This window comes from Rhodococcoides trifolii, from assembly GCF_014635345.1.
Lineage (GTDB): Bacteria > Actinomycetota > Actinomycetes > Mycobacteriales > Mycobacteriaceae > Rhodococcoides > Rhodococcoides trifolii.
This window is the reverse complement of sequence record NZ_BMCU01000005.1, coordinates 286479-398641: the sequence shown is the minus strand read 5'-3', so window position 1 is coordinate 398641 and position 112163 is coordinate 286479. Positions and strand designations below refer to the sequence as shown.

At 64.8% G+C, this 112163-nt stretch carries 117 protein-coding genes and 1 pseudogene (2 of these 118 cut by a window edge); 64 read left to right on the top strand and 54 right to left on the bottom strand.

Annotated features, from left to right (window positions below):
- The 6 genes from IEW02_RS21765 to IEW02_RS21740 form a co-directional block, all read right to left on the bottom strand.
- A protein-coding gene (locus IEW02_RS21765) for an enoyl-CoA hydratase/isomerase family protein (protein WP_188546985.1) crosses the window boundary here: on the bottom strand, positions 1–667 show its 5' portion. Its footprint begins 110 nt before the window's first position; the window shows 667 of its 777 coding nt (coding positions 1–667); the start codon lies at positions 665–667; its stop codon lies beyond the left edge, outside the window.
- On the bottom strand, positions 664–2913 hold the full coding sequence (locus tag IEW02_RS21760) for a CaiB/BaiF CoA-transferase family protein (RefSeq protein WP_188546984.1): 2250 nt from the start codon (positions 2911–2913) through the stop codon (positions 664–666). The genes IEW02_RS21765 and IEW02_RS21760 overlap by 4 nt, the downstream gene beginning before the upstream one ends.
- Positions 2914–2924: 11 nt before the next feature.
- Positions 2925–4466 (bottom strand): AMP-binding protein, encoded by a 1542-nt coding sequence (locus IEW02_RS21755; protein WP_188546983.1) that lies wholly within the window; start codon positions 4464–4466, stop codon positions 2925–2927.
- Entirely contained in the window at positions 4463–5488 is a 1026-nt protein-coding gene (gene dmpG, locus IEW02_RS21750) for a 4-hydroxy-2-oxovalerate aldolase (RefSeq protein WP_188546982.1), read from the bottom strand. The genes IEW02_RS21755 and dmpG overlap by 4 nt, the downstream gene beginning before the upstream one ends.
- Positions 5485–6438, bottom strand: a complete 954-nt coding sequence (locus IEW02_RS21745; RefSeq protein WP_188546981.1) for an acetaldehyde dehydrogenase (acetylating) — start codon at positions 6436–6438, stop codon at positions 5485–5487. The genes dmpG and IEW02_RS21745 overlap by 4 nt, the downstream gene beginning before the upstream one ends.
- A 111-nt stretch (positions 6439–6549) precedes the next feature.
- The gene (locus IEW02_RS21740; RefSeq protein WP_188546980.1) at positions 6550–7383 is read right to left on the bottom strand and encodes an IclR family transcriptional regulator; all 834 of its coding nucleotides are present in this window, start codon (positions 7381–7383) and stop codon (positions 6550–6552) included.
- Positions 7384–7622: 239 nt separating this feature from the next.
- On the opposite strand from IEW02_RS21740, the gene IEW02_RS21735 reads away from it, so the two are divergent.
- Positions 7623–9068: an aldehyde dehydrogenase family protein gene (locus IEW02_RS21735; RefSeq protein ID WP_188546979.1), complete on the top strand. Its 1446-nt coding sequence runs from the start codon at positions 7623–7625 to the stop codon at positions 9066–9068.
- A gap of 184 nt (positions 9069–9252) precedes the next feature.
- Here the strand turns inward: IEW02_RS21735 and IEW02_RS21730 are convergent, their stop codons facing one another.
- Genes IEW02_RS21730 through IEW02_RS21715 form a run of 4 tightly spaced genes read right to left on the bottom strand, consistent with a single transcriptional unit; the run spans position 9253 to position 13053 of the window.
- Positions 9253–10551, bottom strand: a complete 1299-nt coding sequence (locus IEW02_RS21730) for a hypothetical protein (protein WP_188546978.1) — start codon at positions 10549–10551, stop codon at positions 9253–9255.
- Complete coding sequence (locus IEW02_RS21725) at positions 10548–10961, bottom strand: hypothetical protein (RefSeq protein WP_188546977.1); 414 nt, start codon at positions 10959–10961, stop codon at positions 10548–10550. The genes IEW02_RS21730 and IEW02_RS21725 overlap by 4 nt, the downstream gene beginning before the upstream one ends.
- On the bottom strand, positions 10958–11137 hold the full coding sequence (locus tag IEW02_RS21720) for a hypothetical protein (RefSeq protein WP_188546976.1): 180 nt from the start codon (positions 11135–11137) through the stop codon (positions 10958–10960). Before IEW02_RS21720 ends, IEW02_RS21725 begins: the two co-directional genes overlap by 4 nt.
- The gene (locus IEW02_RS21715) at positions 11134–13053 is read right to left on the bottom strand and encodes a hypothetical protein (protein ID WP_188546975.1); all 1920 of its coding nucleotides are present in this window, start codon (positions 13051–13053) and stop codon (positions 11134–11136) included. Before IEW02_RS21715 ends, IEW02_RS21720 begins: the two co-directional genes overlap by 4 nt.
- A 270-nt stretch (positions 13054–13323) precedes the next feature.
- Between IEW02_RS21715 and IEW02_RS21710 the strand changes: the two genes are divergently transcribed.
- Together IEW02_RS21710 and IEW02_RS21705 are read left to right on the top strand one after the other, a co-directional pair.
- Entirely contained in the window at positions 13324–13917 is a 594-nt protein-coding gene (locus tag IEW02_RS21710; protein WP_188546974.1) for a TetR/AcrR family transcriptional regulator, read from the top strand.
- A gap of 208 nt (positions 13918–14125) precedes the next feature.
- The gene (locus tag IEW02_RS21705; RefSeq protein ID WP_188546973.1) at positions 14126–15223 is read left to right on the top strand and encodes a PucR family transcriptional regulator; all 1098 of its coding nucleotides are present in this window, start codon (positions 14126–14128) and stop codon (positions 15221–15223) included.
- 245 nt (positions 15224–15468) lie between these two features.
- Here IEW02_RS21705 and IEW02_RS21700 read toward each other — a convergent pair whose 3' ends face one another.
- A complete protein-coding gene (locus IEW02_RS21700) occupies positions 15469–16320 on the bottom strand; it encodes a helix-turn-helix transcriptional regulator (protein WP_188546972.1) in 852 nt (283 codons plus the stop codon).
- A gap of 45 nt (positions 16321–16365) precedes the next feature.
- On the opposite strand from IEW02_RS21700, the gene IEW02_RS21695 reads away from it, so the two are divergent.
- A complete protein-coding gene (locus IEW02_RS21695; RefSeq protein ID WP_229746217.1) occupies positions 16366–17184 on the top strand; it encodes an SDR family NAD(P)-dependent oxidoreductase in 819 nt (272 codons plus the stop codon).
- Positions 17185–17234: 50 nt separating this feature from the next.
- On the opposite strand, the gene IEW02_RS21690 is transcribed toward IEW02_RS21695, so the two are convergent.
- Entirely contained in the window at positions 17235–18455 is a 1221-nt protein-coding gene (locus tag IEW02_RS21690; protein ID WP_188546971.1) for an MFS transporter, read from the bottom strand.
- A gap of 203 nt (positions 18456–18658) precedes the next feature.
- On the bottom strand, positions 18659–19345 hold the full coding sequence (locus IEW02_RS21685) for a GntR family transcriptional regulator (RefSeq protein WP_229746216.1): 687 nt from the start codon (positions 19343–19345) through the stop codon (positions 18659–18661).
- Positions 19346–19418: 73 nt separating this feature from the next.
- Here IEW02_RS21685 and IEW02_RS21680 point away from each other — a divergent pair, with 73 nt between their 5' ends.
- Together IEW02_RS21680 and IEW02_RS21675 are read left to right on the top strand one after the other, a co-directional pair.
- Positions 19419–19835: a VOC family protein gene (locus tag IEW02_RS21680; RefSeq protein ID WP_188546970.1), complete on the top strand. Its 417-nt coding sequence runs from the start codon at positions 19419–19421 to the stop codon at positions 19833–19835.
- On the top strand, positions 19832–20593 hold the full coding sequence (locus IEW02_RS21675) for an SDR family NAD(P)-dependent oxidoreductase (RefSeq protein ID WP_188546969.1): 762 nt from the start codon (positions 19832–19834) through the stop codon (positions 20591–20593). Before IEW02_RS21680 ends, IEW02_RS21675 begins: the two co-directional genes overlap by 4 nt.
- Positions 20594–20698: 105 nt before the next feature.
- Here IEW02_RS21675 and IEW02_RS21670 read toward each other — a convergent pair whose 3' ends face one another.
- Complete coding sequence (locus tag IEW02_RS21670) at positions 20699–21754, bottom strand: Ldh family oxidoreductase (RefSeq protein ID WP_188546968.1); 1056 nt, start codon at positions 21752–21754, stop codon at positions 20699–20701.
- Positions 21755–21834: 80 nt separating this feature from the next.
- Between IEW02_RS21670 and IEW02_RS21665 the strand changes: the two genes are divergently transcribed.
- Genes IEW02_RS21665 through IEW02_RS21655 form a run of 3 tightly spaced genes read left to right on the top strand, consistent with a single transcriptional unit; the run spans position 21835 to position 24106 of the window.
- Entirely contained in the window at positions 21835–22152 is a 318-nt protein-coding gene (locus tag IEW02_RS21665; protein ID WP_188546967.1) for a putative quinol monooxygenase, read from the top strand.
- Between the two features lie 38 nt (positions 22153–22190).
- Positions 22191–23606 carry an NAD-dependent succinate-semialdehyde dehydrogenase gene (locus IEW02_RS21660; RefSeq protein WP_188546966.1) on the top strand — a complete coding sequence of 472 codons (1416 nt, stop codon included), beginning with the start codon at positions 22191–22193 and terminating at the stop codon, positions 23604–23606.
- A 35-nt stretch (positions 23607–23641) separates the two neighbouring features.
- A complete protein-coding gene (locus tag IEW02_RS21655) occupies positions 23642–24106 on the top strand; it encodes a cupin domain-containing protein (protein ID WP_188546965.1) in 465 nt (154 codons plus the stop codon).
- Positions 24107–24198: 92 nt separating this feature from the next.
- On the opposite strand, the gene IEW02_RS21650 is transcribed toward IEW02_RS21655, so the two are convergent.
- A complete protein-coding gene (locus tag IEW02_RS21650) occupies positions 24199–24903 on the bottom strand; it encodes a GntR family transcriptional regulator (RefSeq protein WP_188546964.1) in 705 nt (234 codons plus the stop codon).
- 86 nt (positions 24904–24989) lie between these two features.
- On the opposite strand from IEW02_RS21650, the gene IEW02_RS21645 reads away from it, so the two are divergent.
- The gene (locus tag IEW02_RS21645) at positions 24990–26441 is read left to right on the top strand and encodes a CitMHS family transporter (protein ID WP_188546963.1); all 1452 of its coding nucleotides are present in this window, start codon (positions 24990–24992) and stop codon (positions 26439–26441) included.
- Between the two features lie 8 nt (positions 26442–26449).
- Positions 26450–26857 (top strand): universal stress protein, encoded by a 408-nt coding sequence (locus IEW02_RS21640; RefSeq protein WP_188546962.1) that lies wholly within the window; start codon positions 26450–26452, stop codon positions 26855–26857.
- Positions 26858–27234: 377 nt separating this feature from the next.
- On the opposite strand, the gene IEW02_RS21635 is transcribed toward IEW02_RS21640, so the two are convergent.
- Entirely contained in the window at positions 27235–28956 is a 1722-nt protein-coding gene (locus IEW02_RS21635; protein ID WP_188546961.1) for a phytoene desaturase family protein, read from the bottom strand.
- A 129-nt stretch (positions 28957–29085) separates the two neighbouring features.
- Between IEW02_RS21635 and IEW02_RS21630 the strand changes: the two genes are divergently transcribed.
- From IEW02_RS21630 to IEW02_RS21615, 4 genes are all read left to right on the top strand, one after another.
- Complete coding sequence (locus IEW02_RS21630) at positions 29086–29658, top strand: TetR/AcrR family transcriptional regulator (RefSeq protein WP_188546960.1); 573 nt, start codon at positions 29086–29088, stop codon at positions 29656–29658.
- 37 nt (positions 29659–29695) lie between these two features.
- A complete protein-coding gene (locus IEW02_RS21625) occupies positions 29696–29944 on the top strand; it encodes an iron chelate uptake ABC transporter family permease subunit (protein ID WP_188547029.1) in 249 nt (82 codons plus the stop codon).
- Positions 29945–30086: 142 nt separating this feature from the next.
- Positions 30087–30494, top strand: coding sequence for an SRPBCC family protein (locus IEW02_RS21620; RefSeq protein WP_371829988.1), 408 nt, complete (start codon positions 30087–30089; stop codon positions 30492–30494).
- A gap of 145 nt (positions 30495–30639) precedes the next feature.
- The gene (locus tag IEW02_RS21615; RefSeq protein WP_188546959.1) at positions 30640–31191 is read left to right on the top strand and encodes a GNAT family N-acetyltransferase; all 552 of its coding nucleotides are present in this window, start codon (positions 30640–30642) and stop codon (positions 31189–31191) included.
- Between the two features lie 215 nt (positions 31192–31406).
- On the opposite strand, the gene IEW02_RS21610 is transcribed toward IEW02_RS21615, so the two are convergent.
- The gene (locus tag IEW02_RS21610) at positions 31407–32282 is read right to left on the bottom strand and encodes a helix-turn-helix transcriptional regulator (protein WP_188546958.1); all 876 of its coding nucleotides are present in this window, start codon (positions 32280–32282) and stop codon (positions 31407–31409) included.
- 206 nt (positions 32283–32488) lie between these two features.
- Here IEW02_RS21610 and IEW02_RS21605 point away from each other — a divergent pair, with 206 nt between their 5' ends.
- Genes IEW02_RS21605 through IEW02_RS21595 form a run of 3 tightly spaced genes read left to right on the top strand, consistent with a single transcriptional unit; the run spans position 32489 to position 33793 of the window.
- A complete protein-coding gene (locus IEW02_RS21605) occupies positions 32489–32818 on the top strand; it encodes a carboxymuconolactone decarboxylase family protein (RefSeq protein ID WP_188546957.1) in 330 nt (109 codons plus the stop codon).
- 40 nt (positions 32819–32858) lie between these two features.
- Positions 32859–33260, top strand: a complete 402-nt coding sequence (locus tag IEW02_RS21600; RefSeq protein ID WP_188546956.1) for a cupin domain-containing protein — start codon at positions 32859–32861, stop codon at positions 33258–33260.
- A gap of 14 nt (positions 33261–33274) precedes the next feature.
- On the top strand, positions 33275–33793 hold the full coding sequence (locus IEW02_RS21595) for a cyclophilin-like fold protein (RefSeq protein ID WP_229746214.1): 519 nt from the start codon (positions 33275–33277) through the stop codon (positions 33791–33793).
- Positions 33794–34010: 217 nt separating this feature from the next.
- Here IEW02_RS21595 and IEW02_RS21590 read toward each other — a convergent pair whose 3' ends face one another.
- Positions 34011–35057 (bottom strand): NAD(P)-dependent alcohol dehydrogenase, encoded by a 1047-nt coding sequence (locus tag IEW02_RS21590; protein ID WP_188546955.1) that lies wholly within the window; start codon positions 35055–35057, stop codon positions 34011–34013.
- 215 nt (positions 35058–35272) lie between these two features.
- Between IEW02_RS21590 and IEW02_RS25230 the strand changes: the two are divergent.
- A pseudogene (locus tag IEW02_RS25230) lies at positions 35273–35628 on the top strand (VOC family protein).
- Positions 35629–35649: 21 nt separating this feature from the next.
- Here the strand turns inward: IEW02_RS25230 and IEW02_RS21585 are convergent.
- Together IEW02_RS21585 and IEW02_RS21580 are read right to left on the bottom strand one after the other, a co-directional pair.
- Complete coding sequence (locus IEW02_RS21585; RefSeq protein WP_188546954.1) at positions 35650–36591, bottom strand: alpha/beta hydrolase; 942 nt, start codon at positions 36589–36591, stop codon at positions 35650–35652.
- A gap of 109 nt (positions 36592–36700) precedes the next feature.
- A complete protein-coding gene (locus tag IEW02_RS21580) occupies positions 36701–37558 on the bottom strand; it encodes a 3-hydroxyacyl-CoA dehydrogenase (RefSeq protein ID WP_188546953.1) in 858 nt (285 codons plus the stop codon).
- Between the two features lie 123 nt (positions 37559–37681).
- Between IEW02_RS21580 and IEW02_RS21575 the strand changes: the two genes are divergently transcribed.
- Complete coding sequence (locus tag IEW02_RS21575; protein WP_188546952.1) at positions 37682–38149, top strand: SRPBCC family protein; 468 nt, start codon at positions 37682–37684, stop codon at positions 38147–38149.
- 1 nt (position 38150) lies between these two features.
- On the opposite strand, the gene IEW02_RS21570 is transcribed toward IEW02_RS21575, so the two are convergent.
- The 3 genes from IEW02_RS21570 to IEW02_RS21560 are packed head-to-tail and all read right to left on the bottom strand — an operon-like array spanning position 38151 to position 40676.
- Positions 38151–38867, bottom strand: a complete 717-nt coding sequence (locus tag IEW02_RS21570) for a TetR family transcriptional regulator (RefSeq protein WP_188546951.1) — start codon at positions 38865–38867, stop codon at positions 38151–38153.
- A 34-nt stretch (positions 38868–38901) separates the two neighbouring features.
- Positions 38902–39687, bottom strand: coding sequence for an SDR family NAD(P)-dependent oxidoreductase (locus tag IEW02_RS21565; RefSeq protein WP_188546950.1), 786 nt, complete (start codon positions 39685–39687; stop codon positions 38902–38904).
- Complete coding sequence (locus IEW02_RS21560) at positions 39684–40676, bottom strand: SDR family oxidoreductase (RefSeq protein ID WP_188546949.1); 993 nt, start codon at positions 40674–40676, stop codon at positions 39684–39686. The genes IEW02_RS21565 and IEW02_RS21560 overlap by 4 nt, the downstream gene beginning before the upstream one ends.
- Before the next feature lie 230 nt (positions 40677–40906).
- Here IEW02_RS21560 and IEW02_RS21555 point away from each other — a divergent pair, with 230 nt between their 5' ends.
- From IEW02_RS21555 to IEW02_RS21545, 3 genes are all read left to right on the top strand, one after another.
- Positions 40907–41611: an SDR family oxidoreductase gene (locus tag IEW02_RS21555; RefSeq protein WP_188546948.1), complete on the top strand. Its 705-nt coding sequence runs from the start codon at positions 40907–40909 to the stop codon at positions 41609–41611.
- A 105-nt stretch (positions 41612–41716) separates the two neighbouring features.
- Positions 41717–41905 (top strand): hypothetical protein, encoded by a 189-nt coding sequence (locus tag IEW02_RS21550; protein ID WP_188546947.1) that lies wholly within the window; start codon positions 41717–41719, stop codon positions 41903–41905.
- Positions 41906–41929: 24 nt separating this feature from the next.
- Positions 41930–42814 carry a LysR family transcriptional regulator gene (locus IEW02_RS21545; protein WP_188546946.1) on the top strand — a complete coding sequence of 295 codons (885 nt, stop codon included), beginning with the start codon at positions 41930–41932 and terminating at the stop codon, positions 42812–42814.
- Here IEW02_RS21545 and IEW02_RS21540 read toward each other — a convergent pair.
- The 3 genes from IEW02_RS21540 to IEW02_RS21530 form a co-directional block, all read right to left on the bottom strand.
- Entirely contained in the window at positions 42806–44455 is a 1650-nt protein-coding gene (locus IEW02_RS21540; RefSeq protein ID WP_188546945.1) for an FAD-dependent monooxygenase, read from the bottom strand. The two genes, IEW02_RS21545 and IEW02_RS21540, sit on opposite strands and share 9 nt — an antisense overlap.
- A 102-nt stretch (positions 44456–44557) precedes the next feature.
- Positions 44558–45199, bottom strand: a complete 642-nt coding sequence (locus tag IEW02_RS21535) for a TetR/AcrR family transcriptional regulator (RefSeq protein ID WP_188546944.1) — start codon at positions 45197–45199, stop codon at positions 44558–44560.
- Positions 45200–45314: 115 nt separating this feature from the next.
- Entirely contained in the window at positions 45315–46151 is an 837-nt protein-coding gene (locus IEW02_RS21530; protein WP_188546943.1) for an alpha/beta fold hydrolase, read from the bottom strand.
- A 133-nt stretch (positions 46152–46284) separates the two neighbouring features.
- On the opposite strand from IEW02_RS21530, the gene IEW02_RS21525 reads away from it, so the two are divergent.
- Both IEW02_RS21525 and budC read left to right on the top strand, forming a co-directional pair.
- Entirely contained in the window at positions 46285–46875 is a 591-nt protein-coding gene (locus IEW02_RS21525; protein WP_188546942.1) for a TetR/AcrR family transcriptional regulator, read from the top strand.
- 106 nt (positions 46876–46981) lie between these two features.
- Positions 46982–47767, top strand: coding sequence for a meso-2,3-butanediol dehydrogenase (budC, locus tag IEW02_RS21520; protein ID WP_188546941.1), 786 nt, complete (start codon positions 46982–46984; stop codon positions 47765–47767).
- Positions 47768–47830: 63 nt separating this feature from the next.
- Here the strand turns inward: budC and IEW02_RS21515 are convergent, their stop codons facing one another.
- On the bottom strand, positions 47831–48547 hold the full coding sequence (locus IEW02_RS21515; RefSeq protein WP_188546940.1) for an alpha/beta hydrolase: 717 nt from the start codon (positions 48545–48547) through the stop codon (positions 47831–47833).
- Between the two features lie 197 nt (positions 48548–48744).
- Between IEW02_RS21515 and IEW02_RS21510 the strand changes: the two genes are divergently transcribed.
- Entirely contained in the window at positions 48745–49512 is a 768-nt protein-coding gene (locus tag IEW02_RS21510) for an SDR family NAD(P)-dependent oxidoreductase (RefSeq protein ID WP_188546939.1), read from the top strand.
- A 27-nt stretch (positions 49513–49539) separates the two neighbouring features.
- Here the strand turns inward: IEW02_RS21510 and IEW02_RS21505 are convergent, their stop codons facing one another.
- The 5 genes from IEW02_RS21505 to IEW02_RS21485 all read right to left on the bottom strand — a co-directional run bounded on the left by IEW02_RS21505 (position 49540) and on the right by IEW02_RS21485 (position 54300).
- Entirely contained in the window at positions 49540–49935 is a 396-nt protein-coding gene (locus tag IEW02_RS21505; RefSeq protein WP_188546938.1) for a VOC family protein, read from the bottom strand.
- A gap of 55 nt (positions 49936–49990) precedes the next feature.
- Positions 49991–51106 (bottom strand): alkene reductase, encoded by a 1116-nt coding sequence (locus IEW02_RS21500; protein ID WP_188546937.1) that lies wholly within the window; start codon positions 51104–51106, stop codon positions 49991–49993.
- A 127-nt stretch (positions 51107–51233) separates the two neighbouring features.
- Entirely contained in the window at positions 51234–52223 is a 990-nt protein-coding gene (locus IEW02_RS21495) for an Lrp/AsnC family transcriptional regulator (protein ID WP_188546936.1), read from the bottom strand.
- Between the two features lie 78 nt (positions 52224–52301).
- On the bottom strand, positions 52302–53228 hold the full coding sequence (locus tag IEW02_RS21490) for a glucosyl-3-phosphoglycerate synthase (protein WP_188546935.1): 927 nt from the start codon (positions 53226–53228) through the stop codon (positions 52302–52304).
- A 34-nt stretch (positions 53229–53262) separates the two neighbouring features.
- Positions 53263–54300 (bottom strand): alpha/beta hydrolase, encoded by a 1038-nt coding sequence (locus tag IEW02_RS21485; protein WP_188546934.1) that lies wholly within the window; start codon positions 54298–54300, stop codon positions 53263–53265.
- A 258-nt stretch (positions 54301–54558) separates the two neighbouring features.
- Here IEW02_RS21485 and IEW02_RS21480 point away from each other — a divergent pair, with 258 nt between their 5' ends.
- From IEW02_RS21480 to IEW02_RS21460, 5 genes are read left to right on the top strand one after another with little or no spacing between them, the layout of a single operon-like run.
- On the top strand, positions 54559–56013 hold the full coding sequence (locus tag IEW02_RS21480; protein ID WP_188546933.1) for a condensation domain-containing protein: 1455 nt from the start codon (positions 54559–54561) through the stop codon (positions 56011–56013).
- Positions 56010–57461 (top strand): MFS transporter, encoded by a 1452-nt coding sequence (locus IEW02_RS21475; protein ID WP_188546932.1) that lies wholly within the window; start codon positions 56010–56012, stop codon positions 57459–57461. Before IEW02_RS21480 ends, IEW02_RS21475 begins: the two co-directional genes overlap by 4 nt.
- A complete protein-coding gene (locus IEW02_RS21470; RefSeq protein ID WP_188546931.1) occupies positions 57461–58675 on the top strand; it encodes a lipase family protein in 1215 nt (404 codons plus the stop codon). The genes IEW02_RS21475 and IEW02_RS21470 overlap by 1 nt, the downstream gene beginning before the upstream one ends.
- Positions 58672–60426, top strand: a complete 1755-nt coding sequence (locus IEW02_RS21465) for a CocE/NonD family hydrolase (protein ID WP_188546930.1) — start codon at positions 58672–58674, stop codon at positions 60424–60426. Before IEW02_RS21470 ends, IEW02_RS21465 begins: the two co-directional genes overlap by 4 nt.
- Before the next feature lie 28 nt (positions 60427–60454).
- Entirely contained in the window at positions 60455–61654 is a 1200-nt protein-coding gene (locus tag IEW02_RS21460) for a lipase family protein (RefSeq protein ID WP_229746213.1), read from the top strand.
- Between the two features lie 28 nt (positions 61655–61682).
- Here the strand turns inward: IEW02_RS21460 and IEW02_RS21455 are convergent, their stop codons facing one another.
- Positions 61683–62507, bottom strand: coding sequence for an SDR family NAD(P)-dependent oxidoreductase (locus IEW02_RS21455; protein WP_229746212.1), 825 nt, complete (start codon positions 62505–62507; stop codon positions 61683–61685).
- Between the two features lie 117 nt (positions 62508–62624).
- On the opposite strand from IEW02_RS21455, the gene IEW02_RS21450 reads away from it, so the two are divergent.
- On the top strand, positions 62625–63542 hold the full coding sequence (locus tag IEW02_RS21450; protein ID WP_188546927.1) for a LysR family transcriptional regulator: 918 nt from the start codon (positions 62625–62627) through the stop codon (positions 63540–63542).
- 5 nt (positions 63543–63547) lie between these two features.
- Here IEW02_RS21450 and IEW02_RS21445 read toward each other — a convergent pair whose 3' ends face one another.
- Both IEW02_RS21445 and IEW02_RS21440 read right to left on the bottom strand, forming a co-directional pair.
- Positions 63548–64000, bottom strand: coding sequence for a MarR family winged helix-turn-helix transcriptional regulator (locus IEW02_RS21445; RefSeq protein WP_188546926.1), 453 nt, complete (start codon positions 63998–64000; stop codon positions 63548–63550).
- A 12-nt stretch (positions 64001–64012) separates the two neighbouring features.
- The gene (locus tag IEW02_RS21440; RefSeq protein ID WP_188546925.1) at positions 64013–65236 is read right to left on the bottom strand and encodes an FAD-dependent monooxygenase; all 1224 of its coding nucleotides are present in this window, start codon (positions 65234–65236) and stop codon (positions 64013–64015) included.
- A gap of 517 nt (positions 65237–65753) precedes the next feature.
- Here IEW02_RS21440 and IEW02_RS21435 point away from each other — a divergent pair.
- A complete protein-coding gene (locus IEW02_RS21435) occupies positions 65754–66404 on the top strand; it encodes a CatB-related O-acetyltransferase (RefSeq protein WP_188546924.1) in 651 nt (216 codons plus the stop codon).
- Positions 66405–66590: 186 nt separating this feature from the next.
- Here IEW02_RS21435 and IEW02_RS21430 read toward each other — a convergent pair whose 3' ends face one another.
- Positions 66591–67172, bottom strand: a complete 582-nt coding sequence (locus IEW02_RS21430; protein ID WP_188546923.1) for a TetR/AcrR family transcriptional regulator — start codon at positions 67170–67172, stop codon at positions 66591–66593.
- A 3-nt stretch (positions 67173–67175) separates the two neighbouring features.
- Positions 67176–69368 carry a glycoside hydrolase family 3 C-terminal domain-containing protein gene (locus IEW02_RS21425; protein WP_188546922.1) on the bottom strand — a complete coding sequence of 731 codons (2193 nt, stop codon included), beginning with the start codon at positions 69366–69368 and terminating at the stop codon, positions 67176–67178.
- Positions 69369–69450: 82 nt separating this feature from the next.
- On the opposite strand from IEW02_RS21425, the gene IEW02_RS21420 reads away from it, so the two are divergent.
- From IEW02_RS21420 to IEW02_RS21410, 3 genes are all read left to right on the top strand, one after another.
- Positions 69451–69996 carry a dihydrofolate reductase family protein gene (locus IEW02_RS21420; protein ID WP_188546921.1) on the top strand — a complete coding sequence of 182 codons (546 nt, stop codon included), beginning with the start codon at positions 69451–69453 and terminating at the stop codon, positions 69994–69996.
- A gap of 87 nt (positions 69997–70083) precedes the next feature.
- The gene (locus IEW02_RS21415) at positions 70084–70440 is read left to right on the top strand and encodes a VOC family protein (RefSeq protein WP_188546920.1); all 357 of its coding nucleotides are present in this window, start codon (positions 70084–70086) and stop codon (positions 70438–70440) included.
- Between the two features lie 5 nt (positions 70441–70445).
- Entirely contained in the window at positions 70446–71138 is a 693-nt protein-coding gene (locus tag IEW02_RS21410) for an SGNH/GDSL hydrolase family protein (protein ID WP_188546919.1), read from the top strand.
- A gap of 4 nt (positions 71139–71142) precedes the next feature.
- Here IEW02_RS21410 and IEW02_RS21405 read toward each other — a convergent pair whose 3' ends face one another.
- On the bottom strand, positions 71143–71763 hold the full coding sequence (locus IEW02_RS21405) for a TetR/AcrR family transcriptional regulator (RefSeq protein ID WP_229746211.1): 621 nt from the start codon (positions 71761–71763) through the stop codon (positions 71143–71145).
- 81 nt (positions 71764–71844) lie between these two features.
- Here IEW02_RS21405 and IEW02_RS21400 point away from each other — a divergent pair, with 81 nt between their 5' ends.
- The 7 genes from IEW02_RS21400 (at position 71845) to IEW02_RS21370 (ending at position 79590) form a co-directional block, all read left to right on the top strand.
- Positions 71845–73197 (top strand): cytochrome P450, encoded by a 1353-nt coding sequence (locus IEW02_RS21400; RefSeq protein ID WP_188546917.1) that lies wholly within the window; start codon positions 71845–71847, stop codon positions 73195–73197.
- Between the two features lie 103 nt (positions 73198–73300).
- On the top strand, positions 73301–74269 hold the full coding sequence (locus tag IEW02_RS21395; RefSeq protein WP_188546916.1) for an AurF N-oxygenase family protein: 969 nt from the start codon (positions 73301–73303) through the stop codon (positions 74267–74269).
- Positions 74270–74272: 3 nt separating this feature from the next.
- A complete protein-coding gene (locus tag IEW02_RS21390; protein ID WP_188546915.1) occupies positions 74273–75907 on the top strand; it encodes an FAD-dependent oxidoreductase in 1635 nt (544 codons plus the stop codon).
- 11 nt (positions 75908–75918) lie between these two features.
- A complete protein-coding gene (locus IEW02_RS21385; RefSeq protein ID WP_188546914.1) occupies positions 75919–76632 on the top strand; it encodes a TetR/AcrR family transcriptional regulator in 714 nt (237 codons plus the stop codon).
- 53 nt (positions 76633–76685) lie between these two features.
- Positions 76686–77288: a TetR/AcrR family transcriptional regulator gene (locus IEW02_RS21380; RefSeq protein ID WP_229746210.1), complete on the top strand. Its 603-nt coding sequence runs from the start codon at positions 76686–76688 to the stop codon at positions 77286–77288.
- Between the two features lie 93 nt (positions 77289–77381).
- Complete coding sequence (locus IEW02_RS21375) at positions 77382–78587, top strand: acyl-CoA dehydrogenase family protein (protein ID WP_188546912.1); 1206 nt, start codon at positions 77382–77384, stop codon at positions 78585–78587.
- Positions 78580–79590 carry a phosphotransferase family protein gene (locus IEW02_RS21370; RefSeq protein ID WP_188546911.1) on the top strand — a complete coding sequence of 337 codons (1011 nt, stop codon included), beginning with the start codon at positions 78580–78582 and terminating at the stop codon, positions 79588–79590. Before IEW02_RS21375 ends, IEW02_RS21370 begins: the two co-directional genes overlap by 8 nt.
- A gap of 62 nt (positions 79591–79652) precedes the next feature.
- Here the strand turns inward: IEW02_RS21370 and IEW02_RS21365 are convergent, their stop codons facing one another.
- Complete coding sequence (locus IEW02_RS21365; protein WP_229746209.1) at positions 79653–80570, bottom strand: SDR family oxidoreductase; 918 nt, start codon at positions 80568–80570, stop codon at positions 79653–79655.
- Positions 80570–81310 (bottom strand): SDR family oxidoreductase, encoded by a 741-nt coding sequence (locus IEW02_RS21360; protein ID WP_188546910.1) that lies wholly within the window; start codon positions 81308–81310, stop codon positions 80570–80572. The genes IEW02_RS21365 and IEW02_RS21360 overlap by 1 nt, the downstream gene beginning before the upstream one ends.
- Positions 81311–81396: 86 nt before the next feature.
- On the opposite strand from IEW02_RS21360, the gene IEW02_RS21355 reads away from it, so the two are divergent.
- The gene (locus tag IEW02_RS21355) at positions 81397–81969 is read left to right on the top strand and encodes a TetR/AcrR family transcriptional regulator (RefSeq protein WP_188546909.1); all 573 of its coding nucleotides are present in this window, start codon (positions 81397–81399) and stop codon (positions 81967–81969) included.
- 6 nt (positions 81970–81975) lie between these two features.
- Here IEW02_RS21355 and IEW02_RS21350 read toward each other — a convergent pair whose 3' ends face one another.
- A complete protein-coding gene (locus IEW02_RS21350) occupies positions 81976–82578 on the bottom strand; it encodes an NAD(P)H-dependent oxidoreductase (protein ID WP_188546908.1) in 603 nt (200 codons plus the stop codon).
- A 77-nt stretch (positions 82579–82655) separates the two neighbouring features.
- Here IEW02_RS21350 and IEW02_RS21345 point away from each other — a divergent pair, with 77 nt between their 5' ends.
- Positions 82656–83231, top strand: a complete 576-nt coding sequence (locus tag IEW02_RS21345) for a TetR/AcrR family transcriptional regulator (RefSeq protein ID WP_188546907.1) — start codon at positions 82656–82658, stop codon at positions 83229–83231.
- Here the strand turns inward: IEW02_RS21345 and IEW02_RS21340 are convergent.
- The 7 genes from IEW02_RS21340 to IEW02_RS21310 all read right to left on the bottom strand — a co-directional run bounded on the left by IEW02_RS21340 (position 83177) and on the right by IEW02_RS21310 (position 89760).
- Positions 83177–84271: a TDT family transporter gene (locus IEW02_RS21340; RefSeq protein ID WP_188546906.1), complete on the bottom strand. Its 1095-nt coding sequence runs from the start codon at positions 84269–84271 to the stop codon at positions 83177–83179. The genes IEW02_RS21345 and IEW02_RS21340 overlap by 55 nt on opposite strands.
- Before the next feature lie 68 nt (positions 84272–84339).
- Complete coding sequence (locus IEW02_RS21335) at positions 84340–85239, bottom strand: LysR family transcriptional regulator (protein WP_188546905.1); 900 nt, start codon at positions 85237–85239, stop codon at positions 84340–84342.
- 9 nt (positions 85240–85248) lie between these two features.
- Positions 85249–86352, bottom strand: coding sequence for a zinc-binding dehydrogenase (locus tag IEW02_RS21330; RefSeq protein WP_188546904.1), 1104 nt, complete (start codon positions 86350–86352; stop codon positions 85249–85251).
- A 96-nt stretch (positions 86353–86448) separates the two neighbouring features.
- On the bottom strand, positions 86449–87936 hold the full coding sequence (locus IEW02_RS21325; RefSeq protein WP_188546903.1) for a hypothetical protein: 1488 nt from the start codon (positions 87934–87936) through the stop codon (positions 86449–86451).
- A complete protein-coding gene (locus IEW02_RS21320; protein WP_188546902.1) occupies positions 87933–88457 on the bottom strand; it encodes a signal peptidase I in 525 nt (174 codons plus the stop codon). The genes IEW02_RS21325 and IEW02_RS21320 overlap by 4 nt, the downstream gene beginning before the upstream one ends.
- Before the next feature lie 15 nt (positions 88458–88472).
- Complete coding sequence (locus IEW02_RS21315; protein ID WP_188546901.1) at positions 88473–89099, bottom strand: hypothetical protein; 627 nt, start codon at positions 89097–89099, stop codon at positions 88473–88475.
- Positions 89092–89760, bottom strand: coding sequence for a SipW-dependent-type signal peptide-containing protein (locus IEW02_RS21310; protein ID WP_188546900.1), 669 nt, complete (start codon positions 89758–89760; stop codon positions 89092–89094). Before IEW02_RS21310 ends, IEW02_RS21315 begins: the two co-directional genes overlap by 8 nt.
- A gap of 253 nt (positions 89761–90013) precedes the next feature.
- Here IEW02_RS21310 and IEW02_RS21305 point away from each other — a divergent pair, with 253 nt between their 5' ends.
- Genes IEW02_RS21305 through IEW02_RS21285 form a run of 5 tightly spaced genes read left to right on the top strand, consistent with a single transcriptional unit; the run spans position 90014 to position 93695 of the window.
- Positions 90014–90700 carry a hypothetical protein gene (locus IEW02_RS21305; protein WP_188546899.1) on the top strand — a complete coding sequence of 229 codons (687 nt, stop codon included), beginning with the start codon at positions 90014–90016 and terminating at the stop codon, positions 90698–90700.
- Positions 90701–90760: 60 nt separating this feature from the next.
- Positions 90761–91948, top strand: a complete 1188-nt coding sequence (locus IEW02_RS21300; RefSeq protein WP_188546898.1) for a cytochrome P450 — start codon at positions 90761–90763, stop codon at positions 91946–91948.
- 4 nt (positions 91949–91952) lie between these two features.
- Positions 91953–92168: a ferredoxin gene (locus tag IEW02_RS21295; RefSeq protein WP_188546897.1), complete on the top strand. Its 216-nt coding sequence runs from the start codon at positions 91953–91955 to the stop codon at positions 92166–92168.
- A 22-nt stretch (positions 92169–92190) separates the two neighbouring features.
- Entirely contained in the window at positions 92191–92772 is a 582-nt protein-coding gene (locus IEW02_RS21290; protein WP_188546896.1) for a TetR/AcrR family transcriptional regulator, read from the top strand.
- A gap of 59 nt (positions 92773–92831) precedes the next feature.
- Positions 92832–93695, top strand: a complete 864-nt coding sequence (locus IEW02_RS21285; protein ID WP_188546895.1) for an alpha/beta hydrolase — start codon at positions 92832–92834, stop codon at positions 93693–93695.
- 321 nt (positions 93696–94016) lie between these two features.
- Here IEW02_RS21285 and IEW02_RS21280 read toward each other — a convergent pair whose 3' ends face one another.
- Together IEW02_RS21280 and IEW02_RS21275 are read right to left on the bottom strand one after the other, a co-directional pair.
- Positions 94017–94721 carry a phosphonatase-like hydrolase gene (locus IEW02_RS21280; RefSeq protein ID WP_188546894.1) on the bottom strand — a complete coding sequence of 235 codons (705 nt, stop codon included), beginning with the start codon at positions 94719–94721 and terminating at the stop codon, positions 94017–94019.
- Complete coding sequence (locus IEW02_RS21275; protein ID WP_188546893.1) at positions 94718–95461, bottom strand: GntR family transcriptional regulator; 744 nt, start codon at positions 95459–95461, stop codon at positions 94718–94720. The genes IEW02_RS21280 and IEW02_RS21275 overlap by 4 nt, the downstream gene beginning before the upstream one ends.
- Positions 95462–95628: 167 nt before the next feature.
- Here IEW02_RS21275 and IEW02_RS21270 point away from each other — a divergent pair, with 167 nt between their 5' ends.
- Genes IEW02_RS21270 through IEW02_RS21245 form a run of 6 tightly spaced genes read left to right on the top strand, consistent with a single transcriptional unit; the run spans position 95629 to position 101775 of the window.
- Positions 95629–96741, top strand: a complete 1113-nt coding sequence (locus IEW02_RS21270) for a TIGR03364 family FAD-dependent oxidoreductase (RefSeq protein WP_229746208.1) — start codon at positions 95629–95631, stop codon at positions 96739–96741.
- Between the two features lie 26 nt (positions 96742–96767).
- Complete coding sequence (locus IEW02_RS21265; protein WP_188546891.1) at positions 96768–97688, top strand: phosphate/phosphite/phosphonate ABC transporter substrate-binding protein; 921 nt, start codon at positions 96768–96770, stop codon at positions 97686–97688.
- On the top strand, positions 97685–98485 hold the full coding sequence (locus IEW02_RS21260) for a phosphonate ABC transporter ATP-binding protein (protein ID WP_188546890.1): 801 nt from the start codon (positions 97685–97687) through the stop codon (positions 98483–98485). Before IEW02_RS21265 ends, IEW02_RS21260 begins: the two co-directional genes overlap by 4 nt.
- The gene (phnE, locus tag IEW02_RS21255) at positions 98482–99303 is read left to right on the top strand and encodes a phosphonate ABC transporter, permease protein PhnE (RefSeq protein WP_188546889.1); all 822 of its coding nucleotides are present in this window, start codon (positions 98482–98484) and stop codon (positions 99301–99303) included. Before IEW02_RS21260 ends, phnE begins: the two co-directional genes overlap by 4 nt.
- Entirely contained in the window at positions 99300–100307 is a 1008-nt protein-coding gene (locus IEW02_RS21250; RefSeq protein WP_188546888.1) for a zinc-binding dehydrogenase, read from the top strand. The genes phnE and IEW02_RS21250 overlap by 4 nt, the downstream gene beginning before the upstream one ends.
- Before the next feature lie 19 nt (positions 100308–100326).
- Positions 100327–101775, top strand: coding sequence for a protein adenylyltransferase SelO (locus tag IEW02_RS21245; RefSeq protein ID WP_188546887.1), 1449 nt, complete (start codon positions 100327–100329; stop codon positions 101773–101775).
- An 8-nt stretch (positions 101776–101783) separates the two neighbouring features.
- On the opposite strand, the gene IEW02_RS21240 is transcribed toward IEW02_RS21245, so the two are convergent.
- The 4 genes from IEW02_RS21240 to IEW02_RS21225 are packed head-to-tail and all read right to left on the bottom strand — an operon-like array spanning position 101784 to position 105742.
- Positions 101784–102443 carry a GntR family transcriptional regulator gene (locus IEW02_RS21240; protein WP_188546886.1) on the bottom strand — a complete coding sequence of 220 codons (660 nt, stop codon included), beginning with the start codon at positions 102441–102443 and terminating at the stop codon, positions 101784–101786.
- Positions 102444–102486: 43 nt separating this feature from the next.
- A complete protein-coding gene (locus IEW02_RS21235) occupies positions 102487–103476 on the bottom strand; it encodes a transketolase family protein (protein WP_188546885.1) in 990 nt (329 codons plus the stop codon).
- Positions 103473–104330, bottom strand: a complete 858-nt coding sequence (locus tag IEW02_RS21230; RefSeq protein ID WP_188547025.1) for a transketolase — start codon at positions 104328–104330, stop codon at positions 103473–103475. Before IEW02_RS21230 ends, IEW02_RS21235 begins: the two co-directional genes overlap by 4 nt.
- 56 nt (positions 104331–104386) lie before the next feature.
- Positions 104387–105742 carry an MFS transporter gene (locus IEW02_RS21225; protein WP_188546884.1) on the bottom strand — a complete coding sequence of 452 codons (1356 nt, stop codon included), beginning with the start codon at positions 105740–105742 and terminating at the stop codon, positions 104387–104389.
- A 186-nt stretch (positions 105743–105928) separates the two neighbouring features.
- Here IEW02_RS21225 and IEW02_RS21220 point away from each other — a divergent pair, with 186 nt between their 5' ends.
- The 8 genes from IEW02_RS21220 to fbaA form a co-directional block, all read left to right on the top strand.
- Complete coding sequence (locus tag IEW02_RS21220; RefSeq protein WP_188546883.1) at positions 105929–106699, top strand: SDR family NAD(P)-dependent oxidoreductase; 771 nt, start codon at positions 105929–105931, stop codon at positions 106697–106699.
- 111 nt (positions 106700–106810) lie between these two features.
- A complete protein-coding gene (locus IEW02_RS21215) occupies positions 106811–107809 on the top strand; it encodes a substrate-binding domain-containing protein (RefSeq protein ID WP_188546882.1) in 999 nt (332 codons plus the stop codon).
- Between the two features lie 8 nt (positions 107810–107817).
- A complete protein-coding gene (locus tag IEW02_RS21210) occupies positions 107818–108813 on the top strand; it encodes an ABC transporter permease (RefSeq protein ID WP_188546881.1) in 996 nt (331 codons plus the stop codon).
- Positions 108810–109598 carry an ATP-binding cassette domain-containing protein gene (locus IEW02_RS21205; protein ID WP_188546880.1) on the top strand — a complete coding sequence of 263 codons (789 nt, stop codon included), beginning with the start codon at positions 108810–108812 and terminating at the stop codon, positions 109596–109598. The genes IEW02_RS21210 and IEW02_RS21205 overlap by 4 nt, the downstream gene beginning before the upstream one ends.
- A complete protein-coding gene (locus tag IEW02_RS21200) occupies positions 109570–110493 on the top strand; it encodes a PfkB family carbohydrate kinase (protein ID WP_229746207.1) in 924 nt (307 codons plus the stop codon). The genes IEW02_RS21205 and IEW02_RS21200 overlap by 29 nt, the downstream gene beginning before the upstream one ends.
- Positions 110490–111137: a nucleoside/nucleotide kinase family protein gene (locus tag IEW02_RS21195; RefSeq protein WP_229746206.1), complete on the top strand. Its 648-nt coding sequence runs from the start codon at positions 110490–110492 to the stop codon at positions 111135–111137. The genes IEW02_RS21200 and IEW02_RS21195 overlap by 4 nt, the downstream gene beginning before the upstream one ends.
- Before the next feature lie 5 nt (positions 111138–111142).
- Positions 111143–112144 (top strand): LacI family DNA-binding transcriptional regulator, encoded by a 1002-nt coding sequence (locus IEW02_RS21190; RefSeq protein ID WP_229746223.1) that lies wholly within the window; start codon positions 111143–111145, stop codon positions 112142–112144.
- Positions 112145–112155: 11 nt separating this feature from the next.
- Positions 112156–112163: the 5' end (the start) of a class II fructose-bisphosphate aldolase gene (gene fbaA / locus IEW02_RS21185; protein WP_188546877.1), read on the top strand. 1015 nt of this gene lie beyond the right edge of the window; 8 of the gene's 1023 nt are visible here — the first part of the coding sequence; its start codon is at positions 112156–112158; the stop codon falls past the right edge of the window.

Below are 112163 nucleotides of genomic sequence, written 5' to 3'. Positions count from 1 at the left end.
CGTCGTCGATGGACAGGTGTAGGCCGCGATCGATCACGGATTTCACCAAACCGATCGTGGCAGTGGGGCGATCCGCAAGGCGGCGTGCCTCGCGGGCCACGACCTCCTCGAAATCGTCACCTGCGACCACGTCGACCAAGCCTTCTCGCAGTGCTTCCTCCGCGGTGAATTTGGTGGCGTCGACGATGAATCGCTTGGCCCGATGTGCGCCCACCAATCGGGGCAGCCGTTGCGATCCACCGGCACCGGGAAAGATTCCGAGATCTGTCTCCGGAAATCCGAACACAGCCTCCGCGTGCAGGATTCGCAGGTCGCAGGCCAGCGACAGCTCGGCACCTCCGCCGAGAGCATGACCGTTCAGCGCTGCAATCACCGGCTTGGGAGCCAGTTCGAGGAGGCGTTGCACCACCACCCATCGGCGCATGTCGCGGTAGGTGTCGGGATCGAGTCGGTGCATGACGCGCAGATTCGCTCCGCCGACGAAGATCCGATTCTTGCCCCGAACCACCACACACCGAACCGTCGGGTCGTCCAGTACGGCGGGAAGATGGGTGATCATGGATTCGATGAGTTCCGGATCGACGATGTTGATCGGTCCGTGGTCGATCACCACGGTGACGATGTCGCCGTCGCGCTCGTAGCGGTGACCGGTCGGTTCGGTGCTCATGAAAGAACTCCTTCGTTGTGCAGGTCGGCCAGCTCGTCCGCAGTCAGACCCAGCTGTTCGACGAGGATCTCATCGGTGTGTTGGCCCAGAAGTGGTGCTGCTGTACGTAATTCACCCGGGGTAGCGGACAGGTGCGCGACGAGGCCCTCGTGCGCAACGGATCCGGCAATCGGGTGTTCGAGCGTGCGGTAGAAGTTGCGGGCTCGCAGCTGTACGTCCGTCTCCACCAGGTCCCGCCCGTCGCGGACGGGATATGCCGCGATGCCCTGGTTCTGCAGGCGTTCCGCGAGCAGGTCTGCGTCCAACGCCGCGGCCGCGTGTGTGAGCGCTTCCCATGGATCGTGTTCGGCGGCTGCCGAGATCCCCGTGAGCGCCTCGCGCAGTGCGTCGGGAGTACAGCTCCCGATCGCTATCCATCGGTCTTCGCCGAGACTCCTCAGAATCCGCCCGGCGTCGGTCGGAACCCTATCTGCCAGTTGGCCTTCGAGCGCCGCGGAGCCCAAATGGGACGCCATTGCCTCGAGCTGCGACAGATCGACGTGACCGCCTTCGCCGCGATAGAGCAGTTCGAGTGTGCCGATGACAGCCGCATTCGCAGCTACCATGTCGCCGAGTCCGAAGGTGAGCCCCTGTGGATCGCGATCGGATCGTGCTGTCTCTGCGGTCAATCCGGACATGGCTGCGAGGGTGTCGGCGAACGTCACGGCGTCGCGCCACGGTCCGGTCTGGCCGGTTCCGGCCATCGACACCAACACCACGCCCGGGTTGATCTTGCGGAGTTGTTCGTAATCGAGCCCCCAGCGTGCCAGGACGCCGGGGCTGAAGTTTTCGACGACGACGTCGACATCTGCGGCAAGTCGACGCAGGAGGTTTTGACCGGCTTCGGTTTTCAGATTCAACGCAACGCTCCTCTTGTTGCGGTTGAAATTGAGGAAGTAGCCACCGTCGTCGAACCCGGCGTCGGGACGCAGTCTCATCCCCGGCGAGAAGCGGGTGGGATCCTTTCGGTGGAAAGACTCCACCTTGAGGATGTCGGCACCGTGTTCGGCAAAAGTTTTGGTGACGTACGGGCCGGCGAGAACCCACGTCAGATCCAGAACGCGGACCCCGTGTAGTGCACCGGGGGCTGTCTGCGGATCGGCCGTTGCGTTGTCGAAGTGCCGTTGCTCGGTCCACACATCACGAGCCTCGACATATCGGGGTTCATTCAGGCGCACGGGTCGCGGCAACGCGGGGGACTCCCAGCCGAAGCCCACATCGCGGTAGCTGCCCTTGCTCCCGCTGTCTACGAAGAACCGCCGATCGATCAGCTGGGGATTGTTCAGCAGCGCCGGCCCGCTCGCGACCTCGGCCCACGGCAGCGCTCTGCGGCGAGCCTCCTCGGCGAATGGTCCGGCCGGACGTCGACCGGTGAAACGGGACACCACTGCATCCACATGCGCTCGCTCGCGCCACCGAATCTCGTTGTCCTGCCAGCGCTCGTCCGCCAGATCCTCGGCCTCGCCTTCTTCGACCATCCACGCCAGAAGGTCCGTCCACATGCGGGGGGATCCGGAGTAGCCGCCGGCGAGGAACCCGTCGGATGCCCGGAAGACTCGGTGGGCGACGTGGCCGTAGATGCCTGATGTGCGTCCGGGAATCGTCCCGCCGTGAATCCACGAGATGGCGCCGATCTCGAGGGTGGCGGCGACAGCTTCTTGCGCCGAGATCTCGACCAATTGACCTGCGTTCGTGCGACGTCGCGCAATGAGGGCGAGCAGTGCCCCGATGGCACCGTGGGTGCCGGCGAGTTGGGTTCCTTGCTCGCGTGGCGGTGGCTCGGGTGCCTGACCGGTATCACCGCACAGCCACGCCATGCCGCCCGCTGCGGTGATCACGGTGTCGTCGCCGAGCCATTCCCGTCGCGGACCCGAAATTCCGAAAGGCGTGATCACCGTGTGCACGATCCCGGTCCACAGCGACGGCTGTGAGTCGCGCAACGCAAGGGTGCGAAGCGCGGGAACGGGGCCGGACTCGAGCACCACGTCGGCCCTAGCGACGAGTTCGATCAACGTGGTGTCCGAGACTGTGCCCGATTGTCGAAGAACTTTCTTCCCGGCGTGCCAGTGCAGGCGCTCAGCCGCCGAATCCGAATCGTCGTGCAGGACAACTCGGACCACGTCGGCACCGAGCCCTACGAATACGCGCGCGGCCTGATATCCCAGCCGGTCGGTGAGGTCCAGTACGCGAATCGCGGGATCGGACACAGTGAAAGCTCCTAATCATGTTGGTGCGCTTCGGCATCGAACGCGCCTGTGGGTATCCCGCGATCACGTAGTGCGCGCCGGTTGAGTTTCTTGCTGGCCGTGGTCGGCAAAGCCGTCTCCACGGTGACGTAACGAGGAACGGCGTGACGCGGTAGTTCCTGCGCGCAGTAGCGCAGTAGTTCGTGGGGGTGAATGCGTCGCCCGTCGTAGGGGACGACGGCGAGCAGAACCTCGTCTTCCGTCAGCTCGGATGGCACGCCGACAGCAGCAGCCTCGGCGACATCCGGGTGGCCCGACGCTACCCATTCCACGCGTTCGGCATCGACGGTCAAGCCCCGACGTCGAATGGTGTCCGCGGTTCGCCCCTCGTAGTAGAGCCATCCGTCGACCAGCCGCCCGCGGTCACCGGTGACGAACCAGCCGTCACGCCACGCTCTTCGGGTGATCTCGGGCTCTCCGATGTACTCGGTGAACGTCAGATTTTCACCACGCGGACGTACCTCGAGCGAGCCGACTTTTCCGTAGTCCACCGGACGTCCGTCGTCGTCCACCACGCGTAGTCGGTAATCGTCGACGACTCGACCGGCCGCGCCCGCGTTCGGAGCCGCACCGGTTGTGGCCACATCACCGAGCTCGGTCGACGCATACGCTTGCCGGATTTCGACGTCGAAACGATCGGCCACGCTGTGGAACATCCACTCCGGTGCCGGCCCGCCGTATGCGCGCGAAATGCTATGGGCGCGATCGGCTTCGGTGGCGGGGGAACGAAGCAGTATCGCGAAGACTGCACCCATGAAGTTGAAGGCGGTGATGTTCTCTTCTCTGGCGGTGCGCCAGAACCGTCGCGCGGAGAAGTCGTCGACAACCAGGCGGGCTCCCGACATCACTGCTGGGAGGAACGCTGCATGCCGGGCATTGACGTGTTGCCAGGGAAATACGTTGAGCAGGACATCGTCGGAGCCGTAATCCATAGCGTGGCAGACACGTCGGGCCTGACCGAGCCCGACGCCGTTGCACAGGAGCGCGCCTTTCGGGCGTCCCCCAGTACCCGACGTGACCATGATCGTGGCCGGGTCGCCCGCAGTCGACCGATGACGCGACGGCGTGGTCCCGGCCTTATCCGTCACCGCAGCCAGGCCGTCGAAGTGACCGTCGACAGTCATCGCTGCGACACCGACTGATTCAGCGAGCCGAATCAGATGCGGCTCCATGGCCAGCCGCGCCGGAGACGCGACAACGAGTGACGCGTCACCCACAGTGAACAGCTGACGAGCGACGTCGGGATCCAGAGCCGTCGGGATCGGGAGCTCGATTGCTCCCAGCCAGGAGATGGCCGTGGTGAGTGTCGCGGCCGCGGGTCCGGATGAACACGCGGTCGCGACGACGCTGCCTGCCCCGACGACGGCGGCCATCGAGCCGGCCATGGCCAGCGCGTCCTCGAATAGCCGACCGGCGCTGATGCTCGGCCCGCCGACGCGGCGGACCACTTCACCGTCAGCGTCGGCTTGCGCACGGAGCTCGACCGCCTCGGCCCACGAGGTCGGGGCAATCACGCCGGCTGTGCTTCCCTTTCGGCCACAAGACCGAGAGCGATATCGATGATCATGTCTTCCTGGCCACCGACCAGTCTGCGACGGCCACATTCCATCAGCAGGTCACGAACGTCGACTCCATACGCGCTCGAGGCAGCTTCCGCATGCCGAAGGAAGCTCGAGTACACGCCTGCGTAGCCCAGCGTCAGAGTTTCGCGGTCGACGCGTACCGGTCGATCCTGAAGCGGACGAACGATGTCGTCAGCGGCGTCCTGAAGCGCGAACAGGTCACTTCCGTGAGTCAATCCGGTGAGATTCGCAGCGGCGATGAAGGCCTCGATGGGGCAGTTGCCGGCCCCGGCACCGTGTCCGGCCAGCGACGCGTCCACCCGATGTGCGCCGCTTTCGACAGCGACCAGCGAGTTGGCAACGGACAGAGACAGATTCTCGTGGGCGTGGATCCCGATCTGGGTTTCCGGTTCGAGAACGTCGCGGTAGGCGCGAACCCGCGCCTGGACATCGCCCATCGTCAGACGACCACCGGAGTCGGTCACGTAAACGCAGTGGGCGCCATACGATTCCATCAACTTGGCTTGCTGTGCCAATGCCGCAGGCTCTGCCATGTGCGACAACATCAGGAAGCCGGACACATTCATCCCGATCTCGCGGGCCGCCGCAATGTGCTGGGCCGAGATGTCCGCTTCGGTGCAGTGGGTGGCAACGCGCACCGACCGGACTCCGAGGGAGTACGCGCGCTTCAGGTCGTGGATCGATCCGACGCCGGGGAGCAGGAGAGTGGTGAGGGTGGCGCGTTCGATCACCGACGCGGCAGCCTCCAACCACGCCCAGTCGCTGTGCGATCCCGGACCGTAGTTCAGTGACGAACCCGCCAACCCGTCGCCGTGTGCCACCTCGATGGCATCGACGCCGGCAGCGTCGAGCGCGACGACGATTCGAGCAACGTCGGTGGTGGACATGCGGTGCCGGACGGCGTGCATTCCATCCCGCAGCGTGACGTCCTGGACGTAGATGGGAGTGCTCAACGTAGTGCCACCTTTCGGGCTGCGATGCGCTCGGCGACCTGAATGCCGGCGGAGGTCATGATGTCGAGATTGCCTGCGAATGCGGGGAGATAGTCTGCGGCACCTTCGACTTCGAGGAACACCGAGACCTGATGCGTGGGCCTTGCGTCGGTCGGGTCGGCGAGGAGCGTTTCGACGGGCTGATCGTCGGGGATTGCGACAACCTGGATCTCCTGTTTCAACCGATAGCCGGGCACGTACGCGGAGACATCAGCCACCATCGAGGACACGGATTCACGTATGCGTTCGGTGAGCGCACCTCGGTTGTCGTCGGTAACAAGAGCAAAAACCGTGTCGCGCATGATGAGCGGAGGCTCTGCCGGGTTGAGGACGATGATCGCCTTGCCGCGTGCTGCGCCGCCGACGGTTTCGATTGCGGCCGAGGTGGTCTCGGTGAACTCGTCGATGTTCGCACGGGTTCCCGGCCCGGCAGATCGGGACGCGATCGAGGCCACGATCTCAGCGTAGGCAACGGGAACGACGCGGTTGATCGCCGCGACCACCGGTATGGTTGCCTGCCCGCCGCAGGTGACCATGTTGACGTTGCGTGCATCGACATGGTTCTCGAGGTTGACGGCCGGGATGACGTACGGTCCGATCGCAGCCGGGGTCAGGTCGATCATTGTCTTTCCCAATGGTTCGAGCCGAGCGGCATTGGCCTGGTGGGCTTTTGCCGACGTTGCATCGAACACGATGTCGATCTCGTCGAACCCGTCGAGCTCGATCAATCCCTCGACGCCACGATGGGTGACGGGTACGCCGAGCGTCCGAGCACGGGCGAGGCCATCGGAGTCGGGATCGATTCCGACCATGGCACCCATTTCGAGTACCCGGGAGCGCCCGATCTTCATCATCAGATCGGTCCCGATGTTTCCGGATCCGATGATGGCGACTCTGGTGGCGATTGGCATGGGCTTACCTCACTCACGGACTGCGACGTTGCTGCCGTTGTGGCAGAACCAGTCCAGCTTCACAGCTGCACGACGATCGACGCACGAATCGGGTCCGTTGAGCGATACGGCCTACGCCAACCGTTGCGCGGCAAAGACACCGGGCGTGGTCATTGCCGCGCGTGTGTGCTGCCGAGTGATCGCGTGCGACGCGAGCCGCAACGCGTTGACAAGTGCGGCATCACCGGTGTGGTCCACCGGCACTGTCAGGGACAGTGCCGCGATGGCGTTGTCGCCGGAGTCGTAGATGGGCACGGCGAAGCTCTTGTATCCGACCAGAGCTTCTTCGCGCTCGGTGGCCAGGCGCTGGCTTCGGATCGACACCAACTCGCGGCGAACGGCCTGCAGATTTCGCGCGCTCTGGGAGGTCAGCCGCGGAAAGTCGCTCTCGACAAGCTGTTCGAGAAGGTAGTTGGGATCGGGAGCCATCGCCAGAAGGAGCTTTCCCGATGCGGTGCACGTCAGTGGAAGACGGCCCCCGACGCGAGAGAGCGAGTGCACACTGCGTGTTCCCCCCAGCTTTTCCAGGTAGCAGGTATGCGTGCCTTCGAGAATTGCCAGATGAGCGGTACCGCGCGTAGATGCGACCAGATCGACGAGGACCGGCCGGCCCACCCGGCGAAGCAACGACGTGTTTCCCGCACGTTGACTCAAGGCGAACACGCTGAATCCGATGCGGTACTCGTGCCCGACGCGCTCGAGCAAGCCAAGAGCGACCAACTCCTGTGCCAACCGGTAGACCGACGGCTTGGGAACGCCGCTGCGCTGACAGAGGTCGACCAGACGGAGGGAGTCGCTGTCCCCATCGAAGGCCGAGAGTATCGAGAAAGCCTTTCCGAGCACAGAATTGGGCGGTGCCAGTGATGAGTCCTCATCCAGGTCGAACGGGTGTGCCAACACCGACATGTTTGCCTCCTGCGCTTACGGGTGACGGGTGTGCGCCTCGTCACATTCACCAGCATTATCCAGATGGATAACAATGTCCAGCCCAGTGAGCGAATCGCAACGCGGTGTTTACGACGCGTCGAACATTCGGGGGTCGGTTCGGTCACCGAAACTCCTCGATACGGCGCTGGCCTGCGGCTGGCACATTGGACCGTCGAAGTCCGATATGGCGCTCGCCGAACGAGATGTTGAGGGAACACATGCACAACACGCAGTTGCTCATCGCACACGAGTGGGTCGATGCCTCCGATGGCAGTACCGGCGAGACCGTGGATCCGGCTACCAACCAGGTGATCGGACGGTTCGCCGAAGCCACGATCTCGGACGTCGACGCTGCGGTCGCTGCAGCACGTACCGGGTTCGAGTCGGATGCGTGGCAGGGGATGAGCCCGGATGCACGCGGGCAGCTCCTGTGGCGGATCGCTGACTTGCTCGACCGAGACGCCAAGGAAATAGCAGCACTCGAAACCGCTGACCAGGGGCAGCCGACGTTCATGAGCGTCGGCGTCAACCTTCCGCTGACCGCTCAGGTCTTCCGGTACTACGCGGGCTATGCCACCAAGATCGAAGGCACCGTCTCGCCCGTGTCCATTCCCGGGAACCTGAGCTTCCAGCAGCGGGTACCGGTCGGTGTGTGCGCGCTGATCACCCCGTGGAACTTCCCGCTGGCCATCGCTGCGTGGAAGCTGGCACCGGCCCTTGCCACGGGTAATGCGGTAATCCTCAAGCCTGCCGAACAGACGCCGCTGTCCACCATGAAGCTGGTGGAATTGTGTCTCGAAGCGGGAGTGCCCGCAGGCGTGGTCAACCTGTTGACCGGAGGACCCGAAGTCGGTAAAGCGTTGGTGTCCCATCGAAATGTCGACAAGGTGTCGTTCACCGGCTCGACCGAGACCGGACAGCACATCGTTCGAGCCTCGGCCGGAAATCTCAAGCGAGTATCGCTCGAACTCGGTGGAAAAGCTCCCAGCATCATCGCGGCCGATGCCGACATCGACGCTGCCGTCGCCGGCAACCTGCAGGGCGCAGTGTTCAACACGGGACAGGCCTGTGGTGCCTACACCCGCTTCTTCGTGCACAGCTCACGCGCCGAGGAGTTCACCTCCAAGATCGCCGCAGCAGCCGACGCCTTGCCGATCGGTCCCGGATTCGATCCGTCGACCGTTATCGGCCCCCTGGTATCGCAGGAGCATCTCGATCGTGTGCATTCCTACGTCGAATCCGGTCGGTCGCAGGGGGCCGAATTGGTGACCGGTGGAAGCCGCGTCCAAGGAGATCTGTCAGACGGCTTCTTCTACAGGCCAACGGTTTTCGCCGGAGTGCGCGACGACATGACCATCGCACGTGAGGAAATCTTCGGGCCGGTGCTGTCGGTCATGGCGTACGACGACGAGGACGAGGTCATCGCCCGGGCGAACGACACGGACTACGGGTTGGCTGCAGTGGTGTGGACGAAAGCACTCGACACCGCACTCTCACTTCCGCCGAAACTGCGCTTCGGCACAGTGTTCGTCAATCAGTTGCCGTTGCTCGACCCGGCATCGCCCTGGGGTGGTTTCGGGATGAGTGGCTGGGGCCGGGAATTCGGTTCCCATTCGATCGATGCTTACACCGAAGTCAAGACGACGTTCATCAACCTCGCTTAGAAGGCCGCGTCAGCACGGCGGTGGCCAAGGTCCGTCCATAGGTGTTTCAATCTCGGCCGAAGGTAGCTGATCGGATAGCTCTCGCTCCGCCGACGCGGATCTATACGTCGAATCACTCGTGTCCCTTCGAGCTGAGTTGCCGCGGGTGCGAAAGCTGCCGTTGGTATAAGTCCAGGGGCGGAGTTCAGGCGCCGAACAGCAGATACAGCCCGAGGAACGTATAGAGGACCATGACGATCATCAGTGCCAATTCACCAAGCAGCGCATGCCTTTTCGGAATCAGCCTCAGTGCCGCGTCGTGGGCCAGCGTCACGCCGACGACGTGCCCGACGACCACGCTCAACACTGTCACGCTCGCAACGACGGTCGGATGGGACGAGAGCGTGTAGTTCACCGACGCGTCCGCGATGCCCAATGGGTTCCAGCCGCGATCGAACGGATCGAACAATGTGAAGACGCTCTGCTGACCTTTCTCCACCAGATAGGTCAGGTAGTGGGCGAAGAAGTAGCCGACGACGATGGGAATCAGCGAATGTGCGAGCAGGCCCGGCAGCTGCGCGCGCCGCTCCGTGGTCACTCCACCGGTTGCGCGCGCGGCGAGGTGAAAGAGCCCGCCCACGACGGCGACGCACGCCAGGATCCCGAGCGTGCGCGCCGCCACTGGATCACCGGCATCCCGGACGAGGTTCTTCCACGTCGGTGTCTGCGCCAACGAGTCGAACGCTGTGGAGCCCAACAGCATCGCCAGAACGGTGACCGTCCCTCGCCGGACGGGTAGCGTCGCAGCACCGTCGAGCGGGTTGCGCAGCACCACCCGACGGGTCTCAGGGTCGCGCGCCATTACCGACAACCGCGCAACGGTGTCGCTGAATACCTCGAAAGGGTCGGCCCGTACGAACCACTCTTCGCCGAACACGAGTGCGCCGCCCAACATGACAACCACGTACAGCAGGCACCACACCCGCACGGCTGCAACGGAACCCGGGTCGCTTGACGCCAGTTCGAGCCACACGAAGGCGAACAGTCCAACCACGGCGGGTAGCACACCGATGCCCTGCGGCATGGTTCGACGGGCGCGCACGGGGAGCGTCCGGTAGACGGCGCGGACGGGGGACACGATGCGCCAGACGGGCCCGAAAAACAGTGACGCAGGAACAAGCCCCACCCACACGAGAACATAGAACACCCCGAGCAGCGCATTGGACGAGTCCTGCGGTCCGATGACCGACGCAATGCTTGTCCACCCTGCTACTGCCACCGACGCCGCGCCGAGCGCCCCTCGAAACAGCGGCGCATCGACCACGCGCGCCAGCGGTGTCGCCGTCCAGTATCGCCGCGGGTTCAGTCGGGGGGTCTTCCACGCCAACAACAAGATTGCGAACGATGCTGCCAGCGCCCACGCTCCACCGATGAGTGCGTAAGTGACGGGGATGGGGAGATCGGACGAGCCGCCGAGTCCGTGCGCGAGAAGCGTCTCGCTCACGGCCGAACGAGAATCGTGGCGACGGTGACGTCTGCCTCGTGCAGCTCGACGTCGACGGAACCGGGGACGTCGACGGTGAAGCGGAATTCCTGACCGTCACCCACCTCGACCGGAAAACTGTGCTCTGGAACGGAATGCACGTGGATCTCATCGGCGGCATCACTGTTCACCGTCACCACGATCTCCTGGCCGACCTTCCCCTCGACGCGTTGATCGACCGGCGTCACCTCACCGCCGGCGATCGTGACCCCGAGTGAGGTGGTGGGCGTGGGTGCGGCCGACGACTCGGCGACGGAGGCTCCCGCGACAGAGGTGCCCGGCGGCGGAAGCTGGGTCTCCGGTTCCGACTGCGAACACCCTGCCACGATCAATGCCACCGCCGTCGCCCCGACGAGGACGGCGCGTCTCATGCCGTGTCCTCCCTGTCGTTGGCATCCTTCAATTCGTTTTCGGCGCGCTCGGCACGCCGGTCGCGCACGACGATGACGATCACCACGAGGGCGATGAGCAGCGCCGGGATGACGGCCGGAAGTGCCAGCACGACAGAGTGATCCGCCAGGTAGATCACGTTCGGGGGCGGTGTCATACGCGACTGCGCTCCTTGCTGCCCGTGGCGGCGGTGTTTCCGGGGGTGGCCAGGCTGATGCGCGCGGCACCCCAGGACAGCGACCAGATCAATGCCAATGAGCAGGCCAAGACGACGAGGCAGGCGACCGTGAACAGCCATGCGGGGTGATCGAAGCTGCGTTCACGCTGGAGGAGTTTGGTCTCGTACTGCAGTTCACGGGTGAACTGCGACGTGGCCGGAACCTCCTCGGCGCCGATGCCTTCGTCGGCGGCCATGAAGACGGGTGCGCCGGCCATGGTGCGGCCGTCCTGCACGCGCAGGAATGTCTTCCATGTCCCGTCGACGGGCACCGAGCGGGTGGAGCGGTACTCCCCGGGGCCGGTGCGCTGGAGGTTGTCGACGACTAGTCCGTGCAGCGAGTCGCCCGCGCCCTGCCACGCGAGGATGGACACCCATTCGGGGTCGTCGGAGACCAGGTCGCTCGGGTCGAGGCGCACGGTCGCGGTGACCATGCGGAAACCGTCGACCCGCGGTGCGTCGGTCAGTGACACGGTGGCGGACGCTCCCTGTGGGACATCGATCATCAGTCCGTTGGCGACGCTGCCGCCGAGCACCAACACCATCGCCACGACGATGGAGCGTCGGACGGCTGGCCGAGGGATGCCCTCGCCGCTGAGCGCCTGTGCGAACAGTCCGGCGGTGAGCCCGACGACGAGACCGGCCGGGATGCAGGTGGCGAGCGCCTCGACCCACATGCTGCTCGGCCACGGGTAGAGGAAGACGGCGTCCACCCAGAGCGACTCGAAGTAAAGGCCGACGGTTCCGACCGCGACACCGGCGACTGCGCCGAACAGGATGCGGCGCTTGATCAGTGCGGTCAGCCCCAGGATCTCCACCACGACGGCCATGCCGAGGTACAGGGTGAAGACGCTGTGTGGCTCACCGAGGACCGGGCCGACGACGAGAGCTGTGATCTCGCGGATGACGGCGGCGAATGCGACGGCGAACAGCGCGGATCCGCGCCCCACCATGAGGCGGGCGCCGATGAGCGCGAAGGCGCCGGCCGCCGTCATCAGTAGCGGCTGGAAGACGAGGCGGAACTGCTCGACGCCGAAGTCGTACTCGATCTGGAAGACGGACAGGCCGATGACCAGACCACCGAAGGCCGAGCTGCGCATGAACCAGGTGATGATCGAGCGCTTGCGCGAGTCGACGGCCTGCGCCGGATCCGCCTTCGTCTCGCCATCGGGTTCACCGGCGGTGGCGGCGGTGGTCACGGCGGTGGACGCCATCGCGACGCGACCCTCGTGCTCGAGCAGTAGCACGCCAACGAGCGAGAGTCCGGCGCCGCCGATGAGCATGAGGTGCGTGGGTCCCCACAGCGTGACGTCTTGGCCGAACATGCGGTGCCAGATGTCGTCCAGCGGGAAGCCGATCAGCGCGTAGAGGCCGGAGCCGGCGATGAGGAGTCCGCCGGTGGGGGCGTACCAGGTCCGGGTGATCTTGATGGCCGCCGGCCCGGGCTTCTCGTCGCGCGGCAGGATGATGGCCAGCGCGCCGGTGATGAACAGGAAGAACAGACCGACCAGGATGAAGTAGTGCGCCGGGTTGGCCAATGGGCCCTCGTCGCGACCCCGTCCGATGTGCAGGCTGACGTCCCAGATGAAGCCGAAGAACGCGGTGAGGATTGTCGAGATGAACAACACCACCGGCAGCGCGACCCACCCGGGACGATGCAACTTCGCGCCCGCGAAGTCGGCGAGACGTTGGAGCCAAGTGATGCGTCCGGTCCGATGCATCACAGCGAGGTACAGCAGGAAGATCGAGATGACGCCCGCTGCTGCGGTCATGCCGAACACCTGATCGAGAGCAGCTCCGCCACCGGCCGGCGCCTGCGCGATCACGTTACTCGAAGTAACACTTACATAATTCACGCCTCGGATTATGCATGCAACGGGGCAGAGACACCAGAGAATCAATCCTGACGCAGCGACCGGTGCACCGAACCCGGTTGGATGCTCCCGGCGCCACTGCCCGGGTCGGCGGTTCTTCGGTGTGCGAAACCGTTGAAGGATTGTTCACCGAGCTCTGGTGGCAATTCTCGGTCGCCTCGAGTGTCCTGGAGTCGAGTTGTGTTGTCAGGGCACGGTGGCTTCGCCGTTTACGATGCGTGGGGCCCTGATGCCGAGCGGGAAGTTGTGCCGATGCCGAAGATCGTCGACCACGATGACCGACGGGCGGCCATCGTCGCAGCCGCGAAGAGGCTGATCGCGGCGAACGGCGCTGAGGGCATGACGATGCGCGACCTCGCCACCGAGGCCGGATACGCCAACGGTGCATTGAGTTACTACTTCGCCGGTCGTCAGGAGATCGTGCAGACCGCGTTCGAGAACGTCGTCGCAGCCACCGACGATCGCATCGACGCGGCGAGTGTCGGTTTACGAGGACTCGGCGCTCTACGCGCGATGTGCTGTGAGATTTTGCCCCTGACCAAGACGACCGTCCTGGAGTCACGAGTTGTATTGGCGCTGTGGCAATTCGCGGCGAGCAATCCGTCGATGGCGTCTCTCGACAATGCCGCAATCGACCGATGGACCCAGGCACTTCGCGGTCATCTGCGGGATGCGATCGCCGATGGCGAAGTTGCCGAGGAGGTTCCCGTCGAGCTCAAAGTCGACGTTTTGATGCATTTCATGGTCGGTATGCAAGTCACGGCCGCGCTGAACCCGGATGCCGCGTCCTCGGCGGTGCAGCGGTCCATGCTCGACGACGTCATCGGATCCTGGCGGACTCGGTAGTCGTCGCTTATTGGGACGATTACAGCGCTCGGCTGGTGATGGAAGTGACTTTTACCAACTTGGCCGGATGACGACCTGTCGATGTTGGCGTCACCTATATTTCTACAAGCGTTGAAATACTCGCGTGGCCTTCTTGCGGGCAGCAGCGACGACGGTCGTCCGTGCTGTCGCATGAGGTCGCGCAAAATCTACTGACCGGAGTGGGAATGTGTTGACGCAGTGTCGAGTAGGCGGCACGTTCACGCGGGTCGCCGCCGGCGAGCCCCCACGATCGTCGCCGTCCGAGTTCATCGCCGCGTGGATGGCTGCAGCCACCGTACGCACGGTCCGTGATGGTCAAGATGTGCCGGAGGACCACCGTCGAGCCCTGAAGGCCGTTGTGGCCGAATGGGTGTCATCCGGAGTCGAGGTCGACTCCGTTCTCGAGGCCTGCCGCGACGGTGGTGCCCACGTCCTGTCGGACTGGGCGAACGAACCGTACGCGGACAGGCTGACGGTCTCGAGCACGGTCGTCCGACTGGTCAGTGAGTGCACCATCGCGGTGAACAACGCATTCTCCTACCGTTCGAGGAGTCACACCGACGACGAGGACGCGGCAAGGGCAGAACTTGCACACGCGCTGATCCTCAATCGCCCGCACCGCACCGAACTCGCTGTGCAACTGGGGATGACGTTGTCGTCTCACTACGTCGTCGTGGTGCTCGACGTCTCGCGTGCGGCCGGTAACCGACGGGCTGTTGCGATACGCGGAGCCATCGACTCCGTTTTCGGACGGGTCCACGGCGCTATGTTCGTTCTGGGTGTTCGCGCAGTCACGGTGTTGGTTCCGGCGCCTGCCGAGAAAGAATCCATCGACGCGCTGGTGGCTCGACTCGACGGTGTTCTCGGGGCGTCGATCATGGCTGCGACGGCCGAGGCAGACTCGACGGACCTGGCAAGGACGATCGACTTCGCATTCGAGTTGATCACGATAGCAACATCATTGGGTCGTCGGAACAAGCTGTACCGGACGCACGAGCTCGTTCTGGAGTATCAGATGTCCCGGCCAGGTCCGGGTCGTGACGCTATGGCCGCGGTGCTCGATCCGCTTCGTGACCGACCGGTCCTGCTCGACACCATCACCACGTACATCAAATGTCAGCAGAGTCGCCGGCTCGCGTCGAAGGCGCTCTACATTCACACCAACACGTTGGACAACAGGCTGAGGAAGGTCTCCGAAGTCCTTGGTTTCGACATCGGATCCGTGGTGGGTCAGCGGAAACTGGAAGCTGCCATCTTCTTGGAGGATCTGGACAGAGCCGTCTGACGGCTGCACCGGCGGCGGTCGAACGGTGGCGCTGTGCATGATCGGTCTGGGTGCGTTGACGACAGTCCGTTCCAGGCTGCGGAGCAGGGGTGGCGAGGGTTCGTCTGATTGGGGTGAGCTACCCAACCGAAGTGGCTGCGGTCGAAGCTGTCCGACGCGATATCCCGGCTGTGAACGTATTCCTGCGGACGGAGTCGTGGGTGCGGGGAGGGTGCGGACCGACCGATCGATTCACCGTCCGCGCGTCAGCCCATCGACTCGGCAGATGCCGGACCCCACGACGCCAACATTGGAAGTGCCCGAGCAGTAGACGACTCGGGCTCGACGGTATAGATGACCAAACGTTGCTCCGGATCATGGGGCGACACAAGAGATTCGATGCCGAAAGCGAGTCGGCCGACCACGGGATGAGCGATCTTCTTGTCGACGGACGTGCGATCCGCTACACCGTGATCGTCCCACCACCGGGCGAAGTCATCACTTGCCGAACGCAATTCGTCGACCAGAGCGATCAATCGAGCGTCGGCGGGATGGCGACCGACCTCGTAGCGCATCGCCCCCACCGCGGCCGACGCGTAATCGGACCAGTTGACGATGCGCTCGCGCGCACGCGGGTCCAGGAAGAGCCAGCGCACCAACACCGCGCCCCCAGCGATCTCCTCGCCGAGGACTGCCCGCACCAGCCTGTTGCACGCCAGGATCTCCGACCGGCGCCCGAGGAGGAGCGCGGGAACGTGATCCATGGTGGTCAGCACCCGAAGCAGACCGGGATCGGGATGCTGCGCGGATTCCCACGTACTGGGCTGTCCCCGGCGAATCGGGGCTGCGAGGTTCCGTAGGTGTGCATCCTCGATCTCGTCGAGGCGCAAGGCTCGGCTGAGGGCGTCGACGATGTCGTCGGTGACCGTGTGCTGACGGCCCTGCTCGAGTCGACTGTAGTGATCGGGGCTCAGTCCGGCGAGCACCGCTAGTTCTTCCTTGCGAAGGCCCGGAACTCGCCTCGGTCCGGGGAACGGCGCAATCCCCGCCGTCGCCGGCGTGAGTGCGTCACGCCGTGACCGGAGGAATGCTCCGAGTGCGGATCTGTCTGCTGGCACGCTGCTCAGATTACGGAGACTCCGCTACGTTCGCCTGGTCCCGCCGTGACCAGGCAGCGCTCGCCCTGGTGCGATGCACTGCCGGACGGTGAACTGGTCGTCATGAACAACCCATTGCATTTGTCCGACCGCACCGCCGTCGTCACCGGCTCGACGAGCGGAATAGGCGCCGCCACCGCCCGCACACTCGCGGCCCGCGGAGCTCGCGTCGTGATCACCGGCCGCGATGCGGAACGTGGCGCACAGCTGGTCGCCGAGATCGAACGCGACGGCGGATCCGCCGTGTTCGTGAGCGGCGACCTTACCGCCGCGCCGACCGACCTGCGCCGCCTCGCAGACCAGTGGACCACCGCTCTCGATGGACGGGTCGACATCCTGGTGCACAACGCGGCGCTGTGCCCGGCCGTCGACACCGTCTCCCTCACCGACGCCGATCTGGACGCGACACTGGCCGTCAACATCCGGGCACCGCACGTGCTCACCGCCGAACTTGCCCCGGCGATGGCCGAACGCGGGAGCGGGTCGATCGTCGTCGTCGGGTCGTGGATGGCAACGGTCGGCCATGCATTCGTCGGCCTGTACTCCGCTACCAAGGCGGCCGAAGCTCAGCTCGCTCGAAGCTGGGCTGCCGAGTTCGGACCACGGGGGGTGCGAGTGAACACCGTCGCGCCCGGCGCCACCCGCACTCCGATCAACGATTCGGACGGCGATGTCATTGCTGCGATGACCGCCGGCATACCGGCCGGCCGGCCGGGTACACCCGAGGAGATCGCGTCTGCCATCGCCTGGGTGGTCTCGGACGAGGCGGCCTACCTGCATGGGGCGACGATCCCGGTGGACGGTGGCATCACCGGAACCCGTTAGGCGGCGGTGGCGGAGGTTCTCGTGGAGTGCATCCGACGCGCTATGCAGCCCTACCCGGTCAGCTCGTCCTCGACGAATGCCGGCTTGGCAAGTGTGATCGCCGGGATGGTCGCGATCAAGGCGACAGCGAGCAGGAACAGCAGTGGCAAGGTCCATCCGCCGCTCGCGTCGTGCAGCAGGCCGACGAGCAGTGGACCGAGCGCGCCGAGTGCATAAGCCACGCCCTGGGCGAACCCGCTGAGCGCGACGGTGCCGCCCTGGGTGCGCGTGCGTGAATTGATCAACACAAGGCTGATCGGAAACAGAATCGACCCCGAGCCGATGAGCAACACCCACAGCAGGGGAAGTGTCGCGGGCGCGAGCAAAAGGCCGAGATAACCGGACACGAAGCTGGCGATACCAGCGAAGATCAGCCAGCCGACGTTGCGAATCCGCACAGTCAACAGGGGCGCGAGGAGAGAGCCGGGAACACTGATCAGGCCGGTGACGGCGAGCAGGACACCCGCCTCGGTCGGTGTCGAGCCGGCAACGTCGCCGAGTATTTCGGGCAACCACGCGAAACCCGCGTAGGTGCAGATCGTGCTGGTCGAGAAGAGGACGGTGATCGACCGCGCCACACGCGAGCGCCACAGACCCGTAACGACCGCGGGCTGCGATGACTCAGCGGCGACGGCATCCGGGAGTCGCTGCCGTCGCTGTCTTGCGATACTCAGAAGCCACGGCACCAGCGCGATGGCCGAGGTCGCAGACCAGATGCCCAGCGAGACGCGCCAGCCGAACGCATCGGCTATGGGCGCCGCGAGGGCGGCGGGCACGGCAGTGCTCACCCCGACAATGCAGGCGTACACCGCGGTCAGCAGCGCGACCCGGTCGGGGAAGTACAGGCGCACGATCGACGGCAGCAGCACGTTACCGATACCCGTGCCGGTGAACGCGACAGCGCTGCCGATGAGCAGAACCGAGAAGCTCGGGGCGAACGCGCGAACGAGGTGGCCTGCGGTCATGAGCACCAGCGCGAGAACGATGCCGCCCTCGAGACCCAAACCTCGGGCGACGCGCGGCGCCAGGAATCCGGATGCCGCGAACAAGATTGGTGGCAGGGTGCCGAGCAACCCGACCCCGAGGTCGGAGATAGGGACGTCCTCGCGAATGTCGCCGAGGATCGGCGAAATCGCAGCGACAGCCTGACGCAGTGTGAATGCGACGAGCACGATGCCCAGCAGCGCGGCCGCGCGTCCCGCCCACAGCGGAAGGCGTGGGCGCTCGGACACGCTCCGAGTCTAGGGTCGTCCCGCAGGGCAGCCCGCCAATTTTTTGTGTGGTGCCGGGGTCGGCCCGGTAACCCGCCACGACCTTTTCTTCAGTCCCGGAGAACCGCCACCAAGGCGGTGTTTGCGAGAAACCGCCTCTACTGATCTGTTGACGTTCTGATCGTTGCGCTGAATCCAGGATGTCTAAGTGACGTTGCAGCGAATTACATTTCGCCGTCCGATGGCATCGTGGCGAGCAGGAAATCGCGCGCTATGTGTACATGCCGTTCGGCTTCGCGGGCCACAGCGTCAATGTCACCTTGGATGAGGAGGTCGCGATAGTGATCGTGCTCGAGGCCGATGGCTTGACGATAGTCAGCGGAGCCCGCTCGGACGCGGCGCTGCTGAAAGAGTAGGACTTGTGAGCGTATGCCGGTCCAGGCGTCGGTGAGGCGCTGATTGCCGGCGATGTCGTACACCTGGTCGTGGAAGCGGAGATCCAACTCGACGAGCTCGGCCGGTGGTGCAGATCCGGCCCCGGCTTGGGAGAGGAGTCGCAGGGTCTCGTCGAGCTCACTGATGTTGTCGCGGCTGATACGGCCCGACGCGGTCACAGCGGCCAGGCGATCGAGGCCCGCGCGCAGATCGTAAACCTCACGTACGTCTCGCGCGGCGGCGTCGATTACCCGCGTGCCGCGATGCCATCCGCGAACGACAAGTCCCTCGGTCTCGAGAACGGCCAGCCCCTCCCGTAACGATCCCCGACTGACGTCGAGCATGGCGGCCAACTCGACTTCTCGAAGCGGGTCACCGGGCTCGAAGTGTCCACCCAGGATGGCTTCACGAAGCGCGTCGGCAGTCTCGGTTGCGAGCCCGCCCCGCCGTACCGGGACCACTCTGGAATCCATCATGTCTTAATGTTGACATTAGCGCTGTGTACGGCGCAAGCTCGAGCTTCAACCCCAGACTCGAGGAAATCCACCCATGCGTCCTGCTTTTCATCTCGCGATCCCCGTGAACGACCTCTCTGTCGCCCGCACCTTCTACGGAAACGTGCTCGGACTGTCCGAGGGCCGTAAAAGCGATCACTGGATCGATTGGGACTTTTACGGACATCAACTCGTCACCCACGTCGTGCCCTCCGGGTCGACGCCCGCCGGAACGAGCGAAGTCGACAATCACGATGTGCCGATTCCGCACTTCGGACTGCTATTGGGTCTCGATGAATTCAATGAACTCGCACAGCGCCTTCGCGCCGCCGGCATCGAGTTCGTGGTCGAGCCGTACCTGCGATTCCCGGGAACGTCCGCCGAGCAGTGGACCATGTTCTTCAAGGACCCGGTTGGCAACTCACTCGAGTTCAAATCATTCTCGGATGAATCGCAGGTGTTCGCCGCATGAGAACAATCCTGATCACCGGCGCCTCCACGGGGATAGGAGCGGCTGCAGCACGCCGATTCGCCGCGGGTGGTGATCACGTCGCAGTCCACTATTCGAGCAACATGTCAGCAGCGGAAGAAGTCCTCGCAAGCCTGTCCGGCGACGGGCACTCGCTGGTGCAAGGCGATTTGAGCGTTCCCGGTACAGCCGAAGCGATGGTGCACACAGTGGTGACCGGGCACGGGCAAGTCGACGTGCTCGTCAACAACGCTGGAAGCGCACCTAGCGCTGCGAACCGTCACCGCATCGGTGAAGTGAGCCAAGAGCTGTGGACTTCCACTTTTCGACGGATGGTGGACGTGAACTTGTTGGGAGCAGCCGAACTGACCTTCTGCGTTGCCGATCACCTCATAAAACGCGCGGCCCCCGGAGCGATAGTCAATGTGGGCTCCCGCGGCGCTTTCCGTGGCGAACCCGACTATCCGGCCTACGCCGCAAGCAAGGCAGGGTTGCATGCACTAGGCCAATCATTGGCCGTTGCACTCGCCCCCTACGAAATTTCCGTGACGTCCGTAGCTCCAGGGTTTATCGCATCTGCCCGCCAGGCCGACAAACTAGCCGGCGACGCCGGACCAAGCATCCGTGAGCAGAGTCCTTTCGGGCGCGTCGGCACACCCGAAGAAGTAGCCGCCGCCATTGTGTGGCTGGCATCTCCTGAAGCAATATGGTCCTCGGGAGCCATTCTCGATGCCAACGGTGCTTCGTACTTGCACACTTAGAATCAAGCACCTCGTGGGAGCTATGGTGCTCAACGCGTTTGCAGCCACCCATAATTCACAGAAATCCACCTTTCCGACTCGGGGACGGGCAGGCTGGTTGCGGGCTCAGAAGGGAAGCGTGGTTCCGGACTCCGATGCCAGCGTATTGAGGTCGTCGAGGGTTCGGTCGGCAAGGATCACTCCGCCGTCCGCCAGGTTGCGTTCTGCGGCAACGTCTTCGACTTCGCCGGGGTAGTAGATCCGGTCGTTTCCCTGCGCGAGTGGGGTGGAGTGCACTTCGTCGATGAGTCCCTGTACCGCGCCGAGGAACTGATCCGACGGGTCGGCGCTGCGGACGTCGATGGCGATGAACATGTGGCCGGCGCCGCTGGGTTGGTCGGCGACGTACGGGCCTTTCACTCCGGTTCCGGTGCGGCTGCCTGTCAGGGCGCCGGAGAGGATGTCCATCATGAAGGTGATGGCGTACCCCTTGTGGCCCGCCATCGGCAGGATGACGCCGTCGATGGCGTCCGAGGCGTCGGTGGTGATCCGGCCGTCGGTGTCCATGGCCCACGTGTCCGGGATGTCCTGGTTACGGTTGCGGGCGAGGTAGATCTTGCCGCGAGCGACGGCGGTGTTGGCGATGTCGACCACGACGGCGCCGCCGGGTGTGGGCGCGGGCGCGCCGATCGACCACGGGTTGGTGCCGAGCCTCTTTTCTCGTCCGCCCCACGGTGCCATGGCAGGGCTGGCGTTGGTGGTCAGGATCGACGCGCATCCGTCGAGGGCCGCGCGGCGGGTGTAGTACATCGCTGTGCCGAAGTGGTTGGAGTTACGGACCCCGACCATCCCGATGCCGAACGTGCGGGCTCGCTCGATCGCGGTCGTGCGGGCGAGTTCGGTGAGTACCTGTCCGATTCCGTTGCGGCCGTCGATGATTTGCAGTGCACCGGCGTCCGAGATCGTCTCCGGAGCTGTCACCGCGGTCATCGCGCCGGTCCGCAACCGGGCGATGTACCAGGGCAGGCGGAGCATTCCGTGCGATTGGTGGCCCCAGAGATCTGCCTGCACCAGGCTGTCCGCGACCAGACGGGCGTCGGCTTCGGGTACGTCGTAGGTCTGCAGCGCCGCGGTTGCGAACTCGACGAGCACGTCGGGCTTGATGCGGGTCACGTCGGTCATGGTGATGTGGACTCCTTCACTATTCGATACGTTAAGGTATACCATGTGACATACGCTGGGGTAACCGAAGGAGCCCACCCATGTTGAATCTGCTGGTATCGGTGAACGTCCGTGCCGACAAGCGAGAACAGTTCCTGACCGCGATCACGCTCAACGCCGCGGCGTCGGTCCGCGAAGAGCCGGGGTGCTTCCAGTTCGACGTGTTCGAAGACGAGTCGGAGCCGAACCGCTTCTTCTTCTACGAGCGCTACACCGATCGCGCGGCGTTCGACGCGCACAAGGCCTCCGATCACTTCACCGCTTGGCGAGCCGCCGCAGCCGACGTGCTCGTTCCCGGCTCGCAGCGCAACACCTTCGGAACCGCGGTCACCACAGTGATCGACTCCGTGTCCGCGTGACCCGCTCCACCACAACACGATTGCCAGGAGAACACCGCATGCCCAATTCGATCACCACCGTCAACCCCGCGACCGGACTCGACCTCGCCACGTATCCCGCGATGTCGGACACCGACATCGACTCCGCTCTCGACGTCGCCGCCCGGGCCCAACTGGACTGGGCAGCAACCTCGTTCGACGACAGGTCGAAAGTCCTGCACTCCGGCGCCGCCGAGTTGCGCGCCCGCGCAGACGACCTTGCGCTGCTGGTGACGCGGGAGATGGGCAAGCCGCTTCGCGAAGCCCGAGCCGAAGTCGAGAAGTGCGCGGTCGGCCTCGAGTACTACGCAGAGAACGCCGCGGCGTTCCTCGCCGACGAGCAGTACGCGACATCTGCGGATGCGAGCTGGGTGTCCTACGAACCCGTCGGGATCGTCCTGGCAATCATGCCGTGGAACTTCCCGTTGTGGCAGGTGTTCCGGTTCGCCGCGCCGGCCTTGATGGCCGGTAATGCCGCGCTGCTCAAGCATTCTCCGAACACCACCGGCGCAGCGCTCGAGGCGCAGGCCATTCTCGAAGCTGCCGGGCTGCCGTCGGGGTTGTTCACGACGCTGCTCGTCGCCGAATCCGACGTTCCGGCGGTCACCGAGCGCCTGATCGCCGATCCCCGCGTCGGCGCGGTCACGATCACCGGCAGCGAACGAGCCGGATCCGCCGTCGGATCCATCGCCGGCCGCGAGATCAAGAAGTCCGTTCTCGAGCTCGGTGGATCGGACCCGTTCGTCGTCCTCGCCGACGCCGATCTGCCGCGGGTGGCGCACCTGGCCGCCAAGGGTAGGTTCCTCAACGCAGGCCAGTCGTGCATTTCACCGAAACGGTTCATCGTCGAAGCCGCTGTGGCACAGGAGTTCACGCGGCTGGTCGTCGATGCTGTCGACGCAATGGTCGTCGGCGATCCCGAGGACGACGCCACCGATGTCGGCCCCCTGGCGCGCGCAGATCTACGCGACGGTGTCGCCGCGCAGGTGCAGTCCTCCGTCGACGCCGGCGCCACGTTGCTCGCGGGCGGTCGGGTGTTGGACCGAGCCGGATTCTTCTACGCCCCTACCGTTCTCGGCGACGTGCTCCCCGGTATGGACGCCTACCACGAGGAAGCATTCGGTCCGGTCGCGACCATCATCACCGTTGCCGACGCGGACGAGGCGGTCACCGTCGCCAACGACACCCGCTTCGGACTCGGGGCCAGCATCTGGTCCGCCGACGTCGACAAAGCCGTCTCGATCGGCAAACGCATCACGTCGGGAGCATGCTTCGTCAACTCCCTCGTCGCCTCCGACGCGCGCATGCCCTTCGGCGGCACCAAACGTTCCGGCTACGGCCGCGAACTTGCCTCCGCTGGTATCCGCGAATTCGTCAACGTCCGCACCTGGTGGGCCATGAGCGAACCCGTCGGCGCCGCACCCATCTCCGAATAGCCCTCATCGACAACAGAATTGGACAGGAAAAGAACATGAGCGTCACCGCAGACACCGGCCGCACGATCACCCCCACCAGCAGCGACGACGGCCGACCCGCCGTCGTGCTGCACACCGCCGAGATCACACCCCGCCAACGCGGGGGAGGCGCCCGCACCGTCCCGCTGGTCTCTCAGCAGGTCGGTGCCAAGGACTTCCTCAACGGCATCACCATGTTTGCGCCGGGTTCGGCGATCCCCGAGCACATCCACAACTGCGACGAATCGGTCCTGATCATCAAGGGAAGCGCGGTCGCCCACATCGACGGCACGCAATACCCGGTGACGGTGGGAGACAACTCGTTCATCCCGGCCGGCATCGCGCACTTCTTCCACAACACCTCCGAGACGGACGAGCTGCACATCTTCTGGACCTACGCCTCCGTCGACGCCACCCGCACCGTGATCGCCACCGGAGTCACCACCCGCATCGACGAGGAACACGGCACCAACCTCACGTGATCAACCGCACGGTCGACGGAACGCTCACCGGGTGTTCCGCCGGCCGTCACCACGTTTATCAGTGAACGGGAACGGAACCGGCACACGACGATCTATGCGGTCACGAGGTCGATCCGCGGCCCGCGCCCGGCTCGGGACGGGTCGAACACCGCATCGAGAATGGTGCGCTCCGTCGCGGCCAGATGCGACGCCGACGCTTTCTCGGCCGCATCCGCGTCGCCGGCGATGATCGCCGCGCACATCTGCTGATGCTCCGCGAGTGAAGTCTCCAGGCGGTCCGGCGTGGAATGGGCGATCGACCGCAACCGTGCACTGTGCGGGCGTAATTCGGCGATCGAGCGGGACAGATGGGCATTGCGGGTGTGGTCCACGATCGCCCGGTCGAACTGCTCGGCCAGGTCGTAGAAGCGCTCCCACCTGTCTTGCGAGGGCGGCTCGTCCTTCATCGTGTCCAGCTCGGTGAGGATGCGACGGAACGGATCCTGCACGCTCGCATCGGATTTCGCTGCCTCGGCGACCATGCGTGTGGCAGTCGACTCCAGCAGCGTGCGGAGCTCGAACAGATCACGTACACCCTGGATCGAGATCGGCGCCACCCGCGCACCCTGACGGTCGACAAGCGTGAGGAGGCCCTCGGCTTCGAGGCGCACGAACGCCTGCCGAACCGGAGTCCGGGACGCCTCGAGGCGATCGCCGATCGCGATCGCGCTCAGCGACGCGCCCGGAGCGATCTGACCCGACATGATCTCGGCCTTGAGCTGCGCATATACCCGATCGCTCTTCGAATCTCCCGCCATGAGTACAGCTTAACGAACAAAGCGGCACTCATCACTGCGTCCCTTATGGTATACAGTGACGTACACCACCAAGCGAAAGGGCAGCGATGCTCGTCATACTCGGTTTTTCCATGATCGCGTGCTTCATGTACCTGATCATGAGCAAGCGCATCACCCCGGTCGCAGCGCTGATCCTCGTGCCGACCGTGTTCGGCCTGTTCGCCGGCGCCGGGCTCGGCCTCAGCGACATGATCATGGAGGCGTTGCTCAAGCTGGCCCCGACCGCCGCGCTGCTGTTCTTCGCCATCACGTTCTTCGGCATCATGATCGACGTCGGCCTGTTCGATCCGCTGATCCGGCTCATTCTCAAGTTCGTCAAGAACGACCCGATGCGCCTGGTCGTCGGCACCGCACTGCTGACCTCGATCGTGTCCCTCGACGGCGACGGATCCACCACATTCATCATCGTGACTTCGGCGTTCCTGCCGATCTATCTCAAACTGCGGATGAGCCCGGTGATCCTTACCGTCGTCGCCGCCACCGCCAACGGTGTCCTCAACACAGTGCCGTGGGGCGGATCCACCGCCCGAGCATCCGCAGCCCTCGGCGTCTCACCGATCGACATCTTCGTCCCGATGATTCCCGCAATCGCCGCCGGCCTGATCGCCGTACTCGTCCTCGCGTACTTCCTCGGCCGCGCCGAACGTAAGCGTGTCGGTACCCTGACCCTCGACGCTCCGGCACGAACAGTGGTGCGGGAGAGAGTGTCCAGCGGCAGCGTCGGGTCCACATCCGCCGACACCGCACACGGTGATCGACCCACCCCGCCCCCCGCGGACAGCTCGGACGGACCCGACGCGGCTCTCCCGCGTACCGACACCGATGTGAGCGACTTCGGCGAACTGCCCGAAGACGCGGCGGCACACCTTCACCGACCCAAGGCACGCCCAAAGCTGGTGTGGATCAACCTCGCTCTGACACTGGCCGTCATGACGCTGCTCGTGCTCGACATCGTCGAACCTCCGGTCACGTTCCTCGCTGCGGTCGGGATAGCTCTCGTGCTGAACTTCCCCCGCGTCGCCGAGCAAGCCGAACAGATCAAAGCGCACGCCAGTTCCGTGGTCTCCGTCGTTGCCCTCGTCTTCGCCGCCTCGGTCCTGACCGGCGTCCTGTCCGGAACCGGCATGGTCGAAGCGATGTCACAGTGGCTCGTGGGCGTCATCCCCGACGCATTCGGACCTCACCTCGCCATCGTCGCCGGCGCCCTGAGCATCCCGCTCACCTTTCTGATGAGCAACGACGCCTTCTTCTTCGGCGTGCTCCCCGTCCTCACCGAGACCGCGTCGCACTACGGAATCACGGCCGAAGAAATGGCCCGCGCCTCCATCGTCGGCCAACCCCTGCACACCTCGAGCCCACTCGTCGCGTCGTTCCTCCTCCTCATCGGACTCGCGAAAGTCGAACTGGGCGTGCACCTTCGCAAAGCACTCTGGCGCGCCTCCCTCGTCTGCATCGTCATGCTCGTCGTCGGCGCCGCCGTCGTCGCCTACCCCGCCTAAGGACCGCCATGAACATCGTCACCGCCTACAACGAACGCCCGGAAAGTCGGCGCGCACTCGACTGGATCCTCACCCACGGCCCCCAACTGGCCGGGTCACACGACAAGGTGCACCTGCACATCGCCCTCACCAGCGGCGCCGACTCACCCGCCAGCCCCAACTACGGATCACCGACCCTCGCCGACGCGCTCACCACCGAACTCGCAGCAACGAACACCGCCCACACCATCCACCCCGCGGGGCCCGACGCCGCCGCCCAGATGCTCGACCTCGCCGAACAAGAGCACGCCGACCTCGTCGTCATCGGAATGCGCCGCAGATCGGCCACGATGAAGTTGCTGCTCGGCAGCCAAGTCCAACGCGTCATGCTCGACGCACCCTGCCCCGTCGTCACCCTCAAATCCGACAGCGATTGACAGAATCCGACCCACGTCGCACGGACGGGTCTGCATAGCCTTGTAGGCGAGCGGTCTTCGGTCCGACCCCAAAACGAGGCTCGAAATTTCTATCCGCGCTACCAGTTTCAATCGGCGCTATGAGTTCGTTCTTTACCAGCCCGGTCTCGAGACCCGTTGGTGGAAGGTGCGACTGAGAGAGCAGTGCGGATGCTCCACGAGATGCGGTGCAGGCGACTTCTATCCGCTTGTGAAGGATTTCCCGCGTTCAGCGTGGGTTTACCTTCACAAGCGCCCCGCTGGCCGCGTCCGCTCGCCGAATTCGCCCGGTCGTAGTCGGAGTGGCCTAAAGGGTGCTGAAAAGTTGGTGAAATGGCCGAGTGACGCGATTGGCACGGTCACACCGTCGGGGTCACGTTCTGCAGTCGTGGCCTGCTCTGTCGACCGGCTCGTGCGGCCGAGAGCGAGTCCCATTCGCTGGGTACGGCGGCGAGGGTGCCTGCGGGGACCAGAGGTCGGCCGTCGCGGAACTCGGCGACCAGATTTCGGCCGAGTATCGTTCCAGCCGTCACGATTCCGGAAAGAAGTACTCCCTCGGTGGCAGGTCCGGTTCGGCAGCTCGCTCCCGCCAGGAACAATCCGGGAACGGGGGTTCTCGGCCCGGGCCGGGACACACCGGTCTGCTTCATGTTGAACTCGATGCCGTAGGACGCTCCCTCAGTCGACTGGGTGTACCGCTCCTGGGTGAGTGGTGTCGCCGCTTCGCGGTGGACGATGTGGCCGTCGAGTTCGGGGAGTGCGGTCTGCGTGCGCGCCACCATCAGATCGGTGAGGGTGGTCTTCATGGTGGTGTACGTCGTGCTCCTCGCGTAGTCGTGATCGCGTTGATCGACATCCGCTGCGCCCCAGAGCCGGTGGTCCATCACGATGGGAAACATCGACTCGAGTGAGCTGCAGCCGTCGGGTGCGTATCTCTTCGCCGTCGGATCCTTGATGTCGGAGCAGTGGATGTAGGCAGGCAGGACGGGGCAGATTCGGTCCAGCCAGCTCTGCGCGGTGTCGCCGGGCCGAAAGCGCTGCCCCTTCTCGATGTCGGACAGCGAGGTCCAGGAGGGCACCGAGAAACTGTCCTGATTCGTCCTGGTCGCGGCCAGGTCGACATCAGCTCCGAGGTAAGCGTTGAAGAACGGTGCAGACATCCGAAAGTCGTCGACGCGCTTCATGTTCGAGGCGTCGACTGCGCCCGCGGGGAGAAGGACGTTGTACGTCTTCTTGATGTCGGCCGTCGAGATCACGGTCTCGGCGCGGCACGTCGCTCCTCCGGCCAGTCGTACGCCGGCGGCTCGGCCGCGGTCGACGATGATCTCCTCGACGAAGGCGCGGGTGACCACCTCGCCGCCGTACTGCTCGATGACCCTGAGCAGGTTCGAGGCGAACACTTGTCCGCCGCCGTGGGGGAACCAGGCACCACCACCGACGAATTCCGTGAGGAACGAGGCAAAGGCGAGAAACGGTAGTCGGTGTGGCGGGCAGTTCATACTCCCCGACGGCGACATCGACAGCAGAACCTGAAGGCGTGGGCTCAGCCCGAAGTGGTCCATCACGGCCGTGAGCGACGATCTCGCCAGCGGCGCGTGGCGTCCGAGCTTCCACGCCGTCTTCGCCATTCCTGTCAGCGACTCCGCCGACGCGACGCGGTCGATGGCGCCACCCATCTTCCGGGTGACTTTGACGAAGCGTTCGATCGCGCGACGTTCGGCAGGGAAGAGTGCCGTCAACCGGATGCGGTATTCGTCCCAGTCGGTGGGCACCTCGAACTCGAGATCGGGGAACACGAATCGCTCGTAACCGTCGCGGTTCATCGGCTCGAAGGTGATGTGCTCACCCAGTCCGAGGCCGCGGAACATCGTGGGCATGTCGCCGTCGGGGCCGCAGTTGCCGAGGTGGTGCAGACCGACCTGCCACTCCCACTGGCCTTTTCGCCGGAATACGTGAGTGCTGCCGCCGACCACCGAATACTGCTCGAGGACGACCACTTTCTTGCCTGCCGCGGCCAGCGCAGCGGCCGCGGTCATACCCGCAAGGCCGCCGCCGACGACAACGACGTCGTATGTCGACACGTGAGATGTCCCTTCTGTCGAGCGTCTCGCCGATGATGTGAACCGATCGGTTCATCGGTACTAATTGGTAGCATGGACCGATCGGTTCACACAAGGTCGGTTCTCACGGATGGGAGTAGGTGAAGGCCAGTGACGACAGGACCACGGGAGCGGATGATCTCCTCCGCAATTCGCCTGATCTGCGAGCGCGGCGTGTCCGCGACGGGATTGGCTGATCTGTTGTCGCGCAGCAGATCGTCGCGCAATTCTCTTTATCAACATTTCCCCGCCGGCAAGAGCCAATTGGTCGAGATCGCGGTGCGGGAAGCGGGTGCAGCGATGGACGTGGACCTCTGCGCAGCGATGGACGGGGCAACACCGACGCAGGGCGTCGGTCTGATCGTCGACGACTGGAAGCGTCGCTTGACCACGTCGGATTACACGCGGGGTTGTCCGGTCATGGGTGCGGCGCTGGCGGAGTCCGAACCAGCCGTGCAGAGCGCCGCGGCTGACGTCTTCGGGCTGTGGCGCAACACTTTCGCGACCGCTTTCGTTGCTGGTGGCCTTCCGCTGGATCGGGCTGGGGCGCTCGCGGGATTCGTGGTCAGTGCGATCGAGGGGGCAATCGTGCAGTGTCGCGCGACGAAGACCACCACGCCACTCGATGATGCGCGGGCGGAGTTGATTCTCCTGTTCGACAACCACTTCCAAGAACAACGCTGATCCCGATGGCCTCGAGCGTTCATGCGTCGGACCCTGAATCCTTCCGGGACCGATCGGATTCGTGGCGCTCGCTGCACCTCAGTTGGCGCAGCGCCTGATCAGGAGTCCAGGGGTATCGATGACATCCGCGGCATTCATGGGCGGGGCGCTGCTCATGGCAGCTCACTTCACCGCCCTGCTCACCGCATCGTTCTATCGTGCAATACCAGTCGGCCTGGTGACCATGTGCATCGGCGGGGTCTACTTCATCTACCTGCTCGTGCGGGGCGCGCGCGACCAGGTGTGACGGGGAGGTGTGCTGAGGACGCGGCACATGATTCGGACGTGGGTCGAATGTCGCCAAAGGCGTCGGCATGACGGACTACACCATCGGTGCGGCGGTGGTCGTCACAGATATCACCGGTCCTCTCTTACGTAAGGTCGCTTCTATGAATCACGGATACGTTGTGCCGAGTCGGCATGTCAGCCAAGTGATAAGGCGTTCACCCGAGGAGGTGTACGAGTTCGCCGCTGACCCCGCGAATTTGCCGAGATGGGCGGCGGGTCTGGCGAACAGCCCGGTCTCCATCGAGGGCGATCGGCTGATCGCTGAATCACCTATGGGACGTGTGACGGTAAGTTTCGTGCCGCGCAACGATCTTGGGGTCCTCGATCACGACGTGACATTGCCGTCGGGGACCACCGTGAACAATCCCGTACGGGTGCTGAGTCACCCGAATGGTTCCGAGATCCTCTTCACGGTCCGCCAGATCGAACTCAGCGACGAAGAGTTCGATCGGGACCTCGGCCTGGTCGCCGAAGACTTGAACAGACTCAAGGAATTGTTGGAACCCTAGATCGACATCAAGTGGTGCCAGTCCCGGGACCGTTACGGTACCGAGGACGGAAGCGATGAAGCCTCCGACACCCGCGGGTCGACTGTTCGGCGGTCGCCGATCTACCGAGAGGCAGCACGATGAAGTCGTTACCACCACGCTCGAAATGAGCAGTGCACCAGTGAAAGCGCCCACCGATCTACCTGCGGACGTCCGCCTCGATCGTGCCCCGTTCGTTCCGCCCGAGTACGCAAGATTCTTGTACGGTCTCGTCGGCGGACCTTGGCATTGGACCGACCGACTGGAATGGCCCCGTAGCCGATGGGAAGACGACCTGTCCGTGGTCGGCACCGAGTTCCACATTCTGTACAAGAGCGGTGTTCCTGTGGGCTACGTCCATCTGCAGCCACTGGAGAACGCCGACGGCTCGCACGTCGAAATTCGGTACTTCGGCTTGGTGGAAGCCGTGATCGGTCAGGGCCTCGGCCGTCCGCTGCTCGAGCACGCAGTAGCCGCCGCCTGGTCACTGGCCGAACGGTTCGCGCTGCCCGAGGTGACTCGCGTGTGGGTGCACACCTGCACTTTGGACGGGCCCTCTGCGCTGGCCAACTATCAGGCGCGAGGGTTTGTCGTCTGCGCGGCCGAGACTTCACAGCAAGAGGGGAGTGGTAGCGCGGCCGGTTCATGGGTAAGCACCGGTGGTCCCGCTGAGAGGTAGCGCCGAGCGCGTGGTCGCAGCGGGACCGTTGTGAAGCGAGGTCGGCATTCGACCGCGCTGGGTTGCGGGCTGTGCAAAGTGGAACACCGGCTGTGCTTTTCGCGTCGATTACCAACGCTGGTGTTCCAGTCTGTGCTCCCGTCCCGCCGGCCTAACGCCTGGTCAGAAGCGGGAAACGGCAACGTCGTTCCGGTGTGCACGGTGTCGAGTGCAGATCACACATCACTCCCGGCCGGCCTCTGCTCGGCCGCCCACGAGCCGAGCAAGTGCAGACGCTCGGCGCTCGGTGAACCTGGCTCCGCGGTGTAGACCATCAGAATCGAACCGGGGTCAGCGGTGATCATCAACTCCTCGTAGGCAAGGTGGACCTCGCCGACAACGGGGTGGTTGAAGCGCTTCTTGCCCGCGCCGTGCGTTCGGACATTGTGTGCGCCCCAGAGCTTTCGGAATGTTTCGTCGCGCGTGGAGAGTTCGCCGACGAGGTCCTGAAGTCCCTTGTGGTGCGGGTCGCGACCCGCTTCGGCGCGCATGATGGACACGCACATCTCGGCGAACGTATCCCAATCGGGATAGAACTCCCGGGACAGCGGATCCAGGAACTGGAATCGAGCTAGGTTCGGGGTTCGACCACCGTCTCCGATGATCGGCGCGTAGAACGCCTTACCGAGTTCGTTGGTCGCCAGAATGTCCTGGCGTTGATTGCGGACGAACGCAACTCCATCGGTGATCGAGTCGAGCGCCCACTGCAAGCTGATTCGGGCAACGGCGGGGCGTGCGGCTTTTCGACGTGGCCGGCCGGAGGTCGGAACTCCGTCTGCGGCTCGCGCGAGGTCGAGCAAGTGGGAGTGCTCGGTGTCGTCCAGTTGCAGCGCGCGCGAGAGTGCATCGAGTACGGACGACGATGCTCCGCCGATGGCGCCGCGCTCGATGCGCGCGTAGTACTCGACCGACAGGCCGGCGAGTGCAGCGACCTCGCTGCGCCGCAGTCCCGCGACCCGTCGGTTGGTTCCGCCCGTGATGCCGGCCTGGTCCGGGGTGATCCTGGCTCGGCGGGTCATGAGGAACTCTCGCACCTCTGCCTTATTTTCCATACTCCCAACCCTAGGTCCGCCGGCAGTCTCCAGCGACTCCCTGTCGGGGCACCCCTGCGACATCGATGAACGCGTTGGAAAGGAGCATCGAGAGGTGCCCTGCTGGTGCACCTCTCGACAGGGACTCCCCCTCAGGCGCTGCTCGGGATTGACTGAACCGAGTGGTTCGCGGTGCGCGCGAACAATTCGACCGAAGGAGTGCTGCTGTGACCGATCAACCAAGGCAAGTCGGAGGTGGACGCTCGATGTTCGGAGATTTCGCTCCGAAGCTCGCCGAACTCACCGATGGTGTCCTCTTCGCGGACGTCTGGAACCGACCCGAACTCGCCGCCCGCGACAGGAGCCTGGTCACCGTGGCTGTGCTGGCTGCCGGTGGTGATACTGCGCAGCTCGAATTCCACCTCGGCCGAGCGATCGAGAACGGTGTGACGCAAACCGAACTCATCGAGATGCTGACGCACGTCACTCTGTACGCGGGTTGGCCGAAGGGTATGGCGGCGATGGGCGTCGCGAAGAAGGTTTTCGGCGAGGGGTGACCTCGCCCGCCGAGTTCCAGTCGACAGAAAGAGAAACGCTATGAATATTGAACCTCCCGTTCCCACGACGAAGAACCCCGCTGCGCAGTTTGCCGGCGACGTATGGCTTGACCCGATCGCGATGCCACACGTGGACGGTCAAACGATGGTGGTGGCGACAGTTCGATTCGCACCCGGTGCCCGCACGGCATGGCACTCCCACGAAAACGGCCAATATCTGCGTGTGACACAAGGAATCGCTCGCTTCGGAAGTCGCGACGGCACCATCATCGAGGTTCATCCCGGCCAGACTTTGTACACCCCTCCCGGCGAAGAGCACTGGCATGCCGCGGCGCCCGGCCTGTACATGGAGCACATCGCAATGCTGCAGAACGGCGAGGACCCTGCCACGACGACGACATGGGCGGAGCACATCACCGACGCGCAGTACGAGGGCCGGTGATCCATAGATCGAACATGCAGTCTCGAGTAGTTGCCGGCGCGATAGCGGTGTCGTCCGTGCTCGCGTTGGCGGCCTGTTCCAACGACGCTTCGTCGGGTCCGCCTACTCGATCAGCAGGTGCCACAAGCGCAATCGACGAAGGGTCCACGAACCAGCAGGTCGAGAACGGAGAATCCATGCGAATCGACATCCAGATGGGTGAACGAATCGTCGTTGGAACGTTGAACGACAGCGCGTCCAGCCGTGATCTTCTCGCTCAGCTTCCTCTGACGCTGGATATGTCCGACCACGGTTCGGTGGAGAAGACCGGACCGCTTCCCATCGAATTGTCGACCGACGAAGCGCCCGAGAGCGCGGACCCGAATCCGGGCGACATCGGGTACTACGCACCGGGGAACGACTTCGTCCTCTACTACGGCAATCAGAGTGCATTCCCGGGAATCGTCATTCTCGGTACGATGGACGAAACTGGCTCGCAGACTGTCGGTTCCATGGACGGCGACGTGACTGTGAGGGTTTCTCGTTCGGAGTGAAGCAGCGGGCGTGTGGACCTAGCCCGCGCGGACCTCACCGGATCGCGAAAAACTGTCTCGAATTCGGACAGCAAATTGTTGGTCACTATCCTCCTGGCGGCGGTCGCCAGGCGGTGCCCCTCTGTCCTCGCGCACCGCCCTGGCGGAACACACCGGATTTCAACTCGAGCGCGAATAGATCGCCGCGCCGAGGCTCGCGCCGGCGGTCGAGGATTTGTCAGGCAAGGGTCGAGGTGTCGATGACGAATCGGTAGCGGACGTCGGAGGCGAGCACCCGCTCCCAAGCTTCGTTGATCTTGTCAGCCGAAATGACTTCGATCTCGGCTCCGAGGTGGTGTTCGGCGCAGAAGTCGAGCATCTCCTGCGTTTCGCCGATCGATCCGATGGCTGAGCCTGCGAAGGTCCTGCGGCTGGGGATCAGTGAGAAGACCTGCAGTGGAAGCGCTTCGGCGGGTGCACCGACGTTGACCATCGCGCCGTCGACGGCAAGCAAGGACAGGTGTGCGTTCAGGTCGATCGAGGCGCTGACGGTGTTGATGATCAGGTCGAAGGTGTTGGCAAGTGTGGTGAACGTGTCGGGATCACCGGTCGCGTAGTAGTGGTCGGCCCCGAGACGGAGTCCGTCCTCCTGCTTCTTCAGCGACTGCGACAGGACGGTGACCTCTGCGCCCATGGCGTGGGCGATCTTGACGGCCATGTGGCCCAGTCCGCCCATGCCGACCACGGCAACCTTCTTCCCGGGTCCAGCGCCCCAATGGCGCAGCGGGGAGTAGGTGGTGATGCCGGCGCACAGCAGCGGCGCGGCGGCGTCGAGCTCGATTCCCTCGGGGACCTTGACGACGAAGTGCTCGGTCACGACGACCTGCTGCGAGTAGCCGCCCTGCGTGGTGGTGCCGTCGCGGTCGGTGCCGCCGTAGGTCTGAATGTTACCGACGAGGCAGTACTGCTCGAGACCCTTGACGCACTGTGCACATTCCCCGCAGGAGTTGACCATGCAGCCGACTCCGACGCGGTCGCCGACGGCATGCTTGATGACGTCGGACCCGATCTCGGCGACCGTCCCTGCGATCTCGTGACCGACGACCAGTGGGTAGGGAATCTGGCCCCACTCGCCCCGGGCGGTGTGGATGTCGGAGTGACAGATTCCGGCGAACGCGATGTCGATACGGACATCATGGGGTCCCACGTCACGGCGTTCGATGGTGCTGGGGGACAAGGGCTTGTCGGCTGCGGTGGCGGCGTACGCCTTCACTGAGGTTGTCATAGAACCATTGAAGACCGTGCGCGACGGCGAAGGGAGTCCCTTTCGAAAGGTGTACCAGCAGTGCACCCCACGTCAGGCACTCCCGCGATCACCTCAAGTGGTGTCGGCTCGAGCGCCTCGGCGAACTCGTAGAAGACGGACTCACGCCCGATCGGCAGCGGAGGATTCGATCCGAAACTGGCGCTGTCCAGCGAACAGGTGAAGGGTGGTCCGGTATGCGCACAACTGGAATAACCGCCAACATTGCGGTCGCCGGCATTGCCGCCGCACGCGATTTCTACTCGGACTATTTGGGATTCGACACGGTGGGTTTCGATTTGGGGTGGGTGACAAACCTCCAGACGCCCGACGGCGGCGCTGCTCTGCTACTCGTGTCCGGTGATGCGACTCCCCTGTCGATTCCACGATCTCGGTGCACGTCGGGGACGACGTCGATGTTGTGTACGTGGAGGCTCAGAGGCGCGGGTACGAGATCGTGTACCCGTTGACGACGGAATGCTGGGGAGCGCGCCGATTCTTCGTTCGCGCTCCTGATGGGACGGTCGTCAACGTGGTGAGCCACCGAGACTGACCGTCCGCTGGTCGTCGCGCATCAGAGGTTCCGTTCGGCGAAGTCGATTGCCAGCCGCAGCAGTTTTCTTCCTTCCGGAAGAGCTCCGGCCAGTACCGGGAATGCGTGCACCTGCCCCCGCCAGATGTGTGTCTCGACCGTCCTACCTGCAGCGGCGAGCCTGCGTGTCATCTCTTCGACGTCAAGGCGCATCAGTTCGTACTCTGCAGTGGAGAGGAAGACGGGCGGAAATACGGACGGGTCGGCTTCGATGGGCGATGGCGCTCCCGGTATCGAGTCGGGACCGCTGAGCCACCGATCTTCCAGTGCAAGAACCTGTTTCATGGGCAGATAAGCATCCTTGCGCATGAATTCGCGCGGATGGTTCCGGAGATCGAGGTTGAGAAGCGGCGAGAAACCGAGCACTGCGGCCGGAGGCGTGATGCCCTCCGCCACGGCGAGCTCGGCCACCTTCATGGCGAGGTATCCGCCGGCCGAATCTCCAGCGACGATGATCTTCGTGGGATCTGGAACCGATTGCAGGGCTGCGCGGTACGCAGCCATGGCGTCGAAGATGGAGGTTCCGATTCCGCCGTGCGGGATCTGCCGATATTCCACCGAGTAGACCGGTATCCCTGCGCGAGAGGCGATCATCGCGCACGCGGTGCGGTGAGTTGCCAAGCCGCAGAACACGAATCCGCCACCGTGGAAGTAGAGGACCGTTGCGCCCGCGAGTGAACCGGTGGCCGTGCGTGGGTGGGTCGTTCTCTCGCACGGCACCCCACCGAGTAGAACGGGATCGATGTCGACCCGCTTGGGAACGGGAGCCCGGTCAACGACGCGATCGACATGCGAGATCGCTTTGATTCCGTTGTCGGTCAGCGGCCAGTAACGCAGCGTCGGCTTCAGTGCCAGCCGGATCGTGAGGGACAGAACGCGCGCCTGGCGACTCACCTCGTGGTGCCACGTGAACAAGGCGGTCATCGGAGGTCCTCTCGAGGGTGGCTTGCTGTGCCACGGGTTCGTAGGTCCAACGTACATGCGACAGGCTGTTACACGTACTTCAGCAGCAGCAAGTCGTCACATGTCGACGTCATCGGTACTTGTAGAAACCCTCCCCGGATTCGACTCCGAGCTTGCCCTGGCTGATGTAATTGGCCTCGAGGTAGTCGGCCCACATGCGCGAACCGGGATCGTCACTTGCCGCCGAAATGGCGTGAGCAGTGCGCAAGCCGACCACATCGAAGATTTGAAACGGTCCGGCCGGTGCCCCGGTTCCGATACGCCACGTCTTGTCGACGGTCTCGGGGTCGGCGACGCCCGTCAGAACGAGCCCTGCGCCCGCGGCCAAGAACGGGACTAGCAGAGAGTTGAGTACGTACCCGGGCTGCTCCTTGTGGAGCGGAATGGGAACCATCCCGATGTCCTCGGCGAAGGCAACCACGCGTTGAAAAACCTCGGGCGACGTCTGGTCGGTACCCATGATCTCCGCAGTGTTCTGCCGCCAGATGTGGTTGGCGAAGTGCAGTGCGAGGAAACGGTCGGGGCGCCCCGTCGAATCCATGATCTGACTGGGCAGCAGGGTGGACGAGTTGGTTGCGAAGACCGTGTGGGGCGGGGCTGCGACGGCGAGGCGGGCGTAGATATCCCGCTTGAGCTCCAAGTTTTCGGGGACGGCTTCGATCACGAGATCGGCGTCGGCCACGGCTGCAGCGAGATCGGTGAAGAAGGAAATTCTCCCGGCGGCTGTCTGAGCAGCCGCACGGTGAGCTTCGCCGACGTCGCCTGTGTATTGCTCGACCAGGCTCGTGAGTCGGCCACGTGCCGCGGCGATCGCGTCGTCGTCGACATCGTACGAATTCACGGCGACACCATGATTGGCGATCTGGAACGCAATCTGTGCTCCCAGCACTCCTGCGCCGAGAACGGTGACATTCGAGAATGTGGTCATAGGGGTACCTCTTTCGGAACTTCGATCGATCGGTGGTGTCCTCGTACGCCACAGTGCCACCTCATTCGACGTCACCGGCAAGGAGTCGTTGCCGCATCGCCCGAGACGGGGCAGTGTAGGGGGATGAGCGACACCACGAAGGTCACGGTCGAACGCATCATCGAGGCGCCTGTGGACGCAGTTTTCGACGTCCTCTCCAATCCTCAGCGGCACCTGAAGCTGGATGGTTCCGGTTTCATACGCGGTGTCGATCACGCCGACCGCATCCAGAAAGTCGGTGACGTGTTCACGATGAACATGAACATGCAGGGCGACGACAAGGCGGGCGAGTACAAGACCGACAATCACGTCTCCGGGTACGCCAAGGACAAGCTACTTGCCTGGAAGACCGCGCCGGCCGGTGCCGAGCCTCCGGGATACGAGTGGTTGTGGGAGTTGGAATCTCAGGGTCCCAACGAGACGTTGGTTCGGCACACCTACGACTGGTCTCACGTGACGGACAAGAAACTGCTTGCGCACCTCAGGATCCCGCTCGTCACCAAGGATCAGTTGATGGACACCCTCGGTCGACTTGCTGCCGAGGCCACGTGAGCTACCGACCCGGAATCAGCAGGTGAACGCGGTCGACTAGTTGCAGTGCGGTGTCGGCACCAGACCCCTCGAAGACCGCCATGTGGATTCCGCGCATGGCGCCGGTGAGCACTTGCGCCGCGTGAGAGAGATCTATGTCGGCATCGATTTGTCCGGATTCACGTGCGGCGCTGAGTAGTTGCTCGATCGCGTCGACGAAGTTGTCGTGCCACCGCTCGGCCGTTCCCTCCGATTTGGGTACACCGAGATTGCGGAACAGGACATGGGTGCACGGGGTGTCGTAGATGCTCTCTGCGGCGATGCGGAGGAACAACTGCAGCTGCTCGATCGGGTTGTCGGGCCAGGCGGCGTTGACCGACGTCTGATGAATACGGTCGATCAGCACTGTGGCGGCGTCGTCGACTGCGGCTTGAAAGAGCTCCCGTTTGGTCGGAAAGTGATGGAACGCCGTCCTCGGCGCAAGGCCGCATTCGGCGGCAACGCTTTCGATTGTGATGTCGGCATAATCGGAGTGCCGCAACAGTTTCTGAGTGGCGTCGACGAGTCGGGCCGGCGCCGGACCCGGGTCATCCGTCGTCGACGACTCTGCCCAGCGATAGAGAGTGGCCGCGTGGATTCCCAGGGACTTCGCCACGGCGGCGGGGCTTTCCGTGCCGCCGAAGGCCCGCGTCACCGCGTCTCGTCGATCGGCGAGCGTGAACTTCGAGACCCTGGCCATAGGCGCGACAGTACATTCCCGGGTGACTTCGGGATCAGTGCAGTATTCGCGCGAGGGCGGGCAAGAGCAACCGCGGAGGGACGAGCCCGGCCAGCGTTGCCTGCACGGCGTTGCGTCGGCCCGAGATCACATGTGGGCGTGAGGTTCTGGCGTCGAGGGCACGCATCGCGCTGGCAACTACCTCGGTCGGGGTCTGGTAGGTGCCGGTGGCTGTCGCGGTGTCTCCGATGACGTCGAAGAATTCGGTGCGGGTCGGTCCCGGGTTGAGCGCGAAGACCGTGACGCCGTTCCGTGCTGATTCGTACCACAGTGACTGGGAGAAGCTGAGGACGAAGGCTTTGGCGGCTGCGTACACCGCGAGGGTGGGTACGGGCTGGAACGCGGTGGTGCTGGCGACGTTGACGATGGTTCCGCTCTTGCGGGCGATCATGTCCGGGAGGAAAGCCGAGCAGATGTCCACGACCGCGCGGATGTCGACGGCGATGAGACGCTCGAAGTCGTCGGCGTTGCCGTCTGCGAACGGTCCCTGCACCGCGAATCCGGCGTTGTTGACGACCAGATCGATTCGCTCGGGAACCAGCTCGCGCATCTTCCTGCCGCTTGCTTCCTCGGACAGGTCCCACGGCACCGTGCGGCATTCGATACCGTGAGCTCCCTCGAGCTCGCGTGCGAGGCTTCTCAAGCGGTCTTCACGTCGTGCGACGAGCACGAGGTCAACACCGCGGGCAGCCAGCGCACGAGCGAATTCCGCGCCGATTCCTGAACTGGCGCCAGTGACGAGCGCGCGGCCCGGCGAGAACCGCGGTGTCCGGCGGCTCATCGGGATGCGTCCGCCGGTGTGCGCCCGCGCTCGGTGCTCGATCGACGCGCGAACTTTCCGTACGAGGTGGGTGCGTGTCCCAGCAGGGACGGTAGATCCGCCAGGTTTCCTGCGGGGAGGCCGTGGATGTCGTAGTGCGCCATCATTACCCGGTAGGCCTCGCGTGCGTCGGCCGGCCAGTTCTTCATGTCACGGGGGTTGGACGCTGCCTGCGCGCCGCGCGCGAGGTGGCCCACCGCGTTCAGTTTCGTCGACTGCAGCGCATGTCCGACCACGGAGGCGAGCGCGGGCAGTACCGTCAACGTGTTCGTCAGCGACGACGGCGGAATTCGGATGGCGGTCACCGGATGCCCCAACACCGATGCCCAGATCTGGGCCATCTGGTGGCGTGTGAGTTCCACGGTGGACAGGTCGTAGGTGCGACCGGTGTGCGGCGACGGATCGGCGAGAACGTTCGCTGCCGCCTCGGCGACGTCGGCCAGATCGACCACACCCATGACGCTGTCGGGTGAGACCGGGTAGGGCATGACGCCGGCCTGGAGGAACTCCCACACTTCCAGGTAGTTCTGCATGTAGTGCGACGGTCTGAGGACTGTGGTGGGAATTCCGCTCTCGCGCAGCAGGGCCTCGGCGACGTCCTTCTGGTGATGATGCGTCAGCTCATGCAGGTCGGGGTGGATCACAGAGTGAAACACGATGTGCTGCAGACCTTTCGACGGCACCGCAGCGATCAGGTACTCGATGATGGGCCGCTCGTCGATCACCTGAGTGGGGGCCGCGTGGTAGAGGACATCTGCCCCCGTCAGGGCCGAATCGAGTGTCCGCTCGGACCGCAGATCGCCGACGACAACCTCGGTCGCCCCGTCCTGGCGCGTGGTGGCCGCCTGGGCGTCGTTCTTCACGACTGCTCGAACGGGAACGTCCTGTTTCGCCAATCGTCGAACGAGCAGACGCCCCACTCCACCTGCGGCGCTGGTAACTGTGATCATGATGCCCCCTCGTCGTCGAGGTCGACGTGCATCGACCTTTAGCGAATATTGCACATCAGATGCAGATAACGCAAAGGGTCGGGGAAGCGTGCCGGCCGGACCAACTCTCGGGACACCGACCCGGCGAGCGCTGAGGTATCGACTTTTTCGATAAAAGCAAGAAAAACTATCGATTGTTCGATGGGTGCTTACTTGCTTCACTGAATGGGAACGCACACAACGAAAGGATCATGATGCGAGTACTTCTGATCAGCGGAGCGTCGGGCATCGGTCGGTCCATCGCGTCGGCTGTGATCGATGGCGGGGGCGAGGTCGTTCTCGCCGGGCGACACCGCGATTCCCTCGATGCTGCAGTTGCGGAGCTGGGTTCGGGAGCAAGTGCGGTGACGATCGACCTCGGGGACGAGTCGTCCATCGCGCGGGCAGCGGCAACCATCGGGCCGGTCGACCACATCGTCAGTCTCGCAGCCGACCACGCGAACGGTCCGATCACGGCACTGGACGCCAGCGCCGTACGAAATGCGTTCGACGCGAAAGTGATCGGCCCGATTCTGCTGGCCAAGCACTTCTCGCCGCAGGTGCGCGACGGCGGTTCGTTCCTGTTCTTCTCCGGTGTCGCTGCGTGGAAACCCGCACCCGGCCTGTCGGTCATGGCGACGACGAACGGAGCGGTGGCGTTCCTGGCCGAGGCGCTCGCGGTGGAACTTGCGCCCACCCGCGTCAATGCCCTCTCGCCGGGTATCGTCGATTCGGGGGCCTGGGACTCGATGGGAGCCGGGAAGGACGCTCTGTTCGCGGACACGGCACGCACCAATCCCGCTCGCAGAGTCGGTCAGCCGTCCGATATTGCCTCCGCTGCAATGTCTTTGCTGACGAACACCTTTGTCACAGGCGTCACCCTGCATGTCGATGGGGGAGGGCGACTCACCTCGTGAACTTCGCCGTCGGAACACGCTTGTGAAGCATCTTCCGCGCCCTCCGCGGACTTTCCTTCACAAACGATGTGAACGGCGCCCTACCGTTGAAAGGAACCGACACACATGAACATCGACCCCAGAATCAGAATGATCGCAGGCATCGTCATGGCTGTGATTTCGTACGTCGTCGCCGTCGCCAATTTCATCGAAGGCGACATCCGTTCCGGCGTGATCCTCACGATCATCGGCATGTTCTTCAGCACGGTTCTCGCGCAGACGATAAGCCGGTACCTGACGAAGGGTCCCAGCTAATCCGACGTCGCATACCCTCGACCGATGCCGACCCTGCGTGCCCTCGAATGCTTCGTCGCCGTCGTGGACGCCGGTTCCGTGACGGCCGGGGCAGCGGCGTTGCATCTGTCGCAACCCGCGTTGTCGCACCAACTGGCGTCGTTGGAAACCGAAATCGGTACCCCGCTGCTGGACCGTCTCCCGCGCGGGGTGCGGCCCACCCCCACGGGCCGGGCGTTGCTCGACGATGCCCGAGCCGCCTTGTCCGCTGCCGACCGCATCGTGCGGACTGGACGAGCGTTGGCGGAGGGGAGTGAAGGCCGTCTGCGACTGGCGTGCGCCGAAAGCATGACCGTCCCAGTCCTCGCGCCCACGCTACGAAAGTGGACACGGAAGTACCCCCACATCGGATTGGATCTGACCGAATTCACCAGCGCGGACGCGATGGCCGACGCACTCTCGACCGGGGACGTCGACCTCGCGGTCGGTCCCGCCTCCACGCAGTTCACCGGCATCACCCACGAGATCGGGACGGAAGACGTCGTCGCAGTGATCCCGGAGGGACTCGATCTCGCCGACAAGCCCGCCATTTCCTGGACCGATCTCGCCGGCAGACCGATCGTCCACTACCACCCGTCCAACGGTCTGCGCGGGTGGTTCGACTCCGTCGCGACAGCCCACGGTGTCGAGTTCGATGCCGTCACCCATACCCGGAACGCCACCACCGCAGCACAACTCGCCCATGCCGGCCTCGGAATCGCCCTGGTCCCGAGAACTGCACTGCCCGCACGGTTCGCCGGCATCGTCAAGCCGCTGAAGCCGTCGCTGCAGCGATCGGTCGTCGTGATGGTAGGGACGCGGACGGACCCGCTGACCCGCCGGTTCGTGGACGACCTGATGGCTCGGGGAATGGGAGCGCGACTAGGCTGAGTCACCGAGTCTGCATCGAACGGAGCGGACCCCCGACACCACCACATCGGTGACGCGTCGATAGTCCTCCTCGGTCATCTCGCGGTCACTGGCGAAGATGAATCGATCCGGGCGGACCAGAAATGCGTTCGCGCGGGCTTTGCGCATCTGCTTTTCCAGTACGCCCTCGCTGTCGACGTAGTGGCCGGACGGGACAGAATGAGTAGCCAGGTCTGACGCAGAATGCAATTTCACCTCGCCGACACCGGCATCTGCCAACATCGGCGGGATGGGGGAGGACGGAAACCCGACCCAGGTCCAGTTGTTGCCCAGGATCGTGTCCAAGAGAATTGGAGTGAGGTCCGATCCGACAACCCAGGGTTGTTTGACGAACGATCCCCGCGGACTACGTCGCCTCTCGGTCCCACCGAAATAGCCACCTTTCGTGCCCAAGGTGTATCGCGGTTTGAGGCCCATTCCCCGCAACCACGGACTCACACCCGGAACCTTCGCCGCCCCCGCGACGAGTCCGTCCCGAACAGAGGCGGCCGAGTTGTTGCGTAGCATGACCATTCGGCCGATTCCGAGAGAGAAGCGGGTGAGCGCCACGACGTTCGGTCGTCGCTCGGCCTCGTAACTGCGCAACAAGTCCGGGTCGGCGCCGGCAGTGAGGACGGCGTCGATTTTCCAGCAGAGATTGGCCGCGTCGCGCACTCCGGATGACACGCCCTGTCCGGCGAAGGGCGGCATGATGTGTGCGGCGTCGCCGGCGAGGAAGACCCGCCCTCGACTCCAGGTTTCGGCCTGGCGGATGTGGAAGGTGTACCCCCAGCTTCGGAAGACCTCCACTTTGTCGTAGTCGATTCCTCGTTCGGCGAGGAGGCCACGTAGACCGTCCTCGGTCTGGAGTTGCTCCACCGTCTCGCCTTTGTTCACCCGAAACTCGACGCGGTGATATCCCATGGGACACGGGCAGTCGACGCCGGGCCGCTCCGGATCGGAGATGAACGTGAAGTCCAGCGGTGCGCCCACGGGTAGGTCGTACCAAGCGCGGAGTTGGATGTCGAACCATTGCTCTTGGATGTGTTTGCCCGGCAGTGCAATTCCTAGCATCTTGCGAACGGAGCTCGATCCGCCGTCGGCTGCGATGACGAATTTACTCGTGATCTGTCGATCGGGACCGCCGTCGACGGGCCGCAGAGTCAGGGTTGCCGATTCACTGTCCTGGGTGAGGGCGACGGCCTCGACACCGGACAGTATCGACACCGTGGAGAACCGCGCAATCCCCTCGCGCAGGACACGTTCGAGTTCGGGTTGGTGGTAGAACGCCATTCCGGGCACACCCTGATCGAAACTGTCCGTGGAGGTCATGGACAGAAACGTCCGATTGCCGTGCTTGAGGTGAATGCGAACGTCGGTCGACATGGTCGTGAGCATCTCGTCGAACAAGCCGAGACCCTGCCATACCCGGTGCGCGTCTTCGTCGGATGCGATTGCGCGCTGGCGGGGAAAGACGGTGAGATCGCGCTCGATCACGGCTGTCCGAATACCTCTTTGCCCCAACAGGTTCGCGGCGGTCGCTCCGGTGGGTCCCAGTCCGACGATGACGACGTCCACATCTGTGGTGTTGTCGGAGCTATCGGTGATACGTGTGGTGGTCATGATGTCCCTTCTCCCGCCGTGATCGTCACGTCCGCGGGACCGGGGCGTCAATGCCGTTCACGGTTGACGAATCGTCAGTTCGTTCCGCGGCGGCGCCAGCGGTTACGGCACGGGCAGCGGAGTCGAGGCGAGGGCTCGTGCTTCCGGCTCGGGCAGGCCGAACATTCGCAGCAGGTTCGTTGCCAACTCGGTCGCGACGGTTTCCACGTCGGCCGTCGGGTCGCCGGCGAGCAGATGCAGGCAGCTCAGAATCGACCCCGCCGTGCATGCGATTGCCGTGTCGAAATCGGTGATGTGTAGTCGTCCGGCATCTGCCGCTGCGTGCAGTCCTGCCTCCGCACGCGGAACGAGCGCGCGGTCTTTCGCGACTGACCCCATGCCGAGTCGCATGACTATGTCGGTCATCTGTCGGTGCGTCCTCCTCAGATGCAAGGTCATTCGAATCCCATTGGCGTACAGCAGTGCTGGATCCTCGATACCGGCCGTGGCATCGTCGAAGAACTCTCCGAATCGGTGCAGGGTGTGCGCGATGGCTGCTTCGAACAGTTCGGACTTGCCCTCGAAGTGGTTGTAGAACGTTCCGATTCCCACGTCCGCGCGCGCAGTGATCTGCCGAATGCTCGCCTCGGTGCCGATCGGGGCGGCGAGGAACTCGCATGCCGCTTCGATGAGAGCGGCTCTGGAACGGATTCGGTGCCGTTCATGTCGACCGTGTGCAACTGGCGGTTGCCGAGACGAGGTCACTCGTAATCCGTTCCGGGAGGTCCCCGCGGGAATCGAGGTATCAACGACTCGACTCTACAAGCCCTGTGGTTCGAGGCGGGTGTCTGCGACAGTCACGGAATGAGCGAGGCCGCAATCACTCGCTTCGCACCGCCTCGTCGATCATCGAGCCGACGGCGGCGGCACCGACAGACGTCATGATCGTGCCGGCGTGATCGAGTCCCATCAGCGGTCTGACGGATGTCAGGTCGAGCGCGTCGATGTCGTGAGGGGAGTACATCGGAGGGGAGTCGGCGCCTACGCTCCACTGCGCGTGCAGGAATCGGATGGGCATCGTCAGTTCCTGAAATCGTGAGTCACCGAAGAACACGTCAGTGGCGTCTGAAACCACCGCAGCGGACGAGAGCCGGACCGATCCGTCGACCAGGTCGTGTTCGGCATAGTGCCGTAGCAGCGGATCGGCTGGGTCGAGAAGCGGCAACGACGTCGACACCAAGTACTCGACGTAGTCGTCAGTGTTGTTCCACCGCTGCTGCGTTCGAGCAATTCTGTCCTCGAACACCGCCGCGACGTTCTCCCGTGTGAGACCGGCGGGCGGTCCTACCGGCACGCCCCCGTCGACGAGGACGAGACTTTTCACTCTGGACGAATACCTGGCTGCGAATTCCACGGCCACGAAGGCGCCCATCGACATTCCGCACACGTGCACGGCGTCGAGTCCGAGTGAATCCACGACGGCTGCCAGGTCGTCTGCATGCTGGGTCAGCGACGACGGGCCGGTGACGTCGACGCTGTCGCCGCGTCCGCGGAGATCCGGGGCGACCAGTGTGAGGTGGGGCGCTGCGGCGCGCAGCCAACCCCAGAGCATCCGCTGGCTGGAGACGCCGTGCACCACGAGAACAGGCTCGGTGCTCCCGGTGAAAGTTTCGACGGCGAGCAGTCCGCCCGATACCGGAATTCGATCGATGGTCATGTCTGCCGACACTATGTGATGGCTCGCCGGTGTGGGATGGACGTTCCGTCCATCGCGAGGCCCGAGATATGAAGGGAACATCCTCGACCCAACGTTATGGACTGATCGGTATACAACGACTAGAATGGGCGACATGCCTCGACCGCGTGAGTTCACCGAAAGCGCAGTTCTCGAGTCCGCGCGAAACCAGTTCTGGGAAACAGGTTATGCCGGTACCTCTCTCGCGGATCTCACCGCTGCCACCGGACTCGGTAAGGGCAGCTTGTACGGTGCGTTCGGCGACAAGCATGCCCTGTTCCTGCGGACGCTCGAGGGCTACTGCGCAGATGTCGTGTCGGACGCGCACGGCGAGCTGTCCGGAGGCGGGCGTGCCATCGACAGACTCGTCGAGCATCTGCGCAACTCGGCTCGTGTGGGTGTTGTCGGGGCACGAAGCCGCGGCTGCATGATGGCCAAAGCTGCGGCCGAGTTCGGCGCTCGCGATGCGGCGGTACAGCACATCATCTCGTCGACGTTCACGTTGTGGCACGACGAGCTGGCGGCGGGGATTGCGAAAGCGCAGGACGAGGGTGACATCGCCGGAAGCGTCGATGCCGACACGCTGGCGTGGACATTGCTGACCGTGCTGCGCGGTTTCGAAGCGATGAGGAAGGCGGGGGTGGCAACCGATCATCTGGCGGCCGCCTTGGATCAGGTGCTCGGCACTATCCCGCGTTCTGGATAACGGCGCCGAACACTGCCGACCAAGTTCTTGTCCGATCGGTACAGAACGGTGTACTGTGGCGTTTGCTCGCCCGTCAGGTGAGCAAAACTTCGAGACGGGATTTGTAATGGCAACGCGGACAGCTTCTTTCGACTTCACCGACAACATCGTCATCGTCACGGGTGGCGCAAGCGGAATCGGACTGCAGGTCTCCACCGACTTCGTTCGATCCGGCGCGCATGTCGTGATCGTGGGACGCGACCAGCGGAAGTTGGATGCTGCCCGGGCGGGTTTACCCGCGGGGTCGGTCACGACCGTTCGGGCAGACATATCCGATCAGAACCAGGTTCGTGATCTGGTCGATTCCACGGTTCGTGATCACGGCGGTATCGACGTCGTCATCAGCAACGCAGCGCAATTCATCCCGGGGGACATCACCGACGTCAGTGCGGACCAGTGGGCCGATCTGCGCTCGACCAACATCGACGGGTTCTTCTACCTCGCGCAGCAGACACTTCCGGTGCTTGCGCAGCGCGGCGGCACGTTCATCGCGACATCGAGCGTCTCCGGGCTGCGCGGCGACTGGAACCAAGCCGTGTACAACGCTTCGAAGGGAGCCGTCTCGCTCTTCGTGCAGTCTCTGGCACTGGACTGGGCACCAAGGGGAGTCAGGGTGAACGGGGTCGCCCCGTCCGTGACCAACACCGAGGCCCTCGCTGACATCACCGGAAACGACACGATCCGACCGCATTTCGAGAACCGAGTTGCCTTGGGAAGGCTCGCTGAGACAGAGGACATCGCGCCGGCTTTCCTCTTCCTGGCCAGTGACGCGGCGCGATACGTCAACGGCGTGATTCTTCCCGTCGACGGGGGAACGTCCGCGTCGACCGGCCAAGCGCACATCGCTGCATGATCCAGACGCCGTGCCGGATGGTCCTGCGACTCCAGATCGCCCTGTGCTGCGCAGCAGCAGGTTTCACGACGCGTCGACGACCTCGCGAAGATGATTCGCGACGAGGTCGGGGCGTGAAAGAAACGGATGGTGACCGGTCGGCAGCTCGATCGAGCGGGTCGCGCGAGCGGCGTGCCTGCGCTGCAGGCCGGCGGAAGTCGATCGGTCCTCCGCACATACGAAGTACGTCGATTCTCGGCCCTGCCACGCTGCGCGGGTGGTGGGCGTCGTGAATGCGGCCACCGACTGTTCCGTCACGCGGCTCCATGCATTCGCACGTACGGCGGGATCGTCGACGTCTTGAAGAAAGCGCGCGCCGAACGATTCTTGGTCGTATCCGTCGACTTCGAGCATTCCGGCCGAACTCGGCCTCACCGCAACCGGGTCCCGCTCACTGCTGAGAAGCTCGCCTTGCGCTTGTCCGACGGAGGGAAGGTACGACGAGATGTACACCAGGTGTCGCACGTTGGGATGGTCGGCTCCCTCGGCCATCACCGTCCCTCCGTAGGAATGTCCGACGACGATCAGATCGTCGTCGGCTTCGTCGAGACTTCGCCGAAGTGCTGCAGCGTCCTCGGCGAGGCCTGCACCTGCGTCGTGCGATGCTCCTTCTGCACACGAGGGGAGCTGCACGGATCGGCTGCTCAGCCCTGAACTCGCTTGTAGCAGTTCGGAAACCGGACCCCACCACCAGGCTCCGTCGCGAACGAGTGCGCCATGGACGAACACGATGCCGGTCATGTCGTTCTCCCTCTGTCGGACCTGCTCAAACTACTGCGCTGCGGCAGCAGTGCGCTGGTTTGTCTGCCCAGAGCAGAACAGAGTTCGTCGTCGATCAGTCGGCTGCGAGGGGTACCCCGCGAGTGCGCCTCCCGTCAGTGACTCCCCGCGGCACCGTATTCAGGATTGACTGATCAGCGTGGAAGGAGAACACACACATGACAGTTACCTACGACTTCACAGGCAAGACCGCCTTCGTGACCGGCGGTAGCGCCGGCATGGGCGCCGCCACCGTCCGCGCATTCGCGCAAGCGGGCGCCGCGGTGGCGATCGTCGATCTGGACGGGGACGCTGCCCGACAACTCGCAGACGAGCTGAACACCGACGGGCTCAGGGCCGTGGCAGTGCAGTGCGACGTCTCCGACGAGTCTCAGGTTGCGGCGGCAGTACGGGCGACCGTCGAGACGTACGGCAGCCTGGACATGGCGTTCAACAATGCCGGAATCATGCTTCCCCCGGTCGATTCGGCGGACGAGACCGCCGACGCATTCGACACGATCGTGGCCGTCAACTTGCGGGGCGTATGGGCATCGACAAAGCATGAACTCGTGCAGATGCGCAAGCAGGGGTCCGGTGCCATCGTCAACTGCTCGTCGCTCGGCGGTCTGGTCGGCGGCAGTGGACGCGCCACGTATCACGCGACCAAGCACGGCGTGATCGGCGCAACCAAAAGTGTTGCACTGCAATACGGTAAGCATGGAATACGCGTCAACGCCGTCTGCCCCGGAACCATCAGCACACCGATGGTCGAGCGGATGATCGCGGGCGGCGAGCTCGACCCGGACGCGGCGTCGGCAGGAGTGCCGTTGGGCCGGTTGGGGCTGCCCGAGGAGATTGCGGCGGCGGTGCTTTGGCTGTGCAGCGACGCCGCGAGCTACGTCACCGGCGTTGCTTTGCCTGTGGACGCTGGTTACACCGCGCAGTAGTTCCCCGCAGTAGATTTCGCCCTGCGGTTACAGCCCGACGAAGATGCAGAACGGGTGGCCGGCTGGGTCGGCATAGATCCGCAGCGGCTCCTCCGGATCGTTTCGCTCATCGCGCAGCAACGTTGCCCCTAGATCCATTGCGCGCTGGTGCTCTCGGTCGAGCTCGTCCCCGGAACCGACCTTGAAGTCCAGGTGCATCATCTGCGGGTGGTCTCCGTCCGGCCACGTTGCGGCTGGGAGTGTTGCGACTTGCTGAAACGCGATCCGCCAGGTGCCGTCCGGTGCAGTGATGGCAAGCCAGTCCGGGTCGATCAGGTCGGCGTCGCCGACGATATACTCGAATCCCATTAGCTGCCGGTAGAACTCGGCGAGTTGCCGGGTGTCGGTGCAGTCGATCACGACCTGGCGAACCGAGATCGTCATGGTGTGCCTCCCTCTCTGTACCCGGTGTACGGAAACCATTGCACGTGCTCGACCACTACGCCAGAGGCATGAGTCGCCCCGCAGCGTCCGCGAGGGTCGGGTAGTCGGTGTAGCCGCGCTCGTCGCCGAGGTAGAAGGTCGCGTGATCTGCGTCGGTCAGCGGTGCCCCGGTCCTGAGCCGTGTCACCAGGTCGGGATTGGAGATGAAGTTGCTACCGAAGGCGACCATGTCGGCTACGCCGGATTCGACCACGTCCAGCTGGGCCGGCCCGCTCGGCCAATCATCGTGGGTGCGATGGGGATTCAAGATCAGGACGCCGTGCCAGCGCCGCCGGAGTCTACGGGTGAGTTCGCGGTGGCCGGGAAACTCGAACACGTGAACAAACGCAAGATCGGTCGGTAACTCGTCGACCAGAGCGGAGTACACCTCGTCGAGGTCGTCCTCGTCGATTCCGCCGGCGGTGCACCCGGGCGAGACGCGCAGGGCCAGGCGTTCGGCGCCGATGCGGTCGGACACCGCGTCAGTCAGTTCGACAGCGAAGCGGATGCGGCCGGTGACGGTTGTTCCCCACCCGTCTGTCCGGAGGTTGGCGTTCGAGCTGAGGAACTGGTGGATGAGGTACCCGTAGGCGCCGTGTAGCTCCACGCCGTCGAACCCCGCCTGTATGCACTTCTCGGCGGCGGACGCGAAATCCTCGATGGTGTCGTCGATGTCGCGCGGGGACATCTCACGCGGAGTGGGATAGGGCTTGCGCACGGCTGGGCCGGTGGTGTTGACCCTGACGACTCCGTCGGCGGCGACGGCCGACGGGCCGACCGGGTGAAGGCCGTCGGGAAGCAGATCGGGGTGGCTGTTGCGGCCTGCGTGTTGGAGTTGTCCGAATATGTGTCCCCCGGCGCGGTGGACACGGTCGGTGACGGCGGTCCACGAGCGGGCCTGATCGTCGCTGTGCATGCCCGGGGTGAAGGTGTATCCCTGACCGATCGGACTGGGCTGCATGGCTTCTCCGATGATCAGACCGGCCGATGCGCGTTGTTCGTAGTACTGAGCCATCAGGGGAGTCGCCGAGAGTGCGGGCCCGTATGCCCGCCGTCGTGTCAGCGGCGCCATGGCGATGCGATTGTTCAGAGTGAGACCGGATACTTCGATGGGATCGAACGCGGTGGGCACGAGACTGTCCTGACGTCGCTGGGTTGATAGGCCGAGCGTGCCGTCCGGAACTCGGTCGGTCGAGGGAGTCGACGTCGTTTCGGCGTTTGTCGACACGACCTGCGCGTACGACAGGGATTTTCGACACTCACGAGGTCAGGTCGCGTCGCGCTCTCTTGATGCTGCGCAGGTGCGGTGCGGTCTCGACATGCTGTATGCCCGGGAGCCGAGCGAGATCGCCGGTGATGTACCGGTACATCGCGTGATCGTCCACGCAGTGCGCTACCGCATAGAGATTGGTGTTGCCTGTGGTGGCCGCGGCGAAGCTCACCTCCCGGTGTCGGGCGAGAGCGATTCCGGCGTGCGACAACTGGGCGGGAGCAACAGTGGCCCATATCGCGAAAGTCGACGTGTAACCGAGCAGAGTCGGATCGAAGTCCACGTCGAAGTAGAAGGCCCCTTCAGCCGCCAATGCGTGCACCCGAGACTGTGCGGTGTCTTCACTGAGGCCGCTGGCCCTGCTCAGCTGCTTCAGGCTCGCCCGACCGTCGATCGACAATGCCTGCAGGAGTCGACCGTCGGGATCGTGGTCGTTTCGGGCTCGGGGCTTCGGCAGGTTGGTCGGGTGTCCAGCCTCGAGGGGGCCGTCGTCTTTGGTGAGCAGACTGTCCGGGCCACCGAAGAACACACTCATGCACAGCTGCGCCGACACCGACGCGACGCTGTGCTGAGCCGAGAGTTCGCGCACCAGAGCGAAACCGGTCTCGGTTCGCTCTCGAAACACCATCGTCGTCGATTCCACTCCCTGCGGGCCGGCCACGGTACTGATCCACGCGGTGTCGGTACGTACCGCCAGATTGGACATCAGAGAATCGACATTGTTTGCTGCACTTCGTATTCGAAGCAACCAGAGCTCGTGTCGGGTCGGGTTCGGTTCGGTGAGAGCGACGACGCGTACGCCGGCCCTGTCGCGTAGCCGCTGATAGCGGCGCGCCACGGTCTGATCGGACACTCCGAGTTCCGCGGCCATGGACGAGAACGGGCGGCGGGCGTCCGTCTGCAGCAGCCGCAGGATCCCTCGATCGACGTGATCGGCAACGTACGGCTGCGGTCGTTTCACCGTGCGATCGGGTTGCATGGATGCCACCCTGCCCGATCCGCCGGTCGTACAGCATGGGCAACACGCGGCAGCCGACATTCGGCCGCCGCTCTGCCGTCAGACCGGGATCGTCGACGCCAACGGTGGACGATCGCCGAGGGGCGCAGGCGCCACGGTCGCGGCGAACGGATGTCCTGTCGATGCGAACGAGGTGAACCCCGTACCCGAGTCCTCGATACCGAGTCGCGTCAGCATGGTTGCCACGATCTGTCGGCTCATCACGGCCAGTTCCGAAGTCGGCCGGTTCCTGTGTCGGCGTTCCCCGAGTCCCACTTGCCCGATGCCGTTCGTCCCGTAGCGGTGGTACGCGTCGAGCAGCAGTCCGATCTCCACCCCGTAACCGGGTGCGAACGGGACGGACTCCAGAAACGTTCGCGTGCAGGCGTACTCACCACCGAGGGGTTGCAGCACGCCGGCCAATTCGGGCACCAGCGCCGTCAGCAACGGTCGGGCCAGCAGTTGCGTGACGCGACCGCCGCCGTCGCTGTCGGTCTGTCCCGCCACCGACAACGGACGCCGGTAGAAGCCTTTGACGAGGTGAATTCCGTTCTCCATCAGCAGAGGGCCGACGAGTGAGGGGACGAAGTGCGAACCCGGGCCGACGAGATCCGCATCGACGAACACGACGATGTCTCCCGACGTAGCCGCCACCGACCGCCAGAGCACTTCCCCTTTCCCGCCGTTGACGGGGACTCCTGGAAGTGCCTCCTCTCGGGAAACGACCTGTGCACCTGCCGATGCCGCTCGTTGCACCGTCCTGTCGGTCGATCCGGAATCGAGGACGACGACCTCGTCGACCAGTCCTCCGAGGTGGGGTGTGATCGTGGCGACGACGTCCGCGACGGTGTCTTCCTCGTTCAGGGCGGGAAGAACCACCGAGACCGTCCGCCCGCCCTTGGCTCGGATCAACTCGGTTGTGCTCCAGGGCGATCGCACCCATGAACGGGTGATGGCCGGCGTCCCTTCGGCTGGATCGTCGTACATTCGATCTCCCTTCGTCGTGGCGCGGCAACGCCTGCTAGGGCGTGCCCGCCGGAAGCCCGAGCGACGGTGCGATGACCGACCACGAGTCGTGCAGGTCTTGCTGCCAGTAGGCCCAGGAGTGTGTCCCCGACGGGCGAAAGTTGTACGTGGCCGGGATGTTCAACTGTTGCAGCCTGTGCTCCATCTCGTGGGAGCAGTTGTCGGTCGTTGCTTCGATGACGGCGCCGATCGCGAGCTGCTGCGCGAGCGCGCCGTAGTCGTTGCCGATGCCAGGAGCGCCGAGAACGTCGTAGGGACCGGGCGCTCCGGTTCCGCTGGAGATGTACAGAGCAGTACCACGAAGCTTCTCCGCGTTGACGAACGGATCGTTGGCCACCCACAGCTCGCTCCCGGGTGGACCCCACATGTTCGTCGTGGATCCTCCGCCTCGGGCCTCGACGACCGACCGCACGTACATCTCGCCCACAGGGTCGCTGGTCCGAGCGCACCCGCTGTAGGACGCGACGGACCGATAGACACCCGGGTTCGCTATTGCCAGTTGCAGAACGGAGGTACCGGCCATGGAGATACCGGCCACGGAATTCGCGCCGCTCGCGTCCAGAAGCCGGTCGAGGAGAGGAGGCAATTCGCGTCCCAGAAAAGTCGACCATTTGTTTCGGCCGAGTACCGGGTCGTCGTTCAGCCAGTCGGTGTAGTAACTCGCAGCACCTCCACGCGGAACCACGACATTCACGTTCTTGTCGGCAAAGAAGTCACTTATGTCCGTTCTGTCCACCCAGCTGCTGCCGCCATCTCCTCCGGCGGCACCGTTGAGAAGATAGAGAGTCGGTGCGCCGGCCGAATGGGCTCGATACACCTGTAATTCGATGTCGCGAGCCATGGATCCGGAGTGAACCCATACCGTGTCGGGGTGACCGTCGAAACGGTCGATCCGCACGACGGACGACGCCGGAATCGCCTCGGCCACAGCATGAGACATCGTCACCATCGATACGACGGAACAAAGCAGCGCAACACCTGTGGAGATTGCGGCGCGAATGGTGCTCACGCGCTGCCGGGGTGGGGTCGGCATCGATCTTCCTGTCGTCGAGAATCGTCACGGGTGAACGTGAAACGAACCCGTCTGACGGAACCGACAGTAGAACCTGTTCCGCAGAATCACCTACGCCGGAAGTAAGTTTGTGAGGGCACAACACCGGCCCGAGAATGCGTTGGTCGTTTCACAAACGCACCGGATGTCCGTTCTTTTCGAGGCCGACAGGTGATGCACTGATGTCTCCGCACCGGAACGAGGTCAGCGGAATTCAGTGTTCTCGGAAAGGTTTGTGCTGTGGTCGAATTCGGACTCATCGACAAATGGGCGCCCGCCACCGGCGCCCTCACCACGTGGACGCCCACCGCCGCCTCTCGCGTCGCAGCGGCGTCGGCGCCGGTTCACCCGGTGCGGCCGTCCCACATCCAGCAGGCCTACCTGGACGCGGCCTACCGCAACCGGGGATCGTCGTTCCGCTTCTCCAGACTGTGCCTGGTCACGTTCCGCATCGAGGGCCCACTCGACCTCTCGGCGATGACGTCCGCAATCAATTCGTTTGTCACACGCCATGATTCGTTTCTGAGCTGGTTCAGCACCGGTGCAGAGGGGTCGGTGCGACACCTGGTTGCGGCGGACGACGTCGAGTTGCAGGCCACGGCCTACGGTGTGCCTGCTTCGACGGCCGACATCAGGCGACACGTCCAGGAGACCACACCCGGTCCGGAACGCTGGGACTGCTACTCGTTCGGGACGATCGAACACGACGACCATTTCGTCGTCTATGCCGCCATCGACCATCTCGACACCGACGGCATCTCGCAGGCCCTGACCTTCTACGAACTCAGGCAGCTCTACATCAACGCAGCATCCGGAGTCGACGGCGAGCTGTTCACCCCCGGGAGTTACCTCGAGTACTGTGAGAGGGAGCGAGCCGAGAGCGACACCACCACCCTCGAGTCACCGGCGGTGCAGAAGTGGATCGATCTGGTGGTCGACAACGGCGGGGACCTGCCGACGTTTCCGCTGCCCCTGGGCCGCGCCAGCGACGGCTACACCCGAACCTCGCACAGCTCCTTTCCCCTGTTCGACGGTGCCGGCGCGCAGGCGGTGGACGACGCCTGCGCCGCGGTCGGTGCCAAGTTCATCGGGGGCATCTTCGCTGCGGCGGCGATCGCCGAATACGAACTGGCGGGCCGCATCAGCTACCTGGGATTGACGCCGAAGAGCACCAGGGCGACAGCGGGGGAGTTCGCGTCGATCGGCTGGTACTCGACACTGATCCCGATCTCGATCGAGTTGGGCACCGAGCCGACGTTCCTGAAACTGGCCGCTCGCGCGCAGCAGGCGTTCGACACGGGCAAGTTGCTTGCGAACACCTCCTACCACCGGGTGCTCGAACTGATCGGTCCCGAGCAGGGCATCACCACGCAGCCGGGGTGGTCGGCACCGATGATTTCGTACGTCGACGTTCGCCGCCTCCCCGGTGAAGCGGATCTCGACGGTGCGCACGCCGGCCTCTTCGGTAATCGTGGCAGCTCAGAGGAGGTGTTCATGTGGATCAACCGGTTCGACAACCACACCGGTGCCGAGTTCCTCTACCCCGGAACCGACGAAGCCGATCGGTCGATCGACCTCTACTTCTCCAAGATCTCCGAGATCCTGGGTGACGTGATCGCGTTCGGGGACTACTTCGTCCCCGATGTCCCCGCGATTCCGATGATGTCGCATCTGCCCGGCGTCAGTCGAATATGACGGTGCGCAGACAGGCGTCATGGCTACCGCTCTGCGCCTGCCTCTGCGCGGTCACCATGCAGATGATCGACGTCACCGTCGTCACGGTGGCGCTGCCTCCCATCGCGCAGGATCTCGATGCGTCCGCCGCCGCACAGGTGTGGATACCCACTGCCTACTTGTTGGCGTTCGCATGTGCTTTGCTCACGATGGCGCGATTGGGGGACGTCTTCGGCCGTCGGTTTCTGTTCGTGGCCGGGGCCGTCTCGTTTGCCCTCGCTTCCGTTGCGTGCGCAGTGGCCCCGGACTCGCACTATCTGATTGCGGCCCGTGTTGCTCAGGGTGTGGCAGGTGCTGCCATGTCTGCGCAGACGGTCGCGATCGTGACGGCCGCGTATCGAGATTCACTGCGCACGAGAGCATTTGCTCTCTACGGCGCCGTCGCGGGCCTGGCCGGACTGGCCGGACCATCGGTGGGCGGGCTGCTGATCGACCTCGACGTCGGTGGGTTGGGCTGGCGCGCAATATTTCTCGTCAACGTGCCGGTCGGTGCGTTGACCGCTGCTCTCGGAGGCTCGGCGTTGTCGAGGCGGGTGAACGGAACACGAGACCCAGGAACGCGATTCGATCCGATCGGGTCTGCTCTCTGGTCGCTCGGCACCGTTCTCACCGTCTATCCGATCGTGGTCGATCTGTCGTTCCTCGCGACGGTGACGACCGCCGGAACCGGTGCGACACTTCTGGCCACGTTCGTGGTGTACGAACGCATCCGAGCAGCTCGAGGCCTGCACGTTCTCATGCTGGTGGAGTTGTTCGCTCAGCGGGCTTTCGCGTCCGGATGCACGGTGTCCGCTCTGCTGTACGGCACCTTCACCGGGTTCGTTCTCACCGTCTCGATCACCATGCAAAGCGGGTTGGGCAAGAGCGCCACGACGGTGGGTCTGCTCACGGTGCCGTTCGCAGCAGGTGCAGTGCTCGCGTCACTGGCGGCTCCGGCTCTGTTCTTCCGGTACGACTCTCGGGTCGTGCCCGGTGGTGCGCTGATGCTCTCTGCCTCGTTGGGGGTGATCGGTGGGCTCAGCGAACAGCTGTCCGATCCGACGGTGTTGCGGTGGGTGACGGTACCGCTCTTCTTCGCCGGCGCGGGCCTGGGGGCGATGATCGCGCCATTGCAGAGCACTGTCGTCGCGGGGATCGACTCGACGGCCATCGGGTCCGCGTCGGGAATGCTGCCCACGGTTCAGCAGATCGGTTCCGCGGTCGGTACCGCCGCGGCCGGAGCCGCTCTGTTCTCCGGATTACCGCCGCGGCCGACATCTTTCGACTATCTGACAGCGCAGCAATCCGTGCTGTTCGCCATGAGCGCGGTGATGGCATTCGCAGCCGCGCTGGCGTTCACCCTACCGAGAACCGACCATCACAGCGTTGCCGGCGAATCCGGCGACCGAGAATCGAGAAGAGTCCATTGATGCGTCGTCGCGCGCGATTCGCTGCGTTCACCCTGGCGGTGGGACTGCTGCCCGTACTGCTCGGTGCCACGCCCAGCGCGTGGGCCGAACCGATCGAACCGACGCCGGTTCCCGGCACGCTCTACGCGCAGACACCTGACCTGATCGGACGGTCCAACGGCGATGTGGTTGCCAGCCGCCGTTTTTCGAGCCCGCTGTATCCCGGTGCCGACATCTGGCAGATCCAGTACCGATCTTCGGACTCCCGCGGGCAGGCGATCGCTGCGGTCAGCACCGTGCTGGCGCCCGCGAATCGAGTTCCCGGCGGTCCGCTGCTGTCCTACCAACCGTTCGTCAACGCCCTCGGGTTGCAGTGCGCACCATCGGAGTCCCTGTTCGGCCCCGACCCCACGACGGGAGTTCAGGAGAGGGAATTCCTCAACTTGGCTCTCGTGCGAGGGTGGACCGTCGCGGTTCCGGACCACCTCGGACCCAAGAGTGCCTACGGCGCAGCGCGACTCGGCGGACAGATCACGCTCGACGGGATACGAGCGGCGCAGCGCGTCCCCGAGCTGCAACTCGGCGCAAGCCGGGTCGCGATGGCGGGCTACTCGGGAGGAGGGATGGCGACCGCTTGGGCTGCGGCTCTCGCGCCCACCTACGCACCGGAGATCGATCTGGTGGGTGTTGCCGCCGGAGGAGTTCCTGCCGACATCGACAACATCGCACGCTCGCTCGGTTTTGCGCCGCACCAGGCCTTCGGGTTGGCCTTCGCAGCTGCGCTCGGCCTCGAACGGGAGTATCCGGACCGGTTGCCGATCACCGAGCAGCTCAACGACGAGGGCATCCGGCTGCGCGATCAAGTCGTGAACGCCTGTACACCGGTCATTCTGGCGACCGGCGCCTTCAAGAGTGCCATCGCCGTCTCCAAGAACACCTCGCTCGTCGACAGCCCGGAAGCGCAGCGCATCATCGACGAGAACAGCCTGGTCCGCTTCGACGGAGTGCCGACTGCCCCGATCCTGTTGTGGGCCAGTGACAACGACCCACTCATTCCCATCGGTGCGCTACGTGACACCGCGGCCCGGTACTGCGCCGGCGGCGCGACCGTGGAGTTCGACGTCGTCCACGCACCACAGCACATCCAAGCTGCGTTCGAGGGTTTGCCCGCCGCGTTGACGTTCCTGAACAACCGATTCGACGGAGTCGCCGCGCCCGACAACTGTCCGCGATGACGTCGTCGAGGCTGCTGGCAGCAGCAGTGGCGCTCGTCGTGGCGTGGGCCGCCGCACCGGCGCATGCGGCCGAGTTTCCGGATCTCGCGCCCCAAACGCTGGGTGGGTACTCCGCGTACACCCGCTACTTCGATGTCCGCGTCGGGCCCGGCCACGACCAGCAGTGCACGGTCGTGGGGGACGTGTACGTGCCCGACGGGCTCGCCCCCGACCACCGCGCTCCGGCGATCCTCACCAGCAACGGCTTCGGAGGGTCCAAAGACGACCAGGGCGGCGCCGCAGCGCGTTTCGCGGCCCACGGGTACGTCGTCCTCACGTACTCCGGACTGGGGTTCGGCGGGTCGACGTGCAAGATATCCTTCGCCGATCCCGACTACGACGGGGCGGCCGGGTCCGCGCTGATCGATTACCTGGCCGGCGACAGCGCGTCGGCGTACCTCGATCCCGCTCGTACCGTACCCGCGCCGGCCCTCGACGTGGTTCGACTCGACTCGGTCGGCGATCCGCGAGTGGGATATCTCGGCGGTTCGTACGCGGGCGCAACGGGTTTGGCCACCGCGTCGGTCGATGCCCGGCTGGATACGGTGGCCTCGATGATCACCTGGAACGACCTCGCCCGCTCGTTGGCACCCGATGCAGGGGGCGCGTCCCCTGTCGGTGCCGTTAAAAGCATCTTCGGGTCGGGCTTTCTCGCCGCAGGCGCCGTCCTCACCGGTCCGTCCGGATACGCCGCGGATCCGGCGAGGGCCGACGACTGCCCGAACTATCCTCGGTGGGTCTGCGCCGCGGCGGCAGATTTCGCGGCCAACAGAACGCCGGACCCGGCAACCCTCGCTGCCTTGCGTCATGCCTCGCCCGCCGACTACCTCGGCCGCGTCAATGTTCCGGTGCTGTTGGCCCAGGGACAGAAGGACTCGCTGTTCGGGTTGAGTGAAGCGTCCGCGACATTTCGAGCGCTGCGCGCGCGAGGTATCGAGACGTCGATGATCTGGCATTCGTGGGGACACGACGACCGAAAGGCCGCCCCGGGGGAGTTCGACATCAAAGCGCCGGATCCGTTCACCCAGCACGAGGCTGCTCTGGTGGGAAACTGGCTCGACAGACATCTCAAAGACAGGGCAGCAGAGCCGATTCCGGCTTTCACCTACTTTCGCGACTGGATTCCCTTCACGGGATCGGCGTCCCCGGCCTACGCGGAGTCGCAGTCGTTCCCAGTCGGTACGCCGACGGTTCTTCACCTGGATGACGGTATGTTGTTGCAAGACAACGACAAACCCGGACCCTGGACTCGCGTACTCCGCGGTGCCGGCGGCCCGGTGCCCACCACTTTCGGCGTCCCGAGCGTGGCGGGAGACTCACCGATCCCACGGGTCTCGCTTCCCGGTGGTGCTGTGCGGTGGACCGGCGCCCCGCTGACCGGCCCTGTCGACGTCGTCGGATCTCCTGTTCTGACGATCGGTCCACACACGACCGGGCGGTGCACGGTGTTCGTGACCCTGCTCGACGTGGGGCCGGACGGCATCGGTCGCACGATTCACGGACTCGCCGCGCCCGCCGTTCTCACCGGTGCGGGTACGGCCGTCAGTGTGTCTCTTCCGGGCATCGTGCACCGATTCGACACCGGACATCGCATTGCCGTCGAGATCACCGCCTCAGACCCGTCTTTCGCGGGCGGGCCCGGTCCTGCGGACGTCACCTGGGCGCAGTCGGATGCGTCGAACGAGCTTTCCCTTCCCGTCGTCCCGTCCTGACCTCATGAACGTCCTCGAAAGGCTTGTCGTGTCGAAGAGATTTCACATCCGTGCGGCCGTGCTCGCAGCGTTGTGCGTCGCGCTCCTCCCGTTGGGTGCCCATGCGACGGCGGCGCCGGCTCCGACGGTTCCGGACCCGGACCCGTTCTACGCAGCTCCGGCAGACATCGCCGACCATGCTCCGGGTGACGTACTGCAGAGCCGCCGAGCGGACGCCTGGATGTACCCGAACACCGATGTCTGGCAACTGAAGTACCGGTCGACCAATTCGGCGGGCGCTCCGGTCGCCGCAGTGACGACGGTACTGATGCCCCGCGGTCACGGGGCCGGGACGCCTCTGGTGTCCTATCAAGCGGTCATCAATGCGCTCGGCGTGAAATGCGCTCCGTCGCACGGATTGTTCACCTACGAGATCGGTGAGGCGCCGAGTCTGTACCTCGGTTTGGTCGCCCGCGGTTGGGCCGTTGCCGTGCCGGACTATCTCGGGCCGAACGGCGCGTACGGTGCGGCCGAGTACGAGGGACGCCTGACGCTCGACGGGGTGAGAGCGGTGACGCGGTTCGAACAACTGCCCCTCGCGGACAGCCCGGTGGCGCTGGTCGGATACTCGGGTGGAGCGTTGGCAACGTCCTGGGCGAGCGCGATGGCGCCGACGTACGCACCGGAACTGAACATTGTGGGCACCGCGCAGGGCGGCATTCCCGCAGACCTCGGCCTGATCGCACAGAACCTCGGATACAGCGCCATTCCCCACCCGGCGTTCGGCATGGCCCTCGCGGCGTCCCTCGGGCTCGAGCGTGAATACCCGACCGAATTTCCAGTCTCGCCCAATCTGAACGCGACGGGACTCGCGCTGCGGGATCGCGTCAGCAACGAGTGCCGTCGCAGCATCATTCTCGGCGGAGCCTTCAGGAGCGCACGTGACCTGTCGACCGTGGACATTGCCTCGCTGCCCTCCGCGCAGGCGGTACTGCGCAAGAACAGCCTGGTCGACTACCCGGGCGTTCCCACCGCCCCCGTGTACATGTGGCAGGGCCGCAACGATTTCATCACCCCGTTCGCCCCGGTCGAAGCGACCGTGAAGAGATACTGCGAGTCCGGAGCCACGGTCGAGTTCCGGCCGTACCCGCTCGCCGAGCACTTCAGCGGCTCGATCGTCGGACTACCGGAGGCGTACGCGTACATCGAAGCGCGTTTCCGGGGTGAGCCGGCGCCGTCGAATTGCTGACTGCCGGTCGGGTCGAGGGTCCTCCGGTTCACCCACCGGCTCGACCGAAGGCGGCGAGGGCGGTGGGTTGCCAGCGACGCCACGTATCGAGTCGGTCCTGGTAGATCGGAACGATCGCGTCGTACGTCTTACCGAGAAACACTCGGTGGGGTGCGTCGTCGGTGTCGACGATCTCGAGGATCGCGTTCGTGGTCGCTGCAGCGTCTCCCACGTCGAAGCCATCTGCGGTGGAGGCTCGCACGTCGTCGTAAGCGGGGTTTCCCGGGCTGACTCGTGAGCCGGTGGCCAGCCAGTCGGTGTCGTACGGTCCGGGCTCCACGTTCGTCACCCGAATGCCGAATTGCTCCACTTCCTGCCACAACGACTCGGACAATCCTTCGAGCGCCCACTTGGACGCGTGGTAGGCACCGATGCCCGGGTAGGCCCGAACGCCGCCCTCGCTCGTGATTTGCAGAATCCGTCCGGAACCTTGCGCACGCATGATCGGAAGCACGGCTTGCGTGACCCACACGGCTCCGAAGAAGTTGGTTTCCATCTGAGACCGAATCTCCGCTTCGGTGAGCTCTTCGACCATGCCGAAGTGTCCGTATCCAGCGTTGTTGACCAGTACGTCGATCGTTCCGAAATGTTCCGCTGCCTGTCGGACAGTGGCGAACACGGCGTCGCGATCGGTGACGTCGAGTTGCAGTGTCAGAACCCGAGTTCCGTACTCGGTAGCCAAGGATGCGAGGTCCGCTGTGTTTCGCGCGGTTGCGGCGACGCGATCGCCGCGCTCGAGTGCGGCCCGCGCCCACAGATTTCCGAAACCCTTGGAGGACCCGGTGATGAACCACGTCTTGTTGCTGTCGGCCACTGTTTCTCTCCTTCTGTCGGTGCCACCAGCCTGCGCTCGCCGCACCCATTCCACCAGCGACGATTCTGCACACGAGGTATGCCGGAATTGCATGACTCGATGTGGTCGAATGGAGGGGTGACCGAGTGGAGCCTCAGCGGACTGCGGGTAGTGCGTGCGGTGTTCGAGACCGGGTCGTTCACAGCTGCAGCGCAGACTCTCGGCTACACCCAGTCGGCCATCTCGAGGCAGGTCGCGTCCGTCGAGGCCGCCGCCGGATCGACGTTGTTCGAACGCGGCGCGCGCGGGGTCCGGCCGACCGCAGCGGGGACACTGGTGGCCTCTCGTGCGGCGACCGTACTGAACGAGATCGACGCGGCGACCCGCGATCTGGCCACCGCGAGGAACCTGTTGACCGGCACGGCGTCGGTAGGAGCGTTCCCCACCGCGGCAATGGTTCTCGTGCCGCGCGCCATCGGCCGCATCCGACAGTCGAACCCGGAACTCACCGTCGAAATGGTGGAGAGTTCGACTCCGACACAGCTACGGCAGCTCCGCGCCGGTCGCATCGATGTGGCGGTGGTCGCCGTCGGGCACGGGCTTCCCGAGTACGACCTCGACGAGTTGCGTGTCGAGACGGTGATCGACGGAAAGCTGTTGGTGGCCGTGGCATCGGACCACGGGCTTGCACATCGAGGCCGCGTCGACGTCGCCGAACTGGAACGCGAATCGTGGATCGTCGGCAAAGGCGCGCGCGACGACCCACAATTCGGTGCGTGGCCCACCCTGCCGGAACCGCGAATCGGTATGCGAGTTCGGGATTGGTCCGCCCGTATGGGCTGTGTTGCAGCGGGATTGGGCATCACGGTCATTCCCGAGATCGCGGCGGCCACGGTTCCGGACGGGGTCACCACGGTGCAGGTCGACGACCTCGGGTGGGGTGGCCGGACGACCTACGCGATCACCGTGCAGGGACGCTCGGCGTCGACGAGCGCTGTCGTCGGCGCCGTGAGGGCCGAAGCCCGCACAATTCGAGAGGAAGGTCGCAGAGCGTGACGTTCTCAGCTTCTCTCGTCGGCTCGGGGGAGTACGGCCGCCAGTCGAACGAGAAATTCACGAACGACGGTCAGCGTCCGGTCGTCGTAGTCGTCGAGTGCAGCCTCGAGGTGGTCCGCCGATCGTCGGATGAACGGTTCCATGCGCGCGTTCGCCAGTTCGGTGGCGCGTAGCGTCACGATGCGCCGGTCACTGCTTTCACGGCTGCGAATCACGAGGTCCTGTTCTTCGAGACGGTTGATCACGGCGTTCGTCGCGCCGGAGGTCAACCCGATCCGCGACGAGAGGACGGCCGGTGAGAGCGGAGCGCCCTCGCCCTCCGCCCACAGGATCTCCCCCAGTGCTGTTCCATCGGTCGTCGGTAGGTTCATCCATCGGGCGAGTTGACGGGTGGACTCGTGATAGCGCGCCGCGTAATGCCGAAGAGCTTCGAGCGCTTCGGTTCTCGGTGTGGACATCAGTCGATTCTTTCAGACGCCGGCCCGCAGGAGTGGATACTCCGGCAGCTTCGGCACGTGCTTTTCACTTGTGAGCAAGTTGTTTTGAAAGAAGCGTCGCACCGGGGCGGATGCGGCCACGCGAGTGGCACCCCGAAGAGCCTTGACGCCCAGCGACGTCGAGGGATGCATCAGCCGAGCGCCGCCGCGGGGCAGTCCCTGCGCGCTGTCGGCGTAGCCACGCATCAGTTGCTCGTATCGAGCGAAGGCGACGTCGGGCCGGCCGGGGTGCGCGGACAGTTCCCCCGTGAGGATGTGCGCGCCGACCAGCGCGAGCGTCGTTCCCATTCCGGTGGGGCCGGAGCCCCAGGCTGCATCGCCGACGAGGGCGACGCGCCCTTTGCCGAAGGTGGACACGATGACCTGCTCCATGCGCTGGGTGTAGAACTCGTCCGGCCGGGCGGTGAAGCCCTCCAGCACGCGTTCTGCCTTCCACCCCGCGCCGCGGAACCGCTCACCGAGAATCTGTAGCTGCACAGCAACCGGCAGGGTTTCGAACCCGAACGGTTCTGATTCGAACGACATGCTCGCTCGGATGGTCCCCTCGTTGTCGGGGCGCAGCGAGACGACACGTCCACGGGTGCCGGTGTACCAGTCCCAGGTGTCGACGTCGTCGGGATGGCGGTCGAGCGTGCCGTAGGTGATGCTCACTCCGAAGTCGCGCAGCGTGGTCTCCTCGGCGAAGACCAACCGCCGGGTGCGGGAGCTGCGGCCCTCCGCGACGAGCAGGAGGTCGAATCGTTCGTCGGTGCCACCGTCGAAGGTGACGTCGACTCCGGTGTCGTCCTGGCGGACGGCCGTGACGAAGTCGCCGAAGCGCAGGTCGACATCGTCGGGGACCACGTCGACCAAGATCTGTGCCAGCCTGCCGCGCAGGATCTCGATTTCTGCGGTCGGCCCGTCCTGTCCCTCCTCGCGGGGGAACACTGCGTAGGGCGTGCCCTGCTCGTCGACGAAGCGGGTGCCCTCCTCGCCCGTCAGATTCTGCATGATGGTCTCTTGAATACCCATGCGAAACAACACTTCACGTCCGAGACCGCGAATGTCGATGTTCTGTCCGGTCTCGCGTGGCTTGTCCGAGCGCTCGAGCAGGGTGACGTCGAAGCCGGCCTTGCTCAGGCCCCACGCGAGCGTCGGGCCGGCGATGCTTCCGCCGGTGACGAGAACGCGAGTCCGGCCGTGGGAGGGGTTTGTCACGAGGGGAGCCTTTCGTCGAGTGATCGATCATCGATCACTCGAACCAAGATAGCTCCACCATGAAGTAACTTCAAGGTGATGCTAAAACGCGTATGCAGACAACCTCGACGTCGAGGCGAATTAGCGTCGTACCGGCGACCTACCGCCACGTCGACTCGGTGTCGAACGACTCCCAGTCCGCCCAGTGGTGGAACACACGCACGAGAGCACCGTCGATGTCGAGGACTCGGCCGGTGTCGGCATAAATGCATTGCGCGTGTCCGCGAGGAGGCCGGCTGTCGTATCGCGGCGAGCATTTCCAAATGTCTGTGCTCTTGTCGACGTCGTCGTCAGGCACATCGAGGACACGCCGGTCGAACGCGCCACCTTCGAAGAGAAGTCGCACATTCAGAGTTAACCCGTGGGCCGAGGTTCGAAACCTTCGGGTGCAGGTCCGGGTTCCGGCTGCCGTGGGTGACAACGGATCAGGCGCCGGATTGCTGCCGTCACCTCGGACGTGCGTTGTTACCCTCGATCGATGACAGCACCCGACGCATCGACTCTACATCCGGTTCCTGGACAGTCTCGGGTGGTGCTGTTGAAACCGCTGGTGTCGAACCCGCTGATCGACATCGGTGACTACACGTACTACGACGACCCGGATCACGCCGACCTGTTCGAATCGCGAAATGTGTTGCATCACTACGGACCGGATCGCTTGGTCATCGGAAAGTTCTGTGCTCTGGCAACGGGAGTCACGTTCGTCATGAACGGAGCGAACCACCGTATGAACGGTGTGTCGACGTATCCGTTCCCCATCATGGGCGGTGCGTGGGCCGACCACGTCGACTTGGTATCAGGTCTGCCTGTACGAGGTGACACAGTCGTGGGCAACGATGTCTGGATCGGTGGAAACGTCACGATCATGCCAGGGGTACAGATCGGCCACGGAGCGATCATCTCCACGGAATCTGTTGTCACGCGAGACGTTCCCGACTACACGGTCGTCGGCGGGAATCCGGCGCGGGTCATCCGTGAGCGCTTCGCCGAAGACGACGTCCGGACGCTTCTCGACATTGCCTGGTGGGATTGGCCGCTCGAACTGATCACTGCGCACGTTCGCACGATCTCGGATGGATCGGTGGCCGATCTTGCGGCGATCGCCGGCGCTGAGCCCGTGCCCGAGTAACCGGAGTCGGGACCGACCGACCCGCCCGGTGCTGTATCGACTGTCAGCTCGATATCGTCGCCGAGCGAACAGGAATGGGAACCGCCGCGAACCTGCGCAAACATTTCGCGCGTCAGGTGGGTACGAACCCGACCGCGTACCGACGCGCATTCGCCGGAACCGAGAATCGTGGGTAGTTCGTCATCCTCAGAGGCTCGACTCGGTCAGGGACCGGATGTACCTGCGCATCGTTGCCTCCATGTCGATGCGGTCGTCACGGTCCATCAACCACTGGATCTGCAGCCCGTCCATCATCGCCACCGTGGTTCGTGCCGCGTCGATCGGTGTGATCGACGTGCGCAAGGAGCGGGACTCGTCGAAGTACGCTCGCAACGTCTCGATGGTGTGCCGGTACCTTTCGGTGAAGTACTCGTGCGCTGGGTGTGTGGGATCGACTGCCTCGGTGGACAACACGGCAAACAACTCGACCATCCCCGGCCGCTGCGTGTTTCGGCGAACGACACCGAGAAGTGCCTCGACCGCGTCGACTCCACCCGCGACGTCCTCCTCGACTGCTGCCGCGTCGTCGGCGTCACGTCGGCGCAGAATTTCGATCAGCAGATCCTGCTTCGTCGGGAAGTGGTGTAGCAGACCGGGGTGCGAGATGCCGGCCTTCGCGGCGATGTCTCGAAGGGACGACGAACGAAATCCGTTCTCGACGAACACGGTCCGGGCGACGTCCAGGATGCGTGTGCGTGTGCTGCGCCCGGGCGCGTAACCGTGCGTCACGTGTCAGGTCGCCACGGCCGAGAGCATCTCGGACAGCGTGTCTTTCGACAATCCCATGCCGAACGACGCCAGTTTGACGATCGGCATGCTTCCGATGAGCCGACGCATCTGATCGTCGAGTCGAGCGCCACTGTCGGACAATACCTTCGCGAGCACCTCCGAGCCGACGGGATGGGCGAACCATTCGTCCAGCGTGGACATTGCGGTCAACGGATCGACGACACCGTCGCCGTCGAGTGAGGTCGTTGCACGCAGTCGCGCGTCGGACGATCCGATCGTGACCTCGATCTCCACGTCGCCGGGGTCGACTGCCCAGCGGTGGTGTCCGGGCGACCAGTAGCGGAAGGCGTTCTCGTCCAACGTCAGCGTCACGGTGGTCGATTCACCGGGTTCGAGGTGAACCTTGTCGAACGCGCGGAGTTCGCGGGCGGGTCGGTCGACCCTGCTGTGGGTGTCTCGCACGTACACCTGCACCACTTCGCTTCCGGCGCGGGTCCCGGTGTTCGTCACCGCGGCGGTGACGTCGACGCGATTGATTCCGCTGCTCTGCACCTCGAGGTCTGCCACGGCGAAGGTGGTGTACGACAGTCCGAATCCGAACGGGTAGGCGACGGGTCGGTCGAGCGTGTCGTAGTAGCGGTATCCCACATAGATGCCTTCGCCGTATCGCACGTGTTGGTCGGCTCCGGGGAAGAACAGGTGTGACGGGTTGTCCTGCAGCGTGAGTGGGATGGTCTCGGTCAATCGGCCGGACGGGTTCGTCAGACCGAACAGGATCTCTGCGGTTGCCCGACCTCCGGCCTGTCCGAGCAGCCAGCCTTCGAGAATTGCGGTCGCCTGGTCCTGCCATCCGGCGACGCCGACGACACCGCCGTTCGACAGCACCACCACCACGTTCGGATTTACATCGTGAACGGCCGACAGAATGGCGAGTTGGTCTGCGGGAAGGTCGATGTCGGGTCGGTCGTACCCCTCGGACTCCGCCTCGGCGGGGAGGCCGAGGAACAGGACCGCGACTTCGGCGTCGGCTGCGGCGGACACGGCGTCGGAAACCAGTGACGGGTTCGGAACGGAGTCGAGCGTGAAGCCGGGGGAGAACGTCACCCTCGGGGCGATGGCGGTGATCGCGTCGAGTGCGGCGTCGAGGCGGGTGGGGACCACCTGAGAGCTGCCGGCGCCCTGATAGCGCGGTGTTCGGGCGAATTCGCCGATGACCGCGATCGACGAGGTGTCCGCGAGGGGGAGGACCGCATCGTCGTTCTTCAGCAACACGGCGCTCGCGGCGGCGGCCTCGCGCGCCAGATCGTGATGTGCGTCGACGTCGACCGGCTCGATGTCGATGTCGATGCCGTTGTCGGACAACGGACGTGTGCGTTCCACGAGCGCGACGACCCGATCCACGGCACGGTCGAGGGTGGCGGTGTGAAGGCCGCCGGAGTCCAGGGCTTCCAGAATCGCGGAATCGGCTCCGGTGGGCGGCATTTCGAGGTCGAGGCCGGCGATCAACGCGGACACCCGGTCGTTGACCGCGCCCCAGTCGGAGACGACGAGTCCGTCGAATCCCCATTCGTCGCGAAGCAGCTCGGTGAGGAGCCACCGGTTCTCGCTGGCGTAGACACCGTTGATCTTGTTGTAGGAGCACATGATCGTGGTCGGGTTCGCGTGGCGGACGATGTGCTCGAAGGCGGGGAGATAGATCTCGCGGAGTGTGCGTTCGTCGACGTCGGCGCTGACACGGAGTCGGTCGGTCTCCTGGTTGTTCGCCGCGAAATGCTTGACCGACGTCCCCACTCCGTGGCTCTGCACGCCCGTCACCCATGCCGCACCCAGGTGACCGGACACGACGGGGTCCTCCGAGAAGTACTCGAAGTTGCGCCCGCACAACGGAGATCGTTTGATGTTGACCCCCGGGCCGAGAAGCACGGACACCTGCGCTGCCCGTGCCTCGGCGCCGAGTGCCGTACCGACTCGTTCCGCCAGTTCGACGTCCCAGGACGACCCCAATGCGACGGCCGGGGGGAAGCAAGTGGCGGGAACGCTGTCGCCCAGACCCAGTGCGTCCGCACCCTCGGCTTGCTTGCGGATGCCGTGTGGGCCGTCCGTCAGCATGATGGCGGGGAGGTCCGAGGTGGCCTGCGAATGCCAGAAGTCGCCGCCCGACATCAGCGACGCCTTCTGTGTGTTGTCGAGTCCCATGAGCAAAATCTACCAGGTGGTAAGTATTCGACGTGACGTCCGGACTCTTGGCAACCCAGCGGCTGTCAAGCATCATGTGGCCATGCGCGATCTGGTGATCACTCAGAACATCACTGTCGACGGTGTCATCGAGGCCACGGACGACTGGTTCCAGAGGGCCGGTGGGGACCCCGAACTCGACTCCGCGCTTGCCGCGTTCCGAGACGCATCCGACGGTTTTCTCGTGGGGCGTATGACTTTCGAAGCAATGCGCGACTACTGGGGAGCCTTGACCGACGACACGACAGGGGTGACCGATCACCTCGATCGGGTGGCGAAATACGTAGTGTCGTCGACTCTCGACAATCCACGATGGGACAACACGACGGTGTTGTCCGGCGACCTCACCGAGGACATTGCGCAGATCAAGAGTGCGGCGGGTTCAGACATCGTGTGCACGGGAAGCATCGGGCTCTGTCGCGATCTGATCGGTGCCGGACTGGTGGACGAGTACCGACTGTTCACCTATCCGTACGCGCGTGGAAGCGGGCAGCGCTTGTTCGACGGCACTCCGCCACAAGCGTTGACACTCCTCGAATCTCGCGCCTTCCCGTCCGGCGCAACTCTTACGCGGTACCGCGTCAGCTGACCGCACGAGCGCGAGTGTTACGCGCGATCGTTCGCGGGTACACCGAAGCGAGCGCATATGCACTCGTAACTCGAGAGGGATGGCGACATGGCTTCAGGAGTGGCAACTGTTTGGGTGCCGGTGACCGATATGGACCGGGCGATCGCGTTCTACCGCGACACGCTCGACCTGTCCGTGAAGTCGACCGGCGACGACTGGTCGGAGATCGATGCCGGTGGCCTGACGATCGGACTCAACGCCCGCGAGGCGACCTCGTCTCGCGGTGACGCCGGCGGTGCGGTCATCACGTTCGAACCGGACGGGTCCATCGACGACGAGGTGTCTCGGTTGCGCGACGCAGGGGTGGACTTCCCCGGTGGCATCAGCGACCACCCCTGGGGCCGTATTGCGCCCTTCGCGGATCCTGACGGCAACGATCTGCAGTTCTACGGCCCGCCGGCCTGAGCCTGGTGCACCTCGATTATCGCAACCGCACGGGCCGAGGACCCGGACGTGCAGTCCGGGCCCTCGGCCTCGTCGTTCCGGGCGTTGCCCGCGTGTGGGCCCAGTCCGAGCCGTACGCCGATGCGTGGCACACCCACAATCTGGAAATCCTGAATCGGCCCGGTCGGCGGTGGATCGTTCTGGGTGATTCGCTGTCGCAGGGGATCGGTGCTTCGTCGTACGACGCGGGGTGGGTGGGCCAGGTCGATCGTCGGCTGCAGGCGCGTGGACACCACCTGCAGATTCTGAATTTGTCCGCAACCGGTGCCCGGGTGCGCGACGTCATCGATCAGCAGTTGCCGGTGCTGAACTCCATCGGTGTGCGCGACGACGACGTGATCACTGTGATGGTGGGATCCAACGATCTGTTCGGGGGTCGTCGCAGTCAACTCGGCCACGACTTCGCGGAACTGATCGAGCGGGTGCCCATCGGGGCCGTCGTGACGACGCTTCCCCAGCCCACCCGTGCGACGGATCAAGCCAACGGTCACATCGAGCGGGCGGCGGCGCAGGGGCGGATCGTCATGGCGGACCTGCGCGTCACCGGCCCCGGGTCGTGGCGCGGCCGATTGGCCGGCGACTACTTTCATCCGAACGACGCGGGATACGCCTCGCTGGCAACAGCTTTGGAGCAGGCGATGCTGCCGGTGATCGGCTGATTCGTCACGGTCGCCGCGCAGTCGAAACGAAATTGTCCGTCGCTGCAGCAACGATCTGCGTCGGTGTCACGTCGATCTCGCCGTTCAGCCACGTCACGACGAGCTCGGCGAGACCGCCGACGAACAGAATCGCGTTGATCTCGGATCGAGGGGTGGACCACGCCCTGTCGCCGTACAACGCGTGTGCTTGCTCCGCGACGAGAGAAGCGAAGTCGCGCAACAACTCCTGCCGGTAGGCGCGGAGCGATTCGACCGCGGACGACTCGATCATCGCTACCCGTCCCTTGCGTCGATCGGCAGTCATGACGCCGACGAAGGCGGATATCGCGTTCTCCACCTGCTTCTCGACGGTCGATGCGGGGGACGCCAGAGCGTCGAGAGCCGCCACCCGCACTTCGCTCGACACCGCGGCGATGACCTGTTTCAGTAAATCCTCTTTGCTGCTGAAACTTTGGTAGAAGTAGCGCTCGGTCAACTTGGCGTGCGCGCAGATCGCGGTCATGGTTGCACCCGCAGCGCCGACGGTGGCGAACAGTTCGAGGCCAGCCTCGAGCAGACGCTCCCGCCGCTCGGCACTCCTGTCGTCCGCACTTCTGCCCGCGTAGGGCCGCACCGATGGGGTCACTCGTAGATCTTGACAGGTCGTAAGCATGTGACGCAGACTACAGAAATCTGACAGGGCGTCCTGTCAGATTGAAGGGACATCATGTCGAGAATGCTGGCCGCTCCGCCCCTGAACACCCGACTCGATCCGGTTCCCGGCGACGGCGGAATGCCCGTGATCGGGTACATGCTCGACTACATCCGCAACCCGCTCGCCCTCTTCCGCAGTCGTTGGGACAAGTACGGCGAGGTGTCGTGGGCGACGATGGCCGGGCAGAAATGGGTGATCGTTCTCGGGCCGGACGCGTGCCAGGAAGTTCTGCAGAACAAGGACAAAGCCTTCGTCAACAGCGACGGGTGGTCGAAACTGATCGGGCCGTTCTTCCACGGCGGCCTGATGCTGCTCGATTCCGAGGAGCACCTGCGGCATCGACGAATCATGCAGCAGGCCTTCACCAACGACCGACTGAAGAAATCCGTGACGGCGTTGAACCCGGTGGTCGCGACGGATTTGAAGGAATGGACCGAAGGTGATGCGTTTCGCGCCTATCCCGCGCTCAAGGCTTTGACTCTCGACGTCGCGACCACGATCTTCATGGGCGGGGCGGAAGGGTCCGACGACGCCGAGATCGCCCGTGTGAACGACAGTTTCGTCGCCTGCGTGCAAGCTGCGACGTCCATCGTCCGGTACCGCCTGCCGGGGACAAGGTGGAAGAAGGGCATCGACGGCAGGCGGACCCTCGACGAGTTCTTCCGCCGGTACCTTCCGGCTCGGCGTGCAACGGAGACGGACGACCTGTTCTCGACGCTGTGCCACATCGAATCTGATGCAGGACAACGGTTTTCCGACGACGAAGTCGTCGACCACATGATCTTTCTCCTCATGGCCGCCCACGACACGTCGACGATCACGCTGTCGACGATGATGCAGTACCTCGGCCAGCATCCCGAGTGGCGGGAGCGGTGCCGGGCCGAATCCATCGCGCTGGGAACCGATTCGCCGACCCTGGCGCAACTCGACGAGTTGGAGAGCGTCGACCTGGTCATGAAGGAGTGCCTGCGGTTGGTCTCTCCGACACCCGTTGTCGCGCGTCGCGCGGTCGAGGACACGACGATCCGGGGGCGGTTCGTCCCCGCGGGGACGTTCGCGTCGGTCGCACCCCACTTCACCCATCACATGCCGGAGTACTGGCCGCAGCCCGAGATGTTCGATCCGAACCGTTTCGCCGCTGATCGTCGAGAGGACAAGGTGCACCGGTACGCGTGGGAGCCGTTCGGCGGGGGAGTGCACAAGTGCATCGGGATGTTCTTCGCAGGTGCCGAAATCAAGACGATCATGCATCACCTCCTGCTGACGTTCGACTGGACGGTCGATCCTGCGTACGTGGCGCCGCTCGACTTCACGTCGCTCCCCTTCCCGACTGACGGCCAGCCGGTGAGGTTGCGCAGAATCTGACGTCGTCCCCCTGTTGTCTGCAACACGATGTCGCAGTAAGGTACGTGCAACACGGTGTTACAGGTACCGATCGACACGGACAGTGCGAACGAAGGGGCGAGCGATGACAGTCACCACCACGAAGGACGACTACGAGCACACCTTGCAGGTGCTGTCCGAGGCCTCCGTGCACCAACACTTCGATGCGTTCATCGACGTGCCGTGGAACGACCCCGAATTCGCGATCACTCCCGACGACGCGCGCTGGGTTCTCCCCGCAGCGGATCCGCTGGGAGCAACCGACTGGTACCGATCGCTGCCGCTGGAACGCCGGATCCACATCGGCATGTACCGGCAGGCCAACATGCTCAAGGTCGGTCTGCAGTTCGAGCAGATCCTCATCAGCGGCCTGATGCACTACGCACTCTCGCTGCCGAACGGGACGCCCGAGTACCGCTATGCCACGCACGAGGCAACCGAAGAGTGCCACCACACGCAGATGTTCCAGGAGCTCATCAACCGCATCGGCATCGACGTAGCCGGCGGACCGCGATGGTTCCGCATGGCCGGGCCGTTCATGCCGCTCGCCGCAGGTCCGTTGTCGTTCGGGTTCTTCGTCGGCGTGCTCGGCGGCGAGGAGCCGATCGACCACATGCAGAAGGCCGTGCTGCGGACCGGCACCGAGATGCACCCACTCGTCCAGCGCATCATGCAGATTCACGTGGCCGAGGAGGCGCGGCACATCGGCTTCGCCCACCAGTATTTGCACTACCGCGGTCCCAAGCTGAGCAGATTTCAGCGCGGCATCCTTTCGGTGGCCACTCCGGTGATCATGCGCGTGCTGTGTGACGCCATCATGAAGCCGACCGCGAAGATGCAACGCGATCTCGACATTCCGAAGGCCGTCGTGGACGAGGTCTACTGGGACAACGAAGCCTCGCAGAAGGTTCTGCGCGACATGTTCGGCGACGTGCGCAAGATGGCCACCGACGTCGGGCTGATGAACCGCGTCTCGCGTCGGGTCTGGCGGGCACTGGGCATCGATGGCCGGCCGTCCCGCTTCCGCAGCGAGCCCAGCTCCGCGGCGGCCTGATACATGCCGCACGTCGTCACTCAGTCCTGTTGCGCGGACGCATCATGCGTCGTCGCGTGTCCCGTCAACTGCATCCACCCCGCGCCGGGTGAGCCTGGCTTCGGCACCACCGAGATGCTGTTCATCGACCCGGCGACCTGCGTGGGTTGCAGTGCGTGTGTCACGGCCTGCCCGGTCGGGGCGATCGTCCCCGACTCCGCTCTGACGGCCGAGCAACTCCCGTTCCTCGAGCTGAACGCCGACTACTACCGCGAGACACCGCACGCGGAGCGAACCCCGTTGGCGCTCGTGCCCGAACAGCGGCGACTCCGACGGCCCGGACCGTTTCGGGTCGCCGTCGTCGGGGCCGGTCCCGCCGGTCTGTACACGGCGGACGAGTTGTTGACGCACCCCGAGATCACGAACGTCGACGTCTACGAGCGCCTGCTGACGCCCCACGGTTTGGTGCGACACGGCGTTGCGCCCGACCATCCGGACACCAAGGGTGTCACCGCGGCGTTCCGCGACATCGAAGATCAGCCGGGGTTTCGCTACGTCCTCGGCCGCGACGTGGGCACCGACATCACTCTCGCCGAACTGACATCGGCCTATCACGCCGTCGTCTACGCGGTCGGTGCGTCGACGGACCGGCCCCTGAACATTCCGGGCGAAGACTCCCGCGGTTCGCTCGCCGCGACCGACATCGTCGGGTGGTACAACGGCCACCCCGAGCGTGCCGACCTCGAGGTCCCGCTCGACCACGAACGTGCTGTGGTCGTCGGCAACGGCAACGTGGCACTCGATGTTGCGCGCATCCTCACCCGAGACCCGCACTGGCTCGCGGCGAACACCGACACGGCGTCCACGGCGCTCACCGCACTTGCAGACAGTGCCGTGCGTGAAGTTCACATTCTCGGACGACGCGGCCCCAGCGATGCGGCGTTCACGATTCCGGAGCTGATCGGACTGTCGAACCTGCGCGACGTCGACGTGATCGTCGACGCCGACCCGGCGCTGCTGTCCGGGGACGACCGGCGCAGCCGTCTGCTTGCGGACATCGCGAGCCGTCGACCCTCCGACACCGCGTCCCGACGACGGATCGTTCTTCGGTTCGCGACGTCACCCGTCGCCGTTCTCACTGAGGGAGGACGTGTTTCGGGGGTGCAGGTCGTTCGTAACGAGCTCGAAATCGGTACCGACGGGACAGTCCGGGCCGCCCCGACCTCGGACACCGACGTCATCCCCGCCGGACTCGTCGTACGGTCGGTCGGATTCCGCGGGCAACCGGTCGCCGACCTCCCGTTCGATGCGGTCACCGGCACCGTCCCGAACGTCCGCGGACGGGTCGACGACGGTGTGTTCGTCGTCGGCTGGATCAAGCGTGGGGCCCGCGGCTTCATCGGCACCAACAAGAGCGACGCGCGCGAGACTGTGGAGAGCGTGCTCGACCATCTCGACGACAGTGTTCACCGGGTGACGACCACGCCGTCCTCTGGACGATCCGGGGACCTGGCCGGTTGGCGTCGGCTCGACGCGCGAGAACTCGCGGACGGGCGAGCAGCGGGTCGGCCGCGGGCAAAAATTGTGTCGTACACCGACCAACTTGCGGCGCACCGTGCCCGCGAGACGAAAGGGCGTGGGCTGTTCCGACGAGCATGAGACCATCGCTCATGGACGTCGTCAGCCGCAGCGCTTCTTCGGACGGCCGCAAGCGGCGGTGGCAGCAGCACACTGCCGACCGTCGTCAGCACATCATCGACGCTGCCCTGACCGTTCTTGCCCGTGACATCGCACCCGGTGAACGCATGACCGCTCAGCAGATCGCCACCGAAGCGTCGGTGCACCGAACCGGGTTGTATCGGTATTTCGAGGACCGCACCGATCTGGACACGTCGATCCAGCGGGTCATCTGCGAAGATCTTCGCTCTGAGCTCATGACGGCGGTCACGCTGACGGGTACGCCGCGAGACGTCGTCAATCGCGTTGTGGGCAGCTACGTTCACTGGGTCTTCGAACATCCGGAGTGGGCTCGGTTCGTCGAGCAGGATCTGTCCACCGATACGGTGTCGCCGTTCGACGAGCTGAACCTGGAGCTCTCGCAGCAACTCGAGGACATCACTGCCGCATTCCTGGCCCTCGTCGGCGCAGACCTCGGGCCCGACGATCAGAACTTGGTGGGCCCGTGGGTGTCCGGTCTGATCTCCGGGTGCATGGGTGCAGCGCGAACGTGGGGTCTGCAGGGTGAGAACCGGACCGACATCGGCACGTTCGTCACCTTTCTGGCCGATACGATCTGGATGCAGATCATCGGACTGGGGCAATCGCGTGGGGTGAACATTCCGCGAATCCCGTTGGAGGACATGACCGGCGGACAGGCCGGCTGACCGAGCCGGTCCAATGGCGCGGCGTCACCTACCCGGCGCATTACCCTGTGCGGGTGAGCACCGAACCCGACGAGTGGCGTGAGTACGGCGGTAGCGCCCTGTCCGCGCCACTGGCCGCTGCGTTGGCCGAGTTCGTCGAGCATGGTTATCACGGCACCACGGTGCGCGACATCGCGCGGCGTGCGGGGTTGTCGGTGTCGGGTCTGTACCACCACTATCCGTCGAAGCAGGAGTTGTTGGTGGGGCTGACCGACGCTGCCATCGAGGAGTTGATCGGACGTTCTCGAGCGGCGGAAGCGGAGGCCGGGCCGTCGCCGTCGGCGCGTTTCGATGCGGTGGTGGAGTCGTTGCTGCTGTTCCACATGTATCGGCGCGAACAAGCCTTTCTGAGTTCGACGGAAATACGAAGTTTCGACCCGGATCGTCGGGCGGCGTACGTGGCCAAGCGCGACGAACAGCAGCGGATGGTCGATCGGATCGTGGCCGATGGCGTGTCGGACAACGTCTTTCGTGTGTCCGACCCCGTCCATGCGAGTCGGGCGGTGACTACGATGTGTGTGGGCGTGGCGAGTTGGTATCGACCGGACGGACCGTCGACGCCCGCCGACCTGGTGCGCATCTATCTCGACATCGCCCGCCGAATGGTCGGCGCCTGACCGTGTCGCGGGGTTGACCGCAGGACGTCCGTCTGTCACTGTCGAGGAGACCGAACGAGCGTACGGTCGGCAACTTCAGGAGGCGTTCTTTTCGTGGCGATCGATCTCGAGTACGACCCGCACGTGGTGACCCTGATCGAGAAGACCCGAGCGTTCACCCGGGACTACGTGCTGCCGATCGAGGACAAGTTCGTCGGCAACGTCGCCGACGCCGGTGGTGACACCTGCCGCGTCGAGATGCAGGCTGCGGCGAAGGACGCCGGTGTGTTCGCCCCGCACGCCCCGGTCGAGTACGGCGGGCACGGGTTGAACATGAGTGATCGCGCGCCGGTGTTCGAGGAGGCCGGATATTCGCTGTTCGGGCCCATCGCTCTCAATCTCGGTGCCCCGGACGAGGGCAACGTGCACCTCCTCGCGCACGTCGCCTCTGCCGCCCAGAAGGAACAGTTCCTCGCCCCGCTCGCACACGGCGACGTGCGGTCGGCGTTCGCGATGACCGAACCGGCGCCCGGTGTGGGGTCGGATCCGTCGGCGCTGATGACCACCGCCACCAAGGTCGACGGCGGATGGAAGATCGACGGACACAAGTGGTTCATCACCGGCGCGGACGGTGCCGGTTTCTTCATCGTGATGGCCCGCACCTCGGGTAAACCGGGTGATCGCGGCGGAGCGACGATGTTCCTCGCGCCGGCCGACACGCCCGGTATCCGAGTGGGTCGGCACATCACCACCCTCGACAAGGCCATGATCGGCGGGCACTGCGAAGTGTTCTTCGAGGGCGCGTTCGTCCCGGACGAGAACGTTCTGGGCGCGGTCGACGAAGGATTCACCTACGCGCAGGTCAGGTTGGGCCCGGCGCGGATGACGCACGTGATGCGTTGGCTCGGTGCCGCACGTCGCGGGCACGACATTGCCGTTGCGCAGGTTGCCAAGCGTGAAGGTTTCGGGTCGGTGCTCGGAGACCTGGGGATGATTCAGAAGATGGTCGCGGACAACGAGATCGACATCGCCGCGACGCGGGCGTTGTTGGTGCAGGCGTGTTGGGCGCTCGATCAGGGGTCGAAGGCGGGCAACGAAACCTCGATCGCGAAGACGTTCGCCGCGGAGGCGATCTTCCGGATCGTGGACCGCGGCATTCAGATGTGCGGCGGTATGGGTGTCTCCGATGATCTGCCGCTGGCGCGGCTCTCGCGTGAGGTGCGTCCGTTCCGGGTGTACGACGGCCCGTCCGAGGTGCATCGGTGGGCGATCGCGAAGCGGGCGGTCGGGGCGGCGAAGCGGGCGGCGCGCGATGAGTGAGCTCCCCGGCATGAATGTTGCTGCGCTCGAGACGTTTCTGCGTTCCAGTGAGGTCGACGTTCAGGGCGAGTTGCGGGTGGAGTTGATCAGCGGGGGCCGGTCGAACCTGACCTACAAGGCGTTCGACGATGCGTCGTCGTGGGTGGTGCGCCGCCCTCCGACGGGTGGTTTGACGCCGTCGGCGCACGACATGGCGCGCGAGTGGGCGGTGACGAGCGCTCTCGGGGTGACCGATGTTCCGGTGGCGAGGGCGGTGGCGTTCGACCCCGAGGGTGATGTTCTCGGTGCGCCCATGACGGTCGTGGAGTACGTTCCCGGAACCGTCGTCCGGTCACGCGACGATCTGGACGCGTTGTCCGGCAGCGAGGTCGAGGCGAACGCCGCGGAACTGGTGCGGGTGCTCGCACGTCTGCACGCGGTCGATTTCGATGTCGTCGGGTTGTCGAGTTTCGGTCGTCCCAATGGGTTCGTGCGGCGGCAGGTCGCGACGTGGGCGCGGCAGTGGGAGATCGTGAAGACGCGGGAGTTGCCGGACGTGGAGCGGCTGCGTGATGCGTTGGCGTCGAACGTTCCGGACGAGGGAGCGTCGTCGATCGTGCACGGGGATTACCGCGTCGACAACACCATCCTGGTCGAGGGTGATGTGACTCGGGTTGCGGCGGTGGTCGATTGGGAGATGTCGACTTTGGGCGATCCGCTGACCGATGTTGCGCTCATGTGTGTCTACCGGCAGCCGATCTTCGATGCGGTGTTGGGGGAGAGCGCGGCGTGGACGAGCGATCGGTATCCGTCGGCGGACGCGCTCGCTCAGGCGTACGCCACCGAAACCGGAAACAGCCTGCCGCACTGGGACTTCTATCTGGCGCTCGCGAACTTCAAGCTCGGTGTGATCGGTGAGGGCATCACGCACCGCGCTCGGGCGGGGTCCGGCGGCGACGCCGAGGCCGCGGCGGAAGCGACGAGCGAGTTCATGGCCGCAGGGCTGAGGGCGCTGACACAATAGGCGCCCTCAGCATGACGTCATGACCGAGTTGGTCCGTCTCGCGGGCGTTGACACCCTTCCTGTCAGGTAGGCCGCAGGAGGTCGCTCAATCCGATGCGCCGGTAGAAGTCGTCTCGCACCCTGTCGCCGACGTCGAACACCTCTTCGGCCCCGTCGTGGGCGGGGTCGATGTGGACCCGGAACGGGCGCTGCCCCTTGCCGGTGTCGACGACCCGGACGATGGCGCGTGCGACCTCTGTCGGATCTTGCTCCGCTGGTGCGAGTTCGGCGAGGCGCTGCGATACCTGGTCCATCAAGCCCGGGTAGCGAACGTCGTAGTCGGCTGCGACGTCGGCGTCCGAAGCATGGCCGGCTCGCGCGAAATGGTTCGTCCCGGTAGTGAAGGAACCCGGTACGACGATGGACGTCTCGATCCCGAATCGTGCGACCTCGGCGGCGTAAGAGACAGCCAGCGAGTCCATGGCGGCCTTCGCCGCGAAATACGGTCCGAGGTACGGCGGTGTGCCGCCGCGGGCGCTCGACGAGCCCACCCAGACCAGCAGTCCGTCGCCACGTTCCCGAAGATGTGGCAGAGCAGCACGATTGACGCGTTGTGTCGACAGCACGTTGGTGTCGTAGACCTCGGCGAGTTCGTCCGGCGTGAACGCCTCCGTAGGTCCGAGGACCATGTGGCCGGCGTTGTGGACGACCACGTCGAGCTGCCCTACCTCCTCGATCACGGACGTGATCGCGGTATCGACCGAGGGCTGACTCGAGACGTCCATCTCGACGGTTCGAAGATCGACATCATGCTGCGCCGCGTACGCCAGTGCATCGTCGACGGCGCCGGAGTTACGCGTCGTGGTGTTGCGCATTCCGGCGAACACGGTGTGCCCGGCGTCTGCCAGGTGTCGTACCGTCATGGCGCCGAAACCACTCGACGCCCCGGTGACCACGATGACCTTGTTCATCTTGTCGTCCTTTCGAGTCGTGTTGTCCATCAGATGATTCCGCCGTTCGCGTACACGATCTGGCCGTTGATCCACCGGGCCGGGCCGGCGAGGTGCGCGACGGTCTCGGCGATGTCCTCGGGCTCACCGAGGCGTTCCAGCGGAGTCATCTTCTTCATGGCGTCGACCGCCTCGGACGACTTTCCGTCGAGGAACAGTGGAGTGGCGGTGGGCCCGGGGGCCACCGTGTTGACGGTGATGTCTCGGCCGCGCAGTTCCTTGGCCAGAATGAGGGTGAGTGCGTCGACGGCACCTTTGGTCGCGGCGTAGGCGCCGTAGTTCGGCAGGGCGAGTTTCACGACCGAACTCGAGAAGTTCACTATCGCCCCGCCGTCTCGGACGCGTCTCGCTGCCTGCTGGCTGACGACGAATGCGCCGCGAACGTTCGTTCGGACCATGCGATCGAAATCGTCGAACGCGAGTTCGGTCAGGGGTGAGAGAAGCATGATTCCTGCGGTGTGTACGACGACATCCACACCGCCGTAGCGTGATTCGAGTTCGTCGAACATCGTGGACACCGCATTTTCGTCGGCGATGTCGCCGGAGACCAGATGGGACTGTCCGCCCGCGCTGTTCACGGCGTCGGCGGTTGCCTCTGCCCGTTCTCTGTTGCCGGCGTAGTGAACTCCGACCGCCATCCCCTCGGCTCCCAGGCGGGCGGCGACAGCGCGTCCGATTCCTCCGGACGCTCCGGTGACTAGTGCGACACGGGGGGTGGTGTTGTTCGACATGAGACTCTCCTTGCGAGGTTCGATGTGTACGATGAGTTCATTAAATCAGAATATGAACGATGCGTCCATATAAATCAGGAGTCGACATGGCACGAGGACGTAGACCTACGGACGAAGTCCGCCGAGACATTCTCGAAACCGCAGGTGGGCTGCTGTTCGAGACCGGCATGGGCGGCTTCACCATCGACAAGGTGGCAGCCCTGAGTGGGGCCAGCAAGGTGACCATCTACAAGTTCTGGCCGTCGAAAGGGGCGCTCGCGTTGGCCGGATACTTCACGGCGGTGTCCGACGTGCTCGAATTTCCCGATACGGGTCGTGTCGAGGCGGATCTACGGACTCAACTGCACGCGTTCGTGGGTTTGCTGACCGAAACCCCCGCAGGAGAGGTGCTTCGAGAACTGATCGGCGCGGCGCAGACCGATGCCGAGCTGTTGACGGCGTACCTGTCTTCGTACTCGGCGCCGCGTCGCGCGTTGGCTGTCGAGCGTCTCGACGCAGCTCGCTCGCGCGGGGAGCTGCGCGAGAACCTGGACAGCGAGAGCGTCGTGGACCAGTTGTGGGGAGCGTGCTACCACCGGTTGCTGATCCCGGACCAGTCCCTGAACGTCCCGTTCGTCGACCGGCTGGTCGACAACCTCTTCAGGGGTATCTCGGCGTGATCCGGCTCAGGAAAAACTGAGCTGCGTGCGCGCAGAGACACGCTCGGCAACCGTCGTGCTCAGCTCCACGATCTCGTCGGCGAGCGTCTCGCGGCTCTTCGTGTCCGACTCGTGCAGATAGGTCGTCGAACCGACTCGTGCGCCGCAGTATTCGATGATTCCCCGCTCGATTTGCGTCCGAACGGCCTCATGGATTCGGTGTCGTTCGAAACTGTCTGCATCGTCACCCGCGACGACCACCACGTGGACGGTCAGACGGTCGAGCTTCTTCACGAACTCGCCTCCGGGGGCGTAGTCGTAGGCCCAGCCGCTGACGAAAACCCGGTCGATCCATCCCTTGAGCAGTGCGGGCATCGACCACCAGTACATCGGAAACACCAGTACCAGATTGTCTGCCCGGTCGATTCGCCGCTGTTCGGCGGCGACATCGGGTGGGGTGGTTCCCTTGCCCTGATACAAATTGACATCGGCTTCGGAGAAGCGGGGATCGAATCCCTCCGCGGCCAAATCGGCAAACCCTGCGTCACCGATCGCACGCGCCACAGCGTGGGCCACGTGGTGAGTCAGAGAGTCGGGGGACGGGTGGGACACTACGACGAGGCTGGTCATGAACGTTTCCTTCGATGGGCGAGCGGGCTATGTACCGACAGTAGGTTACTATTAGTACATAGCGCAAGGAGGTTAAGATGACGCGAACGAGACTCTCGCGTGCCGACAGGTTCGATCAGTTGGTCGACCATTCATGGTCGCTCGTGCGGGCGGAAGGTGCGGACGCGCTCACTCTCGGCCGCCTCGCGGAGCGCGCCGGGGTCGCGAAACCGGTGGTGTACAGCCATTTTGCGTCACGCAACGCACTGCTGGCCGCGTTGTTCACCGAGTTCGACGGTCGGCAGTCGGTTGCGCTAGAGGAATCGTTGTCGGTCGCCGAGCAATCGCTGGAGGGGCGAGCAGGCGCCATCGCCGATTCGTATGTGGGGTGCACCCTGGCGCAGGGCCGCGAACTCACCGGGGTGCTGGCGGCCCTGGAAGGCTCACCCGAACTGGAGCAGGTGAAGCGTCAGGCCGAGCAGGCGTACTTCGAGCGGTGCGGTGCCGTACTCGCCCCGTTCAGTGGCGCTGGTGAGATTCCGCAATCGTCGATCACCGCGATATTCGGTGCCGCAGAAGCGCTCTCGCAGGCGGCGGTCACCGGAGCGTTGTCACCAGGTCAGGCTACGGAAGAACTGGCGACGTTGATCGCGGCGGTGGTCGGCAGGGCGTGAGGGCGCGGACCCGATCGTCGCACCGTCCGTACCGCCACCGTCCCCCACGCCCCGACGAGTGCGACGTAGAGCACCACGGCCAGACCGTGAATCAGGGTGGAGCCCAACGCCGTACCCAGGGCTGTGGCACCGGTGACACAGGTACCGACGGGGAACGTGAACGACCACCACGTCAGCGAAAAGGTCAGTCCCCGCCGGAACGCATGCACGGTGATGGCGGCGGCAAGGGCGAACACGAACACTCCGAATCCACCCATGACGAGCCCGTACACGATGCCGAACATGCGCAAGCCGCCGCTGATTCCGGCGGGTGCGGCACTCGGCAGAAGGTTTGCGGCAGTGATCGATTGGCCGACGAGTCCGAGGGCGATCCATACGGTCGGGGCGGCTTGGACGGGAGGAACGCCGCCGTGAACCAGGCGGCTGTAGATCGATGCCATGGTCAGCATCCCGACGATCAGCGACAGCCCGAACATCGCGTAGCAGAGGGCGAGCAGCGTCAGCCGCCACTGCCCCTCGGCGATGTGGGGGAGAAGCAGCGCCCCCGTGGACGCCGAGACCATCGGCGGCACGACGGGCATCAGCCAGGCGGGAAGTGCGACGACCTGGCGGTGGTCGTGTGCGGTCATCATCAGGTAGGGCACCACCACCGCCGTCGTGAGTCCGGCCGCGGTGCCGAGGGTCCACAGGACGACGAACAGGACGCCGGAGACGGTGGTGCCGACGACGTCGGGCCCGACCAGCATTGCACCGGCCGCCACGGTCAGCAGCGCCATCGGCGGGGCGCCGTAGAACTGGACCATGATCGGGTCGCGTGCGTGTCCCAGTGCGTTGGTTCGGTGCGACGTCCAATGCGCCGCGAACGCGCAGCACAGAATCGCGAGTGCCGTTGCGGCGCAAACCCATACGACCACCGCGAACGCACGCAACCCCGGGGCGTGCACCGGGAGAGTGGCTGCAGCGTTCGACACGATACCGGTGCCCATGATCGCGGCAAACCAGTTGGGCGTGACGTTCTCGGTCCGGGTGGTCATCGTCATGAACTCACGATGCGCCTGCGTGGTCGGGTCCGGTAGACAGTACTTCGTGGTCAGCCCATAACCTGTCGTTATGGGTCGAGGGCAACCGCCATCAAATCCGCCGCCGCCCCGACCGGCTCGCGGCCGGCGGGCCAGACCGCCAGCAGCGAGCGGCACAGGTCCAACCTCGCGATCGGGACTCGAACAAGCGAGCCCACAGCCGTCTCGCCTGCCACGGCCAACGAACTGAGTACTGCTGCACCGAGTCCCGCGCCGACGGACGCCTTGATCGCCGTCGTCGACGACACCTCCAGTTGCGGTGCGACAACCTCGAAACCGTCTGCCGCGAGGGCGCTCTCGAACGCAAGTCGCGTTCCCGACCCCGATTCGCGCGTCACGAGGGGCGTCGCGGCGACCTCGGTGACGCTGGGTGTGCGAGTCGCCCAGGGGTGGTCCGGCGCGACGACCAGGACCAACTCGTCACGTGCGACTTCTCTGTGTTCCAATCCCGCAGGAACTGTGGGGCTTTCCACGAAGCCGAGATGAGCCGTACCGCCGAGCACCTGCGAGGCGACCAGTGCGGAGTTGCCGGATGTCAACGTGGGTACGATCGCCGGATGCCGGGTGTGCAGCGACGCCAACCACCGCGGTAGTAGATACTCTGCGACGGTCAAACTGGCCGCAATCTGCAAATGACTGTTGCGTTCGGCGTGCAGCGTAGCGATGGCTGCAGCCAGCTGTTCTGCAGAACGCACAACCGGTTCGGCCCAGCTCGCGACGAGTTCTCCCATCTCGGTCAGAACGGTCCCCCGAGGCCCACGCTGCAGCAGCGGGGTGCCTACCCGTCGTTCGAGGGCTCGGATACGAGAACTCGCGGCTGGTTGCGACATCCCGTGGGCGCGCCCAGCCTGCCCGATGCTGCCCAGCTCGGCGACCGACAACAGCAGGTCGATGCTGGTCAGGTCAGCGACGTGGGGTGGCAGCGGCATCGGTCTCCCTCAGTCCGTACCCATCTCGATGATGGCGCGGCCGGTGATTTCTCCGCGGGCGAGCGCCTGGTAGGCCTCGTCCGCTTGATCGAGTGTGTAGCGGCGGGTGATGACCCGTTCGGGGGCGACGATTCCCCCTTCCACCATGCGCAGCAGCGCCGGCATGTCGGTGCGCGCTTTCGCGCCGTAGGAGCCATGAATCTCCAACTTGCGCCGTACCATTCGCGCCAGGTCGATCTCACCGACGCTGCCGGCCGGAGCGATCCCGACGACGACCGCGCGGCCGCCGTCGTCCAGGATGTCCATCGCGGTGGCAAAGGTGTGGGGGTTGCCCAGCGCTTCGAATGCGACGTCGACGCCGTGCCCGTCGGTGAGGGCCTTGACCTCGGCGACAGCATCGGAGGTTTTCGAATTGACGACGTGAGTGGCGCCCAGCGCCTGCACTGCGGCCAGTTTGTCGTCGTCGATATCGATCGCGATGATCTGCGATACGCCTGCCGCCGAGGCGAACTGGACGATAGACGAACCCACCCCACCGGCCGCGATGACGGCAATCCTGTCGCCGAGGGAGAGTTGCGCGTTGTTGATCGCTCCCAGTGCGGTGAACGAGCTGCACCCGAGGATGGACACTTCGTCGAGACCGACGCCGTCCGGAACCGGGAACGCGTCGGAGGCGGGAACGACGCAGTACTCGGCGAGTCCTCCCATCGAGTACATCGCCAGAGGGGTGCCGTCGTGGCGGGCAAGTCGTGAATCCCCATCGTAGAGCGTGCCTTTGAGCCGGTTGAACGCGAAGAACTTCTCACAGAGGTCTTCTTTGCCGCGGGCGCAGTGGCGGCAGTCACCGCAGGGCATGATGAAGGCGCAGACGACGCGATCCCCGACGGCGACGTTCTCGACACCGTCGCCGATCGCGTCGACGATGCCGGAGACTTCGTGGCCCAGGACGGCGGGAACGGGGAAGTCGACCTCGGACTTGAGCACGTGCAAGTCGGTGTGGCAGACCCCGCATGCGGCGACCTTCAGCAGTATTTCACCGCGTCGCGGCGTCGGCTTGGGAATGTCTTCGATGGTCAACGACGGGCTGGTGCCGTCGAACACTGCGGCTTTCACTGGCGTACTCGCTTCCGATAGATCTTTCCGTAAACGTATCCGCTCGACGACTGCGTTCGTGGGGCAACCGCCTACACCCGCCGCACAGGTGACGACCTAGCCGCGGGTCGCAGAAGCCACGGGCACGGACACGCCGTCGATTGTCGTCGGGACCCACAGTCCGCCGACGATCGTCGGCTCCGCCAACTCCTCGGCTCCGAACTCCAACACGGATCCGTCGTCGCACGAGAACGACGTCGGCAGTTCGACGTTCGCGGTGCACGACCGACGGTCGACGGTCACGATGCCGCGCACCGGTCCGTCACCGTCGAAGACCGTCGCCGGAGTCGTGGTCGGTGGGGGCGTGGTCGTCGGTGGGGGCGTCGTGGTCGTGACCGCGGTCGTCGTGGTGATCGGAACATCGCTCGTGGTCGTTGCAGCACTGGAGGTCGGCACTTCGGTGGTCGTGGGAACTTCGGTGGTCGTGGGCGATTCGGTGGTCGTGGATGATTCGGTGACAGTGGATGATTCGGTGACAGTGGATGATTCGGTGACAGTGGATGATTCGGTGACAGTGGATGATTCGGTGGTCGTCGGGGGTGCCGTTGTCGTCGTCGACGTGTCGGACGGCGTCGTGCTCACGGTCGCCTCCTCCGGAGGAACGGGTGCCGCCGCTCGTGCCGCGGGCGCCAGTCCACCCGACAGGGGTGCGGGAGCGGATCCGGCCGTACCGCAGGACACGTCTACCAGTACGGCGCGAAAGGTGAAGTCCAGCAGTACTTGACCCACGATGTCCAACCTCAGAACGCGGGCGTCCATCACCAAGGTGGACCGCGCACTCGTCACGCTCTGCGTGACAGTGCTGGTCAACGAACCGGACACGGCGGCAGAGAGCAGTCCACCCTGTGCGAACGAGAAATTCGTCGTCCCGCCCGCCGCGGGAATCGATACGGCGTTCCCCTTGACCTGGACAGTCCCCTGGTTACCCGTCGTGGCGTTGGCCGCTGCAGCGCGGGTCGCCGTGTTCACTGCTGTGGGGGCGCTCAGGTTGCACGCAGCCGCAGCCGAGATCGGCGACGGAACGGTCAACGCATCGACGGCTCCGACGCCCAGCAGTAGGTTCGCGTTCAGCCGATAGGACGACAACGTGCCCGTCGCGTAGACCTTCTGCGGTGCGGACACGCACTGCGAGGGTGACGACGGGCCCCACGAGTAGGACGCGCACACGGACCCGCCGATGGAGGAACCGGTAGCGCTGCCGGCGGTGAATTGATTGACCGCAGACAGAATGCCGCCCGTGACGTAAGGGCCGGCGCCGGAGGCAGTCACTGCCCCTGGCGAGGCCTGTGTGCCGACCGCAGTGGGTCCCGCCCACGGCAACGCGTTCCCGCCGCTGAGCAAACCGACCGTGAAATTGATCGACGACACCCTTCCCACCTCCGCACGCGCATTCCCACTCGTCGGCCAGTACCCGGACGACACCGGCGCGGCAAGGTGGTCCACGTCTGTCCATGCCGCGTCGGTGCGGTGGATGCGCGTGGTGACACCGACGAGGGTAACGACCACCGCAAGCAGAACGACGGCTACGGAGTGCGGTCGCGTCATGGGTGCGGCTTGGGTGTACGAGGCCAGAAGACGGCGACGACGAGAATGGTCATGGCGATCGTGATACCGCCGAGCACGAACGGATTCGAGAGCCACACAATCGCTTTGGCGAGCTCCGGAACGGACCACAGCACTTTGCGGACCTCGGTCACGTTGTACCCGGCGGGGTCCTCGTACTTGTTCGCGTCCCCCTTCAGTTCGAGGAACGTCTCACCGTTCGACGCCGGTGTGGTTCGAACGACGCGGTGTGTGACCGGGAGGTCACCGACACGGTCCACCGTGACGACGTCCCCTGGAACCACCGACTCGGCCGGTACCTGTCTGACGACGGCCAAGGATCCGGTCGGAATCGTCGGTGACATCGATCCCGTCTTGAACATGATCAAGGAGACGTTGAACACGAACGCCATGACGACGAGCGCGATACACACGATGCCGCCCAGTGCGAGCACGTTCAGCAGCGCATCACCTGCTCGCGAGAGTGCGGTTCGTCGTCGCGGCGTAACGAGTCCGGCGTTCATGACATCTCTTTCGGTTCAGGCTGTGCCGATGAACGACCATGTGGCCGTCAAGGATTGGGCTGTGAATCCAGGTGTGGTCCAGACCGCGGTCGTGTCCGGAAGGGTGAGTCGGAAGCACAGCGGAGTCGCGGTACCGGGCGCACTGGGCGCACCGGCAGCCAGTGTCAGCGCGGCAGCGACGGAATCGGACGACAGCGGGACCCCGGTACTCGCCGAGCCGACCACGAATGTCGAGCCGGGCGCGAAGGATGCGCTCGTACACGTCGCAGACCGCACGACTGTGTATTGCATGACCGAACCCAGTCCTGTTGCCGTGGAGGTCGTTCCGTCGACCGTCACGGCCACGGCAGGCGAGGCCGTCACCGCCCGGAGGGACACCGCCCCGTACGCAGACGTACCCGGAAGCATTGCGGTACCGCTGGTTCCGAGTGTCAGCGTGGCCGGTGCGGCCGCCGTGTGCGTCGCCCAGGTGGCGCCACCGTCCACCGTCGATTGAAAACCGAACGTGCCGGCCGAGAACGACGCCCTTCCGAATGCCTTGTCGGTCCAGCTTGCCGCCACACCGGTCGTGGTGGCGACTGCGACCACCAGACCGACGACCAGACCGGATGCAGCGAGGAGGCGGACCCGCCGATCAGACAACCGCCGTGGCAGCGAACTGCCAGGTGACGGTGCCGGTGGTCTTACCGGCCGCTTGAGCTGCGGTGACGGTGGACGGGAGGGTCACCGCAAAGCACAGCGGGACAGCGGTTCCGGCGGCGGGGAGCGTGACGGCATTGGCGGCACTGCCCGTAGCCAACGTACTTCCGGCCGGGACGATCGCCGTCCCACCCGTGAGGGTCCCTGCGCTGCAGGCAGTTGCCGAAACCCCGCTGACGACGGTGTAGGTCAGATAGGTAGTCAGCGGACCCGTCGTGGGTGTGGCGCCGTTGAGTGTCACGTTGGCCGCGTACGCGCCACCTGCACCGGCGCTGGTTCCGACGCGAAGCGCAACCGGCGCGTACACGGTGGTTCCGGGGCTCAGTGCGTTGAAAGTGCTTGTGTAGTTGAATGTTCCAGCGGTACCGACGGTGTCGTATTCATCCCAGACCCCAGTTCCGGCCGCGGAGAAGTCGCCTTGGACGTTCCAATTCTCGGCCGTGAAAGTGGCTTTGCCGAACACGTTGTCCGTCCAGGCGGCGAGGGTGATCGCGGCGCCGACGCCGAGAACGAGGCCACCTGCGAGCAGCGCTCGAATCTTTCGCTTGCGTGCGAGTTTGTTGTCGTCGGTGGGCGTGACAGGACGATCGAAGTCTGTGGACATGGTATTTCCCCTGTGTAGTAAGCCACCATTCTGACAATGGCGGCATGGGCAGGATCGTAAGCCCGGGATGACCGAAAAGCGAGCCCTGGCAGATGATTTCGATTTCTACTTCCCTGGTACCGATCATTGTGGAGGCACTTGAATCGACCGCCGACCCGAAAACAATTTCTCGGTACGCAAGTTCCTGTGACGGCGGATCTGACCGGCCGGTCAGTTCGGTTTCGAGCGACACGGTTCTCGATGCGAGAGCGCCGTGAGCAATGATGACGCCATGTGGAGACAAGCCCTCGGTTTCGCCGTCTTCGGCATCGGCGTAGCCCTTCTGGGTGCCGCGCTCGGCAGCCCGACTTCCGGATGGACCGCCTATGTGTCCGGTGCCTCTCTCCTCGGTGACGCATCCGGGCCGTGGGCATCTCAGGTCACCACCGCCACAGTCGGTGCGGCGGTCGGGCTTTTCGTGGGCGTCGTTCTGTACGGCGTCGGGATCCGGGCACTCGGTCCCGACGGTGGCCGGATCGGAAGGGTCGCGTCGGCCGGGACAGTCGGGGCCGCGGTGGGGCTGTCGCCCGCGCTCTTCTACGTGGGGTCGGCATTCGTCGGGTCGCCGGCGGGCACCTCGGTTGCGGTGTCCTACGGAACGATCCTGGTTCTGTACGTCGTCAGCGCACTCCTCGCGTACGGCTGTGCGGTCGGTGCCGTTCGGTTGACTATGGCCGCGAGCGCAGATCCGTTGGCCCGGCGAACCACCCGGGCCGTGGCTCTGGTCCTGCCGATCGGGGGCATTCTCGCGACGGCGGCCGGGGTCGGCGCCGCATGGCTGAGGGGATTCTCCACCACTGTTCCGACTCTCGTGGCCGTCGTGGTGACTGTCGTCCTGGTGTTGGCTGCGACGTTCGCGTTGGCGCGGGGGCGGGTGCTGGCCCGCGAAACGGTGACGTAGCTCTACGCCTTCGCTATAGTTACCCTCAGTAACCAACTGTCGCTCGAGGGGGAGCCGATCGTGACCAGTGTGGACGAAAAGCCGCTGAACTATCCGTTCAATTCGCCGGACAATCTCGAACTCGACGACAAGTACGCCGAGCTTCGCGGGCGGTCGTCGATGCCCAGGGTCGCGTTGCCGTTCGGCGAACGCGCCTGGCTTGCAACCAAATACGACGACGTTCGTACCGTCCTCGGCGATCGACGGTTCTCCCGCGCAGAGGCTGCTGCGCACGACGAACCCCGATTGCGTGAGGGACGACAGAATTCGGGCATCCTGTCGATGGACCCACCGGATCACACCCGCCTTCGGGTGCTCGTATCGAAAGCGTTCACCATGCGCCGTGTCGAGGCCCTGCGCCCGAAGGTCCGCGAACTGTCCGACAGCATGGTTCGCGCCATGGTCGCCGGCGGTTCGCCCGCGGACCTCGTCGACGCCCTCGCGCTTCCACTCCCGGTGCAGGTGATCTGCGAGTTGCTGGGCGTCCCCGTCGAGGATCGACCGCTGTTCAGGCGGTGGAGCGACAACGCACTCTCGACGAGTTCGCTCTCTGCCGAACAGTTCTCGGCGTCGCGAGAGGAACTGCGCGAGTACATGCGGTCGCTCGTCGACCTCAAACGTCGCGAGCCTGCCGACGACCTCATGACGGCGCTCATCGAGGCCCGCGACGTCGACGACAAGCTGTCCGAACTCGAACTGATCGATCTGTGCAACAGCATTCTGATCGCGGGCCACGAAACCACCGCCACCCAGATTCCCAATTTCGTTCTGTACCTGGTCGGCGACGGGGCGTCCTGGCAGGGGCTGAACGACGACCCGAGTCTTGTTCCCGGCGCAGTCGAGGAACTGATGCGGGTGGTCCCGCTGGGTATCGGCGGCGGATTCCCGCGGTATGCCCTCGAGGACGTTCGAGTCGGCGACACTCTCGTCGAGAAGGGTGATGCGGTGGTGGTCAGTATCGCGTCGGCCAATCGGGACCCGAACCGCTTCGACAACCCGGAGATGTTCGATCCGAGTCGAGATTCGTCCGGTCACATGGGTTTCGGCCACGGAGCACACCACTGCCTCGGTGCTCAGCTGGCGCGAATGGAACTGCAGGAGGCGCTACGGAGTCTGACGGGCATCCTGCCGACGTTGCGGGTGGAAGACGTCGAGTGGAAGGCCGAAATGATCGTCCGAGGGCCGAAGAGACTCATGGTGGGGTGGTGACGAGATGACGTGGAAGATCGAGATCAGCGACGCCTGCATCGGCAGCGGCATGTGCGCGGCCATCGAACCGGACGAGTTCGAGCTCGAATCCGGGTATGCACGAGCCACATCGGGCTCGGTGGAGCCTCGGGAGTCGTATCTCGATGCTGCGGACTCGTGTCCGGTGTCGGCGATCACGGTGATCGACGCGCAGACGGGCGCAGAGTTGGGCCCGCGCTGAGCGTAGTCACTAGAATCGAGCAATGACGGCAGCCCGTTCGACCACCACCGATCGGCGCGCACTGATGGCCGACGGTGCGATCGAGTTGTTGGCAGCGGGTGGCGTTCACGGTCTGACTCATCGACGGCTCGATCGTGCGCTGGGATTGCCGGAGGGGTCGGCATCGAATGTGTTTGCCAGACGGATCGATCTTCTGCGCGCGGCCCTGGACGTGATCGTTGCTCGGGAGATGGCAATCGTGCAGAGCGTCTCGGTACGTGACGACGTGATGAGTATCGACGCTGCGGCCGACGTGTTCGCTGACGTGATGGATGCGTGGTTGCGCCCTGCCAACCGCGAGGTGTTGATTGCCCGGTACACGCTGATCCTGGAGGCCTCGCGATCCGGCGAACTCGCCCCGCTGATGGCTGCGGCCCGATCGCGGTTTGTCGAACTCGCCGAAAACGTCTGCAGCGCAACTAGCATGGCGGCTGATCGGACGGACGCGGCCGTGCAGATCGTTGCCTGGGCCGACGGGGTTCTTCTCGCTCACATCACTGCCGCGGAGCGCGTTCCATCTCGTGCGGACATTCGAAGCGGGGTACGGCTGCTGCTGACCGGTTGACCTTCACTACGATCGTAGTGCATCCTCTCACTACGATCGTAGTCGAGAACGGGGGCCGAGTGATCACTCGAGTTGAGACGCTGGTCGTGGACGGGATCGATGTGTCCGCGACGTTGACCTTGCCGGAAGCTGCTGGTGTGGCTCCGTTTCCGGCGGTGTTCACCGCACCCGGCTTCGCCGGGGTCAAAGAAATGCTCATTCCGGATTACAGCCGCGATCTCGCTGCGCTCGGTATCGCGTCCCTTGCGTTCGACTACCCGGGTTTCGGAGCAAGTGGTGGCGAGTTGCGCCAACACATCGACCTACCTCAGCAGCTGAGGACGTTCCATTCCGCACTGGAGCATCTCGTGCACCACCCGTGTATCGATCCGGAGCGAATTGGGGTGTGGGGCACGAGCATGTCGGGTGGGCACGCGCTGGCCGTCGCTGCCGCAGATGAGCGGGTCACGGCCGTCGCCGCGATCATCCCCTTCATCAGCCTGTCGCCGACCGGCAACCTCGGGCTTGCACCGGTCGTTGTGCGCGATGTGCTGAGGCGTGCCGCCGGTCGCCCCGGCCTCACCATTCCTGCTGCGGGACGACCGGGGGAGGTCGCAACCATGAACTCGGACGGGGCGTACGAATGGGCCGCGACGATGGCGGAGGGCGCGGACACCTACCGCAACGAGGTGACCGTCGCGTCGTTGCCGAAGATGTTGCGGTGGTCGACGCGCAAAGCTGCCTCCATGGTGCGTGTTCCGGTGCTCGCAATCCTTGCCGAATCCGACACCATCACCCCTCCGGCCAGGGTGCGCAAGGCGCTTGCACGGGTGAAAGACGTCGAGTACGTGTCGTTTCCCGAATCCCATTTCGAGCTGTTCACGGACCACGGTGATGCGGTGCGGGAGAAGACGGTCGAGTGGTTGGCTGACCGACTGCTGTGATGGCCGGTCCGTGTGAACTGCGGAGCAAACCGCGCGGTTTCGTGAAATGACACAACGCAGAAGCTGTCCATTCGCACTTCCATTCGGGATACAAAATAGCCGTCGTCACAACGGTGCGTCATCCCCTCTGGAAGGACTTACATGATCAACATTCTCCCTCTCACCAATTTCCTGAACTTCACCGACTTCTTCAATGTCTCGGCCATCGCCGAGATCCTGCGCAATCTGAACCTGGGATCCTGAATTGGTCTGACCGAGACCCGATGAGGGCGCGGCTCGATCAACGGCATGACCGAGCCGCGCGCCGTCAATGGTGACCAATTATTCGACGTTGCCGATCTCGGCCAGACTCGGCAGCAAATGCGTCAACGGCGTCTTCGCCAATTCTTCTTCACCGAACGACCCGCTCAGCACCCCGACGACGAATCCCGCGCCCGCATTGTGGCCGGCCAGAATGTCGTTCGGGGTGTCGCCGGCCACGAGCACGCGTCGTACGTCGATGATCCCCGTCGCTTCCATGGTCCTGAAGACGAGATACGGCGCAGGCCTGCTGGCAGGGACCATGTCGGACGTGACCAACGCGTCGACGGTGTCGCCGACAGCCCACCCCATCCCCTCGAGGATCGCGTCGGCGATGTCGGCCGAATACCCGGTCTGCAGAGCAACTTTGACGCCGTTGGCTCGCAGGTCGGCCAACGCTTCGGGCACGCCCGCAACGGGTTTCGGGGGATTGGTGCGGTAGGCCGTGATCAGGCGGCTGCGAAAATCCTCGAACACGCTCTCGACCGACACGTCGTCGGCATCGAGACCGTGCAACAGCCCGGCGATGGCTTCCTTCTTGCTCGTCCCTTTCCACTGTGACAGCAGAACGTCGGGAAGTGGGCGCCCCGCGGCGTCGACGACCGTGGCAGCCAGCACCTCGTACACCAAGCCTCCCTCGTCGACTGTCGTGCCGGCCATGTCGAGGCTGACGAGGTCGAATGGGCGGGTAGGCCGGAGGCCGGTCGAATTCGGGCGCGTGCTCATGAAATCTCCTTGACGATGCGTAGGTCGTGGGTCGACTGGGTGTTGTCGATGGTGAAGGTGACGCGATCGGGCCGGTACCGGTCGTCGGCGTACTCGAGCGGTGTGCCCGAACTGTCGGTGGCTCGGCGTCTTTCGCGTAGCAGTGCGGCGCCGGGGTCGACGTCCAGTGCTGCGGCATCGGCATCGGAGGCGAGCACCGCGTCGATGGTGTGGCGGCCACCGTGCAGGTCGATACCTTGCTCGATGAGGTAGGCGTATATCGACCCCGAGTCGGGATCGAAGTCGAACAGTTTTCGGCCGACGGACTCGACGAAACTCGACCGTTCCAACAACGCCGGTGACCCGTCGAGAGTGCGCAGACGTAGGACGTCGACGACCGTGGTGCCGGGGTCGAGGCCCAGTGCGGTGGCCGCAACCGAACTCGCCGCACGCCGAGCCACCTCGAGGGTCCGTTGGCCGGGGGCGCGGCCGATCGACTGGGCCCAGGCGGTGAACGACATGAACGTCTCGAACGGTTGCGCGACCGCCGGCGCGCACACGGTCGGCGGACGGCCACGCCCACCGGCGATCAGCCCCTCGTTGCGCAAGGTGCCCAGCGCTGCGCGCACGGTGCCGCGCGACGCCTCGAACCGTTCGCACAGTGCGGATTCCGACGGGACGGGCGATCCGACGGCCAGCACACCGTCGGCGATCTCGGTGCGCAGTGCGTCGGCGACGCGACTGTGAAGCGGGAGAGACATCGAAGTGAAGACTCCTACCTGACTGAACAACTGGACCGGTCGGAGGTAACTATGCCAAGAATCCCAGAAAATGTCCTGCTCGGACCAGGTGAACTCTCGGTAAACATGTACAGACAAGTTGCGTTCAGCGGTTGACGGAGGCGTGGCGACCGTCGATGGTTGTCGTCGTGACCAACACCCTTCCCGCCATCGACGACGCGGACCTCGTGATCGTGGGCGCCGGCATCGTCGGACTGGCCCACGCGGTCGACGCGCTCCTGCGCGGCCTCTCCGTGACGGTTGTCGAGCGTGACGATCGCGCCGTCGGCGCCTCGATCCGCAACTTCGGACACGTCTGCACCACAGCACAATCCGGCCTCGGACTCACCTTCGCTCTTGCCGCCCGCGAGCGGTGGTTGACGGTGGGGAGCAAAGCCGGCTTCGACGTGTCCGAGTGCGGAACGCTCGTGATCGCCCGCGCTGCAGACGAAGCCGCGGTCCTCGAGGAGTTCGCAGCCGAGCGTGGGCCGAACCAGGTTGTTCTCGACGTTCCGTCCGGAGGTGTGGAGGCGATGACCGCCGCGCACTTCCCGATGGACCTTCGGGTCGATCCCCGCGTGGCCGTGCCGGCGATCACCGAATGGTTGGAGTCCGAAGGCGTTACCTTCGTCTTCGGAGCCAACGTCGTTGCAATCGAGTCCGATTCGACGATGCCTGTCGTGGTCACGTCGAGAGGCCGTATTCGCGGACAGCGAGTGGTGCACGCGGTCGGTCACGATGTCGACCGGTTGTTCCCCGACGTTGCCGAGCAATGGAACGTCGAGCGGTGCCGACTCCAGATGCTCGAGGTCGCACCGCCGAACGGGATGGTGATCGACCCCGCCGTCCTGACCGGACTGTCGATCCTGCGCTACAGCGGGTTGTCGGCGATGCCGTCGGCCGGTGCGGTGCGCGCCCGCATCGCCGACGAAGCTCCCGAATTGCTCGACGTCGTCATGAATCTCATGCTCACTCAACGCCCCGACGGCGCACTCGTTCTCGGCGACACGCACCACTACGCGCGCACCCATACCCCGTTCGACGACGAACGGAACGCAGACCTGCTTCTCCGCGAAGGGGCCCGCTTGCTGGGTGCCCCCCTGACCGTGCTGCGCCGGTGGCGAGGAATCTACGCCACCAGCCCGCACACCGAATTCCTCACCGCCAGTCCCGCCCCGAACGTTCAGGTGGTTTCCGTGACCTCGGGAATCGGCATGACAACCGCGTTCGGTCTCGCCCCGCACGTTCTCGACTCGTTCTGACAAACGTCTACTTCAGGAGCACCCACATGCGTAAGTCCCGTTCTGCTGCAGCGATTTTTGCTGCCCTAGCCTGCGTCACCGCTCTCACCGCATGCGGTGGTGGCGACGACTCCACGGCCGCCGCCGAGTCACCGACCTGCCCCGGTGGCAAGATTCGGTTCGGCGTCGAACCCTTCGAAGACCCGGCCAAGCTCACTCCTGCTTTTCAGGTCATCGGCGAAGGTCTGTCCCAGAAGCTGAACTGCCCGGTCGAGGTCACCGTCGTCGACAGCTACTCCGCCGAGGTTCTCGCGATGAAGAACGGCCAACTCGAACTCGGCTCCTTCGGCCCGTTGGGGTACGTGTTCGCGAGCCAGGAAGCCAACGCGCAAGCAGTGGCGTCGTTCGGTCTCGCCGACGGATCGCTGTCGAGCTACACGGCGGGCGTCTGGGTTCCGAACGACTCGGACATCAGGTCCATGTCCGATCTGCGCGGCCGAACGCTCGCGCTGTCCGAGCCCGGCTCCACCTCCGGAGACGGACTGCCGCGCATGGCCATTCGTGACGACGGCATGCAGGACTCCGATGTCCAGATCACCTACGCGGGCGGGCATCCCGAAGCACTGCTGGCATTGGCCAACGGCAAAGTCGATGCAGCCGAGATCAATTCGCAGCAGTTGGCGACGTCGACCGGCGAAGGCCAGTTCGACACGTCCAAGTTCCGGCAGGTCTGGACCTCCGACCCCATCCCCAACGACCCCATCACCGTCGCCGGGGGCACGAGTCCCGAGTTCCAGCGGGCAGTCGCAGACGCACTGGTGGATCTGCCGGCCGACACCGTCGCCCAAGCGGGCGCATTGCTCGACGTGGACCCGCCCGGACAGCTCGTCAAGGTGAACAAGGACACGTACCAGCCGCTGTTCGACCTCGCGACGTCGCTCGGTCTGACCATCAAGGACGCGGAATGACCGTCACGCCGGCCGTGAAAGCGCCTCCGCGGACGCCCATCCCGGCAACAGGTCCGGGAACCGTGCCGGCGCTGTCCATAAGTGGCCTCCGCACGTCGTTCGGCGACCGCACGGTCCTGCACGACGTCGACCTCGACGTGCACGCCGGCGAAGTAGTGGGGATCCTCGGATCCAACGGGTCCGGCAAATCGACCATGCTCCGCTGCGTCGTCGGGTTGACCCCCGTCGACGCCGGCACGATCACCGTCACGGGTGGGCCGAAAGAAGGACACGTCAGCAAGGCGTCCATGGTCTTTCAGCAGATTCACCTCGTCGGACGTCGGTCGGTTCTCGACAACGTCTGTGCCGGTGCGCTGGGCAGATTGTCCCTCCGTCAGTCCTGGTCGACGCTTGCGTTCGGTCGTGAGCTGCGCGAAGAAGCGATGGGGTGCCTCGACCGAGTCGGCCTCGCGGACCGTGCGCACGACCGCGCGGATCGCCTCTCCGGAGGCCAGCAGCAACGCGTCGCGATCGCACGGGCACTGTGCCAACGTGCGCCGGTCCTGCTTGCGGACGAACCGGTCTCGGCGCTCGATCCGGCCTCTGCGGTGACGGTGATGGAGTTGCTCCAGTCGCTGGCGTCCGACGGTATCGCCGTCGCGGCCGTCCTGCATCAGCCCGATCTGGCGCGTCGCCACTGCCACCGCATCGTCGGATTGGAACAGGGCCGAATCACATTCTCCTGCGCGGCCTTCGATTTGGACGACGACACCGTCACCGCACTCTACAAACCAGCACCACTGGATGGATCGCTATGACCACACTTGCGGTTCGCCGCCTCGCCGTACCTCCGCGTCCCCGTCGTCGGACAGGCCTGATCGCTGCCGCCGTCATCGTCGCGGCTCTGATCGCACTTCACTGGTGGGCCGTGCGAGAAACCGACGTGTCGGTGACCGCGCTCGTCAGTGGGTGGAGCGGTATCGTCGACTTCCTCGAATCTGCTGTGCCACCCGACTTCACGTGGGCCACGGTGGTGAAGCCGGGCATCGAAGCGTGTCTGGTGACGCTGGCGATCGGGTTGGTCGGAACCACCTTCTCCATTCCGTTCTCGATCCTGTTGGCCGTCCTCGGGGCCCGCACCACGAGCCGCAACTCGTTCGTGTATCAGGCGTCTCGCGGGATCATGTCGTTCCTGCGGGCTGTTCCGGACATCGTGTTCGCGCTGATCTTCGTCACCGCAGTGGGTTTGGGACCCTTCGCCGGTGTTCTGGCGATCATCCTGCACAACACCGGTGTGATGGCGAAGCTGTGGTCGGAGGCGATGGAAGAGATCGACAGTGGTCCCAGCGATGCGCTTCGCGTTGCCGGCGCCTCCAGCGCACAGGTCGCTGCGCACGTGGTGTTGCCGACCGTCGTGCCCACGTTCGTCGGCTTGCTGCTCTACCGGCTCGATGTGAACGTGCGGTCCTCGCTCGTGCTGGGTCTCGTCGGCGCGGGTGGCATCGGGTTCCTCATCAACCAGTCCATCTCGCTGTTCCGGTTCGACGAGATGATGACCTACATCCTCATGGTGCTCGTCCTGGTGGTGGCGGTCGACCTGCTCAGCGGTGCCGTCCGCAAGCGTCTGGCTGTATGACCCCCACCGCCGCAGTGTGGTCCGGTCACGGATTCTCGATACGAGAAATGCCGTGGCCGGACCTCGCGGAGGGAGAGGTACTGGTCGAGGTCGAGATGTCGACGGTCTGCGGCAGCGACCTACACACCGTCGGCGGTCACCGCTCCACCCCGGTGCCCACGATCCTGGGCCACGAAAGCGTCGGGCGGGTAGTGCAATCGAACGGACAGGCCACCGTCGGTGACAGAGTCGTCTGGACCGTCGGAACCTCGTGCGGCGCGTGTCGACGATGCCTCCGGGGCATTCCGCAGAAGTGTCTTCACGTCCGAAAATACGGACACGAGGCCATGACCGACGAGTGGTCGTTGAACGGGGGCTTCGCCTCGCACGTTCATCTCCTGAACGGCACCGGAATCGTGGCGGTTCCGGAGCACCTACCGGCCGGCCTCCTTGCGCCGGCCGGCTGCGCGACGGCGACGATCACCTGCGCGGCACGTCGCGTGAATCTCGACGCCGGCGACGCGGTCGTCGTGCTCGGATGCGGGATGCTGGGCCTCACGGCCGTCGCCTATGCCCGCGATAGAGGAGCCGCCTCCGTTCTCGCGTGCGACCCCGACCCCGCCCGAAGACGGCAGGCGATGGCTCTGGGCGCGGACGCCGCGTGCTCACCGGACGAGTTGACAACGACGACAGCAACATTCGGCGTCGACGTCGTCTTCGAGGTGTCGGGACAGTCGTCCTCGGTCTCGGCGGCCCTCGCCATCGTCGAGCTCGGTGGCCGAATAGCTCTGGTGGGATCGGTCTTTCCCGGGCCCTCGGTCGACGTGAACCCGGAGCGCATCGTCCGCGATCTCGTCACCGTCGTCGGCAGCCACAACTACGCGCTGCCCGATCTTGTCGAGGCCGTCGACTTTCTGGGCCGGACCGCGGCGCTCTCGAGTGTGGTCGGTCCACCGCGGCCCCTTCGCGACATCGAGGCGACGTTCTCGGGCGAGGGCTATCCGCGATCGGCGCTGGTCCCGTGATTCGTGGTAATCCTGGACTATGACGGAACTGGCCTTCGAGAACACGATGATCACCGCACTCGACGGTCTCACCGTGCCGTGGCAGGGTGCGCCCGCGCCGGCGCCGCGAGTGCTCGTGTCCAACGATGCACTGGCCCAGACGCTCGGTCTCGACCCGGCGGCGCTGCGAAGCGACGACGGCGCGGCGATACTGTCGGGGGCGCACGCTCCCGCAGGTTCCACGCCGGTGGCGATGGCGTACTCGGGCCATCAGTTCGGCGGCTTTGTCCCGTTGCTCGGAGACGGACGTGCCCTGCTGCTCGGTGAGCTGCGCGGCGACGACGGCGCTCTCGTCGACCTGCACCTGAAGGGATCCGGACCGACGCCGTTCTCGCGCGGCGGTGACGGCCGTGCGGTAGTCGGACCGATGCTGCGGGAGTACCTGATCAGCGAGGCGATGTACGCGCTCGGCATCCCCACGACGCGCGCGTTGGCCGTCGCCCTGACTGGGGAGGACGTGCTGCGGGAGGGGCCGCAGCCAGGCGCCGTCCTGGCCCGCATCGCGTCCAGTCACCTACGGGTCGGTACCTTCGAATTCGCCTCACGCCGTGAGGGACTGGTGCAGCCATTGGCCGATTACGCGATCTCGCGTCACTATCCGCACCTGTCGGACCTTCCGAACGACGAGAAATATCTGGCGTTCTTCGAGGCTGTCGTCGAGGCGCAGGCGTCGCTCGTCGCGCGCTGGATGCTGGTCGGCTTCGTACACGGCGTGATGAACACCGACAACACGACGATCTCCGGCGAGACCATCGACTACGGTCCGTGCGCATTCCTGGACTCCTACGATCCCGCTGCGGTGTTCAGCTCCATCGATCACGGTGGCCGTTACGCCTACGGGAATCAGCCGGCGATTCTCGGCTGGAATTTAGCCCGTTTCGGGGAAACGCTTCTGCCGCTGGTGAGTTCGGTTCCGGACGATGCGATCACGGCGCTGACGAAGGTGCTCGACGGCTACGGTGCCCGGTATCGCCGCCACTACATGACGGGAATGGCCGCCAAGTTGGGCCTGAGCGGGGTCGACCAGGCCCTTGTCGACGACTTACTCACGCTGCTTCGTGATCATCGCGCCGACTGGACCCTGACCTTCCGCGCGCTCGCAGATCATCTGCGCGGTGACTTCGGCCCGCTGGAGTCGATCCTTCCGCGTGACGCCGTCGAACCGTGGCTGGCTCGGTGGCTCGCCGCGACCGGAGACGACCCGGTGGCCGTCGCCGATGCGATGGACCAGGTCAACCCGCTGTACATTCCGCGGAACCACCAGGTGGACGCGGCGCTGACGGCGGCGACGTTGGGGGATCTCGATCCGTTCGAGCGTCTCCTCGACGCGGTCACCCATCCCTTCGACCGCTCCGAAGAATGGGCGCACTATGCCGAACCGGCGCCGCGGGGGTTTCTGGACGGATTCCAGACGTTCTGCGGGACGTAGTCGCGCCGCTATCCCACCAGATTGCTTGCTGCCCAATGCATGTGCGCCCGCACGGAGTCCGCAGCGGCGACAGGATCACCGGTATCGATCGCGTCGACCATCTCGAGGTGTCGGTCCACGTCCATGTTGCCGACCGCCTGTCCGCGGCCGGCGTACATGATCGACATGCGGATCGACCCCTCGAGATTGGTCCACGAGTGGAGCAGGGTGTCGTTCTGCGCCGACACGCAGAGCAGTCGGTGGAAGTCGAGATCGGCTTCGATGCGGTCGTCGAGGGTGTCGGTCCGGCGGGCCTTACCCATGCGCGCGAGAACGTCTCGTAGCGCCGCGGTCACCGTCGCCCTGTCCGCGTTGGTCGCGACGACCGACGCGGCCAGGGCCTCGAGTGCGGCGCGAACGGCGAAGATGTCGTGGATTTCCTTGGTGTCCAGGTGTCGGACGAACAACCGACCCCGGGCGCCGGTGACCACGAGACCCTCCTGCTGCAGCTGTCGCAGTGCCTCGCGGAGGGTCCCCCGGCTGATCTGAAGTCGTTCGGACAGTTCGGTTTCGACGAGCGCGCTGCGAGGGTGCAGTTCTCCGCTGGTGATGGCCGTGCGGAGGGCGGTGACTGCTTGCTGACGGAGGTTCGTCTTCTGCAGTCCGAGGAGTGCGCCGGGTTGGGCCATCGTGAAACCGCTCTCTGTCGACCGCTGCCTGTCGACAGTCAGCCTACAGCTCGGCCATGATCCGGGCCTCGACGCTCGTGGTGGACAGGCCGTAGCGATCGTGGAGGGTCGGTAGGGCGCCGGCGGCGAGGAACTCGTCCGGAAGCGAGATGGCACCGATCCTCTTGCCGAGGCCCCGTTCGACGACCGCCGAGGCCACCGTCTCGAAGAGTCCGCCGATTTTCGTGTGGTTCTCACACGTGAACGCCAGTCGCGGCGTATCGAGTTCGGCGAGAACCGTCTCGGCGTCGAACGGCTTGATCGTAGGTGTGTGAACCACGGCGACGTCGATGTTGTGCTTCTCGAGGTTCGACGCGGCTTGCAGTGCACGCATCGTCATCAGGCCGCTCGACACCAGGACGACGTCGTTTCCCGGCCTGATCACTTTCGCTTTGCCGAGCTCGAAGGTGTAGTCGTACTCGTCCAGCACGGTGGCGACCTTGCCGCGTAGCAGGCGCAGGTAGGTCGGACCGTCCGACGCGGCGAGCTGCGGGACCGCCTGCTCGATGTCGACCGAATCGCACGGGTCCACGATGGTCAGGTTCGGCATGCCGCGGAAGATCGCCATGTCTTCCGTGGCTTGATGGCTGGGTCCGTAACCCGTTGTGAGCCCCGGCAATCCACCGACGATGTTCACGTTGAGCATCGGCTCCGCGGCGTCGAGGCACAGGAAGTCGTACGCTCGGCGAGCGGCGAACACCGAGTACGTCGACGCGAACGGGATCAGCCCGGTCTCGGCCATCCCTGCCGCGGCGCCGAACAGCAGCTGTTCTGCCATGCCCATCTGGAAGAAGCGCTCCGGGAAGGCCTGCGCGAAGATGTGCATGTCGGTGTACTTGGACAGATCGGCGCTGAGCCCGACGATCTTGTCGTTCTCTCGAGCTGCAGTCACCAGCGCGTTGCCGAACGGTGCGGTCACCGTTCGCTGACCGGGATCGACGAACGACGCGATCATCGCCGAGGTCTTGAGCTTGGGTGCGGTCGTGGTGGTCATGCTTGGACCTCGTTTTCCTGCAGGTAGGTCGGGTCGAGAACTCGGTCGGCATCGGACGGCGTGCCGAATCGCTCGGTCAGTTGACGACGGCAGATCGCCCATTCGTCTTCGTCGATTCGCATGAAGTGCGCCTTTTCTCGTGTCTCGAGAAGTGGGACGCCGAATCCGACTTTCGTGTCGCAGATGACGATCGACGGGTTTCCGACGGGAGCTGCTGCGGCACAGGCAGAGTCGAACGCATCGGACAATTGGACAGGATCGTTGCCGTCGACGCGGTAGACGTTCCAGCCCATGGCCGCCCACTTCTCGTGGACGGGTTCGATGCCCAGCACGCCGGCGGTGGGTCCGTCGGCCTGCAGCGCGTTCATGTCCACCATGGCAATCAGGTTCCCCAGACGGTGGTGGTGCGCGCCCATGGCCGCCTCCCACGTCGAACCTTCGTCGAGCTCACCGTCGGACAGGAAGTTGAACACCCGCGACGCCGAATTCTGCAGGCGCAGACCGAGTGCCATGCCGACGGCGACGGTGAGGCCGTGTCCGAGCGAGCCGCCGGAGATCTCCATACCCGGTGTGTACGTCGCCATTCCGGACATCGGAAGCCGGGATTCGTCGGACCCGTAAGTCTCGAGTTCGGAGATCGGGACTATGCCGGCTTCGGCAAGTGCGGCGTAGATCCCGATGGCGTAGTGGCCGGTGGAGAGCAGGAACCGGTCTCGTTCCGGCCAGTGCGGATCGTCGGCCCGGTAGTTCAACCGCTCCGCGTACACGGCGGCGAAGATGTCCGCGGCGCCGAGTGCCTGGCCGACGTATCCCTGGCCCTGCGCTTCGCCCATGTCGATGACGTGATGGCGCATGCGATAGGCGAATTTGGTTGCCTTCTCGATGCTGGTCGTTTTCTCGATCGTGCTTGTCACAGCAGTTCCTTCTGGCGGGTAGGGGCGGTGGTCGGCTCGGGGGTGGTGCGTTCGGCCTCGGCAGCGAGACGCCGTTCGGTCGATCCCCAGGTCTCCTTGGTGGCGATGGCCGACGCAAGTCCGATGAGCGCGTAGGCGATGAACAGCAGGGCCGGTCCGAGCCATCCGAGCCAGACGAACAGCAAGGTGGTGATGAACGGGGTGAAGCCGGAGACCATGGCCGAGATCTGGTACGCGAGTGAGGCTCCCGAGGCGCGGCGGGACGCGGTGAACAGCTCGGGGAACCACGCACCCTGGGCGCCGGCGAGTGCGTTCTGGCACACGGCGTAGGCGAGGACGATGGTGGCGATGACGAAGAAGAAGACTCCGGTGTTGACGATGAGGAACATGGGAATGCCGAACAGCGCGGCGAACGTGCAGACACCGATGTAGAGAGGTCGTCGTCCGATCTTGTCGGTCAGCGCTGCCCACCCCATTGTGGCGAAGATGCCGATTCCGGAAGCGATGCACAGCGCCGTGATGGTTTCCGACGTCGAGGCGAGCTCCTGGGTGTGGAGGTAGGAGATCATGTACGTGACCGACACGGCGTATCCGGCCGTTTCGGCGACGCGAAGTCCGATGCCGCGCAGAATGTTCGGCCAGTCCTGCTTGATGGACTCGATGATGGGCGACTTGGTGACGCCCGCTTCCTTGACGTCGTCGAAGACGGGGCTCTCGGGAACCTTGGACCTGATGACCAGGCCGACCATCACGAGAACGATGCTGAACAGGAAGGGAACTCGCCACGCCCAGTCGCCGCCCAGGTGCACGCTGCCGAGGAAGACGAGGTTCGCGAGGAGGAGGCCGACCGGGAATCCGGCCTGCACGATGCCGGTGAACTTGCCTTTCTTGCGCCAGGGTGCGTGTTCGTAACTCATGAGGATCGCGCCACCCCATTCGGCGCCGAACGCGAGGCCCTGAACGATGCGCACGATGACGAGAAGGATGGGTGCGATCACGCCGGCCTGGGCGTAGGTGGGCAGCAGACCGATGGCGAACGTCGCGATGCCCATCAGGATCAGCGATCCGACCAGGACCGGTTTGCGGCCCACCTTGTCCCCGAGGTGGCCACCCACGATTCCGCCGAGGGGCCGGGCGGCGAACCCGACTCCGAGTGTTGCGAAGGACGCGAGAGTTCCTGTGACGGAACTGGTGCCGGGGAAGAACGCGGTACCGAAGTACAGCGCGGCGGCGGTGGCGAAGCCGATGAAGTCGTACGTTTCGATCACGGCGCCGATCGACGATCCGACGGCGACGCGTTTGGCGTCCTTGGTGCCGTGGACCGGGCCACGCATGTCGAGAGCTGTGCTCATGGGAAACCGTCCTGAAGAGGTAGTGGTTATCAAACTCGTCCGAGTGACCGTCGACTGTCAACGAATCGAGTGTGACCTACTGCACTGCCACTGTCAACAGTCAACCGGCAACGGTTGACTGATGACTGAGTTCGGCTCTAGTGTGGGCCGCATCACGTACGCCACGGACCACGAGGAGTCATTGCCATGAGCACACAGAGGACAGCAGTCGTCACGGGAGCCACCTCCGAGAAGGGGATCGGCCGCGCGACAGCCGAGCGTTATGCCGAGGACGGGTGGGCCGTGGTGATACTCGACCTCGACGGCGAGACCTCGGCCAAGGTCGCCGCCGAAATCGGCGGAACGTACAACGTGCCCGCCTTCGGACACGCGATCGACGTGTCCGACGAAGCGTCCGTCCTCGCTGCGCACGCAGCCACGCGGGCCGAAATCGATTCGGGCGCATTACCTCCCGTCGGCGCACTCGCCAACATCGCCGGAATCACCTCACCCGTTCCGTTCCTCGAGACGACGCTCGAACTCTGGAACAAGGTGTTCGCCGTGAACGCCACCGGCACCTATCTCGTCACGAAGGCATTCCTTCCCGACATGATCGCCGAGGGGTGGGGCCGCATCGTCACCATGTCGTCGGTCTCCGCCCAACGCGGCGGCGGGGTGTTCGGCAAGGTTCCCTACTCGTCGGCGAAGGCAGCGGTACTGGGATTCACCAAGGCGTTGGCGCGCGAGCTCGAGGACACCGGCGTGACCATCAACGCGGTCACCCCCGGCGCGGTGGACACGAACATCCGTGTCGGAAGCACGGACGATCAGGAGAAGGCCATTGCGCAGGGGATCCCCCTGGGACGCACGGCGACGACACGCGAGATCGCGTCGGTCATCACCTTTCTGTCCTCCGAGGACGCCGCATACCTGACCGGCACCACGATCGACATCAACGGCGGCAGTCACATGCATTAAGAATTTCCTGAGAAGACGCCCGCGAAACCGTATGCGCAACCGCTTGCGTGTGATTAAGCTCTCGAAATCACGCGGCGCGGTCGGCGCCGCATCGGGGACAAGGGAGTCCACATGTTCGTATCTCGCAGCCGGAGCACGCTCACGGTCGGGACGGTCCTCATGGCCGGCTCGTTGGTTCTCGGGCTCACCGCGTGCGGTGGGTCCGATTCCGACAGCGTCAAGGTCGGGTTGATCACCAAGACCGACTCGAACCCCTATTTCGTGAAGCTGCGCGAGGCCGCTCAAGCCCAGGCCGACAAGAGCGGCGCCGAACTCGTCGCCCTCGCGGGTGCCTTCGACGGCGACAACGAGGGCCAGGTCTCGGCCATCGAGAACATGGTGGGCCAGGGCGTCAAGGGCATCCTGATCACCCCCAACTCCTCCACCGGCGTACTCGACGCCATCAAGAACGCACGCGACGCCGGCGTCGTCGTCATCGCCCTCGACACGGCCACCGACCCCGAGGATGCAGTCGACGCCACCTTCGCCACCGACAACAAGGCGGCCGGTGTCAGCCAGGGAACCTGGGTCAAGGCAGCCCTCGGAACCACGACACCGCAGGTCATCATGCTCGACGGAACCGCAGGTGGAACCGTCGACACCTTCCGTCACGACGGATTCCTCGAGGGTATGGGCCTCACCAACGACTCGCCGGAAATCGTCGGCCAGGAAAACACCAACGGCGACCAGACCAAGGCGCAGACCGCGATGGAGAACCTCATCCAGCGCGCACCTCAGACCAACGCGCTCTACACCATCAACGAGCCGGCAGCGGCAGGCGGCTACCAGGCCATTCAGTCCGCGGGCAAGGCTGCTCAGGTCACCATCGGCTCCATCGACGGCAGCTGCACGGGTGTCGCGGACGTCAAGGCCGGCAAGATCGGGGCGACCGTGATGCAGTTCCCGGCCAAGATGGCCGAGCAGGGCGTCGACGCCGTGGTGAAGTTCGCACAGGACGGAACCAAGCCGAGTGGGTTCAACGACACCGGCTCGCAGCTCGTCACGGACAAGCCGGTCGCCGGGCTCGAGTCGCAGGACACCGCCTGGGGCGAACAGAACTGCTGGGGCTGATTCCTTCCATGGCCACTGACGCTCCAGCGACAGCGACGCCGACGGTGGCGAGCCGGTTCAACGTGGGGAACATCCTGCGTGAACCGCTGCTCGGCCCGTTGGTGGCGCTGGTCATCGCAATCATCGTCTTCAGCTCGGTCTCGGACTCGTTCCTGAATCCGCAGAACGTCTCGCTGATCCTGCAGCAGTCCGTCGTGGTCGGCATCCTCGCCGTCGGCCAGACGCTGATCATCCTCACCTCCGGTATCGACCTGTCGATCGGTGCGGTCGCGGTGTTCGGCACCATCGTGATGGCGCAGAGCGCCGGAGCGAACGGTCCCGTCGTCGCACTCGGTTCGACGCTCCTGGTGTGCGTGGCGTTCGGCGCGATCAACGGCGGACTGGTGACCGTGCTGCGGCTCCCGCCCTTCATCGTCACCTTGGGAACGTTCACCGCGATTCAGGCGGCCACCCGCCTGCTCGCCGGTTCCGAGACCTACCGCGTGGAGGAGGGCCCGCTCACCTTCTTGGGCACGTCGTTCAAGATCGGGTCGTTCTCGACCACCTTCGGGGTGGTCGCGATGGTGCTGGTGTACATCGTCATGTGGTACGCCCTGTCCCAAACGTCCTGGGGCAAACACATTTACGCGGTCGGTGGAAACCCGCAGGCTTCGGCCCTGTCGGGCATCAAGTCCGGGCGAGTGTTGTTCTCGGTCTACATCGTGACCGGAGTGATCGCCGCGATCGGCGCCTGGGCGGCACTGGGTCGCATTCCCAACGCCGACCCGAACGCGTACCAGAACGCCAACCTCGAGACGATCACCGCGGTGGTGATCGGCGGAACGAGCTTGTTCGGCGGACGCGGCGGCGTCGGTGGAACCCTGGTGGGAACGTTGATCGTCGGCGTCCTGCGCAACGGACTCACCCAGGCCGGCGTCGACAGTCTCTACCAGAACATCGCAACCGGAATCCTTGTGATCGTCGCGGTGTCCGTGGATCAATTCGCACGCAGGAGATCACAATGAGCGCCGCACCTGTTCTCGAAGCGCGGGGGTTGGTCAAGAAGTACGGCAACGTGACCGCGATCAACGGTGCCGACTTCGAACTCCACGAAGGCGAAGTCCTGGCGGTCATCGGTGACAACGGCGCCGGAAAGTCCAGTCTCATCAAGGCCTTGGCGGGTGCGGTGGTGCCGGACGAGGGTCAGATCCTCATGAACGGTGAGCCGGTGTCGTTCAAGAACACCCGCGACGCCAGAGCGGCGGGTATCGAGACGGTGTACCAGGATCTCGCGGTGGTACCGGCTCTCGACATCGCCTCGAACCTGTACCTCGGTCGCGAGGTGCGTCGTAAAGGCATCGCGGGCAGCCTGTTTCGCCGACTGGACATGCCGAGGATGCGGCAGGAGGCCTCGCAGCACCTCGCCGACCTGAAGATCGGGATCAAGTCCGTGAACCAGGCCGTCGAAACGTTGTCCGGTGGACAACGTCAAGGCGTCGCAGTGGCGCGTGCGGCCGCCTTCGGTCGCGGCGTCATCATCATGGACGAGCCGACTGCCGCTCTGGGCGTGCGTGAATCGGGTCAGGTGATCGACCTGATCCGCTCGATTCGCGACCGAGGTATCCCCGTGGTGCTCATCAGCCACGACATGCCGCACGTGTTCGAGGTGGCCGATCGCATTCACATCCACCGGCTCGGACAGCGTGCCGGCGTGGTCGATCCGAAGACGCGGTCGATGTCGGAGGTGGTCGCGCTCATGACCGGTGCAGAGGAGCCGACCGATGAGGAACGCGCCGGCCTCCGAGGGTGACCGACCTGCCGGCCTGTTCGTCGGGCTGGCAACTCTCGACGTGATTCACCGCATTGCGAAAGCTCCTGCGGTGAACCAGAAGATCACGTCGTCCGCTCAGTTCGTCGCGGCGGGCGGGCCGGCGGCAAACGCTGCCGTCACGTTCGCCGGGCTGGGCGGCGACGCGATCCTCGTGACCGCGCTCGGTGACGATCCCGTCGCCGACCTGATCCGAGCCGACCTCGCCGATCACGGCGTTCGAGTGGTCGACGCGGCCACGGGCACCGTGCGAGCGGTGCCCGTGTCCGCGGTGTCGGTGGTCGAGTCGACGGGCGACCGATCGGTCGTGTCCCTCGACGCCGTGAATTCCGATGCGTCGCCACCGAACGATCTCGGTGACCTCGTGGCGGATTGCGATGTGGTGCTCGTCGACGGGCACCACCCCCTGATCGCCCGTGCTGCCGTTCGCCTTGCGGCAGCACGGGTCACCACCACGGTCGTCGACGCCGGACGATGGAAGCCGGTGATGAGCGACCTCGTCTCGGATGCGACGGACATGGTGTGCTCCAGCGACTTCCGCGTTCCCGGTGCCGCCGACTCGGAGTCCACCGCAGCGGAACTGGTCCGCCGCGGTGTGCGCACCGTGGTCACCACCCACGGTGGTGATCCGGTCGACTGGTGGTCCGGCGGCGAGTCCGGGGCCGTGCCGGTCACACCGGTGGTGGCCGTCGACACACTCGGCGCCGGGGACGCCTTTCACGGTGCATATTCCTTCTTCTCGACACAGTCCGAATGCGGCCTCGCCGACCGCATCGATCGCTCCTCCCGGGTGGCGGCACTACGGTGTTCGGTGGTCGGGCCACGAGCTTGGCTGACGCAACTCCCCACTCTCGACTTCGGAAAGCGACAACGGTGAATCAGCAGCATGTGCAGGACGCCACTGTGGACCAGTTGGTCGAGTCCGCAAGGAACCTCGTCGTGGCCGGTGAGCGACGCATCCTCGGACTCACCGGAGCGCCGGGAGCCGGAAAGTCCACCGTTGCCGAACAACTCGTGACTGCGCTCGGACCGGACGTCGCGGTCCTGGTTCCCATGGACGGGTTCCATCTCGCCAACGAGGTTCTGATCGAGCTGGGGCGTCTCGATCGAAAAGGCGCACACGACACCTTCGACGACGGGGGTTACGCGCGGCTCGTCGCTGCCATCCGCGCGCAGCGCGCGAACGACCCCGTCGTCTATGCCCCCAGATTCCGACGCGAGATCGAGGAGTCGATCGGGTCGTCCATTCCCGTGCCGTCCGAGGTGCCACTGGTGGTCACCGAGGGCAATTACCTACTGTTGGAATCGGGTGCCTGGCCGTCGGCTCGGTCCTGCATCGACGAAGTCTGGTTTCTGTCTCCCGACACCGACATTCGCCACACTCGCCTCGTCCGCCGGCACGAGGCATACGGCAAATCTCCGGAGGACGCGTCGTTCTGGGCACTGGGGTCGGACGAACGCAACGCACAGTTGATCGAATCGACCGCCGTGCGCGCCGACCGCATCGTGCGTCTCCGGTGACCACGATGGGGGACGTCGCCCGCATTTCCGGCGTCTCCGTCTCCACCGTTTCGCACGTCCTGAACGGCACCCGCAAGGTGAATACCGCGACGCGCCTGCGCGTCGAGGCGGCCATCGAGCAGACCGGATACCGGCGCAACGTCGTCGCCCGGTCGCTGGCGGCAGGCCGGACACATCAGGTGGGACTGTCGATCTCGGTCCTCACGAACCCGTACTTCGGCAGCCTCGTGTATGCCGTGGAACGAGCGTTGTCCGATGCCGGGTACGTTCTCATCGTCGGTGATTCGCACGACAACGTCGACTCCGAGAAACGAGTCACCGACTCGCTTCTCGACCGGCAGGTCGACGGCATGATCGTGGCGCCTGCGGCAGGATCGGAGCGAGTCACACTCCCCGACATCATGCGCACCGGAACGCCTCTGGTCCTGATCGACCGCGGGGTCGAGGTCGGAAGCGATCAAGTCGGACCGGAGAACTTCGAGTCGGCGCGGTCCCTCACCGAACACCTTCTCGACCTCGGACACCGCCGCCTCGCCGTCGTGCGCGGAATGGCCGGAATCTCCTCCACCACCGAGCGTTTCGACGGATACGCTGCCGCTCTGACGGGCCGAGGGATCGACCTCGACCCCGCACTGGTGCTGGACGGCGAATCCAACACCGACGTCGCGGAGCGCGAAGTGCGCGCTCTGCTGTCGGGCGAGAACCGACCCACCGCGCTGGTGTCGCTGAACAACTCGATGACCATCGGCGCACTGAAAGCCGCTCAGACTGTGGGGTTGTCGATCCCGGGTGACCTCGCCCTGGTCTGCTACGACGACTTCGAATGGTCGGACCTGTTCGAACCCAAACTGACCGCGGCGGCCCAGGACGTGGAAACCATCGGCGCCACCGCCGTCGAGCTTCTCCTGCAGCGGATTCGAGGACACGACGGCCCTCCACAACAGATACGGGTGCCCACCACCTTTCACCATCGCAATTCGTGCGGCTGCACGGACGCCCACCGATAGGAAGTTCTACGATGCCGAT

Bases quoted from the DNA above. Each gene is read 5' to 3' on its own strand.
- IEW02_RS21345 (WP_188546907.1), top strand. From the start codon at position 82,656: ATGACGCGAACGAGACTCTCGCGTGCCGACAGGTTCGATCAGTTGGTC.
- IEW02_RS21650 (WP_188546964.1), bottom strand. From the start codon at position 24,903: ATGGCGGGAGATTCGAAGAGCGATCGGGTATATGCGCAGCTCAAGGCC.
- phnE (WP_188546889.1), top strand. From the start codon at position 98,482: ATGACCACACTTGCGGTTCGCCGCCTCGCCGTACCTCCGCGTCCCCGT.
- IEW02_RS21260 (WP_188546890.1), top strand. From the start codon at position 97,685: ATGACCGTCACGCCGGCCGTGAAAGCGCCTCCGCGGACGCCCATCCCG.
- IEW02_RS21280 (WP_188546894.1), bottom strand. From the start codon at position 94,721: ATGAGCACGCGCCCGAATTCGACCGGCCTCCGGCCTACCCGCCCATTC.
- IEW02_RS21670 (WP_188546968.1), bottom strand. From the start codon at position 21,754: ATGACCGACGTGACCCGCATCAAGCCCGACGTGCTCGTCGAGTTCGCA.
- IEW02_RS21370 (WP_188546911.1), top strand. From the start codon at position 78,580: ATGAGTGAGCTCCCCGGCATGAATGTTGCTGCGCTCGAGACGTTTCTG.
- IEW02_RS21340 (WP_188546906.1), bottom strand. From the start codon at position 84,271: ATGACGATGACCACCCGGACCGAGAACGTCACGCCCAACTGGTTTGCC.
- IEW02_RS21570 (WP_188546951.1), bottom strand. From the start codon at position 38,867: ATGGCCAGGGTCTCGAAGTTCACGCTCGCCGATCGACGAGACGCGGTG.
- IEW02_RS21395 (WP_188546916.1), top strand. From the start codon at position 73,301: ATGACAGTCACCACCACGAAGGACGACTACGAGCACACCTTGCAGGTG.
- IEW02_RS21665 (WP_188546967.1), top strand. From the start codon at position 21,835: ATGTTGAATCTGCTGGTATCGGTGAACGTCCGTGCCGACAAGCGAGAA.
- IEW02_RS21745 (WP_188546981.1), bottom strand. From the start codon at position 6,438: ATGCCAATCGCCACCAGAGTCGCCATCATCGGATCCGGAAACATCGGG.
- IEW02_RS21230 (WP_188547025.1), bottom strand. From the start codon at position 104,330: ATGCGCCATCACGTCATCGACATGGGCGAAGCGCAGGGCCAGGGATAC.
- IEW02_RS21275 (WP_188546893.1), bottom strand. From the start codon at position 95,461: ATGTCTCTCCCGCTTCACAGTCGCGTCGCCGACGCACTGCGCACCGAG.
- IEW02_RS21290 (WP_188546896.1), top strand. From the start codon at position 92,191: ATGACGGCAGCCCGTTCGACCACCACCGATCGGCGCGCACTGATGGCC.
- IEW02_RS21190 (WP_229746223.1), top strand. From the start codon at position 111,143: ATGGGGGACGTCGCCCGCATTTCCGGCGTCTCCGTCTCCACCGTTTCG.
- IEW02_RS21540 (WP_188546945.1), bottom strand. From the start codon at position 44,455: ATGACCACCACACGTATCACCGATAGCTCCGACAACACCACAGATGTG.
- IEW02_RS21560 (WP_188546949.1), bottom strand. From the start codon at position 40,676: ATGATCACAGTTACCAGCGCCGCAGGTGGAGTGGGGCGTCTGCTCGTT.
- IEW02_RS21685 (WP_229746216.1), bottom strand. From the start codon at position 19,345: ATGATGGATTCCAGAGTGGTCCCGGTACGGCGGGGCGGGCTCGCAACC.
- IEW02_RS21530 (WP_188546943.1), bottom strand. From the start codon at position 46,151: ATGACCATCGATCGAATTCCGGTATCGGGCGGACTGCTCGCCGTCGAA.
- IEW02_RS21485 (WP_188546934.1), bottom strand. From the start codon at position 54,300: ATGCCGACCCCACCCCGGCAGCGCGTGAGCACCATTCGCGCCGCAATC.
- IEW02_RS21240 (WP_188546886.1), bottom strand. From the start codon at position 102,443: ATGGCCCAACCCGGCGCACTCCTCGGACTGCAGAAGACGAACCTCCGT.
- IEW02_RS21310 (WP_188546900.1), bottom strand. From the start codon at position 89,760: ATGTCCACAGACTTCGATCGTCCTGTCACGCCCACCGACGACAACAAA.
- IEW02_RS21355 (WP_188546909.1), top strand. From the start codon at position 81,397: ATGGCACGAGGACGTAGACCTACGGACGAAGTCCGCCGAGACATTCTC.
- IEW02_RS21200 (WP_229746207.1), top strand. From the start codon at position 109,570: ATGAGGAACGCGCCGGCCTCCGAGGGTGACCGACCTGCCGGCCTGTTC.
- IEW02_RS21320 (WP_188546902.1), bottom strand. From the start codon at position 88,457: ATGAACGCCGGACTCGTTACGCCGCGACGACGAACCGCACTCTCGCGA.
- IEW02_RS21295 (WP_188546897.1), top strand. From the start codon at position 91,953: ATGACGTGGAAGATCGAGATCAGCGACGCCTGCATCGGCAGCGGCATG.
- budC (WP_188546941.1), top strand. From the start codon at position 46,982: ATGGCAACGCGGACAGCTTCTTTCGACTTCACCGACAACATCGTCATC.
- IEW02_RS21565 (WP_188546950.1), bottom strand. From the start codon at position 39,687: ATGAGCCGCCGGACACCGCGGTTCTCGCCGGGCCGCGCGCTCGTCACT.
- IEW02_RS21525 (WP_188546942.1), top strand. From the start codon at position 46,285: ATGCCTCGACCGCGTGAGTTCACCGAAAGCGCAGTTCTCGAGTCCGCG.
- IEW02_RS21585 (WP_188546954.1), bottom strand. From the start codon at position 36,591: ATGACCGCCTTGTTCACGTGGCACCACGAGGTGAGTCGCCAGGCGCGC.
- IEW02_RS21545 (WP_188546946.1), top strand. From the start codon at position 41,930: ATGCCGACCCTGCGTGCCCTCGAATGCTTCGTCGCCGTCGTGGACGCC.
- IEW02_RS21335 (WP_188546905.1), bottom strand. From the start codon at position 85,239: ATGCCGCTGCCACCCCACGTCGCTGACCTGACCAGCATCGACCTGCTG.
- IEW02_RS21490 (WP_188546935.1), bottom strand. From the start codon at position 53,228: ATGTACGACGATCCAGCCGAAGGGACGCCGGCCATCACCCGTTCATGG.
- IEW02_RS21325 (WP_188546903.1), bottom strand. From the start codon at position 87,936: ATGACGCGACCGCACTCCGTAGCCGTCGTTCTGCTTGCGGTGGTCGTT.
- IEW02_RS21515 (WP_188546940.1), bottom strand. From the start codon at position 48,547: ATGACCGGCATCGTGTTCGTCCATGGCGCACTCGTTCGCGACGGAGCC.
- IEW02_RS21205 (WP_188546880.1), top strand. From the start codon at position 108,810: ATGAGCGCCGCACCTGTTCTCGAAGCGCGGGGGTTGGTCAAGAAGTAC.
- IEW02_RS21675 (WP_188546969.1), top strand. From the start codon at position 19,832: ATGAGAACAATCCTGATCACCGGCGCCTCCACGGGGATAGGAGCGGCT.
- IEW02_RS21680 (WP_188546970.1), top strand. From the start codon at position 19,419: ATGCGTCCTGCTTTTCATCTCGCGATCCCCGTGAACGACCTCTCTGTC.
- IEW02_RS21590 (WP_188546955.1), bottom strand. From the start codon at position 35,057: ATGACAACCTCAGTGAAGGCGTACGCCGCCACCGCAGCCGACAAGCCC.
- IEW02_RS21555 (WP_188546948.1), top strand. From the start codon at position 40,907: ATGATGCGAGTACTTCTGATCAGCGGAGCGTCGGGCATCGGTCGGTCC.
- IEW02_RS21735 (WP_188546979.1), top strand. From the start codon at position 7,623: ATGCACAACACGCAGTTGCTCATCGCACACGAGTGGGTCGATGCCTCC.
- IEW02_RS21595 (WP_229746214.1), top strand. From the start codon at position 33,275: ATGCAGTCTCGAGTAGTTGCCGGCGCGATAGCGGTGTCGTCCGTGCTC.
- IEW02_RS21220 (WP_188546883.1), top strand. From the start codon at position 105,929: ATGAGCACACAGAGGACAGCAGTCGTCACGGGAGCCACCTCCGAGAAG.
- IEW02_RS21415 (WP_188546920.1), top strand. From the start codon at position 70,084: ATGGCTTCAGGAGTGGCAACTGTTTGGGTGCCGGTGACCGATATGGAC.
- IEW02_RS21725 (WP_188546977.1), bottom strand. From the start codon at position 10,961: ATGAGACGCGCCGTCCTCGTCGGGGCGACGGCGGTGGCATTGATCGTG.
- IEW02_RS21615 (WP_188546959.1), top strand. From the start codon at position 30,640: ATGAGCAGTGCACCAGTGAAAGCGCCCACCGATCTACCTGCGGACGTC.
- IEW02_RS21495 (WP_188546936.1), bottom strand. From the start codon at position 52,223: ATGCAACCCGATCGCACGGTGAAACGACCGCAGCCGTACGTTGCCGAT.
- IEW02_RS21400 (WP_188546917.1), top strand. From the start codon at position 71,845: ATGTCGAGAATGCTGGCCGCTCCGCCCCTGAACACCCGACTCGATCCG.
- IEW02_RS21580 (WP_188546953.1), bottom strand. From the start codon at position 37,558: ATGACCACATTCTCGAATGTCACCGTTCTCGGCGCAGGAGTGCTGGGA.
- IEW02_RS21210 (WP_188546881.1), top strand. From the start codon at position 107,818: ATGGCCACTGACGCTCCAGCGACAGCGACGCCGACGGTGGCGAGCCGG.
- IEW02_RS21465 (WP_188546930.1), top strand. From the start codon at position 58,672: ATGACGTCGTCGAGGCTGCTGGCAGCAGCAGTGGCGCTCGTCGTGGCG.
- IEW02_RS21740 (WP_188546980.1), bottom strand. From the start codon at position 7,383: ATGTCGGTGTTGGCACACCCGTTCGACCTGGATGAGGACTCATCACTG.
- IEW02_RS21445 (WP_188546926.1), bottom strand. From the start codon at position 64,000: ATGTCCACACCGAGAACCGAAGCGCTCGAAGCTCTTCGGCATTACGCG.
- IEW02_RS21550 (WP_188546947.1), top strand. From the start codon at position 41,717: ATGAACATCGACCCCAGAATCAGAATGATCGCAGGCATCGTCATGGCT.
- IEW02_RS21660 (WP_188546966.1), top strand. From the start codon at position 22,191: ATGCCCAATTCGATCACCACCGTCAACCCCGCGACCGGACTCGACCTC.
- IEW02_RS21425 (WP_188546922.1), bottom strand. From the start codon at position 69,368: ATGGGACTCGACAACACACAGAAGGCGTCGCTGATGTCGGGCGGCGAC.
- IEW02_RS21435 (WP_188546924.1), top strand. From the start codon at position 65,754: ATGACAGCACCCGACGCATCGACTCTACATCCGGTTCCTGGACAGTCT.
- IEW02_RS21645 (WP_188546963.1), top strand. From the start codon at position 24,990: ATGCTCGTCATACTCGGTTTTTCCATGATCGCGTGCTTCATGTACCTG.
- IEW02_RS21215 (WP_188546882.1), top strand. From the start codon at position 106,811: ATGTTCGTATCTCGCAGCCGGAGCACGCTCACGGTCGGGACGGTCCTC.
- IEW02_RS21365 (WP_229746209.1), bottom strand. From the start codon at position 80,570: ATGGACAACACGACTCGAAAGGACGACAAGATGAACAAGGTCATCGTG.
- IEW02_RS21265 (WP_188546891.1), top strand. From the start codon at position 96,768: ATGCGTAAGTCCCGTTCTGCTGCAGCGATTTTTGCTGCCCTAGCCTGC.
- IEW02_RS21620 (WP_371829988.1), top strand. From the start codon at position 30,087: ATGAATCACGGATACGTTGTGCCGAGTCGGCATGTCAGCCAAGTGATA.
- IEW02_RS21610 (WP_188546958.1), bottom strand. From the start codon at position 32,282: ATGGAAAATAAGGCAGAGGTGCGAGAGTTCCTCATGACCCGCCGAGCC.
- IEW02_RS21225 (WP_188546884.1), bottom strand. From the start codon at position 105,742: ATGAGCACAGCTCTCGACATGCGTGGCCCGGTCCACGGCACCAAGGAC.
- IEW02_RS21385 (WP_188546914.1), top strand. From the start codon at position 75,919: ATGGACGTCGTCAGCCGCAGCGCTTCTTCGGACGGCCGCAAGCGGCGG.
- IEW02_RS21360 (WP_188546910.1), bottom strand. From the start codon at position 81,310: ATGTCGAACAACACCACCCCCCGTGTCGCACTAGTCACCGGAGCGTCC.
- IEW02_RS21350 (WP_188546908.1), bottom strand. From the start codon at position 82,578: ATGACCAGCCTCGTCGTAGTGTCCCACCCGTCCCCCGACTCTCTGACT.
- IEW02_RS21470 (WP_188546931.1), top strand. From the start codon at position 57,461: ATGCGTCGTCGCGCGCGATTCGCTGCGTTCACCCTGGCGGTGGGACTG.
- IEW02_RS21600 (WP_188546956.1), top strand. From the start codon at position 32,859: ATGAATATTGAACCTCCCGTTCCCACGACGAAGAACCCCGCTGCGCAG.
- IEW02_RS21250 (WP_188546888.1), top strand. From the start codon at position 99,300: ATGACCCCCACCGCCGCAGTGTGGTCCGGTCACGGATTCTCGATACGA.
- IEW02_RS21235 (WP_188546885.1), bottom strand. From the start codon at position 103,476: ATGACCACCACGACCGCACCCAAGCTCAAGACCTCGGCGATGATCGCG.
- IEW02_RS21505 (WP_188546938.1), bottom strand. From the start codon at position 49,935: ATGACGATCTCGGTTCGCCAGGTCGTGATCGACTGCACCGACACCCGG.
- IEW02_RS21720 (WP_188546976.1), bottom strand. From the start codon at position 11,137: ATGACACCGCCCCCGAACGTGATCTACCTGGCGGATCACTCTGTCGTG.
- IEW02_RS21640 (WP_188546962.1), top strand. From the start codon at position 26,450: ATGAACATCGTCACCGCCTACAACGAACGCCCGGAAAGTCGGCGCGCA.
- IEW02_RS21245 (WP_188546887.1), top strand. From the start codon at position 100,327: ATGACGGAACTGGCCTTCGAGAACACGATGATCACCGCACTCGACGGT.
- IEW02_RS21655 (WP_188546965.1), top strand. From the start codon at position 23,642: ATGAGCGTCACCGCAGACACCGGCCGCACGATCACCCCCACCAGCAGC.
- IEW02_RS21710 (WP_188546974.1), top strand. From the start codon at position 13,324: ATGCCGAAGATCGTCGACCACGATGACCGACGGGCGGCCATCGTCGCA.
- IEW02_RS21575 (WP_188546952.1), top strand. From the start codon at position 37,682: ATGAGCGACACCACGAAGGTCACGGTCGAACGCATCATCGAGGCGCCT.
- IEW02_RS21390 (WP_188546915.1), top strand. From the start codon at position 74,273: ATGCCGCACGTCGTCACTCAGTCCTGTTGCGCGGACGCATCATGCGTC.
- IEW02_RS21420 (WP_188546921.1), top strand. From the start codon at position 69,451: ATGCGCGATCTGGTGATCACTCAGAACATCACTGTCGACGGTGTCATC.
- IEW02_RS21475 (WP_188546932.1), top strand. From the start codon at position 56,010: ATGACGGTGCGCAGACAGGCGTCATGGCTACCGCTCTGCGCCTGCCTC.
- IEW02_RS21510 (WP_188546939.1), top strand. From the start codon at position 48,745: ATGACAGTTACCTACGACTTCACAGGCAAGACCGCCTTCGTGACCGGC.